Raw genomic sequence first — 113,833 nt, 5'->3', positions numbered from 1 at the left:
ATGAGCGGAACTGCCGGGAGAACAGCCAGCGACCTGCAGGATCACTCCCCGGTTTGATCCGTCGATTGATCCATCACATAGATCGTCGCGCCGCCCGGATCGCGATAGGTCGCGAGGAAGCCGCCGGGAATCTCGTCCGGCTCATCGATGACCGCAAGCGTGCTCGGACGCGACGCATGGAAGTCTCCGACGCTCTCGACCACGAACAAGGGCCCCGCCGGGGCCGTCGGATCGTTGGCGTCCAGCATGACCTGCACTTCGCTGCCCGGCAGGGACAAGGCTGCCGTCGCGTCGCCTTCGCGCCACAACTCGGTGAATCCGAGCGTGTCGCGATAAAGCGCAACCGACGCGTGCAGATCCGAGGTGGGGATGAACAAGAACTCGAGCTTCATGGTAATTCCTCCGCGTTGTGTGTCGTAACGTGATTACGGTGAGCGTAACGGCATTATGTACGTATGCGTGACTGGATTCCGATATCGACCTCTCCGAAAGGAAGGCTCGTCCTGGCTGCGGTCAAGATGTTCGGGGCACGCCCCTTTGACGAGGTCGGCGTCGCGGAACTGTCAGCGGCAGCACAGGTGACCACCGGCGCCCTCTACCACCACTTCGGCAGCAAACTCGGTCTGTACACATTCGTCCGGGAGGACGTGGAACGTCGCCTGCTCGACCGCATGGAGGGAGCACTGGCCGTCGAGGAATCCGACCGCGCAGTCGCTGCGATGTCGGCACTGCTCGTCGGACTGGACTTTGCCGTGCGGCAAGACTTTCTGCACATCCTCGGAGATCCGCCCGCAGGCACCGAGCACGACAGACTCGCCGAGATGCTCAGTCTGCGCGCGGTTCCGACAACCCCGGTGCTCGGACGATTACTCGCAGCCGCGTGGCGCGCGGCGCTTGCGGCGATTGCCGATGGCGCGGAGGTGGAGCGGGTGCGCGCCGCCCTCGGAGCGCTGCGACTTCAGCTGCTTGACGAGGAGTGAATTCGCCACTGCCCCCGCCCGTCGGCACGTGGCTCACCGCCAGATGACGCCGATCCCGGCGGCCAGGAGGGACAACACCCCGACGGCATAGAAGAGCGGGCGCGGGACGGGACGGCCCGTGCGTCGCTGCTTCGCGTTCCCCGCACCGAGAACCCCACCCAGGACGATGAGGATGGCCAGTTTGAGGCCTACCTTCGGCCAATTGGTCTCCACACCGGCAGGCCAGGGTGCAGCCAGGACAACCCCACTGATCAAGGAGACCAGCAAGCCGTAGTCCATCGCGGCGGTGGTCCTGAAACGGCGTGCCAGCGCCTCCGCCGCCCAGCCACCGAAGGCACGGCGAACCCGATCAGATGAATCCAGATCACGACGTTACGAAGTACGTCCACGCTCACCCCTTGCCTCGGCCCGCCACAGGGGCAGTCCATGCTTGGCGCCCATTGGTTGCGGCAGTTTCAGTCAGACTGTAACTGAGGATGCTCGCATGTCAAACCGTCTGATCGGCGCCTCATTCCCGGCCGCACCCACCCCCCACGGTGGTCTACTGTTGGCCGGAATCGACGAGTGAGGAATGTCAACGTGCCGGAGGACGATCGCGCTGCCGAGGCGGCTCCGACCGCCACCGAGGATGGCATCGCGCCCTCGAGTGCAGCCTTCGTCCTGATTGCCCTGGGCAACCGGATGCGCGCGCGAGTGGAGTCCCGCTTGGCGACCGAAGGTATTGCCATTCGCCATTTGTCGGCTCTGGGCCACCTGTCACGAAGGCCAGGGATCTCCTACAGCGAGCTCGCACGCCGGGCGTCTGTGACCCCACAGAGCATGCAGGCAACGTTGAACAAGCTGGAGGCGATCGGCGCCGTGGAGAGGACGACGAGTGGCGGAAGAGGCCGCACAGCAACACTCTTCGTGACCGAGGAAGGCAAAAGACTACTGGCCGTGGGCTACTCGTCGTACGCAGAGTTGGATGCCCTGCTCACAGAACATCTCGACATGGAGACGTTGAACGACATGATGTTGCCGTTCATGAAACTCCTGCGGAGCCTCGACTCCGAGTGAGTCAACCGCGACCATATCCGCCCTGTCGGGTATCAGGGGTTGGTGGCGTATGCGACAGCGGAACCCGTCGGCGGCACCCGAACCGCGCGCCCGGCCGACGACATCGCCGCGGTGTGGATCTCGATGGTGCCGTCGGCGCGCTGGAGAAGCGTGGTCACCGTGCCGTCGTCGCCGACCAACTCGATACTCCTGACGCCTGTCTCCGCATCGCTCCGACTTCTCATCGAGTCACCTGAGAAAGGCGCCTCGTCACCGACTGTTCGCACGCTGCTTGCCATGTCCGCCGCCTTCTCCGAGTGTGTACATGGGAAGTTCGTCGCCGACGATGGGGCGGATTGGTGCACGCAGAACCTCGAGAACTCCATCAGGTGCAGCCCACAGACGGAACACCGTCCTGCACCGACCTCGCGAAGCCGATCAATGCCGCGGTCACCTCATCGGGCCGCTCCATCTGGATGAAGTGGCCGGCCCCGTCGAAGGTGCGGACTGTCTGAAGCCTGGGCATCGTCTCGCGCATCCGGCCGATGGCTTTGCGGCCTGCCATCGTGATCACCGGGTCCTCACCACCGGCGAGAAAACAGGCCGGGACGTCAATGACACGACCGTCGACGGCGCTCTCCCAGTTGAGGTCCGCGGCGCGGTACCAGTTCAGACCACCGGTGAATCCGGTTCTGCGGAAAGCGGTCTCGTATTCGTCGAGGTCCCCTTCCGACAGCCACGACCACGGCAGTTGCGGTGCTGCGGGCAGTACGTCGAGGTACCCCAGTCGGCGGCCGTCGCGGTGGCTCGGATGCTGCCAGATGTCGAGGTAGCGAAAGTTCCCCGACAAGGCGTGGAAGAGCCGCATGAGGAACTTCCGCGGTTCCGCGTTCAGTTCGGCCTCGGCGAGATCTGGCTGCATGAAGTACTCGAAATGGAAAAAAATGTTGCTGTGCCAGAGCCGAATAGGCGTCAGACGGCCTGATCGGCAGCCGGTCCGGGGCGTAAGGCATGGCGAGCAGCACCAGCCCGGCCACCCGCTCGCGATGCTCGAGGGCAACGGTCCATGCGGTCGGGGCGCCGAAGTCGTGGCCCACAACGATTGCCTGTTGAACCTCAAGAGAGTCGAGCAGCGCGACCACACGATCGGCGACTGCGGCGAAGGTGTACTCGGCAACGCCGCCGGGCGAATCGGTGGCCCCGTAGCCGGGCATGTCCGGCGCGATGACACGGAAGCCGGCCGCCACCAGGGGCTCAACCTGGTGACGCCAGCTGAAAGCGAGCCCAGGGAAGCCGTGGAGCAACAGCACGGCCGGACCGTGTCCGTCGTCCACGAGGTTCCACGTGAATCCGTCGACCGTCAGTGTGCGGTAGGGCACCGACTAGACCTGCTGGAGGTCTTCCTGGCTCCACACCGCACGCATGCTGGTGATCTTGCAGTTGTCGTCAAAGACCATGATGTCCACGGGCGTGATCTTGAACGCGGAACCGCCGGCTTCGGTGATGAGGGTGAACTCGAAGACTGCCGTGTCGCCGGCGATCTTGGACCAATGCAGCTCAGCGGTGGTCTTGTCCATCGCAGCGATCACGCCATAGAACTCCACGATCGATTCGCGCGTGCTGCGTACGTCGGCGCCGATCGGGTCTTCGACCGTCGCGCCCTCTGCGTACAGGTCGGCGACCTGCTCTGGCTTGCCGTTCGCCACCAGGTCCACGTAGGACTCGACGACCTTTTTGATTTCCTCGACACTCGGCATCTGCATCTCCCTTATCGACTAGAACATGTTCTAGTTCGAGGACGTTACCCGTGATGTCCAGCTGAGTCCTGGAAAAGTTCAAACACCGAAAGTTCGACACCCACCAAAGCCAAGAGGTGCTCACCCGCAAAGGGTGAGCACCTCGAGATGACTTCGTTGGTGTGGTGAGCGGGTCAGCGACTCTGGTCGGCTGCGCCCTGTTCAGTGCTTGCGCCGGCATTGGCCAACTCTCCCGAGGCATTCTCGAGGTGCGCACGGACGAACCACTGGAACTTCTCGAGTTCCGCGGTCTGGCCGATCAGGATGTCTTCGGTGACCGGATCGATCTCGCCTGCAACGGCAATGGCCTCACGCTGCGAGGTGATCACGCCGACATAGACAAGGTCGAGAGCGCCGAGGTGGGCCTGCACCGTGTCGCGGCCGACCGAGTAGTCGTTCCAGGACCGATCCTCTTCGATCGCCTTGGCGGTGCCCTTCGGTGAGCCACCCAGGGTCGCGATGCGCTCGGCGAGCGTGTCGGCGTAGCCGCGGGCGAGTTCGACCTGGGGATCGATCATTTCGTGAACGCCGATGAAGTTGGCACCGACGACGTTCCAGTGGATGTGCTTCAGAGTCAGATGAAGGTCGTTGAACGCGCTGAGACGTTCCTGCAGGACAGAGACCAGTTTCTTTGTGGCGTCATCAGAGAGGCCAGGCGCGGTGAAAGTCATGACCGCAGTTTGCCCTGCCGACCCAGATCTCAAACCCGACCGTGCCGCCGAGACCGAACTGCGACCTTGTCATAACGGTTCGGTAACGGGTGCGGGTACACCTGGGCCTACCGTGTGGTTGGCTTAGTTGATGATCGAACGCAAGTGCTTGACAGTGGCAACCGGTGACCTCGACCTCTGAATCGGACGAGATCTTCGAGGCACTCGAACTCGTACCGCATTACGCACCCATTCGCCGGCTCGCCGACGATGCGCTGGTCGCTGTGGAACTACAGGTCCGTGGACGCGGGGACACCGCCCTGAACACCCCGAAATCGCTGCGCCGCGCTGCGCGGATGATGCAGCAGACCGACGTCGTCGACGGTCGCAAGCTTTCATTTTTCAACGCGGACCCGGCCAAGACCACCGTGCCCATCTTCGCGACCGTTGATCTGCAGTCGCCCGCTCACCTCACGTTCGTGGCCCCGCCCGAGCACCACCTGCTTCTTTCCGTGGACCCCGGAGAGACCTTCCGCCGGCCCCGCTCCGTGTTGGACGAGGTCGCCGCCGCCCGTGCCGCCGGTCGTCTGATCTGCGTGGACCGATTGGGGCTCGATGATCGCGCGTTGACGCTGCTGTGGCTGATCGAACCCGACGTCATCTTCACCCCTGCGGAGTTGCTGGCCCGCACCCGCGATCCCGAGATCGCCGGGCTGGCCCACGCACTGGCAGCCCACGCCGAACGGACCGGTGCTCTGGTCATAGCCTTAGGTGTCGACAGCGAGGCGCTGCGGGTGGCGGCACAGACGGTCGGAGCCACCCACGGCATGGGCGCCCTGTTCCCGGCCGCGCACAGCCCGGCGCTTTTCGCCGACGAGCCGGTGGCTGCACTTCCGCCACGTGACACCGCGGCCGGCCCCGCAGATGATGATTCGGCGACCACCCCGTACGCCATCGTCAGTGCGAGTCACGTTCCCCGCCCCGGCGACAAACGCCTGCTGATCGAGATGAGCAAGGCCCTGGAGACGCAGGCTGCGGCCGCCGGCCCGGGAACCCTGGTGCTGGGCACCTTTCAGGAGGCTCGGCAGTTCACGTCGGCGACGGCACGGCGTTGGCGTTCCCTGGCGGACAGAGCCGGTTTCGCCGGTGTGTACGGCGTCGGCCTGCCGCAGATGCTCGACGGAAACGTTCAGCACGCCCCGCTCGATCCGGATGATGACCTCGTCAACGAGTGGACGGTGGTGGTTCTCGGCCCGCACGCCTCGGCACTCCTGTCCGCGCGAGACCGGCACGAACCGGTCCCCGACCTCGATCGCACCTTCGACGTGGTCCAGAGTTACAACCGTGACCTCGCATCCCGTGCGGCGCACGCCATCCTCGCCCGATTCACCTCACCGCGAGTGGCTGACTGATTCGACGGAGGGCGCCGGCATGGCCAAACAGACGATCGACCTGCGCCGGTTCGTGCGCGCAGATGATGTCCTCGAGCAGGGACGTCGATTGCGCGAGGACCTTGCACCCGGTGCACACGCTCACCGCGCCGCAGCCGCGGACCGACCCGGCGTGCTCGAATACATCGCTGCCAGCAATGAAGGCCGGATGCCCGAACTCATTCCGCTGCGCATCGGGCGGATGACCGCGTCCCCGTTCTCCTTCTTCCGCGGCGCAGCCGGTTTGATGGCGGCCGACCTGGCCGGTACACCCGACAGCGGGCTGGCCGCACAGTTGTGCGGCGATGCGCACGCCGCCAATTTCGGGTTGTACGGGACCCCCGACGGCAAGATCGTGATGGACATCAACGACTTCGACGAGACCATCCCGGGCCCATGGGAGTGGGACCTCAAGCGCCTTTCGGCGAGTTTGGTGCTCGCGGGCCGGCAGGGCGGGGTCTCGGAATCCGGCTGTCGCGAAGCCGCGGAGGACGCCGTGAAGTCGTATCGCAAAACGATGAAGAAGCTCGCCGACGCGCCTTTTCTGCGGTCGTGGTCAGTGATCCCTGACGTCTCGGTTCTGGATCAGGTCAAAGCCGACTCCCTGCTGGACAGCTTCGAGGCTGCCGCAGACAAGGCGATGAAGAACACGAGCGAGAAGGTGGTGGCGAAGTGGACGCAACAGGTCGATGACCCTGCCACCGGAATCCAGCGGCACCGGTTCGTCGCCGATCCGCCGAACCTCACCCGGGTGGGCACCGCGACCGCCGATGCGGTCATCGACGGCCTGACGGACTACGTCGACACGCTGCGTGAGTCGCGACGAAACCTGATCGCCCGATTCGCGGTGTCCGATGTGGCTTTCCGGATAGTGGGCACCGGCAGCGTGGGCCTTCGGAATTACGTGGCCTTGCTGCACGGTAATCGCTCGGAAGACCTTGTGATGCAGGTGAAACAGGCAAAGCCATCGGCGTTGGCCCCCTATGTTGCAGTCGACACTCCCAGGCACGAGGGCCGGCGCATAGTCAACGGCGCACGGATGGTTCAGGCCGAGACCGATATCCTGCTCGGCTGGACGACGATCGGTGGGATCCCGTTCATCGTCCGACAGTTCCGAAACCTCAAAGGCGACATCGACCCCACCACCCTCAAGGGCAGTCTGCTCGACGACTACGGGCGCCTGGCGGGCGGACTGCTGGCGCGAGCTCACTCGCGGTCGGTCGACCCGCGCCTGCTGGCCGGCTACTTCGGCGGAGGCAAGGCGATCGACAAGGACATCGCGGCGTTCGCGGTTAACTACGCCGACCAGACCGAACGCGACCACGGTGAACTGGTCGCCGCTGTCGCTGCGGGAACGATTGAGGCACAGCTCGGCTAACACCACGCGTATTACTTGACACCGCACCTACATACGGGCTTTGGTCAGAACAGTGTGCAAAATCGACCAGCCGCACCGACGTAGGAGCAGGCCATGACCGAGTACCCACCACGCGAGAACGAACCCCATGTGCCCCTCGGGAAGGGTTCGGGTCAGCCAGAGCCGCCGGCCGGGCAGTATCCCCCACCCGGCGGCCAGAACTATCCACCGCCCGGCCAGGGCTTTTCGCCCCAAGGCGGCTTCCCGCCGCCACCTCCTCCGATGGATCAGTACTCCGCTCAGGGTGGCTACCCCGGGCCTGCCGGCTTCGGACCACCTCAACTATCGGTCGGCTCAGCTCTGAGTTACGGATGGTCCAGATACAAGGCAAATGCCGGCGCCTGGATCGCGATCTGCCTGCTGTCCCTGGTGGCCAGCTGGTTTGTCCAGTTCGCGTTCTCCGGCTTCGATTTCCAGAATGAACTGTCCGGTGGTGGGGCCGCGCTCAGTGTCTTCGGGACCGTGCTGTCGTTCATCGTCAGCACGCTGTTCCGTGCCGCGTTCACCAACGGCGCTCTTGCCGAGCTCGACGGTAACCGGCCGTCGATCGGCGCTCTCTTCAACTTCCGCAATCTCAGCGCGGTGTTCATCATCGCGGTCCTGGTGGGCGTGGCGACCGTCGTCGGGTTCATCCTGCTGATCATTCCCGGCCTCATCGTCTTGTATTTGACCTGGTACGCACTGACTTTCGCGATCGATCGCAATCAAGACGCCTTCACCGCGATCAAGTCGAGCTTCGAGCTGACGTCGAACAACATCGGATCACTGCTCCTGTTGGCGCTGGCCTGTTTCGGACTCAACGTCCTCGGCGCGATCCTGTGCCTGGTCGGCCTGCTGGTGACCATCCCGGTCACGCTCATCGCAAGCACCTACGCGTACCGCGTGCTCACCGGCGGTCCGGTGTCACCAGTCGTGTGAGTGCACCCGGAGCCCGCTGATCAGGTCGGATGACCTTGCAGCTCAGTGGGTTCCGGGTCTTCGGCTGGTTCGGGTCGCTGGCCCACATGGATCAGGTTGCCGTCAGGGTCGGTCACGTCCGCGACCCGCTCGCCCCAGGGCATATCGGTGGGTGGACTGACAATCGCGGCACCGGCAGACACCAGGGCGTCGAACCCGTCCTCACAGCTCTCCGCATACAGCCACAGCGCTCCCCGACTGGGCGTCTCCGGCGCTGAGGGATCTGATCCGATTCCGAAAGACGACTTTCCGATCTGCAGACTCGCGTAACCCGCGGGCCCTTCTTCCGGGAACCGGTAGACGAGTTGGGCATCGCATGCCTGTTGGTAGAAGGCCACGAGGCGATCGAGATCTCGGCTGGACAGGATGGGGAACAGCTCGGTGAACACGATTGAAGCCTCCTTGCAGCCCTGACATCGGTGTTGTCGCCCAGACTAGCCGCGTATCCGTTTGCTCCTCAGCCTGTTTCGAATCCGGGAGCCGGGTCCGACAGATTTGTGCAGCGTGGGGCGATAATGTCGGATATGCGGTCGCGGCACAAGATCCTCGAAGCCACTCGTGCGCTCATCGCCGAGCAGGGTTTCGACGGCGTCAACATCGCCGCTGTCGCGCATGCCGCGGGGGTGTCACGCCAGACGATTTACTCCATCTTCGGGTCCCGTGAGGAACTGGTGTCTTCGGCGATCGCCGATCTCACCGTCCACGTGCTGGGAGACATCCACGCCCGGGTGGACACCATCGACACCTCGATCGCCTATGTTGTCGAACTCATCGTGGCCGGACGATCCGCGGTACGCGATGACCCCCTACTCGCTCTGCTGCTGCAAGCACAGCAGGGCAACCCCGTGTTCGACACCGGCATGATGTCGCGCGCGAAACCGGTTACCCGCGAGTTTCTCTCGCCCTTGGCGGCGCGAGATCCCCACGTCGCGGAAAACCTCGACAACATCGTCGAGATCGCCCTGCGCCTCGGATTGTCGGTGGTGCTGTTCGACAGCGACGCCGTCCACACCGACGATGATCTACGCCAGTTCCTCACCATGTGGCTTCGTCCTGCGTTGGATCCCACTTGATGGCCCGAGTGTAATTCTTGACACATTGGCGCGTGACTGTCTAGTTTTGACCACGCCTGCAGAACGGTCGCCACTTGCGTCGGCCAGGGCATCCGGGGTTTGTCCAGCTCGTGATTCGGGGGATCTATGTCCGTGTTCGACCGCCGTTCCTTCCTGACCGGCGCTGCCGTGGTCGGAGCCGCCATCGCGAGTCCGGCCATCGCCCGCGCAAATCCCACGCCGCGAAAGCGCACCCCGGTGGTCCGTGAAGACCATCGGGCGATCGTCATCGGCTCGGGATTCGGTGGCGGTGTCGCCGCACTGCGGCTGGCCGAAGCGGGTGTGCCGGTGACGGTGCTCGAACGCGGAAGGCGGTGGGCGACAGGCCCGAACTCTGAGACATTCCCCAGAGCCACCACGCCCGACAAGCGCATTCTGTGGTACCGGTCGGCGCCTCAACTGTTCGGCAAGCCCGCCGTGTTCGAGCCCTACGTCGGACTGCTCGAGGCGGTCCCCGGCGAGAACATGACCGCGCTGTGTGCGGCCGGGGTCGGCGGCGGTTCCCTTGTTTATCAAGGCATGACCCTGCAACCCGACGAATCGGTGTTCAACACACACTTCCCCCAAGAACTCGACTGGGCGACCATGAATCGGGTCCACTACCCCCGTGTCGCCAGGATGCTCCGACTCGCGGAAGCACCCGACGAACTGATCGGCACCCCGAACTACCGGGCCGCGCGGGTGTTCGCCCAGAGCGTTCGCGAAGCGGGCCTACCGGTGTCGAAGATCCCGATGCCGATCGACTGGAACTTTGCGCTCGACGAGTTGCGCGGAAAGATGAAACCCTCGTACACCAACGGCGACGGCGCACTCGGGGTGAACAACGGCGGGAAACACTCGGTCGACGTCACCTATATCGCTGCCGCCGAAGCGACCGGGCGCGTGGCCGTGCACACGCAGCACCACGTCACCGATGTCGAGCGGACACCTGAAGGCCGTTGGCGGGTCTATGTCGACCGGATCGACTCGGCCGGAAACATTCTCGAAAACAAGATCTTGACCACCAACGCACTCGTGATGGCCGCCGGCAGTATGAACACCTCCAAGTTGCTGATGCGCGCCGCGGCAAAGGGACAGATACCCGACATGCCCGACGACCTCGGCGGCAACTGGGGCAGCAACGCCGACCGCATCTACGTGTGGACCAATCTGGAGACCGAGTTCGGGGCGCCGCAAGGTGGGCCCGTCATCTACGGCAGCAAGAACTGGTCCGACCCGAACGCCGCGCACACCGTGATCCAGGCGTCGGTGCCGCCGCTGTCCTTCGATGCCCGCAGCACGATGATGGTGGGTTACGGGGTGAGCACCGGACGCGGCCGCTTCCACTACGACTCCGACCGTGACGACGCAATCCTGCGGTGGCCGACCGACAGTGACGCAGAGATCCAGAACCGCCATATCGGCCCCACGGTGCGCAAGATCGCGGGACCGGGCGGCATCCTCACCGATACCAACGAGTTCTTCCCATCCACCTGGCATCCGCTCGGTGGAGCCAGCATGGGCTCGGTGTGCGACCTCGAGGGTCGCGTGCACGGGCAACGCGGTCTCTACGTTCTCGACGGTGCGCTGATGCCCGGCAACTCGGCGGCATGCAATCCGTCGATGACCATCGCGGCCGTGGCCGAACGGGCACTCGATCATCTCGTCACCACCGATGTCGGTACGGTCATCTGAGTCCACGATCACCAGCGGTCGGCGAATCCCTTTCATAGTCAGGAATCACGTTGCTACACACCCTTTCCATGCGCAGCGGGGCCACCAGGCGAGTTCGCTTCGCAGTACTGGCGCTGAGTGTCTCGGTGGTGACGGCTGCCGCCGTAGGCGCGGCTCCGTCTGCGTCGGCTGCGCCGACCTCGGACTTCTACAGCACGCCCGCCGAGTACTCGACCACTCCGGGTTCGGTGATCCGGACCGAATCGATGCCCCTGCTGGTGTCGATCCCGGGTGTGAACGGCCCGTGGCCGGGTTCTGCAAGCCGTGTCCTCTACACCTCGCGCCTGGAGAACGGTGAGCCGACGCCGATCAGCGGCACCTTCATCGACTCGACCCAGCCGTGGCAAGGCGAGGGCGAGCGGCCGACCGTCATCATCGGCCCGGGCACCATGGGTCAAGGCGATCAGTGCGCACCGTCGCGGGCATTCGCCACCGGGTTGATTGCACAAACCGACCCTCTTTCCTTCTCCGCGAATCAGGAAGCATTGTCGGCCGCACGCTGGAATGCCCTGGGCGCGAGAGTGTTCGTCACCGACTATGTAGGGCTGGGCACTCCGGGCATCCACACTTACGTCAACCGCGTCGAAGAAGCCCACGCGATGATTGATGCTGCTCGAGCGGCAAACAAACTCAGCGGTACCGGCTCTCGCACGCCGATAGCTTTCTGGGGTTACTCCCAAGGTGGTGGGGCATCGGCGGCCGCGGCCGAACTGCAGCCGACCGACGCCCCCGAGCTCAACCTCAAGGGCACCTGGGCAGGCGCGCCCCCGGCGGATCTCCTCGACGTCCTGGCGAAGGTCGACGGCAATCTGATCGGCGGTGTCATCGGCTACGCAATCAATGGCTTTGTCGCACGCCATCCCGCGCTCAAGAAGCCGCTCGCCGAGCGCACAACGCCTGCGGGACAGGCGATGTTGGATCGGCTGGGAACAGAGTGCATCGGTGATGTCATCTTCCAGCAACCGTTCCTGCGCACCAGCTCGCTCACCAGGGACGGCAAGTCTCTACTCGAGAACCTCGACACCATTCCCGAAGCTGCTCCCATCTTCGAGGAACAACGCATCGGCACGCTGACACCGGCGAGTCCGGTGTTCGTGACCAGCGGCATCAACGACGACACCATCCCGTACGAGCAGGCGCGGCAGCTCGCCGGCGAGTGGTGTGAGAAGGGCGCCGACGTCACGTTCCGCACCAACCAGCTGCCGCCCATCACCCCGGGCTTGGTGTTGCCCAACCACTTCGGGCCCGATCTCATCGACGGTCTCGGAACGGGTGGCGCCGTCGACTACCTCATGGATCGATTTGCGAACAAGCCCGTCACCGGTTGCACCTTCAACTGACCAGGCCCGTTGCGAGACACTCGTCAGCGTGAGCCAGGCAGGTCCGCGGTGGCCGGTTCCTGGTTGTATTCCTCGTCTGTGACGGGTGCGAGCCATTGGACGGCGTCGTACTCTTCGCTGCTCTCGTTGATGGCGAGGTGGACCATCAGGCGGGTCGGTGCGGCACCGTGCCAGTGCTCTTCATCGGCCTCGAACAGGACCCGGTCGCCTGGTCTGATGATCTCGATTGGCCCACCTCGGCGCTGGCACAACCCGATTCCCTCGGTGACGAACACGGTCTGACTCAAGGGGTGACGGTGCCAATGAGTTCGCGCCCCGGGCATGAAATGCACCAGGTTGGCCGACACCCGCGATGGTGCCGGCGCAGCGGCGACGGCGTCGATGTAGACATCGCCGGTGAACCAGTCGCTGGGCCCCTTCGTGGTCGAAACCGAACTGCGGACTATTTGCATGTGAACTCCCGAATCAATTGATCGACAATGTTCTACGTCTTCGATGACTTGGCCTGGTTGTGCTCGGCCGCCCACGATTCGAGTAGCCGAAGACGCTCGGAGCTGGGCGAACCGGGTTCGGCGCGTACACCATCAAGACAGAACCCGCGCCACCAAAGTACCTCTGACACTGTGACACGGCGCTGTCATTGCCGGAACGCACCCCGCGTCACCGTGCCGTCAGCACCTTCGAGTAGAGACTGACACCCTTCGCGTCACGTAAGTTCACCGTGAAGGTGCGATCTTCGGGGTTGATGGTCACCTCGCCGAAGTGCTGAAAGCCCTCAGCTGGTGAGACATTCGGTTCCGTCGGCGCATGCACGAACTCGTACCGGGCACCGAACGTCCCATCAAGCGGGCTCTCCGGGAACGCGCCGGCGTTCAGTGGACCCGACACGAACTCCCAGAACGGGGTGAAGTCGGTGAATCCGGCGCGGCCGGGGTCGTAGGAGATCGCGGCCGTGTAGTGCACATCGGCGGTCAGATAGACGATGTTGGGGACATTCTTGGTTTGCGAGAGGATGGCGGAGAAGGCGATCTCGCGACCCAGCGGCTGACCGTTCTCACCCTGCGCCACACCTTCCATCGACTTCGGCCCGACCACGGGATCTGTTGCCTTGTCGGGCACCACGATCGAGAGCGGAAGATCGTTCGCCACCACCTTCCATCTCGCAGTCGACGCCTTCAGTCCATCGATGAGCCACCGCGTCTGCTTGACCCCGAGAACCCCTTCCGGGCTGTCGGTGCTCCATGCGTTCGGATTCGGATCCTTGTAGCTGCGCATGTCAAGGACGAAGACGTCCAGTTCTGGCCCATACGCGATCTTTCGGTACAGACGTCCGTCGACGGCTTCACTGGGCAGGACGGGCTGCCACTCCTGCCAGGCCTGCGCAGCGAAACCGGTGAGCTTGTCGACGTCGGTCTCGGTGTATCCCTTGCGTTCTTGCCCGGCCAGGCTTTCCCCGGGGAACCAGTTGTTCACCACCTCGTGGTCATCCCACTGGACGACCTGCGGCACGGTGGCGGCAAACCTACGGTAGTGGGCGTCGGTCAAGTTGTAGGCGTAGTTTCCCCGGAAGTCGTTCAACGTTTGTGCCACATGCGATTTCGCGTCTGTGGTCAGGTTCACGTACACGTCACCGTTGTTCTGCTTCTGCGATTCCATCACCGGTCCATCCGCATAGATGGCATCGCCCGAATGCAGGAAGAAGTCGGGACGGCGATCGGCGATAGCACCGAAGATGCTCATGCCGCCCAGACTTTCGTTGATCCCCCAGCCTTGCCCGACAACATCTCCCGACCAGACAAAGTTCAACGCTCGAGGCCGCACGGGCACGGTGTTGAAAACACCGGCGAGCGGCTCGGACTCAATGCCGTTGTCATCCTGCAGAACAACCCGGTAGTGGACTGTCTGGCCCGGCTCGAGACCGGTGAGCCGCAATCGGCCGGTTCCATCGGACGCCGGTGTGAGCCTCGGACCGGAGAATCGTCGCGTCGACGTGAACGACTCGGTGGCCGACGTCTCGACGACCATCGTCGCGGGCGCATCCGAACGCGCCCAAATCAGCGCGCCATCCGCGCGCGGATCTCCGCTCGCGATTCCGTGGGTCAACCGTGGGCGGGCCACAGACAGTCCAGTCGAGGACGGTGACGTTGCCGAGCCGGAGCCACCGCATGCGGCAAGTGCGCTTCCAGCCGGAATGAGCAGGGCGCCGATGGCGGAAGCGCGCAGAAGCGCGCGGCGGTTCAACACAGGATTGGTCTGGGGCATGAGAATCAGGCTGTCGACCGCGGGCGACGCGAGTCCAAACGCAGTCCCCACCGCGGACGAACGCCAGGTTTCATCGCGGCAAACCCGCAGGCCATGGACCACCGGGTCTCGGCGGCGCGACCACTTCGGGGTCGACGCGCCTATTGCGCTACGCGTTCAGGTCGCCCTGTTCTATCCGTCCGGCGACCATTTCCACCCATTCGCCGATGATCCGGTCGTCGTCGACCATCAACGGATGCAAACCCAGGAAGTGGGGCAACGTCCGATGGGCAAAAAGAGCGTTCAATGCGACTGTGGCGATGGTTTCGGCCCGTTCTCGCCCGATCGCGGGGACGCGCCGCTCTATCCAGCTCGCCATACCCGCATATGAATCGTCGACCAGGTGAGCAAGAGTGTCGGCCAGCTTCGCCGGGCGATCTCGCAGCTCCGATGAGACGATTCGCAACAGCTGGCTCTCCTCGTTGATGACTTCCAGCGTGTATCGCCCCATCACGGTCAGTTCGGACCGCAGATCGGTGAGCCCCTCGAAGATCTGCCGGATGTCCCTCAGGGCTCGGAGCCGGTCGAGCTGCCTGTCGATACCCGCTTCCAGCAGCAGTTCTTTCGATCGAAAATGGTGGTAGAGCCCGCCCGAACCCGGTGTGAGTCCTGCAGCTGCCTCGATCTGGGCCACGCTCGTCGCCCGGTAGCCCTGCTCTCCGAACAAGCGCATCGCCTCGTCGATCAAGCGATCCCGTGTTGCTGTGGTCATCGATCTCATCTCGTCTGACATGGCTTCATCTGTATCCGAACGGCCGCCTGAATCGTTGACAGCCGCTAAGTGCGCACTTAGTGTATCCAAGTAGCCAGCTAAGTGATCACTTAGGAAACCTGGAGGGCCCATGGACTGATGACCGACTCCAAGGCGGCAGCGTCGGCATGGCGGTGGCCAGACGGCACGTCCCCACAAATTGCCCGCCCCTGGGATGACGGCCGACGCCCCATCCACTACGACGAACCAACGCAGTCGTGGCTGGTCAGCAGCTACCAAGCGGCCCGCGAGGTCTTGCACGGCACGGGATGGAGCAGCGATCCTGCGGCGGCCGAAGTGAGTCGGAAGGCACTGCGTGACGCAGGCTTCGAGGACGCGCCGCTGGCGCAGACGATGCTCACACTCGACCCGCCAGACCACAGCCGACTTCGAGGATCACTGCGCGATGTCTTCACACCCAACTACATCGCATCGATGAGAGACGGAATCGAAGCGATCTCCGATGAGGTCACCGGGAACGTCGCGGCCGGGGAACAATTCGACCTGATGTCGACGATCGCCGAACCGTTGCCCATCGCCGTCATCGCCGAGTGGCTTGCCCTGGATCCTCATGTCGCGCAACTGATGCTGGACGAGACGAGCGAGTTGATCCTAGGCCTGGAGGGGACCATTCTCCCGAACCGCGATATGCCGCGCCTGTCTGGATTGGCCGCGGTGTTCGCTGAATTCCTGGCCGTCTGCGCCGAACGTCGACGCCGACCCGAGAACGATCTACTCAGCCTGCTGGCCACCGATCCCGGCCTCGCACTGGACGAAGTCGTGGCCAATGCGATCCTCCTCGCCGTGGCGGGGCACGAGACGACGGCAAAACTTTTGGGCACAAGCATGACTCGTTTGTGCATGGGGGAACCCGGTGAGCGATTGATCGACACACTCGACGACGTCGGTGCCGACACCGTTGTCGATGAACTACTGCGCCTGGACGGTACGGCCCAGGTGGTTGTTCGTGCGGCGACCGAGCCGCACCGGATCCACGGGCACACCATCGAAGCGGGCGCGCGCGTGATCGTCGCCATCGCGGCCGCCAACCGGGATCAAGAAGTATTCGAGGAACCCAACCGGTTCCGTCTGGACCGGCCCGAACACCGGCCCCATCTCGCGCTCGGCCACGGCCGGCATCGATGTCTCGGTGCAGCGTTGGCCCGTCTGGAACTGAGTATCGCTCTGCGACAATTGAAGTCTCGGCAACCGCAGCTCGTCGGCCCGGTCACGTGGCACCCGTCAGGAATCCTGCGTGGTCCCACCCGGGTTCCGATGATGTTCACCGACGGAGGAGACCGATGAAAGACGAGATACCGGCACCTGACAGCAATGATCGTTTCGGGTCCGTACAGGCCGGCCGTGTCCGTCGCACAGTTCCCGTCGTCGGCTTCGCAGCCCGCGCGGCCGGGGGACGAGTGGTGGCAGGCCTGCGCGCCCGCGCCGGCGACACCGAGGCCGTCGATCGTTTCCATGATCGCACCGCTAGGCGCTATGCCGACATGCTCGGCCACTCCAAAGGCGTGCTGATGAAGGCCGGCCAGCTCATGTCGACCTACGACGTGAACCCTGAAGTCGAAGGCCCTCTCGCCACCTATCAGGTGGCACTGCAGCGTCTTCAGTCGAACGCACCACCAATGGATTTCGCGACAACCCGTGGAGTCATCGAAGCCGATCTCGGCCGCCCGGTCGACCAACTCTTCGACGAGTTCTCGCAGGAGCCGATCGCTGCGGCATCAATCGGGCAGGTACACCGGGCACGGTTGGCCGACGGCCGAGACGTTGCCGTGAAAGTCCAATACCCGGGCGTCGCCCGCGCGATCCAGGACGACCTGGCAAATACCGAACTTTTGGCAACCTTCCTCAAACTCGGGATGTCGTTGACCCCCCGCGCGATGCGCACCGATCATCGGTCCGCGGCAGCCGAGGTCGCCGAACGGATCACCGAGGAACTCGACTACCGGCACGAGGCACGCAGCATCCGCAGATTCGCCGACCTGTTCCGAGGACACCCCTTCATCCGGCTACCGGACGTCATCGACACCCACTCCGGCGATCAGGTGATCACCATGACGTTCCTCGACGGACTCGATTGGACCCAAGCACGCAATGCCGATGCCAGACTCCGGAATCAGTGGGCAACTGCCATAGGGTATTTCGGCTTCGGGGCATATCGCCACAGCAACCTCTTCAACGCCGACCCGCACCCAGGTAACTACCGGTTCGGCGAGGACGGAACGGTTGGATTCGTCGACTTCGGGTGCGTCAAACAATTTCCGGAGCACGTTCGTCGCGGCATCGTCACCATGTTCCGAGCCACGTGCGACGGCGATCGCCACGAGCTGTACCGCCTCATGATCGACCACGGATTCATTCCTCCCGACACCGACCTCGGTGTTGACGACGCCTACCAGTGGTGGTCGATGATGGCTTCGAGTGTGAACACCGAGCAACCACACACCTTCGTCCCATCGGACAGCACTGGCCTGTTGCAGTCCATGTTCGACGACGGACCGCTGGGCTCGGCGGTCCGCAAGATGCAGATCCCCAGCGACTACGTCATGCTCGCCCGGATCAACCTCGGCATCAACGCGATCCTCAGCGAACTGGGCGCCACTCTGGACACCCGCGACCAACTCGATTGCCTGGACGGCGTCGGCGAACCGAGAACCCCCGCCGGCCACGCTCACGTCGAGTGGGCACGTCGCCGCGGGCTGTTGTTCGGTCTCACCGAACGCTGAAGCATGTCGAGGCCGTTCGCTCTCCGCCGTGGTAGCTCTACCCGGGTAGCTCAGTTCTCTGAGCTGCGCACGTTTTCGCGTCCCACAGCCGGTCCTCACTACCCTGCCGGGAATGGCACATGCGTACCGAACCGCCTTTGGTGATAGGTAAGGGGTTCAGAGCTTTGCAGGTCTGCGTCGACGACGTTGCCTGAGACGATCAGGTGGTCTCCGCCCTCGGCGAGGCCGGCGACCTCGCACGCTATCCATCCAGCACTGGTGGCGATGCGCGGTACTGCGTGGGACGGCGACCACCTGACATCGTCGAACTTGTCCGGGCCCTTTCTCGCGAATCGCAGTGCCAGGTCGGCAATTCCGATTCCGAGGATGTTGACGCCGAACCGCCCTGAAGCCTTTAGGGCTCGAAGTGTGTCGGATTCGCGGTTGAGCGCCACCATCACCATCGGAGGATTCATCGACAGAGAACAGAAGGCGCTCACCGTGGAGCCGAATGGGGTGGTTTCCACGCATGACGTAACGATGGCAACCGGGGTACATACGTCCGCCATGACATCGCGCAGGGATGCGCCGAGGTCTCCCTCGTGCCGGATGTCGATTGTCATTGCAGCACCTTGTCTTCGTCGGAGACCTCGTTGTTCAGTTCGACCAGTCCCGGAATGCGGATAGAGAGTTTGTCGCCCGCGGCGAGATACCGAGGTGGTTCGTGCCTGTGGCCGATACCCGAGGGAGTGCCGGTCGCGATCACATCGCCTGGCACCAATTCGGTGAAAGCGCTTACGTATTCGATGATGGCACCCACGTCGAAGATGAGGTCGGACAGTCGGCCATGCTGCATCCGCTCACCATTGAGTTCGGTGATGACTTCCAGAGCAGCCGGATCTGGCACCTCGTCTCGCGTGACTATCCAAGGTCCCCACGACCCCGTTGCATCGAAGTTCTTGCCCGCGGTGGCCTGCTTCGTGTGCAGTTGCCATTCTCGAACGCTGTTCTCGCCCATCGGGGCATACCCGGCGACATGATCGATTGCCCTGTCAGCGCGGATGTGTCGCCCACCGGTCCCGATGATCACCGCGATCTCACCTTCCCAATCGAGCGTGTCGGACACGCGCGGGCGGATCAACGGCTGGTTGTGGCCGACAAAGGTCGACGGGAACCGGGTGAACAGTGTGGGATGCTCGGTGATCCCGGAAAGCACCTCAGCGGCGTGTGTGGCGTAGTTCAGTCCGACACAAAGGATCCGGTGCGGCCGAGGAATCGGCGGAAGCCATTGTGCGCCAGTCAGGTTGACCGCGGGATACCTTCCGATGTCGAGGTCGGCGATCTCTGCCGGGTCGAGCGAGCTGAACAGGCCCGCCAGTCCGTCGGACCCTGCCAGCCGGGAGACGTCGTGTGCCGCGATCCCGTCAGTACTCGCGACAGTGAAGAGGCCACCGTCGCGGGCAATGGTGCCCAGTCTCATCTGATTTCCCTTTCCAGCGTCATGAGAGCGTCTGCTTCGGTGAGCAATTGGCTGATTCTGCTGACACCCTCAGTTGTTGTCTCGACGAGAGGTGGCCGGACATGTGCCGAACTGATCCTGCCCTCGGTCTCGAGAACCCACTTCGCTGTGGTCGGGTTGGTCTCGACGAAGAGCAAGTCCACCAACGGATGCAGTGCGTAGTGGATACGCCGCGCCTCGTCATGGTCGCCGGCCATCCAACATTCGTACATGCGCGCGGACGCCCTCGGCGCTATGTTCGCGGTGGCGCTGATGTAGCCGATGCCCCCAAGTGCCAACAAAGGCAGACAGAGCAATTCGATTCCCGACCAGACGAGTAGGCCGTCGTCTGCCGCGTCGATCACCCGTGAGAAGTGTTCGAAGTCTTTGGTGGTTTCCTTGATGCCGACGACGTTGGCGACGTCCCGGTGCAGACGAGCGACTGTGAGTGGTGACAGCTCCACGGCAGTGCGAGATGGAACGTTGTACAAGATGATCGGTAGGTCGGGGAACTCGCTTGCGATTCGCGAATACCACTCGTAGAGCGCCTGCTGCGTCGGGCGGGCGTAATACGGTGTGATCACGAGCGCCGCGTCAGCGCCGGCACGGTGTGCTGCAGCTGTCAGTGCCAACGTCTCATCAAGCTTCGCCGATCCGGTGCCGGCGATGAACGGCACCCGATCGTCGATCGCTTCAGCCACCACCTCGATCGCGCGAATCCGTTCATCCACCGTCTGCGAGCTCGGCTCGCTGGTGGAGCCACCGATGGAGAGTCCGTGGCTGCCTGCGTTGATCTGCCAGTCCACAAGCCTCTGCAAGCTGGGGCTGTCGAGTGCTCCCTCGTCGGTGAACGGGGTGATCAGTGGCGCAATGGACCCGGACAAGCGCGCAGGGTTGGCGCGGTACTTCATGAGAGGGCCTCTGCACGAGAGTTCTCGACCGTCCGCCAGACAAGGCACGCGATCGCCAAGTCGGTGAGCCCGGAGCCGACGCCCTTGAAGACGGTCAGCCGAGTATCTGGGGGACGTGTGACGCCACTATCGATGGCTTCGCCCAACGTCATGACGCCTGTGAGGTCATCGCCGAAGTACTCTCGCAGTTCGCGTGATGTACGACGCGCGTTCTCCAGGTCGTCAACAACGGTGAAACCACTCAGCGGGAGCACAGTCGGGAGGAGTTCAGCAGCGGTGGGCAGGATCGCCCCGATCGCATTGAGGTGAGCTCCGTCTTCAAGCCACGCACCGTCCACAAAGGGTTCGTTTGATCGGGTCACGGTGGTGACGATCGACGCGCCACGCGCCGCATGTTCGGCGTTGTCAGCTACCTCGACCGCAATGCCGAGGACGTCAGTGACCCTCCGTGCGAACGCCTCCCGGCTTCGTACTGAGGGGCTCCACACGCGGACCAATTCAAGCCGTCGGACGCCGAGTATCGCGCGCACCTGCTGGAGTGCTTGGCGACCGGTTCCCAGGACCGCCATGACAGCAGCATCGGGGGCGGCCAGGATGTCAGTCGCTGCTGCAGCAGTTCCTGCTGTGCGCAGCATGCCCAGCGCCCCGGCGCTCATCACCGCGAGCGGCCGACCCTCGGTGGAATCGAACAGAGACAAAAGTGCGGATGCACCTCGCGGGGTGTTGACCCAGTTCTTGAAGGCGACGACGTGCTGCTGCATGTCGACTGCGCCGAGTGAGTGGGCCGTGCTCGACCCGTCCCACTGAGACATCGTCTTGGCGATCCCATGGGCTGTTCCGCGGTGCGCCGACAGCAGAACCTCGCGAATTGAGACGACCGCTGCGTGTTGGTCGACAGCTGCGGTGACCTCGTCGTCGGTGAGGATCGAGATAGAGCCCACTGTGCTGCGGTCCGCGGCGTCGGTGGGTGTTGGCATTGCGCACCTCTTGTACGTTGACCGCCGGCTAGGGCGGGATTGGCGATTTGTGTGACTTGACTTACAGTGATCCAGGCAGCGGTATAAATCAATTAGCAAGATCCGCATGCGGCCATACTCAATTGCTTATGAGGTGAGGTACGTGGACAGCCAACTATCGATGAGACGGCTCGAGATCTTCCGTCTGGTCGTCGACGAACGGAGCGTCACCCGCGCCGCGGAGATCCTGATGATTGCGCAACCTGCGGTTTCCGCCCAGCTGCGCTCCCTCGAATCCTGGGTTGGTGCCAAGCTATTCGTCCGGCGAGGCAACCGGCTGGTGCTGACCGAGGCCGGTGAGAGAACCAACCTGTGGGCCAAAGAGGTACTGGCCAGTGCAGCGCAGGTGCGCAGGGATGTCGGCGATCTCGCATCGGGGGAAACCGGGCGCGTGCTTGTCGCGTCGAGCATGGCCGTCGGCACCTACCTTCTCCCTCCGATAGTCGCCAGACTCGGCAAGCAACGACCGCACGCGGAGATCACCGTGTCGATCTCGCGGCCCGAAGAGGTGGTGCACGGAGTGGAGACGGGCGAGTTCGACTTCGCAGTCCTCAACTGGGATGAGCGCGAGTTGTCGGAGTCGATGCAATCGGAAATACTTGCGGCTTACAGTCTTTCCGTGTTCGCGACGGAGCAACTCGTCCCGCCGGGCACAACTTTGACGGTAGACGAGGCGTTGAGGTTGCCCCTGGTCGGCGCACCAAAGGACGTTGTCTACCAGCGCAACCTGGTTGCTCAGCTGCGCGCCGACGGTTACGACGAGCCGCACTTCGTCATTCGACTCGGTCACGCCGAGGCAATGAAAAGTGCTGCGATCGAGAACGACTGGGCCTTGATCGCGCCGCCTTACACGATAGGTGCGGGCGATCACCTACTACGCGCACTACAGGTTCCGGACTTCGATCTGGAAGAGCGGATCGTCTTGGTCCATCGCCGCGACAAGCACTTCTCTCCACTGCAACAAGCCACCCTGGACGCGATTCGATTCACGCTCGGGAATGACCCCGTCGAGCATGAACCCGATTGATGAGTCACCAGGAGTGGTTCCGCTGTTCCGGCGGTGACCAGATCCCCGCTTCCCGCAGGATGTCGAGTACCGGGCTGAACGATTTCAGCTCGTCGGGACTCCACAGCGGAAAGTTGATCAAGAGGTTTGTTGCCCCTGTGGTGGACTTGAGTGAGATGAGTTGCTCAGCAACACTTTCCGGTGTTCCGATGAACTTGAGCATCGAACCCGCACCACCGAATGCCTTGGTGGCCTCTTCGGGCCCCATCTTCTCGTACATCGCCCGCGACGATTCGATGGAGCCCAGGACATCGGCTGCGATCTCCGCCGTAGCCTCCACGTTGAGACTCTTGAGCAGTCCGTCGAACACTTCCTCGGCTTCGCCGTTGCCATCGCGGATCAGCGCCATCGAGAACGGGCACAATCCGACCGACCGTTGAGTTTGTGAACTCAGACCGGTCAGCCGCTCCCCGATCTGCGCGACCAGCTCGGGAGTGTTGCCCATGGCAACCAACTGATCGCAGTACTGCGAAGCGAACGCCGTACCAGCAGGGGAGGCACCCGCACTCACCAGAAGTGGGCGTGGTTGTTGCGCCGGCCGGGGCAGCTTGATTCGTCCGGCTGCTTTGTAATATGCGCCCTGGAAATCGATCGACTCCTTCTCGCTCCACAGAGAGGTCACCACTTCTACGAACTCGCCGGCCATCCGGTAGCGCTCGTCGTGTTCGACGAAGTCCTCACCGAACAAGGCCGCCTCTGCGGCGCTGAAACCGGTGACCACGTTCCAGCCCCATCGGCCTTCACTGAACGCGTCGAGGGTTGCTCCCATGCGGGCGACATGCGCCGGCTTGTGATGCGTGGTGTGGAATGTCGAGACCACGCCGATGTGCTCGGTGGCAGCGAACAATGCCATGGCCAGTAGCGGTGCGTGATAGGCGGGCGCCTGGTGTCCACCGGCTTCGGCTGCTCGCTGATGACCAGACCAGTTGTCGGCGATGAACAATGAGTCGAACCCGACGCCCTCCGCGGCCTGAGCCAACGCCAGAAGGTTCTTCTTGTTCATGTCCGGCCGAGTGCGCGCCGCCTCGTCCGAGTACAGGAAGTTCGTCTTGCCAGACGGAAAGAAGTAGCCGAAGTGCAGTTCGGAGGTGTCGGTATGCTGATGCTTCATGGCGACCTTCCAGGTCATTCGGAATCTATGCGGCACTGGATAAGTGACACTGATCACGTTAGAGCGTCGCCGGGATAAGACAACATCAGGTTTATCGATAGGCGCATCACTTACGACTTATGCCCGGCGGGCAGCTCCGTATAAGGAAAAGCTGATCGCGTGATCGCAATAGTCATCTTGGCGTTATTCCGACGCAGGAACCTACCGTGACGCAGGACACCCGAGAACGCAGTCACCTCCTGCACGCTCCCACGTGAAAGATGACCATGACAGAAGTCGAGACAATTCCTGAGAACAATCAGCGCCCGGCCATCTTTGCTAGCCCGCACGCCGATGTCGTCATACCCGACCTCTCGTTGCCCGGTTTCCTCCTCGGCGATCTGACAGACGAAGACCGTGGCCGGATAGCAGTCGTCGACCGATCCGGCCCAGCCCTCACCTATGGCGAACTGCAGTCCACGATCCGGCGAACCGCCGCTCGATTGTCGCCGGCCATCAAGACCGGCGATGTAGTCGCGTTGATGGGCCCGAACTCGGCGGACTGGGTCGCAGCATTTCTGGCGGCGATCAGCATCGGAGCAGCAGTCACCACGATCAACGTCCTGGCGACCGTGGGCGAGGTCGTCAAACAGTTGCGGGACTCGCGCGCAACACTTTTCGTTGTGGCGAAATCGTGCGAACCCGTGGCGCGCGCTGCAGCCACCGAGATGGGCATGTTGGGGTCGGACGTCCGGCTGCTGCCAGATGTGGTCGCATCACCCAAGTCGGCGACGCCTGCCGTAGAGCCAGTGCGTCCGATCGTCGTCCCGACAACACAATTGGCTGTTCTCCCCTACTCATCCGGCACCACCGGCGAGGCAAAAGGCGTCATGCTCACCCACCGGAATCTGGTGGCGAACGTCTGCCAGCTCGATGGACTTCTAGGGGTTGACGAGCACTCCTCGGTGGTCGCCTTGTTGCCGTTTTCACACATCTACGGCATGACGGTGGTTCTACACCTCGCGCTCAGGCGGCGCGCCAAAATTGTCATCGTCCCCCGGTTCGAGGTCGAAGATCTGCTCTCCACGATGGAAAGAGAACGTGCAACGCACCTTTTCGTCGCTCCACCGGTGGTCGTGGCGTTGGTGAAATCGGCCGCAGTGGAACGCTACGACCTCTCTGCGCTGAGACTTCTCGTCTCCGGAGCCGCGCCCTTGGATGCGGGGCTGGCACAAACTGTCGCCGAGCGACTCTCGTGTCAGGTGCGCCAGGCGTACGGGATGAGCGAGATGAGTCCGGTCAGCCATGTTGCGCCCCTGTCCGGACCATCGGTAGAGCCGAGTTCGGTCGGTTTCACCGTTCCCAACATGACCTGCAAGATCGTCGATCCGGTGAACGGCGAGCCGGTCTCCATGCCCCACAGCGGCACCAGCGCCGCAGGAGAACTCTGCTGTGCTGGACCGAATGTCATGGCTGGGTACCTCGGCAATGCTGAAGCGACCGCCGGCGCCATCGATGCTGACGGTTTCCTTCACACCGGCGATCTCGCGACCGTCGACGCCGCGGGGGCCGTCACGGTTGTGGACCGGCTCAAAGAACTCATCAAGTACAAGGGCTACCAGGTGGCCCCGGCCGAGCTGGAAGGCCTTCTGCTAGACCATCCCGATGTTGCCGACGCAGCTGTCGTCGGCGTGCCCTTCGGCGAGGGTGGCGACGAGGCTCCTCGCGCTTATGTCGTTCGACGGCCCGGCTCCACCGTGGACGAGCCTCGCCTCATCGATTACGTCGCATCGCGAGTGTCTCCGTACAAGAAAGTGCGTGAGGTCGTATTCCTCGACGAGATACCCAAATCGCCTTCCGGCAAGATCCTTCGCCGTCTGCTTCGAGACCGATGACCCCCGAGCCTTGAACAACCCACTGGAAACGAGGATCAATGACTGACGCATCCCCGCGGAATGCGTGCCCGGTCGCACGCCATGAGCGGACAATCGCTGACAGCACAACCGATTTCGACCACCTACGTCGAGACTGGGATGAACACAGTCTGTGGACTGCCTACGCTGACCTGGTCGAACGAGAATCCGTTGTCCATTCGGCTGCACATGGCGGCTTCTGGACCGTCAGTCACCATGCCGACGTCAAAAACGCTCTACGCGACCATCAAACATTTTCCTCGGCACACGGGCACCGCATTCCCTACGTGGAGGCGATGGGCACCATTCCCATCGACTTCGACCCCCCTGCTCACGGCCCGTACCGTGACCTACTGGTGCAAGCAGTCTCCCCCCCGCCGCGTGCGGGAGCTGGAACCCTTTCTACAGCAGACGATCAGCGAGCTCATCACCGAGTTCGTCGAGCGGGGTGGTGGCGATGCTGTGACCGAGTTGGCTCTGCCATTGCCGCTCACCGTCCTGACCGAGATCGTCGGATTCTCGGCCTCGACCGTTGCATCTTTCAGGGAACTCACTGTGGCGTTGTGGGCCGACGGGACAGCCGAAGGCCAGCTACGTGGGCGCGAGGCGCTCACCGAAGTGCTGACGAATGAGATCAGTCGACATCAGCAGACCCAGCCCGACGACTACCTCAGCTGGCTGCTGCGAGCGCAGATTGACGACCGTGCGATTCGTGAGGACGAAATCGTTTCGATCCTGCTGTCTCTGGCAGTCGCCGGCCATGAGACAACCATGAACTCGGTCGGTTCACTGTTGTATCTCCTGGCGACACACCAAGGCGACCAGATACGACTGCGCGGGGACGCCTCGCTCGCACCCGGCTACGTCGAGGAGATGTTGCGCTTGCGCACTCCTGCGCAAGCGTTCGCTCGTCGCACAACCCGCGACGCCGAGATCGCGGGCACAACGATCCCACGCGGAGAGTGGGTCCTCCTACTCAATGCGGCCGCCAATCGAGACCCGCGGCATTTCGAGAATCCTGACGCATTCGACATAAACCGATCGGCGCGTGGCCATCTGGCCTTCGGGTGGGGCATTCACCAATGCGTCGGTGCATCACTCGCTCGCCTCGAGCTTCGCATCGTCCTCGAGCAGCTCTGCACTCATCCTGCATTCGTGCTCGACGGCGAACCCACATTCAGTTCTCTGGAAGCCGGCACCCACTACGGCCCCACCCATCTCCCGATCCGTTTCACGAAGGAGACATCATGACTGTCCGAATAGACATCGACACAGCAGCCTGCAACGGGTACGGAAACTGCCTCGTCGCAGCTCCCGAGGTGTTCGAACTCGACAACAACAACATTGCTGCCGTTCTACCCGGCCGCCCGACCGACGCGGACCTGGACGAGGTCCGCGAAGCCGTCGCCGACTGTCCGGCCGGAGCGCTGCGTATCCATGAACACTGAACAGCATCGCTCTGGCCCATCGGGCACCGAACATGACACCGACGTTCTCATTGTCGGCGCGTCCGTAGCGGGGGTCAGAGTCGCACAGGCGCTCAGAGCCCGCGAGTTCAGCGGCCGAATTCTGTTGCTGGACCGCGAAAACCACGATCCGTACGACAAACCGCCGCTGTCGAAGGAAGCGCTCAGAACCGGCGCCGGCCCCACGCGACTACTGGGACCCGACTCAGACGTCGACCTCATGCTCGATGTCGACGTGACGAGCATCGATTTGCGAACCGGCACGGCGCGACTTTCAGATGGCCGGGTGCTCACCGCCACCCATATCGTCTTGGCCACCGGTTCTGATCCTCGGAAGCTCGACACGCTCGATCAAGCGCACCCCCACTATCTCCGCACGATCGACGAGGCGAACCGACTCAAGCAGGCGTTGAGCCGTTCCCATACCGTAGCTGTCATCGGTGGGGGCTTCATCGGACTCGAAGTAGCCTCCACAGCACATGCGCTCGGATTGAGCGTCACGGTGATCGAGGGCTCGACCCACCTTGCCTCGAGGGCGCTCCCTGCCGGCCCTGCGCAACTGGTTGCTGATCTCCACCGGCGGCACGGCGTCGACGTGTGGGTCCAAACGACGGTCGCGGAAGTACTCCCGGTCGACGACTCCGTCCGGCTTCGCCTGTCAAATGATCGGGAGATCACCACCGACCTGGTTGTGGCCGGAGTGGGTGCCCGTCCGCGATACCCGGAACTGATCGGCACCGAGTTCCCCTCGTCTCGAGGTGTGGTCTGTGACCACGCCATGCGGATAGTCGGGCACAAGAGAATGTATGCCGTCGGCGATGTCGCAGGCTGGCTCAACCCTCGCTATGGCCGATATATGCGGCTCGAGACCTGGACCAGCGCCCGCGAGCAAGCGGTGGTGGTCGCGAACAACATCGTTGCCGGAGAGGCCGTCTCGGTCGCCTCGGTTGTGCCTTACGTCTGGTCTGACCAGTTCGGCTCGCGGCTGCAGATCGTCGGTGACGACGACGTGAGCGGTGCAGCCGTCGAGCGAACGACGACCCGCGGTGGTGGGCACCTGTTCACCTACACCCGCCGCGACCAAGTGGTCGCAGCAGCGGGACTGGATGCTCAGGTCGACATAGCGCGTATTCGACAACAGTTGGTGAACCAGTCTGTGCGGCACCAATATTGATGACGTCGAACATCTTCTGATCAATTCCGGACATCGCATTCTTCGGATGCCCTCGTATACATCCCTCAGTTCCCGCAGTACGTCCTTCATGAACGGGGTCCTTCAGTCACCATGATCGATGTGCCCTTGGTTTCGGGGGTGAAGTACATGACGATGGCCCCGACGACTGCAGCAATCGACAGGTAGACCGGGAACACCTCGGGATGTCCGCGCTCGGCAAGCCATTGCTGCAGATACGGTGTCGTGCCGGCGAAGACAACAGCGGACAATGCGTAGGGAATCGCGATACCTGTCGCGCGCACTTCGGTGGGAAACAGCTCGGACAGGAGCGCGGGCAAGATCGAACCCACCAGCGTGAACAGCAAGAGCATGACCGTCATCGCCGTCGCGAACCCGACAGCACCCTGTTGGGCCAGAAGGTCCATCGGGTACGCCAGCACGCCGACGCCGATACCGAAAAGGAAGAAGTTGCCTCGCCTGCCGATTCGGTCGGACAGCGCGCCGGCAAAGGGGAACGCAACCATGCTCACCGTCAGCGCCGCAACACCGGCCCACAGCGCCTGCGTCGCATCGATGCCCAGGGCCTTTATTGCCCACGTGGTGCTTGAAACCCCCCAAGCGTAGTAGAGCGCCGACAACGAAGCCATGATCAGAAACACACGAAGTCCGGACGAACGGTATCTCCAGAGACTCGCGAATACTCTCTTGTCGCCGGCAACCGAATCTTCGACCATCTCCTCGTACGCGTGCGATTCCGGCATGCGGCGACGCATTACCAGTGTGACGATTCCGAACGCGAACCCGATGATGAAGGGGACCCGCCAACCCCACGATGTCATCGCGTCGGCGGGGAGAGTGGAGTTGAGCAGGGCAGCGATCAGCGTGGCAGCAATGATTGCCCCAGTGAAGGAAACGTAGATGGCCGACGACCAAAGCCCGCGGCGCCGGGCCGGTGCGACCTCAGCGACATACGTGTAAGCAGACGCCACTTCTCCGGTGTGCGCGAGCCCTTGAAGCAGTCGGGCCAACAGCAGGACTGCCCCCGCACCGATTCCCGCGACATCGTAGGTCGGCACCGAGGCAATCAAGAGCATGCCGATCGTTGCGAACCCGATCGCTCCCAACAGCGATGACCTCCGGCCGAACTTGTCTGCCCACCATCCGAACAACATGCCCCCGAAAGGGCGCACCAGAAAACCCGCGCCGAACACCACGAAGGTAGAGAGCAATGCAGATGTCGCGTGGGATGGATTAAACACTTGAGTGGCGAAGAACGGGGCAAAAACTGCATAGACCGCCCAGTCGTAGCCCTCCAGCGCGTTCCCCAGGGATACGCCGACCAACGACTTCTTCCTCTCCGGGGCCGCGCCGCCGGAGCGGGCTGCTGTCTGGGCGGTGATCTTCTGCGGGTGCACCGGAATGGTTGGCTGCATGGTTGTACCTCGATGTCGACTGCTGGGCGTTTGGAACCAACGGCTGAGCCTGTTCGCTCGCGCATGTGGTGCAGGTCACGCTATCGGCACCGTGGGCAACGTTCCCAATACGAATATCCGCATGCAGCAATCAAATTAAGCGTATGGCCGCCTGCTTACGAGATAACGCCCGACTTATGTGTCGATGCACCAATACGTCTTAGCGATATGTCTGGCATGCGCCTAACGTCCAGGGAGACAACAAAAGTGACGTTCACCACCACGGAGGCCGGCCAATGACGGTTACAGCATCTAACAACCGCGACACTATCTTGGACTCGGGCGTTCATCTGTCCGATGTCAGTACAACGGGCGAGGCCATTCCTGCTCCCTGGGCACCGATCAAGGTGTCGCGCAGAGACATAGAGTCGATAGTCTCTCGGCTGGCGGCAAGCCCACGGCCATCCGACGGTCGCCGGGCCACCTTGCTGATCCACCCGGAGTCGACCGGCCGCGGGTTTGCACCGGGCATCGACGTCACCGTGGAAGTCCTGCTCCCCGGTGAGTCCACGCAGCGCCTACGGCGCAATTGCACTCAGGTCCACATTTGCATCCGCGGTGGTGGACGGGTCAACGCCGACCAGGTCATTTTCGACATGGCCGTGAATGACGTCTGCACCATTCCGTCGATGAAGCCGTACCAATTCTTCAACTCTGGTGAAGACACATGGGTTCGGTTGGCGTACTCGAACTCTCCTCTGCTCGCTCAGCTCGGCACGCTCTACGTTGAGCCGGTTGCCGACGAGTGGCGTCCCACCAAACCTGTTGATGGGCCCATAGATATGGAGGAACCGGCCACGACCAGCAGCGTTGTTGCCCCGGATCACGTCGTATCACCCGAGGGCGCCAGGCTGAGAGGCTACGAGTTCCTCGTTGATATCGAGCCGGTTCCTGATCGCCCGCTGCACTGGCCTCACCAGGCGATGTCCGAACTCATGTCGCAGCGACCCGGGGACGGTGAGCGGACAATCATGGCTCTGTACAACCCATCCACGCAACGGAAGCAAGGAGCGACGAGCAGCTTCTTCGTCACGCTGTCCCAAATCCCCCCAGGCATACGCCTCGTGCCGAGGGTCGGGGACACAGACACAGTTCGGTCGCCATCAACTACCACTTCAGGGGCACAGGATATTCCGTCGTCGACGGCCAGCGAATCGACTGGGAGCCGGGCGACCTCCTGCTCTCGGCACCGTCATGGCGCGAACACGCGCACTACCCGAGCGAGACCGGTGTGAGCGCATACACCGTGCAGGACCACCCTCTTCACATCGGAATGGAATCGCTTGTGTGGCAAGAGGACATGGATGGCCCGATCCTTGCGCTCGGCACGGAAGCCGGCCAGACCGGTTATGTCGCCCCACGGAACTGGGACGATGAAGACAAGTAGTCATTGCGCACGGTTGTGCAACGCGTATCAACATCTGACAGCTCACTGTTCCGAGTCCGACAGGCGGGCGATCTACGCAGGAACCGCGGCACGCGTGTACGGGTTGAGCGAGCCGATTCCGGCTGATGCGCTTCGCTGAGATCGTCGACTTCGACTATGAACGCATATCGCTGCTCGGCTGATCATCTGACTGCTCGCGAGACAACGGCCTGACGTTTTGGATGGCGGTGACCACAGCTGCCGCAATGAGCCAGACAAATACTCGGTTGCCTGTGTCGCGGGCGGAAAGGTCGCCGCTGCCCAGTAGCCCGGCAATCCCTGCGACGATGAGGAAGAGCCATGGCGCAAAGGTCGAGCGATACGTGTGCATCTCGCGATCTTGTCACTCAAGCGCACGCATTACATGTGCGACGATCACAGAATGGGGATCCACGGGAATGTGACCAGCGATCGATCGCTGACCACGATGTTCCTCGTCGTCATGGTCGCTTTGGGTGGTCCGGCATTCATCGGGACTGCAGCGTCTGATGGGTCCCCGTGGGACTGGTTTCTGCTGACCGTATGGGTGTGCACGGTCCTCGGGGCCGCATGGTCGACCAGAAGGGCGTGGCGCGCCCGACACACCCCCGATGTGGCTTTGGAGACCTATCCCGCCCTAGGCCTCACCGAGGGGAAGCAACTGTCCACCAGCTGGCTTCGCACGGTGTGGCTCTCTTCCCTCTTTTTGGCAACCCTGGCCGGTGGCTATGTCGGCGCAGTCACTTCGACGACGATTGCGGGCGCCATCGTCGGGGCGATCATGGCGGTGCCGGCTGGGGCGATCGCGGCCCTGATCATCGTGGGCACTGGCGCGCTCTTCCTCAAAGCCTCCGGCGGCAAAGGGCCGCGGGCGTCACGGGACAGATGGTTCCGAGTTGTGTTCAGTGCCTACGTCGGTACGGTCGTCGGGCTGCTGCTCTTCATCGTCTCCTTTGTTCTGGCTGCTGGAGACTTGGCACAAGTGCCGTACGTCGGGATTGTCTGCGTCACCGCCCTGGTCGCAGCGATGGGGTTCCGCTTTCCACCGACTTATCGAACAGCCGGTCTCTGAAGACAACCCTCCGCACGCCAAGCTCCACGCTTGAAGTATCAGTCTTCTAGGACATCTCGGATTTGCAGGGAGCCGAAGTCGACGGTGTGGCCGCCGCCCTTGTTGCGGGCGACGTACATTGCAGTGTCGGCGGAGCTGACGATCTCCTCTGGGCTGCGTTCGTCGTCTGGTGATATGTGGGTGATTCCCACACTGGCCCGCAACCGGACAGCAGCCTCTTCGACGACCACCGGTTCGGTCAACGCCAGGTGGATGGAATCGGAGACGTCGTCGACGAAGTCCTGATCCACTCCTTGGAGAACTGCGATGAACTCTGCACCGACGACCCTGCCCAGCAGATGAGGCTGGGGAAGGCAGTCACGTAGGCGTTGAGCAGTCTCGGCGAGGGCCTCGTCGCCACGTAGGTGGCCCAAAGAGGCGTTGAGTTCTCTCAGCTTGTCGAAATTGATGACCATCACAACGTTGCTGCGGCCGACATCGTCGGGCGCGGACTCGAGCAGCGAGGCGAGGTGCTCAAGGACGGCGGGCAACCTGGGAAGTCCGGTCAGCTGATCGTTCACGTCGCCGGCGAACAAACGTTTCCGCGAGAGATGGAGTTCCGTGATATCGCGAAAAGACAACAACACCGAGCACTGGGGATCGTCCAGCCGTAGCTCCGCTCGGGACACTTCGAGCCACACCTTCCGACCGTCGAGACTGTCGAAAGAGACTGTTGCAGTTTTTATTTTCTCGTGAGGATCGGCTCGACCGTGTGAAATAGTCTGCGACTCAACGACATCCCCCTGGGTGTCGTGAAACGATATCCCGAACCCGTCCGGAAAGGACATATCGTCGACCTGGCGTTCATCGAGCTCGAACAAGTTGCTTGCCACGTCATTGGCGAGATGCAGGAGCCCATTTTGTGACAGAACGACCGCACCGATCGGCAGCGCATCGATGACGGCCTCAACGCCCTGCCAGTCTGCGTTGGTAGGCACGCTGTGCAGGCCGCCTGGGCGGTTGTTTCGGGTCATCATCGGCCCTTCTCGTTGACTCACAAGTGAGCATGTCCGGTGGGTGTCGTGACCCCAACGTAGATGGGCGGCGCCGATCCTTGCGCCCTGGCCGACTAATTCTCCTCGAGCTGCGCACGTCTTTCGCGTCCCATCTCGCGAACGGCCTTGCGGCGAGTGCTCAAGATACCGACGGTGGCGATCAGCCAGACGGCGTATTGCACCGTCCAGGCCACCCGGAACGAGTCGAACGAGTAACCGCCCATCGCCCCGATGATGATGCCCATCACCTGCATCACGATCAGCGACACCAGGAAGCCACCCATGTTGACCATGCCCTGTGCGGTCCCGAGGCTCTTGCTGGGATTGAAGGTACGCGCGAAGTCGAAACCGACCACCGAGCCCGGCCCGCCCACCGAGATGACCACCACGAGGATCACCAAGAGCCACGTGGGTGCCGGTGCCGGCAATGCCAGCACCACAGTCCAGATGGCCACATTGCTACCCATTATTCCCAGGACAAGCCAGGAGCGTCGGGCCGGGAATCGACCGGTGAGCAAGCCGATGATGATGCCGGCACCGATGATCGACACCACCGAAGCGCTCAGCAGTGCGCCCGCTGCACCCGCCGACAGGTTCTGTCCCGTTGTCAGATACGGGATACCCCACATCAACGCGAAGACGGTGATGGAGAACTGGGTGCCCATATGGCTGAAAAACCCGAGCCTGGTTCCCGGGCGCGACCACACCGTCTTGATGCTGCGCAGTGTCTCCCTCACCGATACCGACTCGGTGGTGGCGTCGGTGCCGGGGGGCGCGTCGCGCACAAAAGCCAGGGCCAGCACGGCGGTGAGAAGGCCGAGCGCGACAGCCGAGAAGTACGCAGCAGTCCAGCCCGGCCCGTTCAGCAGTGCAAGGAACGGGACCGCCGACAGCACCTGGCCGAGTTGGCCGAGGATGCCGGTCAACTGGGTCACCAGCGGTACCCGCTTGGGCGTGAACCACCGTGGCACCAGCCGCAGAACCGAGATGAAGGTGAAGGCGTCGCCCGCCCCGACCAATGCGCGGGCGATGATGGCGGCAGGAAGGGCCTCGGTGAGGGCCAAGGTCATCTGGCCGACGGCCATGATCAGCGCACCCGTCACGATCAACGCCCGGCTGCCGTATCGATCGAGTAGCAGACCAGCCGGGATCTGCATGCTCGCGTAGACGATCACCTGCAACACCACAAAGGTTGAGAGCACGCTGGGGCTCGCAGAGAACCTGTCCGCGGCGTCGAGGCCGGAAACACCCAGCGTTGTCCGGTCCAGAACGGCGACGACGTACGCCAGCAGTCCCACCGACCAGACCACCCAGGCGCGCACCGTTCCTCCTTCGCTGTACTCGCTCATCTGCGACCCACCGTCACCGCGATGCCCTCAGTCCACACCGGTCGTGCCGCATCGGCTCGCCAGGGGTACGCAATCGGTAGCCTAGGTAACAACCGAGGACCGCTGATGCGCCACTGGCGTCGGAGGAACACCCGGGACACACTTGTTGTTGTCATACCCGAGTGACACCTCCGTCCCGCAGCCAGCGGAGACGAATCCCCCGAGGAGGACAACGTGTCGCATGAATATCGCAAAGACCCCGACGCCGTCGCCCGGTTGAACCCGGCGCAGTTCGCCGTCACCCAGAAGTCAGCCACCGAGCCGGCCTTCCGGAACGAATTCTGGGACAACCACGAGGCCGGCCTGTACGTCGACATCGTGTCCGGTGAGCCCCTGTTCACGTCGACGAAGAAGTTCGACAGCGGATGCGGATGGCCCAGCTTCACCACACCGATCGAACCGGCGAACGTGGTCGAGAAGACAGACAGCACCCACGGCATGGTGCGCACCGAAGTCCGGTCCACCCATGGCGACAGCCACCTGGGACACGTCTTCAATGACGGACCGATCGACGAAGGTGGTCTGCGTTACTGCATCAACTCGGCCGCACTCCGCTTCATCCCGGTCGCCGAGATGGAAAGCGCCGGCTACGGCGAGTACCTGCATCTGTTCAACAGCAAGGAGGCCACACGATGACCGAAAAGGCGATACTGGCGGGCGGATGTTTCTGGGGCGTCCAAGAACTGGTTCGTAGACAGCCGGGCGTCATCTCCACTCGCGTCGGCTACACCGGCGGCGACGTCCCCAACGCGACGTACCGCAACCACGGCACCCACGCCGAGGCCCTCGAGATCGAGTTCGACCCCGAACAGACGAGCTACCGGGATCTTCTCGAGTTCTTCTTCCAGATCCACGACCCGTCGACCAAGAACCGGCAGGGCAACGACATCGGGATGAGCTACCGATCGGCGATCTTCTACACCGACGACGAGCAGAAGCGCGTCGCTCTCGACACCATCGCCGATGTCGACGCGTCAGGCCTGTGGCCAGGCAAGGTCGTCACCGAAGTGGTTCCTGCGGGACCGTTCTGGGAGGCCGAGCCCGAGCATCAGGACTACCTGCAGCGCATTCCGAACGGGTACACGTGCCACTTCGTGCGTCCGGGCTGGAAGTTGCCGCGGCGGGAGAACGCCAGCGCGTGATCACCGCGCCGGTGATCGCGGTCTGATCATCGGCACATGACACATCAGGCGACGCGCACAATGCGCGTCGCCCTGATTCGTGTTTGGACCCTTGCTCAGCCGGCGATGTCCTGACCACCCGTGGGCCTGTCAGAACGACGGCGGATCAGCAGGACGATGCCCGCGATCAACGAGATGCCACCGATCGTTCCCACGATCGCCGGGATGATGACACCACCCCACCGGAGCTGATCGACATAGCCGGAGGCTTTGTCCGACTGCCGGTCTTCGGTTGCCGAATCCCAGGCCATCGTCGCCTTGAACACGTCCATCCGGAAGTCGCGGATGGGCTGGGCAAGACCCGGATCTTCCCAACCTGGCGACTTGAAGTACTGGTGCTGCTCCTCGAGTCCACGCAAGACGGTTCCCGTCTTCGGTTCCACCCACACATGCCGCGTGGCGGTCGCAAAGCGGTCCATCACGATCTTCTCGTTGGCAGGCACACCTTCGATGCCCCACCAGCTCGCAGGCATCTCGAGTGACGTCCCTGGCGCGGGTTCGCCGCTGGGGGTCTCGAGCTGCACCTGATCGATCTCGGGCACCTCGCTCACGAACTCGTACGCGGTGAGTCCGTTGATCTTGGTCTCCCCGACGAACTTGGCGGGGACGTCCTGGCGGGTGTTGACGTCGTAGTACGGGTACTCCGACTTCTCGACGTCGAAGCCGAACTTGTACTGGAAGCCCTCTCGCGGTGCCTCCACGAAGTTGCTCTCGTCCTCGATGGTTCGCACGCCGGCCGGCGCCTGCACAGTGTGCAGGCGGTGGATGTCGCCGTTCGGCTTGCTGGTCTCCCGATCGATCGAGACGACGTCGATGTTGCCGGTGAGCACGCCGTCGGAACACGTGCGCGCGCTGTCGACGGCGGCAACATTCGGCTCGACGATCTCGTCGCCGTCGCGGATGCGGTCGATCCGCACGGTCTGACCGGACTGCACGGTCACCTGATCGCTGTCGGACGGTTCGATGACCACGGTGCGGCGCTGCTGGGTGAGGTGGGCGTCGAACACCTCGGCGCGTGGACCGGACACCGAACAGCGGTCGAAGACCTTTGCCGGCAGCTCGTCGTCATCGGTGATTCCGGCCGGCTGCGACACCGCCACGGTGGTGATGTCGAGATCAAGAGGTACCACCTTGAGCTGGGGGACCAACCAGACCGGGACGGCAATGGCAGCGGTCACGGCCGCGACGCCGAAAAAGATCAGCGCGGGCGCCAGAAACCTGTTGATTGTGAGCTCCCTTCGGATGCCGATGTGGCTCGACAAGTATGGCAAGCGGATATGACGGGCCGACGGCGCACCTCATCGACGACGATCACAGCGGGTAGGTACCGAAGACTCCGGTGGGATCGATCTGGTCTCGCAGCCCACGCAGTCGTGCGAGGTTCCCACCGAAAGCGGCGTCGATCTCCGCTTCCGTCTCGGCGAAACCGGGACGCACTTCCACGCTGTAGACACCGGTGGTGTGCCCGGACAAAGCGGCCAGCGTCTCGCTTGCCCAGGACAGACATGCTTCTTCGTCAGACGGATCCGACCAGATCGCGTTGAGCGGGATGTTCCATTCGGCTGATCGCCCCCAGAAGGCCGTATCGGTGTCACCGACATCGGCGAGGGCGCCGCCGGTCTGCTGGAAGTCGATGCGGCAGGCAGGTGTAGGTGCGGCAGCGATCTGGGTGGCGAGCGCGTCCGCGACCGACGCATCGAGCGAGGGACCGGTGAACACGGCCTTCCCGAAGAACGAGCCTCTGGCGTCGGTGGGTTCTGGCAGCAGGAGCGGCGACGGTTCGGTACCCCCGGCACCAGGTGGGGTGTATTCGGGCAGGCCCGAGAGATAGCGGCCCGACATCTCCGAACGGTAGTGCACCTCTTTCGACGCATCCATGACAGCCGTTGCCGCCCTTCGTGACTCATCGATGTCGGCGGCGTCTTCACTCGCACATGTGGTGAACAGCAGCATCACCGGTTTTTCCGGCGTCAGGTCGGTGTAGCCGAGCACCGCACCCATCATCGTGTGCCGCGGCACCTCTGGTGCGATGCGGAAGTATGTGGCGAGCGCGTCGAGATCCACCACACTCCGGTGCACCCACATCGGGCCCGCGCGATGCGTGTTCAGGGTGGCCGAGGTGACCACGCCGAACGGTGGCGCGCACCCCCGAACCGCCCACCACAGGTCTGCGTCGCGGCCGGTACTCCTGTCGGACAACTGCACGACCTCCCCGGAGGCAGGACCAACTCCACTGCGGCGAGGTGGTCGAGGGTCAACCCGAGGCTGCGGGTGTAGTAGCCGACCCCACCGCGGGTGACCAACCCGAACCCGGCGTGCTGTGAAATCCCGACCGGGACGATGCGACCGGGGCCAAGGCCGTCGAGCATGGTGCCAACGCTCGCTCCGCCACCGAGGGTGACCTTCTCGCCTTCTGCTTGCGCACCGTTCATATGAGCCGACAGATCGACCATGATCGACTGGTCGGCAACGCAGTTCGAACTCAGTCCGCCGCCTCGCACGGTGACAGTGTTCCCCGACCGTTCGGCGATGGTGACGGCCTCGGCCACCTCGCTCACGGAGGTCGGCTGCACCACGCACAGCGGGCGACGTCGCGCTGCATCGGGAAAGAAGATTCGCCCAAGGGCGTCGAGGTAGCCGGCCGTTCCAGGTTCGTGCACCCGGCCTGCCAACGCCGCGTTCAGCTCGCGGATCGCATCGGTGCCCTGAGCCGTCACGATGGCCCCCATTCCCGGTTCTTCGTACGCGGTGCCGCACAGACCTTCCGACGCGACCGAGTCTCTCAGACCACACGGATACTCACAGCGGAACGCGCGACGGCTCGAGATCATGGCCTTGCAGCACCGGGCCGAATCTCATTCGGCGCCTTGTCAACCCGCTACAAAGATCGTGAGTGAAACTATCCATCTGGGCCGGGGTGTGCCCGTGACGATCACTTTCTCCTGCAACCACCGTCTTCACCGCGCCACGGGCCGCAGGGTGTGGTATGCCTCTCGTATATCGCGCGGATGCGGACGTGATGGTCGGGTGGAAGCCAAGGGGTAACGAATGGGTCACCTACGTCTGGGTGCCGCGCTGGCCGCAGCTGTTCCGGCACTCGTGTTCGCGTTCCTGGCACCTGTCCCGGTGTACGCCGCGCCCGCAGATGAATCTGCTCTTCCTGGCGTCAACCAGTTCACCTCGTGCACACCGGCACCCGAACATCGACGACCCGTAGTGCTGGTCCACGGCAACGGGTCCGGGATGGCCGCCACGTGGCGGACGTTGTCGGAGCGGCTCTCCGATTCCGGCTTCTGCGTCTTCGCGCTCGACTACGGACGTCATCAGCCCGGTAGCGATGAGAACCTGCTCGACCTCGCCGGCGGAAGCGACATCGGGGAGTCTGCGAACGTCCTCGCCGCGTTCATCAGCAAGGTGCGATCGGCGACGGCGGCCGACAAGGTCGACGTGGTCGCCCATTCGATGGGCGCACTCACTGCACGCCACTACCTCAAGTTCGTGGAGCGCAACACCATTCACACTGTGGTGAGCGTCGGTGGCACCAACCACGGATCGACCTTCGAATCGAACACGGACCTGCCCCTTGGTTCCAACTCGGAGATATACAGGCAAACCGACGCTGCCGGACTACCCGCCGACGAGGTGCTTGCCGCGGCCGTCGGTCCCGCGTACGCCCAGCAGATGGCCGGGTCGTCTTTCATCACGCAGCTGAACGCCGGCGGCGACACCGTTCCCGGGGTCGATTACGTGGCCGTGGCAACACGTGACGACAAGGTCGTCACCCCGCCGGAGTCGGCGTTCCTGACTGCCGGCCCCGGCGCCACGGTGCGCAACGTGTGGGTTCAGGACGGTTGCCCCGGATTGGCCGTCGACCACATGGGTCTGACCACCCACCCGCGCTCCCTGTGGCTGATCCACACCGCTCTCGACCCAGACCTTGCCGACACGACGCCCGCACCCTGCCCCTGAATCTCTCCTTTTTCGACCTACCACATGTTCATGCTCCGACGTCACTAGGGACACCATGAGAAACCCCGTCACACAGTTCCGCCGGAACTCCCGTCTGCTCGTCGCCGTGGCAATCGCAGGACTCGCGGTGGCGATGGCGCCTGCCGCCACGTCCTATGCCGACCCCATCCTCGACCGCGCGATAGCGGCGCCCGACGGCTCCTATCTCGTGAGTCTTGTGCGCGGGGAAGGACGCGAGGCGACCGCCGAGGTGTACTCCGCCGCGATGGACAAGAACATCGGGCTCAAGCTGCTGATCGCGCCAGGAGACCAGCCGCGACCAACCGTGTACGTGCTCGACGGGGTCGGTGGAGCCGGCGAGGAGAACGGCCTGCTCAGCTGGGGCGACGCAGCGTCGTTCTACAAGGCGAAAGACGTCAACGTGGTTGCCACCCTCGGCGGTGACTCGAGCTACTACACCGATTGGCAGCGCGACGATCCCGAACTCGGGCGCAACAAGTGGACCACTTTCCTCACCGAGGAACTCCCACCCATCATCGACTCGGCCCTGAACACCACCGGCAAGAACGCGATCGTGGGCGTCTCGATGTCCGCCACCTCCGTACTCGCGCTGTCCATCCAGAAACCCGACCTCTATGAAGGCGTGGCCTCGTTCAGCGGCTGCGCCCAGACCAGCGATCCACTCGGACGTGCGTACGTCTACATCACGGTGTCGAACTTCGGTGGCAACCCCGTCAACATGTGGGGTGAGCCGGACGACCCCGCCTGGCAGGCGAACGATCCATATGTCCACGCCGCGGGGCTGCGTGGGACCGCGCTCTACATCTCCACCGGATCAGGACTGCCGGGTGAGCACGACAACCTCGATGCCCCCAACGTCGACGGTGAGACCAGCCAGCTGGTGGCGCAATTGACTGCCGGCGGGGTGATCGAAGCTGCGACGAATCAGTGCACCCAGAACTTGCGTAGCCGGCTCGACGCGCTCGGGATCCCGGCCACCTACAACTTCAAGGACAAGGGAACGCACTCCTGGGACTACTGGCGCGACGACGTACACGACTCATGGCCCGTGCTCTACGAGTCGATTCGGTGACGCGCCGACTTCAGAAGCCGAGACCCATCCAATCGGTTCCCACAAAATCGGCCTCCAATTTGGCGGCCTCCACGCGCACGTCGTCGGGGTCCGGGTCGAGACCATCTGCGGCGATTGCGCGTAGTGCCGCGGTGACTCCTGCCTCGTAGGTTTCGTACCCACCGATGATCTCGCTGTCCGCACGCCACCACACCAGCAGATGGGTGCCGTTCGGCGACGGACAGAAGCCGACCACCTGGCCGTCGCGGGACAGGGTGGGGCAGCCATCCGGGTAGCCGTCGTCGTCGCTCATAGCCGCACTCTAGACATCGCCGCCGACAACAGTGTTTGCTGTGCCCCGACGCTGTGACCTGCAGACCGGTGACCTTGCACAGATCTCATTCCGGTATCGAGATCACAAATCGCCCGCTTGCCGTAGCTTGACCGGCGGACTCTTGTGTTTGAGACCACAAATCCCTGGGTAATCCGGGAGGAAATCGTCTCGTCAGGAGTCAACGTGGATACCGTCGTCTGGATCGTCATAGCCGTAGTGGTGGTGCTGGCTCTCATAGCGCTCGCACTGTTCTTGGCACGCAAGCGCAAGGAAAGCCGTCGGGTGCAAGCCGGAGAGATCCGGGAGCAGGCGTCCGAACGCGTTGCCGGCGTACGTAAGCGTGAGGCCATCGCCGAAGAGCACGCAGCCAACGCCCGACGGGCCCAGGCGGAAGCCGACGCCAAGGCCGCCGAGGCCAAGCGCCTGGCCGCAGAGGCGAGCACCCATCAGGCACAGCCGCCAGCAAGCGCCAAGAACTCGACGCCGAGTTCCAGCGCGCCGACAAGCTCGATCCCGACGTCGGCCGGAACGGCCGCGATGACAGCCGCCACGACAACGGCAACCGCATGGATCCCCGCCAGGCCGGAAACGGCCCCGGCAACGGCCTCGATCCCCGCCACACCGGAAACGGTCCGGGCCACAATCTGGACCCCCGCCAGACAGGGAACGGTCCCGGCGACAACGGAAGCCACGTTCCCAGGCACAACCGCTAAACCCTCTTTGCACGCCGAGAGTCCCGTCGCCACGTGCGACGGGACTCTCGTGCGTCTGGTGGACAGTGTGAGAACACCTGTTTAGCAACTTGATTCACCTGAATGAACACAGACTGGCGTCGGGCTTGATTCTTCGCTCCCCCAGCCACTTTCGAAGGCGCGATTTCTCCACACTCATCTGTGGATAACCCCACGATTTGTGGATAACTCTCAATATGCCGTTGATGCATCGCGTTTCGCGATGGTGTCGTCCCCCGCGGCTACAGTGAGCCCATGCGATACGGAATCTCCATCCTGCCCGATCAGTCGTGGCACGACGCGCGGCCGAAATGGGAACGAGCCGAGGAGATCGGCTTCGACCACGCCTGGGTGTTCGACCATCTGGTGTGGGGCGGGCTGCCCGACGCGCGTTGGTTCTCCAGCGTTCCGACGATGACCGCTCTCGCGATGGTGACCTCCACGATCAAGATCGGCTCGTTTGTGGTGTCGCCCAATTTCCGTCACCCCGTGTCTTTTTCGCGTGAGGTCGAGACCTTGCTCGACATCGCCGGAGACCGCGTGTTGCTGGGGCTGGGCGCCGGCGGTACACCTGACGACGGACTGCAGGGCGCCCCGGCGATGACGCCACGCCAGAAGGTCGACCGTTTCCAGGAGTTCACCCTCTTACTCGACCGATTGCTCACCGACGACCATGTCTCCGCCGACGGCGAGTACTACCAGGCTCGCGACATGCGTTTGGTCGGGGGCTCGGTCCGGCACCGGGTCCCGTTCATCCTGGCCGGCAACGGGCCCCGTTCGATCCGCTTCGCCGTCCGTCACGGTGACGCCTGGATGACAACCGGGCAGAAGGCCGAGACGCTCGATGAGTGGTTCGACGGGGTCAAGCGTGCGTGCAACCACCTCGATGAGGCGATGGCCGACGAAGGGCGCTCCCCTGATGGCTTCGACCGCTACCTGAACCTCGACGCATCCCCGCAGTTCTCGCTGACGAGTCTGGCGACGTTTGATGACATGGTCGGCCGGGCCGGGGAACTCGGCTTCACCGACGTGATCATCCACTGGCCGCGAGACGGTGACCCGTTCCGTGGCTCCGAGCGTGTGCTGCATGCACTGGCCGAGCGCGGATTCCCGCCACCGGTCTGACCGACCGCGGGTGCACTGACTACCGTCGCAGGCATGAGCACACCGTCGTGGGTGGAGTTGGCCGGTCGCAATGCGGCCGCCGAGACCGTGTACGTGTCCGGGTCGATGCGAACGTCAGCCAAGGAAGGCAACGAGACGCCCGGGCCCGTGTTCGACTTCTGGCACGGACCTCATGATCGGTGGCGGATCGAGCGCGAGGGTGATGTCGTCTACATCCAGGGCGCAGGCGAGAAGCCCTTGGTCCGCATTGACGGCGAGATACGGCGTCTAGGCGGTGATATCCACGTCGTCAACCTGGGAGCGCACTTCAGCCCTGTCGATCTGCTGGGCGGGGACTCGTTGCTGCGACGGATGAGCCAGAAGATGCGCGTGGCCACACCTCCGGCGCCCATTGACAGAGCTGGCCGGGCTGCGTGGAAAACCACTCTGCTGTCGAGGTCTGACGATTCGATCGAGATCACCTTCGACGACATCACCGGCATCATCGTGGGAGTCGGCAATCCCGAACGCGGCGAGCTGTTCGAGGTGTACGACGTCAGCGAGCACGACGACCTACCTGCTGACCTCTTCGTCTGGACCGGACCCGTTGTCGAGGCCGAGCCCCGCGACCGCGGCGCCGGGGCGGTCGGCCCGGGGACCCACGCGAACGGCGCGAGCAGACCCTTGAGGTGATGGCGGCGACGGTAGCAGCTCTGGATCGGCCGCAGGACGTCCTCGAGGTCATCGCCGGCGCCGACAACGGCGCCGCCGCGCGAGCCGCCATCATCGAACTGCTCGGCGTCACCGAACGCGGTGCCGAGGCGGTGGCGGCAATGCAGTTGTCGCAGTTCCGTTCTGACGTCGCGAGGATGGCCCGCGCTGGGCTCATCGAGTTGCAGCGGACGCCCCCGCCTGCCTGATGGGGGCACAGTCCGGTCGAATTGTGTTCGCCATCGGCCAACTCGCCACGTGAGCCCGGCGGTTTTCGGCACTATGTATTCATGGACACCACGGTTGTGGCATCTGGCGAGCCTGGTGGGCGTCGGGTCGGCCTGTGGGATGAGTTACGGACCAAGTACGCCGACGTCGGGTTCACCAGTGCCGTAGGCGAATTGCGCTCGGTGACCACCGTCGACGGTGAGGTGACTGCGGCAACCGCCAGTTTCGCGATCATGCCGGGAGGCCGCTGGAACGTCACCGATGACCACGGAGAGGTACACGTCCAGCAAGGAGCCCGGTGCTGGATACGGGGCGGTCGCGGCCACCTCGAACCTGTTTCAGGTGGCTCGGCATCGTCGGCTGCGGCCAAGTGGCGGCACATGCATCCGTACCGTTTGCTCGGAGACCCGGGCGATTGGCTTTTCGCCGACCCGCACAACTATCACTCCCCCGCTGCCGATCCCGTTGCGACCACGGTGGCGGGCCGGCCGGCCTGGGAGTTCCTTCTCGACCCACCGCGCGGCAAGATCAATCCATTGCAGGCCACCCTTGATGAGCACACCGGAGCATGCCTGCGCGTCTACGAACACGCGGACGGCGCCGCACACCTCATGGAGATCTCTCGCGTCGAGTTCAACGTCGCGGTGGACCCTCGGCGCTTCCTTCCTTCGGAGCCCGTGATGGAACCCGACTACGCCGAGCAATCGCACGGGCAGCTGCAGGCCGACCTGGATCGTTTCGCGGGCTACCTCCGGGCCTTGGACCATGCTCCCGAACTCATCGACATCGTGCAGCACAGTGCAGACCCGTCGGTTGCGGCGGCTGAAGTGGCTGAGCTGCTCGAGGTTTCAGATTTGACAGCCCGTGCGATCCTCGATCAACCCGTGCATCGCTTCACTGCGCTCTACCGGCAGCGGTTCGTAGAACAGTTGACCAGGGTCAGGGAGCTTCTGGGTTCGTGACGTGGATGGGGGACGACTAGGGGCCAGTCGTCCTGCGGGCACTGTCAGCTCGGCGTTGCAGTGATCGCGGCATCAATCGCGACGGGTTCGAGTATGGCTTTGTGGTGGTTGCGGTTCGGCGGTGCGGCTAAAACCTCATTCGTCCGATTCTTCAGAGCGGCACGGTCGATGGCTCCGTTACTGGCCATGACTGCTTCCAAGGCGCTCACCCAGTGTTCGTAGTAAGACCACGACTCATCGGAGGTGACGGAGCGGGTTGACTCCCAATCCCTGATGGCGTCGATGAGCGCGCCCTGGAACAGTTGCCAATCGAACTCGCCTGCGGTGTGCGCCGCCACCGCCAGCGCGAAAGCTCTGATCTCCCAGGGGTGATCGAATGACATTTCTCCGGGCCGCCCGCCGGGTAGGTTGCGGACCAGATCATCCACCGCTCGGCGGTCCGCATCTGGTGCGGTGGTGGGCACGTCGTTCATGATGCGGCTCTGACCGGGCCGACGCCGATCATCGAATCCCGCGTGACCAGTGCAGCGAGTTGTTCTTCACTCCAGCCGTCGGTACCGGTCGGTCGCTGCGGCAGCACCCAGTAGCGCATCTCCGAACTCGAGTCCCAGATGCGGATCTCGACGGAGTCGGAGATGGCGAATCCGAAGTCGTCGGCCAGGACCTTGCGCGGCTCACGCACGATGCGGGCCCGATATTGCGGGTCTTTTGTACCAGTTGGGAGGCAACCCGAGAACCGGCCACGGATAACACGAGCACAATGTGCACACGATGGCGTGGTGCACCTCGTCGGTGTCCTCGAGGACCACCATGTCCTCGCCTTGCAGACCACCGATGCCCAGTTCTCTGCAGGCTGCGCCGGCGTTGTCGAGGAGTCGCCGCCGAAAGTCGTTGTCAGTCCATGCTTTCGCAACTACTTTTGCTCCCAGCTGCGGCCCGACCTGATTTTCATAGATGTCGACGATGCGGTCGACCATCGAGCTCGTCATCACCCCCTTTTCGATGAGCATCGACTCCAGCGCCTTGACGCGGGCGGCCGTTTCTTCCTGACCTGAGGCCCCTGCACTGATGCGGTCGCCCCGTTCTCTTCATCGACCAATTCGACGTAGGGGTCCCATACGTCGAAACACACCGACGCATTCGGATCACCAAAGCCTTTGCCCCACAACTCTTCACTGGTGAACTTGATGGTGTAGACATGCTCGGGTGCGTCGCCGAGCCCGTTCCCTGCCGAATCTGGGTAGATGAACGACCCGCGGTGAGCGACAACCACAGCCTGTTTACCTCGGATGTACCGGGCCAACCGGGTGTGTCCGAACGGGCTGACGTGCGCGGTGCGCACCTTGTCACCGACGGTGAAACGCGGCTGCTTGCTGGTTCTTCGAGCAGCGGAAGCCCCCGCCGATACCGCGACATCAACGAAGTCGAGCAGCTCTTGACGTTGGCTGTGTTCAGGGAGCGGGGCGTCGGGGTTGTCGAGATAGTGGCGGGTTCGGCGGGCTAGTTCGTCCGCCTCGATAGCGCCTATCGCGATGACATGGGCCTCGATGGAGTGGAGCCAGTGCTGATAGTAGGGCGAGCTGAGGTAAGTCGACGGGTCCATCTTCTCGGTGCCGTGTCGGAACTGGTCAATACCGAAGTACCCGGCGCCAACGCAGGCCGGGTACATGGCGAACACCGTCTTTTCCCACTCTGCCCTGAAGACCGGTTCACTGTCCGGAGGATCGACCGGACCTAGACCATCGGTCCCTCCGAGATCGAATACGCCGTTCATATGGTGCTCCCAACTCCGGCGTGGTCTGTTGCTTCGAACTCGAGAACCCTCGGAGCCGCACTCTGAGGAAATCCGCCTTCGAAGTGGCCTACGTCACACATCGTCCCAGCGCGCTCTCTGGGATGTCAACCGCCGCCCCAAGGCAGGATCGCCGCCGTGCGGCCGCGCGCACACTCTCAGGGGGCCGGCGGGCCACTGGGTACGAGAAGCCGGATTGACGACCGAAGACATTGCGGCAGCGTCGTTTCCGAATGCGACACCCAGTATTCATGGCCGGTCATGATGGCGGCCGTGGTGGAGTGTCCGAAGGCGATTGCGAACAGCTCGTCGCTGCGCCAGAGACCGCGACGGCGGATGAAATCAGCGACTGCCTCGCGCCACTGTCTGTACAACACCGATGCGTATGACTGCACTGAGGGCACGGTCAGGACCAACTGGGCACGGTGGCGCGCCCATTCCTCGTCCTCTGGCCGAAAGGCGAGGGCAGAGACTATCGCGGTCTCGATGACGTCGCGCGGTGCGGCAGTACCGTCATCGGCAGCCAGAAACGCCGTGAGGCGGGCGAACTCGGTGTCAGACTCAACCCACAGCACATCGGCCTTCGTCGCGAAGTAGCGAAAGAACGTGCGGCGGCTGACCCCTACTGCCGTCGAAATGTCCTCCACGCTGGTCTGCTCGAAGCCATGCTCTATGAACAACTTCTGGGCCGCAGCCGCCAGCTCGTGCGCGCTGGTCGCGGCAGGACGGCCGCCTCGATCAACTGTGCCGGTCACCGCGGCGCGGACCTCCCCGTCTACCATCTGACCATCGTCTCACCTCCGTCCGTCGCTGTGCACGTCCCCGGGAAATCCATGCTGGTGTTCTGGCACTAGGTGACATAACCTCGATGTGAGAGCTGGGTCACAACAAAACGGGAGTGGTCGACATGGGCAAACTCGAAGGCAAGGTCGCCTTCATCACCGGCGCCGCACGAGGCCAGGGGCGCAGCCACGCAATCCGCCTTGCGCAGGAGGGCGCAGACATCATCGCGGTGGACACCGCCAAACAGGTCGCCACTGTCCCCTACGACACCGCCACCGCGGCGGATCTGGAACAGACGGTCAGGGACGTCGAGGCGCTCGATCGCAGGATCGTCGCGTCGGAGGTCGATGTCCGCGACCTCGCGGCCTTGAAGAAGGCCGCCGACGACGGGGTGGCAGCCCTTGGTCGCCTCGACATCGTGATCGCGAACGCGGGAATCAACAGTATGGCGCCCGCGCTCGAGATGGATGAAGAGATGTGGCAGACCATGATCGACATCAACCTCACCGGCGTGTGGAAGACGATCCGTGCGGCAGGCCCACACATCGTCGCCGGAGGCCGTGGTGGTTCCATCGTCATCACCAGTTCACTGGCGTCGATCAGCGTCAACGAGAACATTGCCCACTACTCGGCGGCCAAGTCTGGGCTGGTCGGACTCATGAGCGTGCTGGCGAAAGAGCTGGGACCGCAGAGCATTCGGGTCAACAGCATTCATCCGACAACCGTCGCGACACCGATGATTCTCAACGAGCCGACCTACAAGCTGTTCCGGCCTGACCTGGAGAACCCGACCCGGGCCGACTTCGATCAGGCCGCTGCCCAGATGAACCGGCTTCCCGTGACGATGGTGGAACCCATAGACATCTCCGAAGCGGTCCTCTACCTGGTGTCTGATTCCGGTCGATACGTAACCGGGACCACCCATGTTGTGGACGCCGGTGGAAGACTCTAAAGCGTGCAGAACAACGGCTCGGTGGTAGAAGCGGCGTCACTGCCGGAGGTCCGGTCGCGTATCGCGCACAAGGTGGTTGGCCGCGAGCGAGAGGCCGACCTCCTGCTCGCCGCGGTCGCCGCCGGCCGTGACCTGATGCTCGAGGGTCCGCCGGGTACGTCCAAGTCGACGCTGCTCGGCGCCATCACCTCCGAATGGGATATCCCGCTGGTGTTCGTCGAGGGCAATGCGGATTTGACACCGAGCCGTCTTGTAGGCCACCACAATCCGGCCCGGGTACTCAAGGAGGACTACACAGCGGACAACTTTGTCGAGGGCCCGTTGATAGAGGCGATGCGCACCGGCGGCTTTCTCTACATCGAGGAGTTCAATCGGGCGCCGGAAGACACGTTGAACACGCTTCTGACTGCGATGGCCGAGCGGGTGATCACCGTCCCACGGGTCGGTAGTGTCACCGCGCTTCCGACGTTCCGCATCGTGGCGTCGATGAATCCGTACGACAACATCGGCACCACGAGGTTGTCGACGTCCGTCCATGACCGGATGTGCCGACTCGTGATCACCTACCAGGATGCGGAGGCAGAACGTGAGATCGTCCGCCGCCGAACCAGAGTCGAGTCGGCCCGCGTCATAGCTGATGCCGTCGCGCTGACCAGGGCGACGCGAGAGCGCGATGACATCCGTCAGGGAAGTAGCGTCCGGGGTGCCATCGACGTCGCGCTGATGGTGGCGCAGCTCGCTCTGATGCGAGGCGTGGAGCTGCCTGCCGCCGATTCGCTGGAGCCGCCCCGCGGATTGCCCGAGGACTACACAGCCGTTGTGCTCGACGCCATGATGGTGGCTCTGTCCGGTCGAATCCATCTCGACGACACGGCATTCGAGACTCCCGAGGCGGTGCTGCACCAGATCTGGCAGGACCACTTCATCCTTCTTCCCGCCGCTGCTGAACCGGGTTGAAGAGCAGTTCCGGCCGACAGCCCGCTGTCGAGACCGAGAAAGGGTGCCGGACACGATCGCGCCCACATGAAGCCGTTGCGACGGAAGCCGAAGCAGCTCGACGAAGAACCGGAACTGCTCAAGCCTGCGGCCGGTGGTCGTGGCGGATTCACGCTGATCCCCAAGGAAGGTCCCTCGGGGAAGCCGATGAAATTGCCGGGGTCGTCGGCACCGGGTGAAACGAACGACGACGGTGAGCTCTCGGCATCCGGCGGGGCCATGGTCATCGACGAGGCCGGTCGCCGGCGCGCGAGGCAGATCGCGCGCAGACTCGCACTCGCGCAACCGATGTGGCAGCGTCGTGCGCGGCGGGCCAGCGCAGGAACCCTCACGACCATGCGTTGGCGCGGTGGGACCGACGAACTCGATCTCGACGCGACTCTGGAAGCGATTGCCGGTAACCCGTTGCCGACCGACGACGACATTCTCGTCCGAGAGCGGGTCCGCAACCGACGGTCCATCGCCCTTGTCGTCGACATCTCTGGCTCGACCAAGGGTGAGCAAGTGAGGACCGCGGCAGCCACCGTCGGCGCAATGGTTGGCGAACTGCCGCGCGATGATGTTGCGGTGGTGGCCTTTTGGTCGGATGCCGCGCTTCTGGTCCGACTGGGGGAACGAGTAGGTCCCGAGACCGTGCTCGACCAGCTTCTGACCCTGCCGGCGCAAGGACTGACCAACGTCGCGTTCGCGCTGGAGGTCGCGGCGCGTGAACTTGCCGGCGTGCCACCGGCCGATGCACGGGTGCTGCTGCTCAGTGACTGCGTACACAACGCCGGGCCAGATCCCCGCGGTGTCGCAGCACGATTGCCGCGACTCGACGTGCTGGTCGACACCTCAGGCGAGAACGACCTGGACCTCGGCCGGAGTCTTGCAATCGTCGGTCGCGGTCGCTGCCGAACGATCCGCGACCATCACGACGTGGCGCCCGCATTGACCTCGATTTTCGGGTGACAGGTTTGGTAGTGCGATGACGGCTGCGGGGGTTTCTGATCAGGAGACGTGCGCGAGCCGAGCATTGTCGACCGTCCCCACGACTTCGCAGATCAAACCTTCGACCACGCGATACATGTCGAGTTCATCGGTGGCGACGCGGGCGCCATCCAAGTACGCCACGTACCTGTCGGTCATCTCATCGCGAGCCATCACCAACCCAGTATCGCAACACGGAAGTCCGCACCGCCGGCCTGAGCAGCTGCAATCGACACACTAAAGCTCCCCGGCGTGAATAATCGCGGCACAATCGGTTCTTCACCTCCCATCCAAAGCCGACACCTCACCGCGCTCGGCTGCCCGGAAGCCGTGCGATTTCGCCTTCGCCGCCTTCACTTACAGGCGATCCACCACGGCGTTCAATCCTGGTGGCGACCGAGTCGCCCGCGATAAGCTTCGCCGCAACAGATTTCGTCACGGATCATCAAAAGGTGCCTCGGACATGTAGCCGGTTTCGGGATCTATCTCCGCGAGAAACCCGCTGATACGTGTGCGGTGATAGCGAACGGTCGGTAGCGGGACCGGGAGCGGCGCCGGTGGACGCCGATTGCCAGTCCTCCAGGCAACACTCGGAGCGCCGGACTGGAACCCATAGCCAGGATTGGGACCGCTTACCCAGGTGTATCGGCTACCGCCGCCTGAGGCGATCGCTACCTGAAACAGTTCTCCATCCACAGCAAGGTCGATTGGACCGTCTGCGGCCGTTGGGCGCCAATCATCAGGTACTTCATCAGGTTCCACAAGTTTCATCGTCGCTGAACGCGGCGTTGATTGCGAATGGCTATCGCTGACAGAAGGACCCAACCTCAGGGTGCTGACTTCCGCGGTTGAACGCGCTCAGGGGCCGGGGCGCACCAGAGGCCGTGCGGGCCTGGTGAGCCATAGGCCCGTCAGTAGCGCGGCACCCCACACCACAAACAGCGGATCCCATATGAAGGCGTGCCCGATCATGGTGGTCCGGTTGTATCCATTGCTGGGCGAGACTAGGCCGGCGAGCACCGCGCACGCCGACAACGACGACACCCCTCCCCACACCACCAGAACGACACCGCCTGACCACCCACACCATCGAATCGGTCGATAGAATCGGCTCTTTCGTCGCTCGTTGACCATCGGCACAACAGCTGCGACCGCTTTTGCCAGCGCGATGAGACCCAAGGCCAGAACGATTTCGACCGGGCTCTCGCGCGCGAGCTCGACAGCCCATTCTCCCACTGACTCGAGTTGCCAACGGCCGCCGACGGCCCAGTACAGACTCGCTACCGCGTGCAGTAGACCGGCGGCCGCAGCGATGCCGAAGGCTACCGAGGCGACGTCGGTCTGCGCCGTCGACGTGTGTGTTCGCATGAAAACAGCCTACGAACGCTGGGCTGCAGGCACATCCAGGTTTACCCGCAACCTGACCCCGAGAAAGTGCTCGTCGATCAACGCGCCGTACCGGCGAGACCAGATTGCGCAGAGCCCTACATGATTCGCGCTTCACCCACTCCGACGCTTGCTCGCGCGGCGGGGTTTGGCCGAGCGAGGGGGAATGGTTCGCATGTGGTCACGAACTTTCGTGAGTACGCGGGCGAGGTCATCGATGTCATCCTGGTCCAGCGCGTCGAAGAGTAGTTGCCGAACGATCCCGATGTGCCCTGGGAACACGGCCGCGAGTACTCGACGGCCGGCCTCGGTCACAGTGACGGTGATTCCGCGTTCATCTTCCTCAGAAGGGCTGCGGGTCACCAGTCCCGCGCGTTCGAGAAGACCCACTTGATAGGTGAGTCCGCTCCTGCTGTAGACCACGCCGTCGGCCAGTTCCGTCATCCGGCGACTGCCCGTAGGTGCGTCTCCAAGCGATGCGAGCAATTGAAACTGCACGTAGCTGAGGCTGCCCGCCTCCTGTAACTGCTGTTCCACTGCATGCCGCACCAGGCTGCTCGTCTCGATCAGCGCGAGGTACGCGCCGAGCTCGACGGCGCTCAGACCTTGTTGTTCTCTGCGTTCGGTCACGTGAACAACCTACCTCTTGCTTCGATTTCAAAGCACTGCTATGTTGGCCAAGTGCTTCGGATTCGAAGCATCTAACCAAAGGAGTCACCATGAAGGCAGTACAGTTCCACGAGGTCGGCGGTCCCGAAGTCCTCCACTACGGAGATGTCGAGCAGCCGACGCCGGCCGCTGGAGAGGTCCGCGTGCGTGTGGCAGCGTCGGCGTACAACGCCGCCGACAACGGCATGCGGGCCGGGTTCTTGCCCATCCCAATCGTTTTGCCCCACATTCCCGGATATGACGTTTCGGGCATCGTGGATGCGCTCGGCGAAGGAGTGGACGACCTGGCAGTCGGCGACATCGTCGTCGGGTTCCTGCCGATGGAACATGACGGCGGCGCAGCCGAGTACGTCACCGCACCGGCCCAGGCACTGGTCCACGCCCCCACCACCATCCCGTTGGACGACGCCGCGGCACTACCGTCCGTCGCCCTGACTGCCTGGCAGGCGCTGTTCGACGACGGGAAACTAGAGAGCGGACAGAGCGTGCTGATCGTTGGTGCAGGAGGTGTGGTCGGCAAGTACGCCATCCAACTGGCCAAACGCGCCGGCGTGCACGTCATCGCAACCGCCAGCCCACGCAGTATCGACGCTGTCCGCGCCGCGGGCGCCGACCACATCATCGATCACACCAACACCGCGCTACTCGATGCCCTCGACGGGCAAGTCGACGTACTGCTCAACCTCGCCCCCATCGAACCCGATCAGTTCGCCACCCTCGTCACTGCCGTTCGCGACGGTGGCGTGGTCGTCAGCACCACCGCGTTCATGGCGACCCCCGACGACAAAGCACGAAATGTGCGAGCAGCCACCGTGTTTGTCCAACCGAACCGCACGCGCCTCAGCGAGATCGTGTCTTTGGTCGACGCCGGTGCACTCACCATCGAGGTCACGCGACGGATACCCCTCACCGAACTGCCCGCCCTCCACAAGGAAGCAGCCGGCGGACGGATCGCAGGGAAGGTAATCGTGCTCCCCTGAACTACTCAGCGCTGGACCAGACAGAACTCGTTTTCCAACGGGTCGGCCAGAACCGCGGTTCGGTACCCGCCTTCGTCGTTGTGTTCCTCCAGGGTTCTCGCGCCGAGACCAACCAGTCGGGCAACTTCCGAGTCGAGGTCGTCCACGAAAATGTCGAGGTGAACCCGGTTTTTGCGCGCTTTCGCTTCCGTCACGCGTTGCAGCGTGAGGTGATGAAGGCCTCCGTTCGGCGACACGAGCGCATGGAATTGCGCATCGTCTGTGCAAGGGGTGGGTTCGTCGTATTCGAGAGCGGCTTTCCAGAAGGAGGCCGCAGTCTTCATGTCGACGCAATCGAGCGTCACTCCCACAATGCGATTCACCAGGACTCTTTTCTTGAACGCTGCTCGACTTTCTAACAGCGTTAAGGGTAGCGTGCTCACTGTGCCAAAGGAAAGCCGACGCGACAGGCAGCGCCGAGAACTCAAGCAGGACGTCGTCACTGAAGCGCGGCGGCGACTCGAGGACGGTGGACTGAGCGCGGTCACCCTCCGCGGGATCGCGCGCGAGGTCGGGATGAGCGCGCCCGCGCTCTACACCTACTTTCCGAGCCTGTCCGAGCTGTTGACCGAGTTGATCGTCCAGAGCTATCAGTCATTGGAAGCCAATATCACTGCCGCACTGGCCGAATCGGCCGAATCTGCGCTCGAACAGCGCCTGGAAACGGGGCCGGTTGCTTACCGGGCCTGGGCACTCGAGCATCCTCGCCAGTTCAATCTCATCTTCTTCGACCGGATCCGCGGGTACGCCGCTCCCCCTGATGGCCCGACAGTGCCCGCGCAAACCGATGTACTGCGACCGATCGCTCGCCACTACGCCGAGGCCCGTGGACGCTCCCTGGCTGAACTTGAGGCCGACGACGATCTCCTCGATGACTTTCTTGGATGGTGGGGAGCGTTTCACGGCGTCGTCGCCCTCGAGGTCAATCATCACCTCGACTGGCGTGAACCAGAGAAAATCTTTCGACGGCACCTTGGTTCCAGTATCCGGAATCTCCTCACAACGGCTACGAGAACCCGAGGCGGACAGCCGGATACCTAGGGGCCACTTCACGCTGGACCACATCACCCACCAGAAACGGAACGCACTCGATGTCCAAGGGATATGTCATATTCACCGAAAAGATCAGCGACTCAGACGCACTCGCTGCCTACAGCGCCGCCGCGGTACCCTCTGTGATCGCTGCCGGGGGAACGGCAATCATCGCCGGTCCGCCGCATCTCGTTGCCGAGGGCAACTGGCATGGCGACATCACCGTCGTACTCGAGTTCGAGAGCGTCGCCACCGCCAACGCCTGGTACACCGGTCCCGACTATCAAGCCGTCATCGCTCAACGACACGAGGCCGCAACCAGCAACGTCGTGATACTCGAAGGGTTCACACCGCCAACCCTGGCGTGAGGGATCCCGTTTGATGACCGACGGCCTCGCTCAAAAAGTGGTCTGCACCTCCGGGCTGTTACCCGGCGGTCGGCGAACTACTGGTGCCCGCCCTATCGAGAATCGAAGTTTGTAAAATGCCTGGCACCCTTGTGCCGGCGCGTCAGGACAACGCCAGTGGCTTGTCTGGGAGCAGCAGCGTGCTGATTGCGGTGCCGATCGGCACCGCGTTGTTGGTGTCGGCGTTGGCAGTCGGGCCGAGTGTGGCGTACACGATGATTGTCGTCTTCGAATCGTTCTCGTAGAGAACTACGCCGTTGTAGCCGCCGAATGAAGGGTTCATGACCAGCCAGCTGTTCAGGTGAGCGGTGCCGAATGCGAAGTACTTCTCTTCGGTCAACGGGCCCAGCCCAGCGGTCGAGGGGCCCATCATCTCATTGAATGCTGTGTCCGACAACACTTCTCCTGAAGCAAGGGCGCGTGCCCAACGAGCGAGATCTGTCACCGTCGAGTTGGTGTTGCCGCTGTTGAGGAACGCTGTGGGGTTCCAGAATGTGGAGTCCTCGAAGACTTCACGTTCGTTCGTGTAGCCGTGCAGCATCGGTTCGATCATTTGTGGTGTCAAGACCACCTTGCTGTTGCTCATTGCAAGCGGTGTGAAGATGCGTTGCTGCAGCAGCTCTTGTAGAGGCTTGCCCGAGGCCCTTTCGAGCACGACGCCAAGGAGGCACAAATCGCTGTGCGAGTATGCGAAGCTCGTTCCCGGCTCGAACAGTGGCGGGCGCGACGTGGCCAGGTCGAGGATCTCTTGTGACGTGAACCCTTTGATCGGGTTGGCGTAGAAGGCTTTCAAGAACTTAGGATTCGTCACGTAGTCGGAGATTCCTGAAGTGCTGTTGGCGAGCATCCGGGGGGTGATGGTGTCGGCGCGCGGAAAGTCGGGCACCCATTTGGCGATCGGCTCGTCGAGGCCCAGTGTTTCGTCTTCGTTGAGCTGCAGCAGAACTGTCGACAGCATCGGCTCCATCGGCTGGCCGACACGCAATTGCATGTCAGCCGTGGCGGGAACACCAACCGGAGATTCGCCGGCCGCGTCGACGACGAGCTCCTCGTCGCCGCGCCACACTCCGAATACGGCGCCGGTCAGATTCAGCTCGGCGAGCTTGTTGCGGACAATGTCCACGATCGCGCCGGCCTCCGCGCTCACGGCTTTCGAGCTCGGCTGTGCGGAGTCCTGCTCACCGCTGCCGGAACCATCTGATCCGCACGAGAGGCCCGTGGTTGCAAGAATGCCGATGAATGCCGCGGCCGCAACTCGTTGAAGCCGACTACGCGTTGACACAGCCATGGGGTTGATCCCTTCGTGCACAAAGCCTGGTGGGACTTGAAATGCTGATTGACGTGTCAGCTTTGACGTGGAGTTTAACGTCTGACCGGGTTCGGCATGCAGTTTTCACAAGGGAGCGGATCGGAACCACAGACTGCCGTGACCTTCTCCACGTACGCCCGCGCTGGCTGGCGCCGAGGGTCTCCCGGGAGCCTTACCTGGCACGACTTAATTAGACTGATTGGTCCGTTCGGGCTGGGCTGGTGGGTTCGCACTCACCGAATCCTGGGGGCGTTCGCCCAAAGACATCTGTCGCCAGGCTCGGGGTGAGAGCCCATACATTGTCTTGAATCGTTTGCTGAAGTAAGAGCCGTTCGTAAATCCACACCGTCGCGCGACAGTGGCAATGGGCACATCACGCAACTCATTGCGCGACAACTCTTCACGGGCGCGTTCCATGCGTTCGGAAATTATCCATTGCTCAAGGCTGAGGTCGGCTGCAGCGCAAAGTCGATACAGCTGCCGTGGCGAGATGTCATGGGCGGCGGCGATGACGTCGGCGTTGAGCGTGCGCTCGGCGAGGTGCTGCTTGACGAAGGACCGAATTCTGGGCATCAGAAGCTCATTGAGCGCGTCGCGCGCGTACTCGGTGTCGTATGCCGAGACGAGAAGGGTACGGGTGAGTTCGATGCTGCTCTCACCCAGTACGGGCGCGGCTGGACTGGTGCTCAGCACGTCGCCTTTGACTGTCATTTCTGACAGTTGAGTGGCGACCATCTCGTAAAGAGGGCTGGCTCGTAGTCGCGACGCGGCGCTGCGGATCATCTCTTGTCTGAGGCCCAACAATTCGATCGGGACATGCAGGCATCGTGACGCGCCGCCACCCTCGAGTTCGTAGGTGTAGGCGGAATTGAGGTCCATCACCATCAACTCGTTGGGCGATACCCTGACCTGCGATCCAAACTGCTCCTGTTTGCCTATGCATCTCTCGTGCATCGCGATTGCGAGCATGTCCCCCGGCCCGGCGTCGATTTGGCGTCGGGTCCGAATGAGTCGGAACCCGGTCATCTCGGCGCGGAAAATTCTCGCGTCGCCGAATTGCCACACCTGCATCTGCGACTCGACGCGCGCCCCGTCTTCCAACTCAACGGTCGATGGCACTGACTGCTCCTGCATCGCAGCGCAGGTCGCCTCAACTCTCTCGGAGGGCGTGAGCCCCTCTGTACTAAAAACGACAACCACTCTTAACCTTCAATCAAGCGTCGAGACCGTGACCTTCTCGATGTGTCCGCGAGGCGAGCCTCCAGTTACCACCCTCCATGACGGTGGTGCGAGCCGTCGGTCCTTTACACAGCGTTTTCAAACTGTAGACAGATGATCCTGCGCCCGCGAGGGCATTGGCAGCCACAGAACACTCTCGTGCACGGTCGATCAGACCTGATTTCCTGGTCAGTGCTATCTATCTTGAAATCGCATGACGCCCGTGAGGGCAGTCACCGGCGGGTTGCCTGCGCGGCGTCGACGACGATGCTGGTGACTTCGGTGGGCCGGGATACGAGAGAGGCGTGCGAGGCGTTGATTTCGGTGATGCGTCCGGGGGCTGCGCGTGAAGACATGAAACGTTGCGAGGCCGGCGGGATAACGCGATCCTGCTGCGACAGCAGGTACCAGCTGGGTACGCTGCGCCACGACGGGGGGCCGGATGGTTCGAGGTTGGCCACCAGCGCAGCAGATTTCTGGTGGGCGAACATGTCGGCGGCGACGGCACTGGTGACGTCCTGGGCAAATACGTCGTGAAAGTATGGCCGGCCGATGTACCCATCGATGTTCTTGCCGCCGATCCCGGTCGGGTCATCTACGACTTTGAGTTGCAACGCCGGCGGCAAGATCCTGCTGCCGGGGAAGGTCAGCGGGTTGAGCAGTCCCTGCACGAACTCGCCCTGATCGGGCGCGAATGCTGCGATATAGACGTTGGCAACGACGTCGGGGTCGTGAGTATTGGTGATGACAGCTCCCCCGTAGGAGTGTCCGACGAGGACAATCGGTCCAGGGATTGCCGCGAGTTGCCGTTCGAGTTGGATCGAATCGTGCCGCGGGCCGCGCAGGGGGTTGTCGAAGGTCTGCACGGGGTAGCCCTGCGCTGTCAGGTTTGCGGCAACGTCGCGCCATCCTGATGAGTCGGCGAACGCTCCATGAACCAGGACAATCGTCGGTTTGCCGACGCCGGACGCTGACGCCGGTATCGCCATGAAAGCCGCTGTCGTGAAGACGAGCAGAAGTACCGCCGCAACGCGGCGAACGAGCATGGCGAAGTTGAGCCCAGCTGATGTTGCAGATGGCATAGGAGATGTCCTTTCGGTCTGGTGACCAGAACTCTATGAACCGATGATCGTGCCGGTTTGCTTCTGCGCGCACGGTTTTGTGCTGTTGGCGTCGAGGCCACCAAATCCGCGCAGCTCAGTCACGAGGCCGCTCTGCGGGGTTCTGACGAGCCCTGCGCAGTACCTGCCCTCTGCTGGCAGGGAACAGAAGTGTGCACACACAAACAGATCGGTAGTTGAAGGAGGACTTACGTTGACTCGTATCAGAGGGCCCCGGTTGCTCTGATCAACTGCGACAACTCCTGCAAAAGGACCACATCATGCCGATGTTCTGCACTCTCGACGGCACCGAAATCTACTACAAGGACTGGGGCACTGGACGTCCGGTCATCCTCAGTCATGGGTGGCCATTGAACTCAGACAGCTGGGAAGCACAGCAACTCTTCCTCGCCTCCCATGGCTACCGGGTCATTGCTCACGACCGCCGCGGTCATGGACGGTCCACCCAATCGTGGAACGGCAACGAAATGAACACCTACGCAGACGATCTCGCCGGTCTCATCGAGGACTTGGATCTGCACGAAGTGACGTTGATCGGATTCTCCACCGGCGGCGGCGAGATTTCGCGGTACGTCGGTCGCCACGGCACTCGCCGGGTGGCGCAGATGGTGCTGGTCTCAGCGGTACCCCCGTTCATGCTCCAGACCGACGACAACCCTGACGGGGTGCCGGTCGAAGTGTTCGACGGTATTCGTGAGGGTTCGTTGACCGACCGATCACAGACCTACCGCGATCTGGCCGATGGCCCCTTCTTCGGTAACAACCGACCAGGCCAAAACCCCTCCCAGGGAATGCGAGACGCGTTCTGGCGCCAGGGTCTGCAAGCCGGAGCCCGCAATGCCTACGAGAGCATCGCCGCCTTCTCTGCGACCGACTTTCGCGACGACCTGGACACATTCGACGTCCCCACCATGGTCATCCACGGCGACGACGATCAGGTGGTCCCGTTCAACGTCGGCGGAAAAGCATCGGCAGCCCGGATCAAGAACGCCGAACTCAAGATCTATCCCGGTGCGCCACACGGAATCACCGACACCCACAAAGACGAACTGAACAACGACCTACTCACATTCCTCAACACCTACACCGTCGCCTGAACGGCGAGGAACGGACATCACGCCATGACACGCTCGACCACCCCCGACACGATCGTCCTCATCCACGGACTCTGGGTCACCCCACGCAGTTGGGAGAACTGGGTCACCTACTACCAGAACAAGGGGTACCGCGTCATCACACCGGCCTACCCCGGATTCGAAATCGAGGTAGAGGCCTTGCGCCAAAACCCTGACGTCATCGCGTCACTCACCGTCCCCGAGACCGTCAACCACCTCGCGGGGATCATCGAGAACCTGCCGGCACCGCCCATCATCATGGGCCACTCCTTCGGGGGGATCATGACCCAGCTGCTGGTCGACCGCGGCCTGGGAGCAGCAGCGGTGGTGATCGACTCTGCCCCCACCGAAGGAGTCCGAGCCCAACCCCCATCTCAGGCCAGAGCATTGCTGCCCATCCTCAAACGATTCTCCAACCGCCACAAGGCCGCTGGGTTCACAGCCAAACAGTTCCACTACGCGTTCACCAACACCCTCGACGAAGCCAGTGCCCAAGCCGCCTACGACCGATACGCCATCGCAGCACCCGGATCGTGGGTGTGGAAATATGGGGTCTTCGCGAACTGGACCCCCGGCCACCAGGAAACCTGGGTGAACTACAAAACGTGACGTGCGAGCCCCGTTGCTGTTCATCGCCGGCGGCGCCGACCACATCATGCCGCCGGCGGTCAACAAGTCGAACGCTCGCAAGTACCGCAAGTCCGCGGCCGTCACCGACTACTACGAATTCCCCGGACGATCACATTGGACCTGCGCTGAGCCCGGCTGGGAAGCGGTAGCCGACTACGCCCTCGACTGGGCCGTCGCACAGTAGGAGTCGGAAATGGTCGTCGTCTTCGACAGCTCCACATGTCTACGCGCCGACAAGGTCGATGCCGCGCGCAGCACTTTCGACGAGCTATCAGCCCCAGCGACCGTCGAGTTCGATTCCGGCCCGACCATGTCCGTGGTCATGGAGTCGTGGGACTTCGGCCAAGTCAACATGTTTCGGGCCGCCATGACCGCAAACCGGCTGACGCGTACCCGTCAGAACATCGCCCAGGGCCCCGCTGGTGTCATAGCCGTGGCTGTTCATGAATACGGGGTCGGCCACTTCGAACAGCACGGTCGGCAGCAGTTCGTCCGTCCCGGCGACTTGATGATCGTTGATCTCGATTCCCCGTACGTTCTCGATTGGCCGATTCGGGGGCGCTCGCGGGCTATCCACGTCCCCTCCGAACTCATCGGCATCACTTGCGAGGAGTTCGCTCACGTCGCGCGACACCTCGAGGCGAACCCGCTCTACGACATCATGCGGCGCCACATCATCGAACTGAACATCACTCGAAGCGACGAAGTCTTCGACGACGCGAGCAACGAGCTGGGTAAGTCCACCATCGCCCTCACCCGCGCACTCGTCACCGCCGCGCTTGCGCAGCAACCCGGAACGCGAGACGACGCGGCTCTCATGCCACACATCCGGGTCGTCTCCGAACGCCTCACCGCAGTGCGTAGAGAACTACTGGATTCGACACGCCTCCCGATGGCAACACCGCCCAGCGGAGAGGATTCGCCGACCGACAACACCTTGAGCACGCATCTCAAAACACCTACGGTATGACCATTCAGCATTGGTGGGAGATCTGAGATGAAGATTAATTCAACGGTTGCCATCCCCGAACCGGGTGGCCACCTCCCGTCCGAGCGCCGGCAAGCGAATCGCCCATGAGATGCACAATTGGATTCACCAACCCGCCGCAATTCGCCCGGCGGTTCCGCACCATGTGCGACCTCAGCCCCCGGGCGTGGCGCAACATCGCTGCAAGCGAACCACCACCTCTGCCACATGGCTGACACACCCACCCCACAGTGCGACGGAGTCGCATCACACCTCACCGTGTCCACCACCCACCGAGGCATGGGCACTCGAACCATCGACAATTGGCCCCTCGGCGATGGGGCAGGGCTGATGCGTCTGCGCTATCGAGCCCTCGCGGTCTCCAATGCACACCACGTGAAAACGGATCCCAACCACCGACTGATCAGCATGGCGGTACTCGCTCCCGGCGATTGGACACTGACCCGACCCAGGACCGACGTTCCGCACCGAGCGGACCGCCCGACACTGGTCATCATCGACCAGTCAGATCCGTTCGACTTCCGTGGTCACGGCAGCGGTTCAGCCACAGTGCTTTACACCACCTACCCACGGCTGACCCTCTCTGTCGAAACAGTCCACCGCGGACTGCACCAGCTCAACCCTGATCTGCCCCTCTACCCACTGATGCTGAACCATCTCCTACAACTCGGAGTCATCGCCACCACTGCCGGCAATGTCTTGCCCGACCTGGCAGCCTCTACCGTGTCGCTGATGCGCTCACTCCTGCTCAGCGCGGCCGACGGCTCCCCCACCCCTGACCCAACAGACACCCTCGTCCAAGAAATCACCCGCTACATCCATGAACATCTCTATGCCCCAGAGCTCTCCGCTGATTCAATCGCAGCCGCCCACAGCATCTCGGCCCGGCAGCTCTACAAGATCTGGCCCGCCACCAATGGGCCCCTGGCCGGTTACATCATCGGATGCCGCCTCGAGCAAGCATGCAGGACATTGCTGGCCGAACCCGGCCTCAGCATCGCAGCGATCGCGCAGAAGCACGGTTTCACCCAAACCACTCACTTCTCGCATCGATTCCGCAGAACTTACGGCGTAAGCCCCACCCAATGGCGACAACAGCGCCTTGCTACGTCAAGCATTGAACACCGATGCAGCACTTGACGATTGCCCAGTGACGTAGTACACCTGGCGTCCAGACCCGAGATGCGTGGGGCGGCAGGAGCAAGTCTGATGGTGACACTGGCCCAGTGGGTCGGTACAGGCATGACGAATCTGTGACATCCACGTCGTGATCCTCCGTGGGCCGGTGTGGTGAGGCAGGCTGGTTTCATGAGTGCACAACCTCGCATCGGAGTCATCGGCGGTTCTGGCTTCTACTCGTTCTTTGACTCCGGCGCCGATCAGGTGAAAGTACGCACCCCGTACGGTGATCCGAGTGCGGCGGTCACCATTGGCGACGTCGGTGGGGTCTCGGTCGCGTTCCTCCCCCGGCATGGGGTGTCTCATGAGTACGCGCCCCACACCGTTCCTTACCGGGCCAACGCGTGGGCCTTGCGGTCTGTGGGTGTCCGGCAGGTGTTCGCGCCGTGCGCAGTCGGCGGGCTCAACCCCGATCTCGCCCCCGGCACGATGGTGATCCCCGACCAACTGGTGGACCGCACCACGAGTCGTTCCCAAACATTCTTCGACGGCCCCGCAGTTCACGTGGGCTTCGCGGACCCCTACTGCCCCACGCTGCGCAGGGCGGCCGCCACGGCCGCACCGGAGGCAGTCACCGAAGGCACGATGGTGGTGGTCGAGGGTCCGCGGTTTTCGACGAGGGCCGAGAGTCAATGGTACGCCCGGCAGGGTTGGACGCTGATCAACATGACTGGGCACCCGGAAGCGGTTCTCGCTCGCGAACTCGAGATGTGTTACGCCTCCATAGCTTTGGTCACCGATATCGACGCCGGCTTGGTGGCCGGTGAAGGCGTGACCGCCTCGGAGGTGTTCGCGGTCTTCGAGCTTGGGCTAGAGCGCCTCCGGGAGGTCCTCGGCACCGCCATCGGTGATGCCGCAGAGCAATCCGAATGTCTCTGTGCACGAGGCGAACACGACATTGCCGCGGTGATGGAGGTTGAGCTGTGACACGGGTGTTGCTCACCGGGGCCGCCGGATTCATCGGTTCGCACATCATGTCCGCACTTATCGATCGCGGACATGAAGTGGTCGCGGTCGACGGCATGGTGCCGGCGGCACATGGCGCCGGTGCCACGGCGCCTGCCGGGGTGCAGGTGGCCGACCTGAGGACAGCCGAGCTCATCGAGATGCTCGACGGCGTCGACGTCGTCTGTCATCAGGCTGCCCGGGTGGGCGCTGGTGTCGATGCCCGCGACGCGCCGGACTATGCTGCCGACAACGATCTGGTGACCGCCCGGCTGTTGGCCGCGATGTTCGAAACCCGTTGTCGTCGAATGGTACTTGCATCTTCGATGGTGGTCTACGGCGACGGCACCTATAGAGATCGTTCTGGCGCTGTTGTCGACCCACCGCCACGTGATGTCGCCGATCTCGAGGCGGGCAGATTCGAGCGATACCTTCCCGGCGGCGAGCCCGCGCAGTGGGACTTGACCCCAGAAGACGCCCCGCTGTCACCACGAAGCTACTACGCGGCGAGCAAAGCGGCACAGGAATCCTATTGCCGTGCATGGTCGCTCGAGACAAGCGGTGCGGTGACCGCGCTGCGTTACCACAACGTGTACGGCCCGCACATGCCCCGCGACACCCCGTACGCCGGGGTGGCGGCCATCTTCCGGTCGCAACTCGAGGCGCGGACGGCGCCGACGGTGTTCGAGGACGGCGGACAGATGCGGGACTTCGTGCACGTGGCCGACATCGCGGCCGCCAATGTCGCGGCCATCGAGCGGTCAACCTCCGCCGACATCCGCGGGTTCGAGGCATTCAACATCTGCTCCGGGCATCCGATCTCGATCAAGCAGGTGGCCGAATCACTCACCACCGGCATCGACGGACCTGCTCCGGTCACCACCGGGCGATACCGGCCAGGGGATGTCCGCCACATCGTCGCCGATCCGGCGCGGGCCGCCACCGCACTCGGTTTCCGGGCCACGATCATGCCGGAGTTCGGCCTGCGAGAGTTCGCGACCGCACCGCTGCGCTAGCCGTCGGATCTTCCTGCAGGGGCGGGCCCCGCGGTCACCGGCAGGAGTACCTCGAACCGGCTGCCCGGTTCACGATTGGACACGGTGATCCGGCCCCCGTGTGCACTGACCAGGCCCTCGGCGATTGCCAGTCCCATTCCCGATCCTGCAGGTAGTCCGTTGTCGTCCCGGGGCGTCCGCGCCGATGTGCCGCGGTAGGCGATCTCGAAGATCCGTGTCATCTCGTGTTCGGCGATTCCGGGTCCGGCGTCGTCGACCCGCAGAAACGCATACGATTCGTGGCGGCCCACCTCGATGTGCACCGGGCAGCCATTCGGGGTGTGCGCGATCGCATTGATGACCAAATTGGTCAACACCCGCGACACGGCTCTGCCGTCGGCATCGACCACAACGGGTGATTCCGGCATGACGGGCCACAGGCGGACCTCGGCCCGATCGGCGGCGGCACCGCATCCGGCGATGACTTCGTCGACCACTTCGCGCAGATCCAGGTGTTCGCGATCGAGGCGCACGGCGCCGGCATTGATCTTGGACATCTCGAACAGGTCGTCGACCATGTCCGACAATCGGACGGCGTCGCGATCGATCTGACGCGCGAACGTGGAGACCTCCTCGGCGTCGGACACGATCCCGTCCGCGAGGGCTTCTGCCATTGCGCGGATGTCGGCGAGCGGGGTGCGCAAGTCGTGACTGACCCAGGCGATCAGTTCCCGCCGCGACTGTTCAGCGGCCCGTTCCTGTTCGCGCGCCTGACGCTCCCACACGGTGCGGCGGGCCTGAAATCGGCCGAGCAGCACCGCTGCCGGGATGGCGATGACGGCCACCGAGGTGAGAACCGTCGCGGTCCGCTTCAGGTCGTCGGTGAACATGAACCCACTGACGCCGATCACTCCCATCAGGATGGCAACGGGCGGGATCATCACCAGCACAACGGTATTCGTCACCAAGGACAGTCGCTGAAGACGTAGCAAGATCACGGTGCCGAGTAGGACCACCGGTGCGGACCAGAGCAACGAAAGTCCGACTATCTGTGGGATGTCGGTTGCCATCAGGTCACCGCCTGGCCGATTCGGATACCCAGCGGTATCCCTGTCCCCACACTGTTTCCAGTGAATTGCAGTCGCCGAGCTTTGCGCGTAACCGTTTGACGTGAACCGTCACGGTGGACAGGTCGCCGAACGACCAACCCCAGACCTGAGAGAGCAATTGTTCACGACTGAAGACCACGTCGGGGTGGGCGAGAAAGAAGCGCAGTAGGTCGAACTCGCGTTTGGTCGTGTTCACCGGCTCGCCGGCGACCGTGACGTTTCGTGCGTCTGCGTCCATCACGATGTTGCCGTCGCTGAGCTTGACGGCGGCCGCGGGACCGGACCAGGTCGCCACGCTGCGGCGGAGAACCGATTGCACGCGCAACGCCAGCTCCCGCGGACTGAAAGGTTTGATGACGTAGTCATCGGCGCCTGCCTCCAAACCGACCAGTCGGTCTTCTTCTTCGCCGGACGCCGTCAGCAGAATGACCGGCATCCCGGCGTAGGGTCCACGCCGAATCTCGGTCAACACTTCGATACCACTGCGTGTAGGCATCATCACGTCCAGGATTGCCAGGTCCACGCGATGATTTTCGAGATGCTCCAGCGCCTTGTCGCCCGAGCTCACCAACGTCACCTGCAGTCCGTCACGCTCGAGGTAGCGGCGCACCACATCACTGACGATGGGATCGTCGTCGGCCATCAGAATTCGCACCTCTTCAGCAAACATTGCATTTACCAATAGGTCCACACGAGGTGGTTGATCAGCAGTGCGGTGAGTGCCTGCCCGGCCAACCAGAATCGATGGGACTGGCGCGGCAGCAAGGCCGTCGCCACCAGTAGCCATACGCTGAACGGCAGCCAGATCCGCTCGACCTCGGCTTTGCTGAGAGCACTGAGGTCAGCGATGATCATCGCGAGCAGACCGGCCACCGCCAGCAGCACAACGGCTTCTCGTCGGCGGAGCCTTCGCGGTCGTAGCGCGCGCCCCAGTCCAACCGCGGCAGCGGGCCCCACCGCACACAACGCAGAGGCGAAGTTCGCCCAACCCCAGTACGAGAACGGTCGTAAGGTCGCCACTCCCTGGTAATAACGTTCGACAACGAGGTGGTAACCGTCGAACCACCAGAATCCGAAGGCAGCAAAGATTCCGGCCACAACCCCCGCGGCCGGAACCGCGTAAAGAATCGGACGGTACTTCCGTGCGGCGACGAGGACTGCGATGGCGAGGACACCCATCAGCACAAGCCCATAGTTCAGGAAGATCGCGAAACCCAGGACCAGGCCGCTCCCGACCGCGGCCGCGACAGCGCGCTTGCCGGCGGCAGTCGCAGCGATCGCCAGCAGGGCGATGCCCCAAGCGGCGACCCCCATGTAGTAGCCGTCCGCAGAAACGCCTATCCACACCGCCCCCGGGGTGAGCGCGACGAACGGAGCAATTCGCCTGGCCGTCGCTTCGTCACCGAGGCGCGCCGTCGTGATCAGCAGGGCCCCGGCGGCACTGCAACCGACGACGATCACAAAGCCGGCGGCCCAGGCACCGCCACCGAGCCCGATCCGGTCGAGCAGAACAAACGTCAACAACGACCCGGGTGGGTGTCCGGAGACGTGCGTGGTCCACGAGTCCGGCTGAAAGTCGAGGATGCGGCTCGAGAACTCCTCGAGCATCCCGGTGATGCTCGAGACTTCGGATACCTCGGCCAGATATTCGTCAGGTCTGACAAGCCGACCGGCAAACCCGCGGTTCCAGCCGTCGATCATCGACAGCGAGAAGGTCCAAACAAGCCCGGTTGCCATACTGGTGATCACCAGCAGCGTCCAGGACAACCGAGCCGCAAGGACTGGTCCGTACGCGATGACAGCGAGAGCGGTGAGAACCGCAGCCACGGTGCCGTATCCGAAGTGCGGGTCGAACTCCCCGAACAGTGGCGGTGCGAGCGCAAAGATGTTGATCCGCCACTCGGCATCACCAACCATCGGCGCCACCACCGCGGCGACCAGCAAAGCCGTTGCCGCAAAAACGGATACCAGATCTCCCCGGCTCATCCAGGGGCCATGTTCCGGAGTTCCCGGTGTTGTGCCGGTGTCCAGGGTTTCGGTCACAGTTACAAAGTAGGCGCCGACTCCCACCGTTTTGTGCTCTTCGAAGCAGACGTCATTGTTCCGTCACCTGATTCTGCTGGCCATGTCCACCGGTCCCTCCTACCGTCGAAGACATGGGAGATCACAGTAATTCGCGCATGATTGCCACTGTTGTGATCCCGTGCCGGGACGAAGCCGGGTCTTTGGCTGCGCTCGTTCGCGCTCTGCCCCCTGATCTCCACCCACTGGTTGTCGACAACGGCAGCACCGACGGCACGGCAGAGATCGCCGCGCAGCTGGGTTGCACCGTTGTGTACCAACCGGTTCCGGGATATGGTTCAGCCGTCCACGCCGGCATTGAGGCGTCCGACACGGAGATCGTCTGCACCATCGACGGTGACGGCTCGATGGACCCGGCCGATCTGCCGAAATTGGTTGCTGCGGTTGTGGCGGGCGCCGACCTCGCCGTCGGACGACGACGGCCTGTGGGCCTGCGAACCTGGCCACTACATTCACGGCTGGGAACCGAGTGGATTGCCCGCCGGCTCCGAAAGCGTTACCGCATACCGATACATGACATCGGACCGGTTCGTGCGGTTCGAAGAGATGACGTGCTGGACCTGGGGATCACCGATCGTCGGTTCGGGTACCCGGTGGAACTCTTGGCCAGGGCGGGAGCAGCGGGTTGGAAGATAACGGAATTGGACGTCGCCTATCGACCCAGGTCTGCCGGGCGATCAAAAGTGTCGGGGTCAATGAAAGGGACGTTTCGGGCAGCCCGTGACTTCCTTTCGGTTCTTCATCAGATGGAGGAGAAAGTTGCCTACTGACACGCACCAGGGAATTTTGATCGTTGCCAAAGCGCCGGTCCCCGGACAAGTGAAAACCCGTCTCACAAAACTTCTTTCGACCGAGGATGCCGCCGATCTGGCAGCAGCCGCGCTGCTCGACACCTTGGACACCGCTTTGGCGGTTCACTCGGCGATGCCGGTTGTCGCCATCACAGGCGCGCTGGACAGTGCGATGCGTAGCGAGGAGATCGGCTGGCGATTGCGCCACGTCACGGTGATAGCCCAGCGTGGCAACACTTTTGGTGAGCGCCTGCAGAACGCCCACAGAGATGCCAATGACGTGGTGGGCGGGGACATCTTCCAGGTCGGAATGGACACTCCGCAAGTCACCGCAGGACAGTTCAGGGCAGCGCTGGCAGCGCTGGCGGAAACAGATTCAGTTCTCGGCCCGGCCACCGACGGCGGTTGGTGGGGGCTGGGCCTTCATGGTGCCCGCGGAGCTCACTCTCTCGTCGGCGTCCCGATGTCATCACCGGACACCGGCGCAGCCACCCGGTCAGCTCTGGAGGACAGCGGCCTTCGGGTAACCGAACTACCTGAATTGACCGACGTCGACCGACCCGAGGACGTCGATGAGGTTGCGCGGCGGTGTGCACCAGGTAGTCGATTCGCTGAGGCAGCGGCGGTTCTGCTGGAGCGTTCAGTATGACGATCGCCAACGAGTCGTCGAGCACAGAGATCTTCGACGGTGCCGTGTCTGAAGCCCTCGCCGGTGAACGGGCCTGGTTGCGGCACGCCGACGGTAGTCGTGACGAATTGCCGGTGAATCGCTGGCTCGGGACGAGCGTCACTGCCTCTGACTCCGAGTTCGATCGCCGGGTCGCCGGAAAGTGTTTCGGGCCCACCGTGGACCTCGGATGCGGGCCTGGCCGGCTCGTGCATCGGTTGAGTGCCAACGGCATCGCGGCTCTGGGCGTCGACCACAGCGATCAGGCGGTGGCCATGACACGCGCACAGGGCGGAGCTGCCATCCGGCGCAGTATGTTCGACCGCCTTCCGGGAGAGGGTCGGTGGCGGCATGTGCTGCTGCTGGACGGGAACATAGGTATCGGCGGCGACCCCGCCCGCGTGACGAAGCGGGCTGCTGAATTGATCGCGCCAGGAGGATCCATCATCATCGAACTCGACTCGGACGTGGACGGGCTTCGACGTGGCGCGGCGCGGGTTGAGACCAGAACGTCCCATGGTGAGTGGTTCCCGTGGGCGCGAGTCGGAATCGGCTACGCATCAACGTTGGCCCATTCCGCCGGACTACCGTTCCGGAACGAAATAGTCTGTGGGCGAGATGTTTTGGAGATCATTGCGCGATGATGGCCCGAACTCCGATGTCGCGGAGCGGGTGGGCGACGATTGGTCGTCGGTGTCGTAGCAAATGCGTACCGTGCTCGGTCCGATCCATCCCGCTGATACCGCGCCACACACACTCTCACCATGTGATCGGGCGTGCAGGGCAGCGAGATCATCGAACAAACCACAGTCCCTCATCGATGCCAGGGCTGGGTCATTCCGAGCGAGCATCAGATGTCCGAGAATGAGTTCGCGCCTGGTCATCGAAACCGCCGCGTCGTACGCAATGGGCCCGCTCCCGTGTGGGAGTGGCCGCCGTATTCAAGCATGTAATTCCTGTCATTGGTCAGCAGGGGATCGGGACGAGCCCATAGGTGTGGCAAGAACCTCTTCTGGCTCTGGCCACACCTACCTCTGACAGCGAGAGCTACTGGGTGTTGATGGTGATCGTCGCGATCCCGACAACCAGCCCGGCCTTGACAGCGTCTGTGTTGAAAGTCTTGTTCAACAGGCCTGCAGCGTCGGCGGACATCTTCACGGTGGTTCCTGTCAGTACGGCGGTGCCGTCGGGATTGGACTGCAACGGCTGGAGTGTGCTGCCGTCCAGATCAAAGATGACTGCCTGCGGCGCTGCGACGGTTCCGTTGACGGTCACATCGCCCATCAGTTTCGATGTACCGGGGTCGATGTTGAAGTTCGTGAGTTCGACGACGGTGTCGCCGGCCGTCAGCGACAAACCGCTGCCCTCGTGGTTGATGATGCCCTGCACATAGGGCTGGATACTGCCCGGTGTGTAGTAGGTGACATTGCCGCCGGTGATCGGGAAGACCACTGAGCCGCCCTCCATCGTCGCACCGCCTACGGTGCCCGGGGTCAGCATCAGTGTGGTCAGCGCGTCGGTGAAGCCCTTGTCCAGCGCAACCGCGGTGGTCCGTCCGGTCAGAGCGGGCACGACGGCCGCCGGAGTGGGTGCAGGTTGCTCGCTTGTCGGTCCTGCAGTCTGGGCCGACGTAGCTGACGAAGTCGATGACCCGCCCGAGGAATCGTCATCGGAACAGGCCGCCAGGCCGAATACGGCAATGGCAGCAATAGCAGTTCCGGTGAATACTTTTCGAGTTGTATACATGTGGTTTGTCCGATCTACCCGAGGGCAAGTTGTGTAATGGGTATTCGCAACCCTCCCTTTCTGGGATGGGTTTCGCGCCCAGCAGAAGTTATGTCCGAGTTGGCAGCAAGGTCATGAGCTCTACAAGAACGGTCGACATACGCTGTGGCCCAGCCGATTACGGTACTAATTTTGTGCACCATGCGCTCTCGCGGGGCCGATTGAAGCAGTGAGACAAATTTGATTTCCCTTCGATCGGTTTTTCGTGAAAGAACAGGGGCACCACAGACCAAGCCGCCGACCCTGTGGCTACGAATAACTGATATGTCTGCACATTGGCGCGTTCCGTTCGAACGGTTTCGTGCCAATTTGTCGCACGGTTCTGACGCGACCGCGAACGCGGTCAGCTCGCCCTCGGTCGACGACACCGGCCTGCGGAGCCCCCGGCTGATTGCCCGGGTGGGGACGCTGCTGGCGTTCTGCATCACCGTCTGTTTCGTCACCGGGATGCTCAGTCATTGGATTCAGCATCCGCCGAGCTGGTTCTATTGGCCGTCGCGTCCGGTGTGGCTCTACCAGGTGACACAAGGACTGCACGTGATAACCGGCGTGGTGACCATCCCGCTACTGCTGATCAAACTTCAGCTCGTTTACCCCAAGTTGTTCGCCAGGCCGATTGTCGGTTCGCCTGCCCGCGCCGTTGAACGAGCCTCGGTCGCCGTGTTGGTCAGTTCGACCATATTTCAGCTCTTGACCGGTCTGCTCAACACTGCGCAGTGGTATCCGTGGAAGTTCTTCTTCACCACCACCCACTACGCAATGTCGTTTCTCGTCGTGGCCTCGGTGCTGGTTCACATCGCAGTGAAGCTCCCGATAATCCAACGTGCTCTGGGCAGTCCATTGGAAGCCACTGACCCCATCGACAACAACCTCCGACCTGCGACACCGATCGAGGATTCAGAGGCCCTGCACGAGCAAACGCCACCTCGCGAGGTCACGTCAGTCGCGTCTTCTGCCGGCAGCCCGCCTCCAGTTCGAATGGGGAAAGACAACTGGTTTGCAACTTTCGGTTCGGATGGGGGTGCGGTGTCGCGGCGCACGGTTCTCCGGGGAACTGTCGTCGTCGGACTACTCGCCGCACTGGCCTTCGCAGGTCAAACGGTGCCGTTCCTGCGCTGGATCGCTTTCCTCGCTCCTCGCTCGGGGGAGGGTCCGCAAGGTGTTCCGATCAATCGGACTGCATCGGCGGCAGGCGTACTCGAGTCAGCCCGCAGCCCCGACTATCGGTTGACGATCAGCAGCGGGCCGATGACGCGGGAACTGACCATCGATCAGCTGCGAGCCCTGCCACAACACCGCAGCGATCTTCCGATCGCCTGCGTGGAAGGGTGGAGCGCCCAGGGCAAATGGGGTGGCGTACGGGTCCGTGATCTCGTTGCGTTCGTCGGCGGCGATCGCGGCCACGACATCCGCTTGACCTCTCTGGAAGCCGGCCTCTACGGAGTCAGCACCCTCCCCGCCAACTTCGCCGACGACCCACTCTCGCTGATCGCCCTCGAACTCAATGGAGAGCCGCTGACCATCGACCATGGCTACCCATGTCGACTCATTGCTCCGAACCGGCCCGGGGTCCTGCAGACCAAATGGTTGACGCGAATCGAGATCCTATGACTGTGCGCATTGTTCGGATCACCCTTGTGCTCCTCGCCTTGGCTGCCGGCTACTACGGGATCTCCTTGATCTGGTCCATGCCACGCGGGGACCAGCTCTCCATCGCGTTCTGGCTTGCAGGCGGACTGATCGTCCACGACGCGCTCTTCGCCCCGGTATGCATCGCTCTTGGCTACGCGGCGAAACGCATTCTGCCACAACGATGGTGGCCACCGGCGCTGCTCGCGCTTGCAGCGACTCTGATCGTACTCATCCTGTCGGTGCCGGTACTGGCGCCCCGACCTTCGGACAGAGACCCCGACAACGCGACCATCCTCGACCGCCCTTACGGTTTGAGTGTCCTCATCGCCCTCGCCATCATCTGGCTACTGGCATGCATCATCATCCTCATGCAGCGACGTAACCGCGCCGCGACAACCGGACGCCGGGGGTAGCGCGCCTTCGGCCCCGCCGTGGCGCCCATCAGTTCGGAGCGAACACTCGACGCAGACCCAAGAATCGCACGACGGTGGCAACCAGATTCGCGGCCACCAGAACCAGAACTTCCTGTGCTCGGGACGGATCCGGTCTCCAGATCTGCAACAACCACAGCGCTCCGCTGGTCACCACCAACCCGAGAGCGAAAACGGCAAGGCCCTGTGCGTACTGCCGGACGATGGCGTCATTCCCGCGAATCCCAAAGGTGAACCGTCGGTTGACCGCGGTATTGCCGATCGCAGAAATCAACAGTGCCAACACATTCGCGACCTGCGACGGCATCGCGATGCGAAGAAGAACGAACAGCAGCACATAGGCGGCCGCACTGGCGCCCCCTACGACGTAGAAGCGGAACAGCACGCTGCGATACCACTTGGCAAACACCGTTCCGCACCCTCACCCGATCGATGAAACGCCGCACCAACGACGCACACGGTCCGCCACACATGGCGACGCCATCTGGATCAATCATGTCATCTACGACCGCCTGTGCATGATTGACCGTGCAAGCGATGGCCTCGACATCTCGACCATGGATCGCTACATCGCGAGGCGGGCGTTGTCGACTGTGCCCTCCACTTCACAGATGACGCCGCCGAGTGGCCCGGGTTGGCGGCGGTTTCATCGGCCCGCAATCACCTCGTTGCCGACTCAGTCAGTCGATGCCCGATAAGCTGAAGCCATCTTTGTTCGGAGGATGCATGCGTCCGTGACCGAGGTGAGGACGCACATGATCGAGGACGCCCCCGACGCGATTGCAGCATCCGCTGGGCTCGACGCTGAAGCAGGCGTGGATCGCGCCGAACTCTTCGGCGGCGATGCCGACGATCTCAGGGACAGTTTGAGCTCGTTGTCCCAGCTGGCGATGACGTCACTGACACTCCCGCAAACACTCACGCACATAGCGGAATTCGCGGTCAATGCCATTCCCGGTGCCGATGGGGCCGGGTTGACCTTGCTGGAGGGCGATCGCCGGAACACGGTTGTCGCCAGCGACGATTTTGTGGTCGCGGTGGACAACATCCAGTATTCGCTGGGCGAGGGGCCCTGCATCACTGCCGCCGAGCAGGGGCAGACCGTACGGTCGGGCTCGCTCGGAGGAGACGCGCAGTGGCCGCGTTTCGGTCCGCGGGTCGGCCGGCTCGGCGTGCACAGTGTTCTGTGTCTCCCGCTGCAGACAGATGACGGGGTTCTGGGCGCAATGAACGTGTATGCCCGTGCAAAGGACGCGTTCGACGACCGCGCCGTCACCCTCGGCGAGCTGTTCGCCGTCCCAGCGGCGGTCTCGGTGCAGAACGCACAAGCACTGTCCAACGCGTTGCTGTTGTCCGAACAGCTGCAGAAGGCGCTGACCAACCGGAAGATCATCGACCACGCCATCGGCATCGTGGTCAGTCGCAGTGGCTGCACCAGCGTCGAGGCGTTCTCGAGGCTGCGGGAGATGAGCCAGAAGGAACACAAGAAGTTGGCAGAGGTCGCCCAGTCGATCTTCGACGACGCGAAACGGCGGGCTCAGGCCCGACGCTCAGGATCGTGAGGACGATCCGCCTGTCGAACCGAGACCACGGCGGTGGTGGGGTTTCACACCGGATGTGAGACGCGTAGGGTCGAATTGCCGACGTCAGCCGAGCTGATTCCCATCCGCTGCAGGCGTCGGGTATCGCACGTCCCCCTGGTCGTGTGCAGGAAACACCCTATCGGCGGTCGGGTCCGCCTCGGATGCACATGAAGTCGAATCCCCAATTGCTGAATGCCCTTGCGTCACTGACCGACGGGCTGGACGACCCGTTGATCGATCTGCACGAGCGCGTGAGCGAGCTGGTCGTCGCGCTGGCCCATTCGATCGACTCGCTGGTTTCTGTGGCGTTGACCGTGGTGGTCGATCATCGCCCTTACTCGGTTACCGTGCCGGTTGGAAGCGGATCGGTGGCAGTCTCCTCGGTCTCGATACCGCTGGGCGCCCCCTCCGAGCCTGCAACGGGGTCGCGATTGGTGCTGTGGGCCGGGGCGCCAGGCGCATTCGACGAACTCATCGCCGACGTCAGCTCTGCAATGGACTGCGATCCCACGACATTCGACACCGTTACGCATCTGCCGGCCCGCACCGCATTCGGCGGTAGTCATGCCGTCGACATGCACCAGGACCTCGAAGACCGTTCAGCGATCGACCAGGCGCTCGGAGTCCTACTGGAACGAGGACTGACGATGCGAGAGGCCGGCCGGCACCTCACGCAGCGCGCCGAGCTGGACGATGTCTCCCTCGCCGACGCCGCGCTTGCGGTGATCGACGACGCCGTCAACGTTCACCGGCCCGACTTTTGACCTCTCACCGCGATTTTGCGCCAAAAGGCCGGTGCCGGTACCCATTCATTTCAGCGTCGAGCGAACAGGCCCCGCTGCGCATTGACAGGTGGCGGTTTTGCGGGTTACGTGGACAGTGCTGAGAAAACCAGCCGGCCCGGGGCCGGTTCCGCCGCCCACCAGGTCCGCGGGATCGCCACACTAGTTCGCTGCCCGGATATTCAAGTGTTGAACGATGTCGACCTCGAGCACCGGGGTCCGCCTTCGTCCGAACACCACCGACGAGACTTCTCGAACGAGGCTCGCCGGAGCGGAGTGCACCCCGTGGCCATCACCGACATCGCTCGATACGCCCACCTCACCGAGGTCGACATCGACTCGCTCAGCCGCGAACTCGACGCAATCCGACACGATATCGAAGATCAACGCGGCGAACGTGATTCGAGATACATACATCGCATCATCGCCGTGCAGCGTGGGCTCGAACTCGGGGCCCGCGCCGTGCTCCTGGGATCCCGGCGCAAGCCATATGGCTCGTTGGCACATCGATGTTGGCCTGCTCGAAAATCCTCGAGAACATGGAGCTCGGTCACAACATCAGTCACGGACAGTGGGACTGGATGAACGACCCCGAGATCCACTCGAACTCATGGGAATGGGACCAGGTGGGCCCGTCGTCTCAGTGGAAGCGCGCCCACAACTACTCCCACCACGTCTACACCAACATCGTCGGGATGGACGACGACATCGGTTTCGGGATTCTGCGAATGACCCGCGATGTGGCATGGCGCCCGGTGAATCTGATTCAGCCGCTGGCCAATGTGGTCCTCGCGACCACATTCGAATGGGGCATCGCGCGCCACGACCTGGACGCCCAGAAGCGAATGGACGTCGAGCGCCATCCAGGCACCGACGTCAGCCGGATCGGCAAGTCCGAAGCCAGTCGCACCTTCTGGCGAAAGATCGGCAAGCAGATGGGCAAGGATTTTGTCCTCTTTCCTGCCCTGACCGGACGAGCGTGGAAGACCACTCTCACGGCCAACGCGTCGGCAAACCTGATCCGCAACCTCTGGGCGTATGCGGTCATCTTCTGCGGTCATTTCCCTGACGGCGCAGAGAAATTCACGATGGCCGAGTACGAGTCGGAGACACGGCAGCAGTGGTATCTGCGACAGATGCTCGGCAGTGCCAACTTCAGGGCCGGGCCGTTGATGGCGCTGATGAGTGGAAACCTCTGCTATCAAATCGAGCACCATCTGTTCCCGGATCTGCCGAGCAATCGCTACCCCGAGATAGCTGAACGCGTCGAGGCCCTCTGCGAGAAGTTCGATCTCCCCTATACGACGGGGTCGTTGCCGCGACAGTACTGGCTGGCATTGCGCACCATCCACAAACTCGCCCTTCCCGACAGTCTTCTGTCCCGGACGTCCGACGATGCACCGGAGACCAGCAGCGAGCAGCGATTCGGACTCGCCGACCCGCGCGAGACGACCGTGGAAGCGGCGAGTCCGCGCCGTGGACTGAAAGCGGCCATCGGAGCTCTGCGCTCCGCGCACAGATGAACACGTGACGGGGAGCTGCGGGACACATGCGTGCACCCACGCCGAGGGGCTCAGCGAAGCGACCAGGTCAGCTCTCCGTCAACAACGTCGGCAGTCCACCCATCGAACTCGCTGCCGGTCGCGATCGCCCCAATGAGGTTGTCGAGCACAGATGCCACGCTTGGCCATTTGGTGGTGCCGTCGTCAGCATCGATCTTGTCGTAGCGCAGCACTTCGCCCCATTGGCTGCCGCTTCGTAGGTCAGCGACCAGCAAGTATCCGTCACGTTCGGCGAACGGGATGTATTCCGGGACAAAGCCGTACGCCGGAAAGCCTGCGTAACTTGGGTATCCGCTTCTGGCGCCGGCCACCTCGAGCATCGTCGCACGCGCACTGATCATCTCCCGCAACGACAGGAGATCCACGTCGGGGAACACACGCGTCCATCGCCCTGCGGCGAAGCCGTTGACGCATTGGAACAAGTCGAGAATCTGCCCACGTACAGCCCCCGGAGCGAACCCGGCCTCCTCCAGGATCCGCTCGGCTTGGTCGTACGTCAGGCCCGGAGCAAACGAGTCGACGGTGCGATACGCACCGCGCTCGGACAGTGCGGCCAACAGTTGATCCCACCGCGGCCGCAGTGGCCCGTACTGGTCGCTGAACACCCGATCGTCTGTCACTCCGAACACCCTCCCCTTGCCCTCACGGCTACGGCCGAGTCTAGAACCACCATCCGAGTTGTCCTCTGCCAGCGCTTCCTGGTCTTCGCGTACCGAGCACCCGCTCATCGTCACCGCGCCACGACCGTTGATTTCGCTCTCGAAGAACACCGACTACCTGGGGGAACAAAGACCACCAACGGAAAGTTGAGCCCGAAGTACTTAACTTTGGAGGAAACATGAGCGAACTGAATCGCTTGCCGGTGTTGTTCCTGACCGACCCCGTCTTGCTCCCAGGCATGGTGGTCCCGGTCGAACTGGACGATGCCGCACGCGCCGCCGTCGACGCCGCAAAGGCCTCGGAGGCGGGCAAACTGTTGGTCGCCCCTCGATTGGACGACCGTTATCCGGCCTATGGCGTCGTCGCGTCGATCGTGCAGCTCGGCCGCCTCGCCGGTGGCGAATCGGCCGCGGTCCTCAAGGGCGAGTCCCGCGCTCACATCGGGTCCGGAACCACCGGCCCCGGCGCCGCGCTCTGGGTCGAGGTCGAATCGGTGTCTGAACCCGCGGTCACCGAGAGGTACGCGAACTGGCTGCCGAGTACAAGAAGCTCGTGCTGGCCATGCTGCAGCGTCGTGAGGCGTGGCAGGTCATCGACTCGGTCAACAAATTGTCCGATCCGTCGGCACTTGCCGACACCGCCGGTTATGCGTCGTACCTCACGGACGTCCAGAAGCGGCAGATGCTCGAAACCCCCGACGTGCAGAGCGTTTGACCACGCTGATCACCTGGACCCGAGACCACCTCGCGGAAGTCGAGGTGAACGACAAGATCGCCGGCGAGGTCCGCGACGGTATGGAGAAGACGCAGAAGGAGTTCCTGCTGCGTCAGCAGCTCGCCGCGATCCGTAAGGAACTGGGCGAGGACGAACCCGACGGCAGCGACGACTACCGCGCCCGCGTCGAGGCGGCGGAGCTGCCTTACAACGTGCGTGAAGCTGCGATGCGTGAGGTCGGCAAGCTGGAGCGCGCCAGCGACCAGAGTCCTGAAACCGGCTGGATCCGAACCTGGCTGGATACGGTGCTGGACCTGCCGTGGAACGTGACCACCACTGACTCCACCGACATCAAGGGCGCCCGCGCCATCCTCGACGCCGACCACCACGGGTTGGACGACGTGAAGGACCGCATCGTGGAGTACTTGGCCGTCCGCGCCCGCCGCGCCGAACGCGGCCTGCAGGTCGTCGGTGGTCGCGGGTCGGGTGCGGTGATGGTGCTGGCCGGACCTCCCGGAGTCGGCAAGACGTCGCTGGGTGAGAGTGTTGCCCGCGCCCTCGGTCGAAAGTTCGTCCGGGTCGCCCTCGGTGGCGTCCGCGACGAGGCCGAGATCCGTGGACACCGGCGTACCTATGTCGGCGCCCTGCCCGGACGTATCGTGCGCGCCATCGGCGAAGCGGGATCGATGAATCCCGTTGTGCTGCTGGATGAGATCGACAAGGTTGGCGCCGACTACCGCGGCGACCCCAGTGCCGCACTGCTCGAGGTGCTCGACCCGGCGCAGAACCACACCTTCCGCGACCACTACCTGGACCTCGACCTCGACCTGTCGGATGTGGTGTTCCTGGCGACCGCCAACGTGATCGAGCAGATCCCGTCAGCCCTGCTCGACCGCATGGAACTGGTGACCATCGACGGCTACACCGAAGACGACAAGGTTGTCATCGCCCGCGACTACTTGCTGCCTCGGCAGCAGGACCGGGCGGCGATCACCGACGACGAGGTGGAGGTGACCGACGCGGCGCTGCGGAAGATCGCGGCCGACTACACCCGTGAACCCGGTGTGCGGCAGTTTGAACGGCTACTTGCCAAGCTGATGCGGAAGGTGACCACTGCGCTCGCGGACGCGGAGAACAAGAACAAAGTGCGGGTCGATGAGCCCGATCTGGTCGGCTACCTGGGTCGTCCCCGGTTCACTTCGGATGCCGAAGAGCGGACGGCCGTGCCGGGTGTGGCAACCGGGCTCGCGGTCACCGGACTGGGCGGCGATGTGCTCTACATCGAAGCCGGGTCCACCGATGGCGAAGGACTGGTCCTCACCGGACAGCTGGGTGATGTGATGAAGGAGTCTGCACAGATCGCGCTGAGCTACGTGCGTTCGCATGCAGCCGATTTCGGCATCGACCCCAAGTCGCTGGAACGCAGCATTCACGTGCACGTCCCGGCCGGCGCCACTCCCAAGGACGGTCCGTCGGCGGGTGTCACGATGGTGACCGCCCTGGTGTCGATGGCAACCGGACGCAAGGTACGGGCCGACGTCGCGATGACCGGCGAGGTCACCCTCAACGGACGGGTGCTGCCCATCGGTGGCGTGAAGCAGAAGCTGCTGGCGGCCGCGCGGTCGGGAATGACCACGGTCTTCATCCCGCAACGCAACGAGCCCGATCTGGATGATGTGCCTGCCGAGGTGTTGGAGGCGCTGACAGTGCTGCCGATGACCGATGTCGCCGACATCATCGCCCAGGCGCTCGAGCCCGCTGCCGATCAAAAGGCAACCGTCGCAGCCTGATCGACATCTCCGCCCACCTGTTCTCATATCCGTCAACTGCCTCTGGCGGGGCGGGTACACGAAAACAGGTGGGCGGACTTCTGTCACGGGTGGCTGTACGAGGTTTCGGCATCACCGCACCGAGGTAGAGATCAGTATCGATCTCGATGTCCGAGGGAAGGACCGCCCGATGAGTACACAGACGAACAATGCCGTGGCCGAGGTGTGGGATGACTGGAAAGAGGCAGTCAACATGACGGCGAGCGAACTCGAGTCCTTCCTCGACACTCCCGAGTCGAAAGACGTGGGAGACAAGAGCTCGGGCGGGGAATCGACCGGCCACAAGTCAGGCCGGCGGATCGTGGAAATCCTGCGTGCCACCAAGAGCGACCTGACCGAGGACGATGCGGCACACATGCGCAAGGTCGTCGGCTACGTCCATCGACATCTGGCTCAGCGACCCTCCGGCGACGTGTCCGACACCGCCTGGCGCTACTCGCTGATGAATTGGGGCCACGACCCCACAAAATGAAGTCGGTTGTCGCACACTTGATCCATGGCCTATGACACGCACCTGGCGGACCGCGTCCGAGAACTCGTGGGTCCCGAGGCGGGCGTCTCGGAAAAGCGGATGTTCGGTGGTCTGGCGTTCCTGATCGACGGTCACATGGCCGTGGCGGTCAGCGGGCAGGGCGGGCTGATGGTCCGGATCGACCCGGCCGAATCCGAGACCCTGCTCGGCCGCGCCCATGTGTCGCCGATGGTGATGCGTGGGAAGGAGCTTGCCGGGTGGATCCGCGTGGCCGGGGACGGCGTCAAGACCAGAAAGCAACTCCAGACGTGGGTGGACCGCGGCGTCGCCCGAGCGCGGCTGGCGTAGCCGGCGGTCAGGGCGCCTGGCGCCACCACGCGATGACGTACAGCGACATCGCGGTCACCAGCCCGGCGACCACCCAGAGAACAACCGAGTAGTCCACCCAGGACCCGAACGGTGGCGACCCGGGGAAGATGTTTCGCAGAGGGAGCACCGCGAAGAGCATCACCGCGAACCATGTGACCATCGGCGGCTGAAAAGCCTTGCGCCGTCGTACGGTCTGGATCGACACGAACAGGGCACACACGGGAAGGACGATCAGTACCGCACAGAGCGCGAGATCGAAGACCAGCGATCCGGCCGTCCGATCCGCGTAGATCGTGAACGCTTGTCCCCCACTGGCATCCCGATCATCGGACGTCACGTCCCAACCTGTCAGTGAGTCGGTCACCACCACATCCGTGGGCAACGGGAACGAGACGGTGCCGGCCTCCGGCGACGCCGCCTGGCTGAAGGCGCGCACAACCACGTTGTCGGACCGGTATTCGTCGAATGGCCACTCGCGGATGTCACCGTTCGCGTAGAGCTTGACCGGCAGCGGACCCACCCTGGTCCCGCTGTTGAACACGAGCCGTCCATCGGCGGCGATCGGTGAGACGTCCACCACCAGTTCGTTCTTCAGATATCCGTTGTCGCCCAGCAGGTTTTTGCCCGGATACACCGACACATTCGCCGCCATGGAGAAATCACTCCCGTTGACGGCATCGATGTCGAGGTAGACCAGCACACTGTTGTCGGCGGCCACCCGGCCATCCTCTCCGGAGTCGCCGTCACCGGACGCATAACCGACGAGAACCGCAACATAGACCACCACGAGGCCCAGCACGATCAGGAGACCACGCCACCACGTACCTCGTTTGGCCGTCTCCCGACCGTCCGCCGATACGTTGTCCACCTTTGACGCCACCCGTGGCCTCCCGCGCTCGATACACCGCTTCACGATGCCGACGGATCGGCCTCGGCTCGAAGTGAGTGTATCGGCCGAGGCGGGTCAACCTGCGGCTTCGCTCAGGATCGCTCCGTGCGACAACGGCGGTCCCTGCTGCAGCCGGCCGAAGTCGAGCTTGACCAATTGGTCCGCGACGTCGAAGTAGCGGTCGTCGTGGGTGATCACCACAACCGTCTTCCCGGCCCTCTTGAGGTCGGCGAGGATGTTGCGGTAGAACACCTCTCGGAACTGCGGTTCCTGATCAGCGGCCCATTCGTCGAACACGTATATCGGCCGGTCCTCGAGCAGTGCGGTCACCAACGTGAGCCGTTTACGTTGTCCCTGCGACAACGCGAGCGTGGACAACCGGCCCTCGTGGACCGACACCTTGTGAGAGATCTGCATCTGTTCGAGGTACCGCCGCACTTCGTCGTCGATGCCGGGCCGCCGGAACCCGAGGTAGTCCTCGAAGAGGTGGAAGTCGGTGAAGACCGCCGATGCATTCTGCCGGAACCACTCGACGTTCCCGTGGGTGATCAGCTCACCGTTGAGCATGAGCCTGCCGGAGTGCGGGGCATAGAGCCCCGTGATCAGTTTCGCCAGCGTCGATTTCCCACTGCCGTTGCCGCCCACGATGAAGGTGACCTGGCCGGGGTCGAGCACCAGATCGATGGGTCCGAGATGGAAGCCCGCCGCCGGGGGGCCGGCCGGGTGGGGTGCGCCGGGCGGTGGCGGCGGACCGGCCATCTGTTCCCCGCGATAGGTATAGCCGATTCCCGACAATTCAAGCCGGGCATGCCTGGCCAGCGGCCGATCGGTGAACGGAAGACTCGACTCGTCATGCATCGACGACATCGACAGGTCCATCTCTTGGATCTTCTTCAGGGCCACATCGCCGCGCAACAGGTCGGGGATCAGATGCATGATGTTCTGCATCGGCATGGCGAGGAACGTGGTGATGAGGACGTACCCGACCATCACCTCGCGCGGCAACTCGAGGATGACCGCCAATCCGAACAGGATGAACGCCATGGTGCCGAGTTGGCACAACTGCCCGAAGCCCTGGGCCACGGAGAACTTGGTGCCGGCCTCGACGTTCTTGGCTCGCAACGCTTCCGCGGTGCCCAGGAGGTGACGGTCCATGAAGTCACGTCGACGGCCCCGGTGCAGTTTCAGCTCCTTGATACCGAGCGTCACCGATTGGAATGATCTGAGCAGGTCGTCCTCGTTCTCGCGGGCATTTCGATAGATCTTGCGAACACGCTTGAGCACGGTTTCCACGCAGGCGATGGCGGCAAGGGTGGAGCCGACGGTGATGGCGAAGATGACTCCCGACACCACCGACAGGTACACCAGACAACCCACGATGGTGGCGGCGTCGATGCAGATGCTCGGGATCGCCGACACTGCCTGCGACAGCGCACGTACGTCCTCGGTGAGTGTTGCCATCAACCTGTGCATGCCGAGACGTTCGAGATGCTCAAGCGGCGCCGACACCACCCCGGTGCTGAGCTTGGCCCGCAAACGGTAGATCGCGTTCTGCGCCAGATGGATCAGCAGGATCTGGGACAGCAGACCGGTGACCAGGACGACGGCGGCGGTGAGCAAGAACAGCTCGACGGTATGACCGGGCTGCTTGTCCGGCGAGATGATGCTGTTGATCTGGGTGACCAGGTACGCGTTGGCTGCACCGCCGATCAGGCCGGCCACCACGGCAATCGCGATGCCCTTCCACGACACCGACACGAGAAAGCGGATGAGTTGCATGGTGATTGCCTGCTACTTCCGGACGATGTCGAAGAGAAGGCCTTCGAGCGTGACCCCGGGGGCAAATGAGAATGCGATGCCCGTGCTGACCTTGTTGTCGTCGGAGGTCCGCTTGGCCATCTGCTCGAGAACGAAGATGAGCGAGACGCTGAGCATGTTTCCGTAGCGCGCCAGGATGTCCCAGCTCGCTTCGGCACACGCCGGGTCGAGGCCGAGGGAGTGCGCCGATTCATCGATGATCTTCGGTCCGCCAGGGTGGATTGCCCACAGGTTGACGTCGGACTTACTGAGTCCGTGGGACCGGAGAACCGCGCTGATCACCGGATCGACACCCCGATAGATGTAACCCGGGAGATCCTCGGCCAGCTCGCAGGTGATCCCGTTGTGGTTGACGCCCAATACGATTCCGTCCTCGGCGCCGTCCAGCAGGTGGCTGAACGTGTCGCGGATGACGATGTTCCCGGCCGGGATCGGGTGGCGGACCTCGCTGGCACCGACGACCACCGCGCCGCAGCCATCGCCGAACAGACTGTGGGTGATGACCTCGTTGATGTCGTCTGCGAACACGGCGTTGACCGACGAGATCTCCAGGCAGATGACCAGGGCCTTCTTGTCAGGATTGGCGCGCACGAAGTCCGTCGCCATCCGGATACCGTTCATCGCTGCAGCGCAGCCCATGAAGTTGACCACCACACGACTGGTCGTGCGGGGCAGGCCCAGTTCCTCGATCACGGCCACATCTACTCCGGGAGCGATGAATCCGGTGCTCGTGACGAATACCAGAAGACCTACCTGGACCTCACCGGGAACGGCACCGAGCGCACGACGCGCGACGTCGACTGCCAACGGAGCGGCGTGCTCGAGGTACAGGTTCATGCGCTCGCGGATGGTGGCCCGTTTCTGACTGAAGGCCCTGAACTCGGGATCGGTCGGGTTGATGGCCAGGTGCCGCTCGTTGATCCGCGTCTTGTCGTACACCCGCCGGATGCGCTCGCGCTGCTTGGGATCGTCGAACAGTGCGGCCACCTCGTCGGCGGCTTCGCGCTGGGTGAAGACCTGGTCGGGTGCGCCGGTGGCGATTCCTTCGATGACCGCAACCGTGGTCGGCGGAGCGGGCGGAAGTATCGGCCGGGCCACCGGGCGGCGGCCCACATAGGTGGAGTGTGGCCCGGTGAGAGAGTGCTCTGGGATGACGGTCATGGGAGTTCCTTTCAGGTTCAATGCTGTTGAGAGACAATATGTTCGGACTCAGACCGTGCCGAGGCCGGTGAATCCCTTGATGGTGTAGTCGGCGCAGGTCTTGAGCGCCGCAGGTGAGAAGTGTTCGCGGAAGAACCCCCAGCCGTGTTCTTGGGCCGGCCGCGACCGCGATCCCAGGTAGACACGGCACTGTTTGGGCAATCGATCGGTGACGAAGCTCTTCGCGGGCAGCCACTCGACCCCGAACGCCGCCGACTCCTCGCGCACCACGTCCTCGGTGGCGATGTTGGCGAAACCGCTGCGCTGGAACGGGAGTACGTGGTGAACGCGGTGCGAGCTCAGACCGGCAGACAAGAAGCAGTCGATGTAACGGTTGCCGACGATCTTCAGGTCGTAGGCCTTCTCGAGCTGATCCACCGCCCAGTCGTCGGTGTCGATGTCGGGATGTTCGTGAGCGTCGGTGTCGAAGTCATGGCTGGCAACGATGAGGAATGTACTGAACCAGAGGGTTGCGACGAACTGCAGAGCCCAGGCCCACACATCACCCATCGCGATGAAGACCACCAGTTCGGAGATCAACAGAGCCCTCACACCGAAAGCACCGATGAAGTGGGGCAGGCCGCCCTTCCACGACCCGTACATGTCGGCGATGCCGACCTGCCGGGTGAGTTTGCAGATCTCCAGCAACCGAACCACCATGCCCGTCGCGGTATGGCCGAACTTGTGGACGGTGTGGATGGGCACCCGGAACCACCTGGGCAGATCCATCATGAAGGTGAAGACGTTCTTCTTGATGTCCACTTCGCTCTGCGTGTGCGGATGATGTAACAGTGCATGGCCATCCGCGGTGACAAACGACAGCGCGACGTAGTTGACGTCGAAGGCGCTGACAAACGCCTTCGTCAGCCCTTTCTGGGGACGATGGATCGCATAGTGTCCGTAGCCGGCGATACCGCAGCGCAGCACCACCATGGCAATGACAAAGGCAGGCAACGGCATCCAGCTGGTGTCGAACAGCCGGAGTCCCTGTACCGCGAAGTACGCGACCACGAGGCCGATCACCACAATGTTGAAGACCGTGTCCATCCGCTTCAAACGGGCGGCCAGCTGGGGTTCCTTGAGCCTGGCCTTGATCCTGTGGAGGAGATCGTTCTTGTCGTCGAAGCGAAAGTGCGGGGTGTCGCGCCAGCTGTCGAAGTTCTCCTTGAAGAGGAAGTCGGGGGCATTGGCCTTCGGATGGATGTCCTCGACGACGGCATCACGATCCAGCGCGTACTTCTGGAGCATCCGCTCGATCTTTTCCGGATCACGGTGGTACGAACCGATGATGGAGGTGATGTCGCGGTTCTTGGTACGTCCGATGAAGAACTCGCCACCGGGATGTTTGGAGATCCAGTCGGTCAGGTCGTAGGCGCGCCCTCGATAGACCCAGACGTTCGCGAGCCGGGGCCCGCCGTCGGGACCGGGCATCCTGCCGAGATCATGATCCTCCGCCGGCTGGTCGAGGTCGGTGGCCTCATCCCCGACATGGGTGTCAGTCATGCGCTGTCCTTCGTGTGTCACACCGTCCGTTTGGGGACGGCCTCTGCCTCAGTTGGGGATAGGAGGCAGGGCCATGCCGGAATGTTCCCGAGCCGCGCACAGACGTGAATTCAAATGACCGACTTCCGGGGTCGTCGGCAGTCCACTAGCGTCCGTCACCATGCCGAACCAACCCAGCCCAGCGCGAACCGTCCGTTCGCGAACCACCCTTGTCGCGGCGGCTGCCGCCCTGTCGCTTTCCGCCGTGTTGCTCACCGCGTGCGGTGGTGGGTCAAACTCCGATCCCACCACCACACAGTCGATTCCGCCCGTTCTGGAGAGTTCACGGGAGGCCCCGCCGTCGGTGGCGGCGTCCGATCCCACCGCGGTCGTCGAGCAGAGTTCTCAGACGACACGAATGATGAACTCGGTACACATCGTGCTGGATGTCAGCGATTCGATCGACAGTCTGCCGATCCAGAATCTGACCGGCGACGTGACCAACCGCCCCGCTGTCGCAGCGCAGGGTGACGGCGAGTTCCGGATCAACAACAACCTGTCGCAGTCGGAGTTCATCGTCTCCGAGGGCAACCTCTACACCAAGGGTGACGGCGGCACCGAGTACACGAACATGGGACCGGCGAACCGTATCTACGACCCCGCGGTGATCCTCGACAAAGACCTCGGGCTGGCTAATGTGATTGCCAAGGTGCAGGATCCGACCTCTGCCGGCACCGAGGAGATCAACGGCGTCAAGGCAATCAAGGTCGAGGGCACCATTGCCAGTGCCGAGCTCAAACCGATCCTCCCCGAAATCGACAAGACACAACCCACCCTGCCGATCACCCTGTGGGTAGCCGCCGAGGCACCGTACAACCTCGTCCAGGCGACCATCACCGTCGATGACGGAAAGGTGGACATCATCACCTCTGATTGGCAGAAGCCGTTCACCATCGCCAGCCCACAGCAGTGACGAGTGGTGAGATGACCGCGCCCACAAGGACCGAACTACAGGTGTGGGTCGACGGTGTGCCCCGGTCGGTACGACCGGCCCCGCAGCTCGCCATCGGCCGGGTACCCGAATGCGACATCACCGTCGACCACCCGCTCATCTCGCGGCGCCACGCAATGGTGAGCTGGCAGGGCGGCTGGGTGGTGACCGACGAGGGCAGCACCAACGGCCTCTATCTCGACGGCCGGCGTGTGCAATCGGTGCCGGTGGGCCGGGGTCAGCAGATTCGCCTCGGGGACCCCCACAACGGCCCGCTCCTCCAGATCCGGGTGGTCGAGAGCATCACACCGACGAATATGCCTCACCTGCAGGCCATTGCGCAGAACCAGTCGCCGCCACCGCAGCGCGAGGCCCTGGACATCGCCCGTGGTTCCACGGTCCGGATCGGGCGCACACCCGACAACGACATCGTGGTCAGCGACGTGCTCGCCTCGCGTCGTCACGCCCAGATGATCAGCGGACCGCAAGGGCTGCTGATCGAAGACCTACGCAGTGTCAACGGCACCTACGTCAACGGTCGCCGAGTGATGCGGCACCAGCTGACCGACGGCGACGTGGTGACCATCGGCAACAGCGACTTCGTGGTCACGGACGGCAAACTCGTCCGGGGACAAGACCAGTCGGTGGTCGGCGGCGGTGTCCACGTCAGCTCGGTCAGCCTCACGGTCGACCGGAAGCAACTCGTCAGCGACATCGAGTTCAGCGCTGCGCCGGGCACTCTCACCGCGATCATCGGGCCGTCGGGCGCCGGGAAGTCGACCGTCTCCCGAATCGTGTCCGGTGCCGGGCATCCCACCGCCGGCCAGGTCACCTTCGAAGGTCGCAGCGTCCACGAGGAGTACGAGGCCCTGCGAACGCGCATCGGCATGGTCCCGCAGGACGACGTGCTGCACGGACGGCTCACCCTGCGCCAGGCCCTGCGCTACGCCGCGCAGTTGCGACTGCCGCCCGACACGTCCCGTGCCGACCGCGACGCCGTGATCGACGGCGTGCTCGCCGAGCTGCAACTGACCGAGCACACCGGCACCCGCATCGACAAACTGTCAGGGGGACAACGTAAACGGGCATCGGTGGCGATGGAACTGCTGACGGGCCCGGCGCTTCTCATCCTCGACGAACCGACCTCCGGCCTCGACCCGGCGCTCGACCGCCAGGTGATGCAGACCCTGCGCCGACTCGCCGACGCAGGCCGGGTTGTCATCGTGGTCACCCACTCGGTGGCGCATCTGTCGATATGCGATCAGGTCCTGCTGTTGGCCCCCGGCGGTAAGACAGCATTCTGTGGTCCGCCGGAGTCGGTGAATGCCGCGATGGGCACCGGTGATTGGGCGGAGATCTTCGCGTACGTCGCGGCGCGACCCGATGAGGCGGCGACCCGCTACCGGTCGACCGCGCTGCGCCGCCGACCACCGCAACCCCCACCGCCATCGGCGCCGCGGCCTCGATCCCGTCAGACCAGCGCGTTGCGCCAGGTCAGTACGATCGCACGACGTCAGATACGCCTGATCTTCGCCGACAGAGGCTATCTGACGTTCCTGATCTTGCTTCCCGTTGTCTTGGGGGCACTCACCCTGGTGATCCCGGGGTCGGCCGGTTTCGGTCTGAACGCCCCCGGCACCACCGAGACACTGCAGATCCTGGTGGTCCTGTCGATCGGCGCGACATTCATGGGCTCGGCGCTCACGGTGCGCGACCTCGTCGGCGAGCGGTCCATTTTCGAGCGAGAACGTGCCGTCGGCCTACGGCCAGGTGCCTACCTCACCGCCAAGGTGATCGTGTTCGCCCTCGCAGCCATCGCACAGACGGTGATGATGCTGGTGATCACCTATGCCGGCCGGGGCACACCGGGCAAGGGCGTATACCTGCCCGGCGCAATCGAACTCGGAATCGACCTCGCGCTGCTCACCTGCATCGGTGCGCTCATCGGCCTGGCGATCTCGGCGACGGTCCGCACCCCGGAACAGACGATGCCGCCGCTTGTGGTGGTGGTGATGGTGCAGTTGGTCTTCTGCGGCGGGCTCTTCGCCCTCCACGATCGGATGGGCCTCGAGCAGCTTGCCTGGCTTGTCCCCGCCCGGTGGGGTTACGCCGCCGCGGCGTCCACCGTGGAGGTCCAATGGACCACCCCTGGTGCCGCTACCGAGGACGAACCGATGTGGAAGCACGATATGGCAACTCTCGGCCTGAGTTACGGCGTGCTCGGGGCCATCGCGCTGCTGCTCCTGGTGTTCATCTACAGCCGTCTGCGACTCAAACGACCAGCATGAACCACAACTCGTCGCTCCGGGATGCGCTCGCGATAAGGTGCAGAAAGCCGTGGCCCAGTGGCGGGTCCGCGAATCGCAGACGATTGGTGGGGGTTGTTCATGGGAGTTGTCCGACACAGTTCCGAGGTGAAGGCGACGCGAGAACGAGCCTTTGCCTATGTCAACGACCACCGGCACGTCCCGGATTGGATGTTCGGTGTCAAGAAGTTCGAACCGGTGTCGGAGACCGTCTACGGGCTCGGAGCCACGTTCGACGTGGTGATGAACGTGGGCCCGAAGGCTCTCAAGGCCACCCTCGAGGTCACCGAGTTCGTCGAGAACGAGATGGTCCGCCTTGAATCGGTCAAAGGCTTCTCCGCCGCGACGGTGTGGCGTTTCGAGGACACCGCGACCGGCACCGACGTCAACGTCGAGATGTCGTACGACCTCCCGGGAGGCATCGCCGGCCGCGCACTGGGCGCGGTGATCGAGCCTGTCGTGGGACAGGCTGTGCGCCACACCGATTCGGCGCTGAGGGCACAGCTGGACAAGCCCGCCTGACACCGGCGGGCTTGTCGCCGTGGTCCACTTCAGTTCAAGGGATGATGTTGACCATTCGGCCGGGCACCACGATCACCTTGCGCGGCTCGCCGTCAAGCAACGGCGCGATCTTCTCGTCCGCCAATGCCGTTGCCCGCAGAGTGGCCTCGTCTGCGTCGGCGGCCACCGTCATCCGGCTGCGGACCTTGCCCTTGACCTGGATCGGGATCTCGATGGTGTCTTCGACCAGCCACTGCGGATCCGGCGTCGGGAACGGCCCGTGCGCCAGCGATCCCGTGCCGCCCAGCCTGCCCCACAGCTCTTCGGCGATGTGCGGCGCGACCGGTGCGAGCATCAACACCAACGGTGATACCGCTTCTCGCGGAGCCCCTTTCGGATACTGTTTGGTGAGGTGATTGGTGAGCTCGATCAGCTTGGCCACCGCGGTGTTGTCGCGCAGGTTTGCGTAGTCCTCCCGAACGCCCTCGATGGTCTTGTTGAGCAGACGATTGGTGTCGTCAGCCAGCGGTTCTTCGGTGACCCGCATGTCGCCGGTCGCCTCGTCGACCACCAGGCGCCAGGCCCTCTGGAGGAATCGTTGGGCGCCCACCACGTCTTTGGTCGCCCAGGCGCGGGAGGTGTCGAGCGGACCCATCGACATTTCGTAAACACGCAGGGTGTCGGCGCCGTACTCGCGGCAGATGTCATCGGGCGCAACGGAATTCTTGAGCGACTTGCCCATTTTTCCGTACTCGCGGTGGACTTCCTGACCCTGGTAGAAGAACTTGCCACCTTGTTCGGTGACCTCTTCGGCCGGGACGTAGATGCCCCGCGAATCGGTGAACGCGTACGCCTGGATCATTCCCTGGTTGTAGAGACGGCGGTACGGTTCTGCCGAGGTGACGTGTCCGAGGTCGAACAGCACCTTGTGCCAGAAGCGCGAGTAGAGCAGGTGCAGCACGGCGTGCTCCACGCCGCCGACGTAGAGGTCGAGGCCACCGGGGTCCTGCGGTCCGTGCAACTCGGGACGCGGGCCCATCCAATAGGCCTCGTTCTCCTTGGCGCACAACTCTTCCGAGTTCTCGGGATCGATGTAGCGCAGCTGATACCAGGAACTGCCCGCCCACTGCGGCATCACGTTGGTGTCGCGGGTGTAGTGCTTGAGACCATCCCCGAGATCGAGTTCGACATGCACCCAATCGGTGGCCTTGGCCAGTGGCGGCGACGGCTCACTGTCAGCGTCGTCGGGGTCGAAAGAGACAGGCGCGTAATCGATCACGTCGGGCAGCTCGACCGGCAGCATCGAATCCGGAATCGAATGTGGTGCGCCGTTCTCGTCGTAGACGATGGGGAAGGGCTCGCCCCAGTAGCGCTGTCGGGCGAACAGCCAGTCGCGCAGTTTGTACTGGATCGTCCCGCTGCCGGCACCATCGGACTCGAGCCGCTCGATGATCGCCGCCTTGGCGTCCTCCACCGTCATCCCGTCGAGGAATCCGGAGTTCACCAGCGTTCCGTCACCCGTGTACGCCTGCTCGGCGACACCTTGTTCGGAGCCGATCACCTCGATGATCGGGAGACCGAACGACGTCGCGAACTCGTGGTCACGGGGGTCGTGGGCCGGCACCGCCATGATGGCGCCAGTGCCGTAACCGATGAGCACATAGTCGGCGATGAAGATCGGGATCTGTTGTCCGTTGACCGGATTCGTCGCGTAGCTGCCGGTGAAGACACCGGTCTTCTCTTTGTTCTCCTGGCGCTCCAGGTCGGATTTGGCAGCGATGGTCTCCCGGTACTTCGCGATCGCGGCCGCGGGAGTCGGGGCACCGAAGGTCCACAGCGAGTTGACGTCTGCAGGCCAGGCAGCACTGGTGAGCTCGTCGACCAGCTTGTGTTCGGGCGCGAGCACCATGTAAGTGGCACCGAAAAGCGTGTCGGGCCGGGTGGTGAACACCTCGATCTGGTGATCGGTGCCGGGCACATCGAACGACACCTGGGCACCGCGCGAACGGCCGATCCAGTTGCGCTGCATGGTCTTGACCTTCTCGGGCCAGTCCAGCAGCTCGAGGTCGTCGAGGAGGCGGTCGCTGTAGGCGGTGATGCGCATCATCCACTGCCGCAGGCGTTTACGGAAGACCGGGAAATTGCCGCGGTCGCTGCGGCCGTCCGCCGTGACCTCTTCGTTGGCCAGCACAGTTCCCAGCCCGGGACACCAGTTGACGAGTGAATCGCTCTGGTAGACCAGCCGGTACTCGTCGATCACGTCGTTGCGGGCGGCCTGGTCCAGTTCCGACCAGGTCCGGCCGTCCGCCAGAGTGCGGGCGCCCGATTCCAGCTCGGCGATCAGTTCGGGGATACGCCGCGCCTTACCCTGCTCTGCGTCGTACCAGGCGTCGTAGATCTGCAAGAAGATCCACTGCGTCCAGTGATAGAACTCGACGTCGGTGGTGGCCACGCGGCGCCGCTCGTCGTGACCGAGGCCCAGCCTGCGGATCTGCTCGAGGTATCGCTCGATGTTGGCCTCGGTGGTGGTGCGCGGATGCGTGCCTGTCTGCACGGCGTACTGCTCTGCGGGCAACCCGAAGGAGTCGAAGCCCATCGTGTGCAGGACGTTGTAGCCGTTCATCCGGTGGTAGCGCGCGTACACATCGGTGGCGATGAAGCCCAGCGGGTGGCCGACGTGCAGCCCCGAACCCGACGGGTACGGGAACATGTCCTGGACGAACAGCTTGGCGTCCGGTCCGTTGAACGACGAGAGGTCGCCGGCCAGTTCACCGGTCGGATTGGGGGCCTCGAAGGTACGACCTTCTGTCCAATTCCGCTGCCAGCGCTCCTCGATCTGCCCGGCCAGGTCCGCGGTATAGCGGTGCTGCAGGGTGTCGTCAGGGCCAGGAGTCGTCGAACCAGTCACTTGACCAGCGTAAAGCGTTGCTCGCAGCCGCCGTACGCAGGCCTTCCGACGGGCGATTTGCACAGCATCGTATGGTGGTGGGGTGACCATCGCCGCCTTCATCCTCGCCACTATCACGCTGGTGCTGGCGCTGATCTTCCTCACGGTGGGTGCCCTCGGCACCACTCGCAAGCTGCCTCGTAACCGGTGGTTCGGTGTCCGGTCGGCAGAGACCATGCGCAATGACGACGCGTTTGTCGTCGCCAACCGCGTGGCCGGCCCTGGATTGATCTGCGCCGGGGCCATCCTCGCGATGGGCGCCATCCTCGCCTTCGCGCTCGGCGGCGGAGCCGGTGTCGTCCTCGCGCTCGCCGCGATCGTCGTCGGTGTGGTCATCGCCGGCGTCATCGGGTCATTCGGCATCCGCGCGGCGACCACCGTCGAAGAGCCCGCATCGGACTGTAGCCAGAGCGGTGGCTGCGCCAGCTGCTCACTGCAGAAGGTGTGCACCAACTAGCCAAACGGCCACGGTCAGCAGCGACGCCGCCCAGGTCAGGGTGCCGGTATCGACACCGGGATGCTCAAGAAGCTCGGGGCATTCGGATCGAGCTGGATGTGTTCCGGTTTGAGCTCCGACTCGTTCAGCAGCGGCCGAAGCGGCAGCCCCTTCGGGAAGTTCATCGCGAACACGTCCACCCGCAGCCGGTGGCCCGGTTTGATCAACGCGTCCGTCGCGAGCAGACCGACGTCGAGCTGGACTGCCTTGCCCGGCTGCACCGGTTGCCGGGTTTCGAGCGTCAGCGTGTTGACCGGGTCCACCACGTCGCCGTTGGGTGCGTAACCCGTCTTTTCCGCGTCGAGGGCACGCAACGACGCCATCACCTGGCCCGACGTCAGGACGGTCGACGTACCGTCAGGCGCGACGTCGTTGAGCGTTGCCGTCCAATACCCATCGGTTGCGTCCATCACCGTGTTGAGGTGCAGGTTCACCGGCCCGCTGATGGTTGTCGGCACCTGCACCGGCGCACTGGTGAACGTCAGGGCCGTGGACTCCGAGATCCGCGCGTCGTCGGCACAGAACGGGAAGATCCCCACCAGGCCCGCGGTCTGCTGGGCCGCATCGCGGGAACACAGGGTGGCCAGGCCGGGGGCAACGGTCATCCGGCCCCGACTCGGTGAGGGCTCCGTCGACAGCGAGCCGTCGCGGACGGCGTGCGGCGCGGTACCGCTCGAGCGGTCGGACAGGTACATCCGCTGGTAGTTCATCCCGGGGCGCGGGAAGTCCGACGCCGTGGTCCAGCCGTTGCCCAACTGGTAGAGCGTGGCAGGCCCGTAGTTCTCGATCCCGTTGTCGATGCCCTTGAGCCACTTGTCGAACCACGCCTTCTGCAGCACGTCGAGCCGGGGTGGGCTGCCGGGATCACCGAAGCCGGCGCCGCCGGTGATGTGGTAGGTGGGGCCCATGATCAGCTGCTTCTTGCCGCCCGAGAGCGGAATCTTGTTGTACATCCGCCACTCGCTGTTGGTGAACAGGTCGAACCAGCCGCCGTAGAGCATCGTCGGCACCTCGATGTTCTCGGCGAGATCGCGCCAGCCCACGCGCTCGGCGGACGCGCTGTCGAGAAGGTTCATCGTGCGCGGCGGAATCGACTCGATGGTCGGCGACAAGAGCGCGTCGAACAGCTGCGGGGCGAACACCGCCGGATCGGTGAGCCTGTCCGACAACCACTTCCAGTCGAAGGTGCCGTTGAGCATCGACTGGACGTCGGGGACGAACTTCAAGCCGTTGACCAACGCGAGCCATGCCGGCAGGAAGCCGACGCCGAGGGCACCGCCCGGCGCGACGATGTCGCGGATGAGGTCGCCGCCCGGCTCCACCGGGAAGATCGCCTTGAGCGGCTCGGGGTTCTTGTTGGCAGCCTGGATCTGGTTGATCCCCGAATAGGAGACACCGCTCATCCCGACGTTGCCGTCCGACCAGCCCTGCGTTGCCGCCCAGTTGATCACCTCGACGGTGTCCTTCTGCTCGCGCTCACGGAAGACGTCCCAGACACCCTGGGAGAAACCGGTTCCGCGCACATCGACCACCACCTGGGTGTAACCGCTGCGGACCAGTTTCTGGTCGACGGAGAAGGTGCGAGCAAAGCCACCGCGGATCGCGCCCGCGAAGTCGTTGATGCCATCGATCGGTGTACCCGACAGATTGATCATCCCCGCGAGCTGGTCGGCCAGCGGACCGAGCACCGGGTTCGACAACGCCGCATCGGCCACCGCAGACACCAACTTGGTGTACGGGGTCATGTTCACGATCACGGGCGTCTTGGTGGCGACAGGATTACGGGCGGCATCCGCCGGACGGTAGACGTTGGCCTTGAGAACCGTGCCGTCGCTCATCGTGATCGGCACGTCCCACTGGACGTTGACGTCCGGGTACCGCAGGCCCTGATCGTGTCCGGCAGTCCACTGCTGCCCATTCGCTCCCGCGGTCGGATCTGCTTGCGCCGCAACCGGATTGATCAACCCGGCCATCAGTGCCACTGTCGCGACACCGGCCATCACAGCGACTTTGCCGAAACCGTTCCTACGAACCCACCCTGACATCGGACCCCTCCAACTCCCCACACCCGGCGACGCCTGTCTCTCACCGTCACCGATTTCGAATCGAACCGTAACAGTTCGGTGACCCGGCCAGGACGGGTTGTCAGTTTCGTTCGAGTTCGATCGGGTGAGTGGACAACAGCGGCAGCGGCCACGGCTGACGGCGCAGCACCTGTGCCCAGAGATCGACGTCCGCGGGTACCAGGACATCGTCGGCCAGCGACGGCGCCACGATCCAGCTTCCCTGGCGGAGTTCGTCACCCAGTTGCCCGATCCCCCAGCCCGCGTAGCCGGCGAAGATCCGGACGCCGGTCAGCACCGACCCGAGATCATCGGCGTCGGCATCGAGGTCCACCAGCACCACGCGGCCTTCGACGGGGCGAAGGGCGGGAAGGTGGTCGATGGGCATACCCGGCTTGACGACACCGAGACACAGAGCGGAATCCTGCTTGACCGGCCCGCCCACGAAGATCGCCTTCGGCCGGGCGGCCGTGTCGGTCCATGCCGGCAGAAGGTTGTGCACCGCAGTCTGACTCATCCGGTTCAAGACCACCCCGAGCGTGCCCGCGTCATTGTGTTCGATGACGTAGATCACCGTGCGGCGAAACGTGGGCTCGGCGAGATCGGCTGAGGCCATAAGCAGACTGCCGGCAGACACCTGGGCGGTACTCGGTGACACGCGTTCATCATCGCACGCCACCGGCGAGGTGTTTGTACGCTGGACATGGTGAACGTCGAACCCACCACGGCGGCAACCGTGCCGCCCTCCCCCATCGGTGACCACCGGTTACCTCTGCGGGACTTCATCAGGTCTTTTCGTTGTTCACCGGGCCTTTCTCGGCTGCTCGCGGTCCGTCTGGGCAGCCAGTTCACCGACGGGCTCTTCCAGGCCGCCCTGGGCGGCGCGATCCTGTTCAATCCCGAACGGCACGCCGACCCGATGGCCGTCGCCGCCGGCATGGCCGTACTACTTCTCCCCTACTCGGTGATCGGCCCGTTCGCCGGAGCCCTCCTCGACCATTGGGATCGGCGTACCGTGCTCGTCTGGGCCAACGTCCTGCGCGCGGTGCTGGTGACCCTGGTGGCGATCGTGATCGCCACCGGAACCGGCGACACCGGCGTCCTCATCGCCGCCCTGGCGGTGACCGGCGCGAGTCGTTTCGTGGCGTCCGGGCTCTCGGCCGGACTGCCACACGTTGCCGCGCGCGAGCACCTCGTCGGAATGAACTCCTTCTTCACGACCATCGGTGCGGGCGCTCTGGCCGCTGGAGCCGGCGGAGCTCTCGTCCTGCGTGAGATCTTCGGTTCCGACAACACCGGGAGTGCCGCGACCACGATGGGTGCAGTGGTGGTGGCTCTGATCGCCGCCTTCATCGCCCACCGCTTCGAACCGCTTCAGCTCGGACCCGACCACCCCGACGTCGTGGGCGGATCGCGGGCACGAAGTCCCGGCGGTTCCGCGCTGCGTGCGGTCGCGGTGGGTCTGGGCCATGGAGCCCGGGCCGTCTGGAAGGTGCCGTCGGTGGCCGCGGCCCTCTCGGCGGTCGGCGCCCACCGGCTGGTCTTCGGGGTCAACACCTTGGTGCTGCTGGTGCTGACCAAACATTCGTCGCTCGGTGGCGGGCTCACCGGCTTCGGCCTGGTGGCCGGGATGATCGCGGTCGGGATGTCCCTGGCTGCGGTGATCACACCGTTCCTCGTCGCCCGCATCGGCAGGACACGGGCGGTGGTGTCGGCGCTGGCGGTCGGAGCCCTTGCCCAGATCGCGCTGTGCACGTTCAACGGGATCGTCATCTGTGTTGCTGCCGTGGTGCTCGGACTGATCGGCCAGGTGTGCAAGCTGTGCGCCGACGCCGCGATGCAGATGGACGTCGACGACGCCCGTCGCGGGCAGGCATTTTCGTTCCAGGACGCGCTCTTCAATTTCGCATTTGTCGGTGCGGTGTTCGTGGCGGCCTTGACGATTGCGGACAACGGCAAGTCGCCCGATCTGATCATCGCGGGTTCCGTGGTCTACGTGGTGGCGATCTTTGTCGTACGTGTGGTCAACAATCGGTCATCACCGGAGAAGATCACCATCTGACCAGGAGGCGGCGTGCAGTACGGAATCGTGTTCCCGAAGGGCGCCGGCATGGAGTTCGCCGAATTGGCGGTCGCGGCGGAAGCGGCCGGTTGGGACGCCGTCTTCGGCTGGGAGGCACTGTGGGGCAACGACCCCTGGATCTCGCTGACCGCCGCGGCAATGCGCACCGAGCGCATCCGCCTGGGCACGATGCTCACCCCACTGCCCCGCCGCAAACCGTGGGATCTGGCGTCCACGACCACGACCCTCGACCGGCTGAGCAACGGCCGTGTGATCCTCGGCGTCGGCATGGGCGCCCTGCATCCCGGGTGGCTGGCCTTCGAGCGCGACCAGGGCCGCAAAACCCGCGCCGAGCTGTTCGACGAGGGACTCGACGTGCTCTTCGGTCTCTGGGCTGGTCAGCCGTTCGCCTACGACGGCAAGCACTACCAGGTGCAGCCGACGGACTTCGAGCTGCCACTGCCGCCGGTCCAGCAGCCGCGGATCACCACCTGGTGTGTCGGACTACAAGGCGCCCGCAAGTCCATGGCTCGAGCGGCTCGGTGCGACGGGCTCCTACCGAACTTCCCTCGTGACCCCGGAATCGAGGGCGTGGTGCCGGTTTCGGTGGAGCACTGGGCAGCGGTGGCCAGGGAGATCCGCGAATTGCGGGCCGAACTTGGTTTCACGGGAAACTACGACATCGTCTACGAAGGCAGCGCCGACCTGTCCGATCCGGCCGCCGAACGCGAACAGGCTGGGGAGCTTGCCGCTGCGGGCATCACCTGGTGGCTCGACTCCGATTGGGAATCCGCGTCTGCCAACCCCATCGCCTATCAACTCGAACGGATCGAGGCCGGCCCGCCAAGGGCTGACGCTCAGTCGCGGAACGGGGTCGAATAGACGTAGCGGCTCGTAGGCACGGTGTCGATGTTCTGGTCGGCACCGAAGGCGCCGGTGCTCGCGAGCATCCGGCCCATCCTGTCCGCCAGGTCTTTGTCGTCAGCGGCGCCGAAGAAGGCGTGCACATCGTGAACCGCCTCGATCGGGAACAGTTCCTCGACGATGGCGGTGAGCGGTGGCGACGTAGCCGTGAGCGGCCTCACCACCGCGTTTTGCACGTAGCCGAACGTCGACTGGGTCTCGATCGCCACGCTGGTGTGGTCGAGATGCCACCGTCGCAGCCACGTCTGTTCATCGATATGTTCTGGTCTGCGCAGAAACGCCATGTTCGCCAGCCCGGGTGTTCTGGTGCCCGATTCGACAACAGGCGGCGGCAGTGGAATCGATTCGGTGACGAGATAGGCGGCGATGTTTTCGTAATCGGGGTTTCGATAATCGCTTTCGAGAGTGTTGATCAATTCCGAGACACCGGGACCGTAGTTTTGGTGGGTCCACACGCTGATGACGGCCACAATCGGAGGTTCCAGCGTGGTCAGAGTCATGATCGAGTCGGTCACAGGCGAATCCCGGACATTGATGGTAACCCCCGAAAAATCCGCTTTCGTAGTCAATTCCACGACACGTTTTCGCAGTTCAGAGCACCATTTGTCGTCGGGAACGGGGGCACGAACGGACATCATGACTTTTTCCATGCTCGACCTCGACTGCAGACTGTGGCGACAAAGTGGTATTGGACCTGGCATTATTACCGCATGCGCAATCGTGATGAGGTGTCGGAGTTCGCAATCGAGCTCAATAAGCTCTGTGCCATTCGGTGGCCGGGTGGGTCTCGTACCGCGAACGCCGAGATCGCAGATTGGGTCACGGCAGAAACCGGCCGCAACATCGACCGGCAGTTCGTGTGGCGGATCCGCAAGGGTCGCGTGATGAAGGTCGACGGCGCCGTTCGCGACGCCATCTGCTCCTTCTTCGGGGTCTCCAAAGACCACTTTTCGAACAACCCTCGCACTCTAGGCGAAGAGGTGCAGGCGGCGATCGAAGAAACGGGACTACAGGTGGCCGGACTTCGCGCCGACCAGCTGTCGTCGACCGGGCGAGCCGAACTGGCGACGTTGCTCCGCGAGGTGAGCCGGGTACTCGAAGCAGAGAAGAGCGTCGGACAATGATGACCCGACAGAAGATGTTCCGCCTGGCCGCCGCGATCACCCCCGAAGGTGATTGGTCCTGGGAGGACTTCGAACACCGCCTCACCCGCCAACTCGATTGCGCGGTTCGCTGCATCACCTCGGACAGCCTGACCTCAGGCGAACTGACGGGGGCGGCGTTGCGTACCGCAAACGGCACCGCGATCATCGTCATCCCGGGCAACGTCTCCACTGCCCATCGCATCCACATCGCCGCGCATGAGGCCTGGCACCTGCTGGCAGGCCACGACGGTTGCGATCAGAACTCACGCCGGGAGGCCAAGGCCGAGGCCTTTGCCACCACAGTGGGCACGCTCGCCGAAGGCCGAGGCAATGAGCCCCGGACCAATCGCGCCCTGACCGCTGCATTCGGAGCTGTTGGCATCGTGGCATGAACACCCTTCTCGGGGCCCTGGCTTGGACAGGGGTGGCCCTGGGAATCCTGATCGCCCTCCGAGGCGGTTGGTATCGCCGTGCCACGACAATCGTCTTCGGTGTGTGCATCACGTTTTACTGCCTCACCGGAGAGAACTACCTAGCGCTCGTACCCGAAGACGGGGTACGACATCTGATGACCACTGCCGAACGCATGTGGGGCGCAACATCAGCTGTGCTTGCCGGTTGTGCGCTGGTCGGTGCGTTGATCGCGATCCGGAGAAACAGCCTGGATCCCGACGGCGACGAGTGGACCGATCCCGAACTGCACCAACGGGTGATGATCCTGGTGCTCGGTGCCGCAGCGTCTGTCGCGGTGATCAACATGACCCTCGTGCACGCGGACTTCCCGCCGTCGGCCAACTTCCTCACCGAATACGGTGACCACTTCAACGTTGTTCTGTACGAGGCGGTCTTCGCCATCTGGATCGGTCTTCCGGCAGGCTTTCTCGGCTGGACCGTGGTGCGCTCCGAGCTCGGCCCGCTGCGCTATCTCGTCGGCCTGGGCGGTCTCTTCGGTGTGGGCTGGGCGGCGTGGAAGTTCGTCGGAACCGCGCTCATCTATATCGCGGACATCCCCATAGCCGAGACAAGCCCTGTCAGCGTCACATTGGGACTGCTGGCGCTCGGCTTTTGCGTTGCCGGGTCGCTGCTTCTCAGTCTCGAGGCCGCGTTCCAGGTGTGGCGTGCCGGCCGCACCTACCGCACCGCGCGAGCGCTCGAAGACCGGCGACTGCGCCGGCACAATCCCGCCGCCTGAAACGACTCGGGCACAACCTCACAGCTTGAACTTGTAGACCTTGCCGCTGTCGTCGCGCGGGAGATGGTCGAGCACCTCGATGATCCGTGGCAGCTTGTATGACGCCAAGCGCTCACTGAGCGCATCAAGCAGCTGGGTCGGCTGGACGTCATACCCGGGCCTGGCCACCACATACAGGGCCACCTGCTCCCCCAGGTCACCCTCGTGTGGTCGGCCGACCGCGGCAGCGTCTTCGACGTACGCCAGTTCCATCGCGGCGGCCTCGATCTCGGCGGGATAGATGTTGACCCCGCCGGAGATGATCACCTCGGTGCTGCGGCCCGTCAAGAACAGGTATCCGTCGTCGTCGACGTAGCCGACATCGCCCACATCCAGAGGGAACCGGGCCGGCGTGGGGCTGCGTAGGTAGGTGAAGGCCGGCCAGTCCGGCGCCGGCTGGATCTGTACACGCCCCGCCGTTCCGGCCGGCACCGGCCGGCCCGTGTCGTCGACGATCCTCACCGAAGAACCGCCCACCGGACGGCCGACCGATCCTGGACGCTCCGACCACTCCTGTGCGTCGATCCAGGTGATGATCCCGCCTTCGGTGCAGCCGAAGAACTCTTTGACCGCGTCCCCGAACCACTCGATGGAAGCACGCTTGATGGCCGGTGGGCACGGCGCCGCCGAATGGACGAGATGCGTCAGAGACGACACGTCGTAGGAGGTCCGAACCTCGGGTGGCAGCGACAGCAACCGGGAGAGCATCGTGGGGACGACCTTGGCCTGCTCGATACGCCTGGTGTGGATCAACTCGAGAAAATCTTCGGCATCCCACCTCGGCATGAGGGTCACGTTCGAGCCAACCCGCAGGCCCAAGAGAGCAAAAGCATTGGGACTTGCGTGATACAGCGGTCCGGCGACAAGCAGCTCGCCGCCTTGCCGGAGCCCCATGCGTTCGGCCGTGGCCGCAGCCACGGTGAACAGTTGATCCGCGCTCATGCGCTCGCGCACAACGCCTTTGGGCCGTCCGGTGGTACCCGAGGTGTAGATCAGGCCGAGCGAGGCCGCCATGGCCCCCTCCCCGTACTCGAGCCCGTCGGACTGACTTGCGATGAGTGCTTCATGCGAATTGCGGCGGTTCACCCCGTCGGTGACCTCGACGATCTGCACAGTCGAGCGCGCCGCGGCAACGGCCTGGCGGGCGGTGCGCAGATGCATCGTGTCGCAGAAGAGGATCCGCAGCTCGCAGTCGTCGAGGATGTAGGTGATCTCTGGTGCGGTCCAGTGCCAATTGATGGGCACCGGGTTGCCTCCTGCAGAGGCGATGGCGATGGAGATCTCGAGGAAGTCGACGCTGTTGAAGGCGAGGAGTCCGACCCTCTCGCCGAACTCGACACCGCAGTCGACCAGGGCTGACGCCATCCGGCCCGCCCGGTCGAAGCACTCTTGGTGAGTGCGAGCGGTGGACCCGCACAGCACCACAGGCTCTACGTCTTCCTGGGCCGCCCCGAAGTCTTGCACTGCATCTGCCCTCATGGTTGACTGAGCCTTACTTCCATTTCTGATCGTAACGGTCATTCAAGTGGAGCGAGGGGTGGCTCTCAGGGTGGCTGCTGACAGGGGCGGCAACCGCCCTGAGACTCGTCGCCCGATTCGAGCGGCCGTCTGTGCGAACCATCCGCCGATTGTCCGATGAAATCGATATCCGAAAACTGTTAGCGGAGCTACCCATAGCGGTCGAACGTCAAACCTTCCGGCCCGGGATGGGCCCCCGAGTCGGCGACACCATTCAGATCCGAGTCGATCAGCACCTGATCGAACTTCCCGTCGTCATCGGTGTCGATGTAGAGCCGCCCGCCGGTGCGGGAGACCGCGATGTCGTCCTGTCCATCGGCGTTGCTGTCGAACGTACGCTCCCCTGGTGGTGCAGACGGCTCTTCCGGGTTTACCGGCGACGGCGAACGGGCCGGATCAGGCGGCACGTCCGGTCCGGCACCGGCAAGGCCCTCGGACCGCTTTCCCCACACTCCTGAACCATCGTCGGTGAACCAGGCGTCGACGGCGCCGTCGTCGTCGAGGTCGAGCGCGCTGCAGTCGGCCCGTCCGTCATGGTCGCGATCCCACAACGCATCGTCGGACAGTCCGTCGCCGTCGAAGTCGAGCCGAACCGCATCCGGAGCACCTCCTCCGAGGGTCAGATCTGCCGACGAGGTCCAGGTGCTGGTCCGCCCGTCACCGGCCCCGAAGACATACTCGATCGTCGGTTCCATGAGTACTTGGACGGCGCTGGTGGGTGACGGGTTCCGCCGTGCCCCTTCGCGGTAGCGTAAGAGCGACCCAAGTGCCCGGCGCCACCCAGCATGACCTGCGAGGAGGACCTTCGGATGTACGTCAGCGAGCTCGGTGACCTATGGCATCGGGCCCGAACAGAGCCCGTCAGCATCCACCTCGATTCCGCCGCGGCATCGCGCGCTTCGAATCAGGTCATCGAAACCATCACCGCTCACCTGTGGCGTGAGGCCGAGCGCGGCGCCTACGTGGCCCAGGAACAGATCACCGAGTCGCTGGACCGGTGCCGTCGTGACATCGCCACGCTCGTCGGGCGCCAGGCGCATGAGCTCGCGTTCCGCGAGTCCGCGAAGGCCGCGCTCCGCGCGCTGCTGACCTTCTGGAATCTCCCGATCTCGGCATCGGTGTGGGTGGCCAAAAACGAGTTCGGGCCCAACCTCGACGAGTTCGAGCGCCGCGGGTACGCCGTGCACACCATCCCGTCCGCCGACGTGTACGGACACGTCGACACCGATGCGCTCGAGAACATGCTGCAGTTCGAGCAGCCCGACTTCATCCACGTGTGCCACATCGGATCTCACAGCGGAGTCGTGCAGCCGGTCGAGAAGATCGTCGAGCTGGCGCGTACCGCCGGGGTACCGGTGGTGGTCGATGTCGCCCAGTCGTTCGGTCAACGAGACTGCGCTTCCGGTGCCGACGTGGTCTACGGAACGAGCCGCAAGTGGCTGGCCGGTCCTCGCGGCGTCGGCTTCCTCGCAGTGCGCGGCGACTCGGTACGGCCTGCGGAGATCGAGAGTTCCGAAGCGTTTGTCGCGGGACGTCTCGGTCTGGGTGTGGCGATCCAGGAGCTGCAGAGCTTCGGCCCCGAGCGGGTCAGCCGCGAACTCGCGGCCATCGGGCAGTTCACCCGGGAGCGGTTGCACGGCATCGGCAGCTGGGAGGTGATCGAACCGATCAACGAGCCCTCGGCGATCGTCACCCTCGCACCTCCCCCGGGCTGGGGCCCGACGGACGTGCTGGCGGCACGAGACAAATTGCGGTCCATCGGCATCCTGGTCACCTGCGCCGACAGCTGGCGTGCGCCGCTCAGTGCCGAGCAGTCGGTGCTGCGGATCAGCCCGCACCTCGACGTCCAGCGGTCGCACCTGGACCAGCTCGCGAACGAACTTCGCGGGATGGGTTACTGAGTCCTCTTCTTCTCCGCCCGCACCAGGCCTGAGCCGATGATCAGCCGCTGTATCTCACTGGTGCCCTCGTACAACCGCAGGAGTCGCGCGTCTCGGTAAATGCGTTCCACCACAACACCTCTGATGTACCCACTGCCCCCGTGAACCTGAACCGCGAGGTCGGCGACCTTGCCCAGCATCTCGGTGCAATACAGCTTTGCCACCGACGGCGCGATGCGCCGGTCCTCGCCGCTGACCCATTTGCGCGCCGCCTCGGCCACCAGCGCCCGGCCGGCCATCACGCCGGTTTGCTGGTCGGCGAGCATTGCCTGCACCAACTGGAAGTCGCCGATCGTGGTGCCTCCCTGCGTCGTCAGCGCGGCGTACTGCACCGATTCGTCCAATGCACGTTGCGCCTGCCCGACTGCGACTGCCGCGATGTGGATGCGGCCACGGGCGAGAATTGTCATGGCCGCCCGGTATCCCACCTCTGGATCACCGCCGACAAGTGACGCGGCGGGTACCCGGACGTCGTCGAAGAAGACCTGGGCGGTCACCGACCCTTGTTGGCCCATCTTCGAATCCTTCGGGCCCACACTCACTCCGGGAGTATCGGCAGGCACCAGGAAGACTGCGATGCCCGGGCCGGTCTCATCGGCCGGCCGGTAGCGCGCAAACACCACGAACAGATCGGCCCACGGCGCGTTGGTGATGTAGCGCTTCTCCCCGCTGATCACCCAATCATCCCCGTCGGCAACGGCTTTCGTTCGTAGGCCCGCCGGATTCGAACCGGCCCCATCCTCGGTGAGCGCAAACGACGCCACCACCTCGCCCGACGCGATCCGGCTCAGCCAGGCTTCTTTCTGTTCATCGGTTCCGAACTCCACCAGCACCTGCCCAGCGATGCCGTTGTTGGTGCCGAGGCTCGACCGGAAGGCCAGACTCGTGTAGCCCAACTCCTGTGCGAGCCGGACATCCTGCTCGAGGTCCAGACCGAGACCACCCCACTGCTGAGGGATCGCGAACCCGAACAAGCCCATGTCCTTGGCCGCCTGCAAGAGGTCGGCAGGAATCGCATCGCCGTCGGCGATCTCCTGCTCGCGCGGAACCACCTGCTCACGCACAAAACTCCGGGTTGCCGCCAGGATGTCGGCCAGGTCGTCCTCGGTGACTTCGCTCATCGCACCAGGATAGGGTCAAGCGCTCGCAGACACTGCCGCCTTGACGATCTCGGTGACTGCCGGGCGTGCCGCGTCGGCATCGCTGGGCACCAACGCAATTCGGGTGCGTCTGGCCAGGATGTCATCAACGTTCAGCGCCCCTTCGGCGGTCAGCGCGTACTGCACTTCGGCCCGGGTGACGTCGATGTCCTCGGCTATTCGGCCGGCCGGGTTGCTCACCGTGGCCGTCTCGATGACGCGCTCGGCCTCGGCACCGAACCGCGCCACCAGCGACTCCGGCAGTGTGCTGTCGCCGGTCCGCCCGACGGCGCCCACCAGTGCCAGTGACTCGGTCTCGCACGATGCCGCGCGTATGCCGCCGCGCTGGACGGCTTCGTCGACGGCGTCCTGGGCCATCTGGCGGTAGGTCGTCAGCTTCCCGCCGACCACCGTGATCACACCTGTGGGACTGACCCGGACCAGATGGTTGCGCGACAGGTCCGCGGTGGCCCGCTCCCCCGTGCCGCCGTCGTCGATCAGCGGTCGCAGTCCCGAGTAGGTGCCGCGAATGTCCGACCGGGTGAGTTCTCGGCGCAGTGCCTGATTGATCGTGTTGAGCAGCAGATCGATCTCGTTCTTGGACGGGGTGGGCTCGTCCGGGATGTCGCCTGGTGCGTCTTCGTCGGTGAGCCCGATGTACACCCGGCCCAGCTGCTGCGGCAGTGCGAAGACGAACCGGCTGATGCTGCCCGCCATCGGAACGGTGAGGGCGGCGGTCGGATTCCCCACAGCAGCGGCGTCGACCACGAGATGCGTTCCGCGACTTGGCCGTAGGCGTATCGAATCGTCGACCTGGCCCGACCACACCCCGGTGGCGTTGATCACCGACCGGGCTGCGATCGGGAAGCTGTGGCCCGTCCGGGTGTCGGTGAGCACAGCGCCGTGCCCGGTGACGTCGGAGGCGCGGGTGTAGGTACAGATGCTGGCGCCGAGACCCGCCGCGGTACGCGCGAGTGCGACCACCAGACGGGCATCGTCGATGAGCTGCCCATCGTGTCCCAGGACCGCCGACCGCAACCCATCGGTCCGGATTCCCGGACACAGTTCGCCGGCCCGCTGCGCCGAGACCCGGCGTGAGCGCGGCAATACGGCGGCAGGGGTCTTGGCGTTGTGCCGCAGCACATCTCCGGCAAGCATGCCTGCGCGGGCCGCGACCTTGGCGACAAACGGGGTGTCGGAGTAGACAGGCAACAGCTGGCCGACCGGCCGTACGAGATGCGGTGCGATCACCGTCATCACCCGATGACGTTCGAGCGCGGATTCGCGTGCGATCGCGATGTTGCCGGTCGCGAGGTATCGCAGACCGCCATGGACGAGTTTGCTGCTCCATCGGCTGGTTCCGAACGCCAGGTCATGCGCCTCCACCAACACCACCGAGAGCCCGCGGGCTGCTGCATCGAGTGCCGCCCCGGCCCCTGTGACACCCCCACCGATGACCAGTACGTCCACCGGATCGGTGCGCGAAGCGAGTTGTGCGAGTTCGCTGGTGCGGCGGTCGGCGTTCAACGACGCATCGGCAAAAGACAGGGGTCGGCCGGTCATGGCGCGCTCCTCAGATAGGACATGAGTGCGTGCCGCAGTTCTGGCGACCATCGCTCACCGAGAATGGGTTCGACGATCGCGTGGGACTGGATCGTGGACTGGCAGATCAGCAGGACCATGGTGGCCAGCTGGTCCGGATCGCCGTCGCGGATGTCGCCGCGGCGCTGACCGTCTGCGATCGTGCGGTTCAGAAGTGCGAGCACCGCTTGCTGACTCCGTCCGAACCTGACGAACACATACGGTGCCAGCGCTGCCGACGGCTCACTCCACAACACCGCGAACAGGTCGTTGCGACGGATGGCGTCGGCCACGGCGACAATTCGGTCGACCTTGTCCCCCAGCGATGTGCCTTGTGGCGGCTCGCCGGCGATGACCCGGCTCATCTCCCTCGTGACGAGGTCGGCGGTCACCGACTGCACGTCGGGCCAGCGTCGGTACACGGTCGGCCGACTCACGCCGGCCAGTCGCGCGACCTCGGCGAGGGTGATCTTGCCGCCTTCTGCGCGCACGAGACATATCCGCGCCGCGTCGAGAACGCGGTCGGCGACGGATGCATCGCCCACTGCGGCGATCTTGGCGTGACGGATTGACATATTGTGTAAAACTGTAACGCATGACGGTGAACTACCCACAACACGCACTACCGCTTCCCCCGATGAAGTGGGATGCGTGGGGAGCGGAAGGGGCGGCCACCCACCTCTCCGCTGACATCAAGAACCTTCTTGTCGGCGTCTTGGGTATCTCCGGCGATCCGATCGATGCACCGACCGCCGATCAGGTGCGCCTGTCCCCCACCCGCCTGACCGACGCCGACCTCGATGCGTTGCGCGCGATCGTCGACGCCGTCTCGACCGCCGACGGTGATCGGCTGATCCGATCCGGCGGTAAATCGACCCTGGACCTGTTGCGACGCAAGCAGATAGACCAGGCCGCGCCGGACGGTGTGGCGATCCCCGCGTCTGACGACGAGGTACATGCCCTGCTGCAGTGGTGCGCGCTCTCCGAGGTGGCCGTGGTGCCCTTCGGCGGCGGCACCAGCGTGGTCGGTGGCCTCGATCCCGACAGCGGCGAGCACCGCGCGACGCTGTTGGTCGACCTGCGCCGTTTCGACGAACTGCTCGCGATCGACACCGTGTCGGGGCAGGCCACCCTCGGCGCAGGGGTGACCGGACCGGCCGCCGAACAACTCCTCGCCGAACACGGCTTCACACTCGGGCACTTTCCACAGAGCTTTCAGTTCGCCACCATCGGCGGGTTCGCGGCCACCCGATCGTCGGGGCAGGCATCAGCCGGGTACGGGCGCTTCGACGACATGGTGACCGGCCTACGAGTGGTCACGCCCGTTGGCACCCTCGACCCGGGTGGCGCGCCGAAAACTGCTGCAGGGCCGGACCTTCGGCAACTGTTCCTCGGTTCGGAAGGCACCTTCGGGATCATCACGCAGGTCACCGTGCGAGTTCGCCGCATCCCCCCGGTGACCATCGGCGAAGCATGGCACTTTCCCGACTTCGCCTCCGGCGCAGATGCGTTGCGTGCCGTGGCACAGCAAGGCGGTGGTCCTACGGTGATGCGGTTGTCGGATGAGGCGGAGACCGGGGTGAACCTGGCGAGGCCAGCAGAGATCGGCGCAGGTGATCAGGACGGCGCCCGGTCAGGCGGCTGCCTGGCGATCACGACCTTCGAGGGCACAGACGATCTCGCCGCCGCGCGCCGCGACCTCACCGCCGCCCTGTTCTCGGCTGCCGGCGCCACATCGATGGGCGCCGAGCCCGCGAGGGCCTGGGCGCACGGCAGGTTCAACGCCCCGTACCTACGTGATGCGCTGCTCGCGATCGGCGTCGGTTGCGAAACCCTCGAGACCGCGACCACCTGGGCCGGGCTGGCAGACACGAAGGCTGCCGTGGCCACAGCCCTGACCACCGCCATCGAGGAATCCGGCTCCCCCGCCCTTGTCCTCTGCCACATCTCCCACACCTACCCCACCGGGGCTTCGTTGTACTTCACGGTGGTCTACCGGGCCACAGATGATCCCATCGGGCAGTGGTTGCATGCGAAAAGCGCTGCATCACAAGCGATGATCGATTCCGGTGCGACGATCACCCACCATCACGCCGTCGGCGCCGACCACCGGCCGTGGCTGGCGGACGAGGTCGGCGACGTGGGACTGCGGGTCCTGCGCGCGGTGAAATCCGCGCTCGACCCCACCGGCATCCTCAACCCGGGCAAACTCATCCCATGACCACTGCGATCGCCAGGGTGTCCGCTCTGATCAATCCCGCTGCCCGCCATGGCCTCGGCGTACGCGCCGCAACCACCGCACTCGCCGCGCTGCGTGACCGCGGTGTGGAGGTGACCGAGCTGGTCGGCCGCGACCCCGACGACGCCCGCGAACTCGCGCGCACGGCGGCCGCATCCGACATCGACGCCCTGGTGGTGGTCGGCGGCGACGGCAGCGTTCGCCTGGCCCTGGAGGCCGTCGGCGGCACCGGTGTCCCGCTGGGTCTCATCCCGGCCGGGACCGGCAACGACCACGCACGCGCTCTGGGGATCCCCACCGACGACCCTGCTGCTGCGGCCGCCATCATCGCGGCCGGACGCCGCCGACCGTTCGACATCGCGGTCATCACGCCGGCCGGCGGCCCCAGTGCCGTTTTCGGAACGGTCGCGGCCACCGGACTCGACGCGCTGGTCACCGAGCGCGCGAACAACATGTCTTGGCCCAAGGGGCAATTGCGCTATCCATTGGCGGCGGTCGCCGAACTGTCGCGGATGAAGCCGTTTCGCTATCGGATCACGGTGGACGACAACACATTCGAACGCGACCTCATCCTGGCGGCGGTGGGCAACACACCCTCGTACGGCGGCGGGATGAAGATCACGCCGTCGGCGGTCATCGACGACGGCCTGCTCGACCTCACGCTGATCTCTCACGGACCACGTCTGAAGATGTTCGGATTGTTCCCGACCATGTACAGCGGCAAGCACATCGACCACAAAGAGGTCGAGCAGTTCCGTGGTTCACGCATTGTCCTGGACTGCGTACCAACCGCGCCGATCTATGCCGATGGCGACCGGATCGGGCGTTTGCCGGCAACCATCGAGGTGCGACCGGGTGCGGTAACGTTCCTGGCGTAGCCGCCGTCGTCGTCGGGCACCAATCCAAGCCGCACGGGGCTTCCCTTCCGCAGAGTCCCGTCGTGCCGAGTCCCGTCCTGCCGAGGAGTTCCTGTGCTCAAAACGTGATGTATCCGCCCATCTCGACGTCGACATCACCGGCGAGACCGATCTGGAGTTCCAGATCACCGTGGCCCCGCATCCCGGGGCCGAGGTCACCGAGTCGCTGTCCTTTGTACTGGACGGAAAACCCGTGTCGGCCAAAGAGATCAGCGGTGCGCACGGAAGCCGCATCCACATGCTGCACGCCGGGGTGGGCAATCTGCAGGTGGAGTACACCGCCACCGTCCTCGGTTCCGCCGACCCGGCACCGGTGTCCGACCACGACCTGTCGATGTACCTGCGGCCGAGCCGATACGCTGAGGCCGACAAGTTCTTCGGTTTCGCCGCAAAGCAATTCGGCGATATGACCGACCCCGCGGAGCTGCTCGAGAAGGTCGCATCGTGGGTGGGTACGCATCTGGACTACGTCCCGGGTTCCAGCGACCCCATCGACGGTGCCGCCGATACCCTGCTGGCCGGCGCCGGCGTCTGCCGCGACTACGCACACCTGGTGGTCGCGATCCTGCGGGCGGTGAACGTCCCGGCTCGACTTGTCGCCGTGTACGCGCCCGGTTGCGATCCGATGGACTTCCACGCGGTCGCCGAGGCATTCGTTGACGACCGGTGGCGAGTTGTCGATGCCACCTGCCTGGCGCCTCGCCAGACATTGGTCCGCATCTCGACCGGCCGTGACGCCGCGGACACCGCCTTTCTCGACAACCACAGGGGCGCGATCACCCTGAACAAGGCAACGGTGACCGCTGTGGTCGACGGCCCGTTCCCGAACGACGACATCAGCGAGATGGTGTCACTCAGCTAGGCAAGGAACAGCCGGTTCAGCTCTGCTGCTCGGCGGCCCACCATTGCCGCAACGCCTCTTCGGCCTCCTCGCGCGACATGGGTCCGCGATCGAGCCGTAGTTCCTTGAGATACCGCCAGGCCTTGCCGACCATCGGGCCCGGGGGCAGATCGAGCAGCTCCATGATGGTGTTGCCGTCGAGGTCGGGCCGGACCTTCGCCAGGTCTTCCTGTTCGGCGATCCTGGCGATGCGCTGCTCGAGGTTGTCGTAGTTCTGTTGCAACTTGCGCGCCCGGCGCTTGTTGCGAGTGGTGCAGTCGGCCCGCACCAGTTTGTGCAGCCTCGGCAGCAGGGGACCGGCATCGGTCACGTAGCGTCGCACCGCCGAATCGGTCCATTGATTGTCGCCGTAGCCGTGGAACCTCAGATGCAGGAACACCAGGTTCGCGACGTCCTCGATGACCGCCTTCGGATACTTCAGAGCGCGCAGGCGCTTGCGGACCATCTTGGCGCCGACCACTTCGTGGTGATGAAAACTCACCCCACCGTTCGGTTCGTGACGCCTGGTCGCCGGCTTGCCGATGTCGTGCAGGATCGCCGCCCACCGCAAGACCAGATCGGGATCGCCGTCCTCGAGATCCATCGCCTGGGCGAGCACGGTGAGGGAGTGGGTGTAGACATCCTTGTGCTGATGGTGTTCGTCGATGGCCAACTTCATCCCGGGGATCTCGGGGATGATCAGCTCGGCCAGGCCGGTCTCACACAACGTCTCGACTCCCTCGACCGCATGTTCGCCGAGGATCAGCTTGTCGAGTTCGGCTGCAATCCGCTCCACAGTGATCCGTTCGATCTGGCCTGCCATCTCCACCGTGGCCGCGAACACCCGTGGTGACAGCGAGAACCCGAGCTGCGAGACGAACCGCACACCGCGCAACATGCGCAGCGGATCGTCGTTGAATGAATCCTCGGGCGCGGCGGGCGTGTCGATCACCCCGGCCAGCAACGCGTCCATCCCACCGAGAGGGTCGATGAACTCCTGGCTGCCGTCGGCACCGATCTTCACGGCCATCGCATTCATGGAGAAGTCGCGGCGCACCAGATCGTCTTCGAGTCGATCACCGAACCGCACCTGGGGGTTGCGGCTCACCCGGTCGTAGGAATCGGCCCTGAACGTGGTGATCTCGATCTGGATACCCGCCCTGACCGCGCTGATGGTGCCGAACTCGATCCCGGTGTCCCAGATGGCCTCGGCCCACCCGCGCAGCAACTCCTGCACCTGCTCGGGACGTGCGTCGGTGGTGAAGTCCAGGTCGCCGGTGCTGAGCCGGCCCAGCACCGCGTCGCGCACCGAGCCGCCCACGAGGAACAGCTCGTGTCCCGCTGCGGCAAATCGAGCCCCGAGGGGATCGAGGGTGTCCGAGAGTCCCCGCAACGACACCGCAGCGGCTGCGAGCAACCTGGTGCGTCGCTCATCGGCGGCCGAGGTGCCGGTGGAAGAAGGGGGAGTTGTCACGACTGGCCAGACTACCGACCGACCGGCGACGATCCGAACCCCGATCGCGCGGCATGACCAAACCGCGGTGGGTCCAGGGCGCCGCCATCGGCCCCGCTGGCAGAAACGGTGGGTTAACGGCGACTAGCATCGTGTGAGTGTCAGCCGAACCCACCGAGCCGAATAGGGACGTCCCTCGACGTCCGCGGCGCAGGCGCGGCAATCGGCGCGGCGGATCGACAGCCACCCGGATCGACAGCTCTCATCACAGTGGAGCAGAGCCCCGTCCCCAGCCGAGTCCCCAGCCAGGTCCGGAACCGCAACGCAGCGACGACTCGACCGTCACCGACGCCACCGCGTCGGCCCCCGGATCGCGACGATCGCGTCGCGGACGTCGCCGAAAGCCGTCACGCCCCGCCGACCACAGCGTCGAGGCCGCCCGTAGTGAATCCACCGGGGTCGCCGGAACCCACGTTGTCGAAGGTCGGACCGCGCAGGTCAAGCCTTCGGATGTGGGCAAGGTCAAAGCCCCTGCCAAGGTGCCCCCGAACCTGGCCAAACAACGACTTCGCACGGTGCGGGAGACCTCGGCCGGCGGGCTGATGGTGTCGGGCCTCGACGGACCGCACGAGCAGCGGTGCGCCGCCCTCATCGGGCGGGTCGATCGCCGCGGCCGGATGATGTGGTCGCTGCCGAAAGGTCACATCGAGACGGGGGAGACCGCCGAACAGACGGCGATCCGTGAGGTCGCCGAGGAGACGGGCATCGAGGGCAACGTGGTGGCCCCCCTCGGAAAGATCGACTACTGGTTTGTCAGTGAGGGCAAACGGATCCACAAGACGGTGCACCATTACCTGATGCGCTTCACCGGTGGTGAACTCTCCGACGCCGACTACGAGGTGGCCGAAGTCGCCTGGGTTCCACTCGCCGAGCTCCCTCGTCGACTGACCTATTCGGACGAGCGACGACTGGCGCGCGTCGCCGAGGACGTCATCGCCGAGCTCGTCGCCGACCCCGACCGGATGGCCGAGTCCGAGGCCAAGGGGGCGCGCACCGAACCGAACGCCTACGAGAAGGCCGCGGCCGCGCGGAACCAGAAGCGCAACGAGCCTCCGCCCGCACCGGCGAGGCCTCGCCGC

At 63.8% G+C, this 113,833-nt stretch carries 118 protein-coding genes and 3 pseudogenes; 64 read left to right on the top strand and 57 right to left on the bottom strand.

The genetic code is table 11. The annotated features are described in order from the left end of the window. Positions 1–41 precede the first annotated feature (41 nt). Positions 42–392, bottom strand: a complete 351-nt coding sequence (locus W823_RS43765) for a VOC family protein (RefSeq protein ID WP_023958503.1) — start codon at positions 390–392, stop codon at positions 42–44. Between the two features lie 63 nt (positions 393–455). On the opposite strand from W823_RS43765, the gene W823_RS43760 reads away from it, so the two are divergent. Continuing rightward, positions 456–980: a TetR/AcrR family transcriptional regulator gene (locus tag W823_RS43760; protein WP_023958501.1), complete on the top strand. Its 525-nt coding sequence runs from the start codon at positions 456–458 to the stop codon at positions 978–980. Positions 981–1,013: 33 nt separating this feature from the next. Here the strand turns inward: W823_RS43760 and W823_RS43755 are convergent. Continuing rightward, positions 1,014–1,369 (bottom strand): annotated as a pseudogene (locus tag W823_RS43755) (Fe-S protein). Between the two features lie 190 nt (positions 1,370–1,559). Here W823_RS43755 and W823_RS43750 point away from each other — a divergent pair. Then, positions 1,560–2,036: a MarR family winged helix-turn-helix transcriptional regulator gene (locus W823_RS43750; RefSeq protein WP_235189540.1), complete on the top strand. Its 477-nt coding sequence runs from the start codon at positions 1,560–1,562 to the stop codon at positions 2,034–2,036. Between the two features lie 32 nt (positions 2,037–2,068). Here the strand turns inward: W823_RS43750 and W823_RS43745 are convergent, their stop codons facing one another. The 5 genes from W823_RS43745 to dps all read right to left on the bottom strand — a co-directional run bounded on the left by W823_RS43745 (position 2,069) and on the right by dps (position 4,482). Next, positions 2,069–2,260, bottom strand: a complete 192-nt coding sequence (locus W823_RS43745) for a hypothetical protein (RefSeq protein WP_152538066.1) — start codon at positions 2,258–2,260, stop codon at positions 2,069–2,071. A 140-nt stretch (positions 2,261–2,400) separates the two neighbouring features. Further along, a complete protein-coding gene (locus W823_RS59635) occupies positions 2,401–2,589 on the bottom strand; it encodes an alpha/beta fold hydrolase (RefSeq protein WP_369792617.1) in 189 nt (62 codons plus the stop codon). Positions 2,590–2,626: 37 nt separating this feature from the next. Then, on the bottom strand, positions 2,627–3,325 hold the full coding sequence (locus tag W823_RS43740; RefSeq protein ID WP_369792619.1) for an alpha/beta fold hydrolase: 699 nt from the start codon (positions 3,323–3,325) through the stop codon (positions 2,627–2,629). Between the two features lie 72 nt (positions 3,326–3,397). Beyond that, a complete protein-coding gene (locus W823_RS43735; protein WP_081729770.1) occupies positions 3,398–3,772 on the bottom strand; it encodes a nuclear transport factor 2 family protein in 375 nt (124 codons plus the stop codon). 173 nt (positions 3,773–3,945) lie between these two features. Then, entirely contained in the window at positions 3,946–4,482 is a 537-nt protein-coding gene (gene dps / locus W823_RS43730) for a DNA starvation/stationary phase protection protein Dps (RefSeq protein WP_023958495.1), read from the bottom strand. 164 nt (positions 4,483–4,646) lie between these two features. Here dps and W823_RS43725 point away from each other — a divergent pair, with 164 nt between their 5' ends. The 3 genes from W823_RS43725 to W823_RS43715 all read left to right on the top strand — a co-directional run bounded on the left by W823_RS43725 (position 4,647) and on the right by W823_RS43715 (position 8,226). Further along, the gene (locus W823_RS43725; RefSeq protein WP_023958493.1) at positions 4,647–5,873 is read left to right on the top strand and encodes a DICT sensory domain-containing protein; all 1,227 of its coding nucleotides are present in this window, start codon (positions 4,647–4,649) and stop codon (positions 5,871–5,873) included. Positions 5,874–5,892: 19 nt separating this feature from the next. Then, a complete protein-coding gene (locus W823_RS43720; protein ID WP_023958491.1) occupies positions 5,893–7,269 on the top strand; it encodes a DUF2252 domain-containing protein in 1,377 nt (458 codons plus the stop codon). Positions 7,270–7,362: 93 nt separating this feature from the next. Further along, complete coding sequence (locus tag W823_RS43715) at positions 7,363–8,226, top strand: hypothetical protein (protein WP_023958489.1); 864 nt, start codon at positions 7,363–7,365, stop codon at positions 8,224–8,226. A 20-nt stretch (positions 8,227–8,246) separates the two neighbouring features. On the opposite strand, the gene W823_RS43710 is transcribed toward W823_RS43715, so the two are convergent. Continuing rightward, the gene (locus tag W823_RS43710; RefSeq protein WP_023958487.1) at positions 8,247–8,654 is read right to left on the bottom strand and encodes a glyoxalase/bleomycin resistance/extradiol dioxygenase family protein; all 408 of its coding nucleotides are present in this window, start codon (positions 8,652–8,654) and stop codon (positions 8,247–8,249) included. 135 nt (positions 8,655–8,789) lie between these two features. Here W823_RS43710 and W823_RS43705 point away from each other — a divergent pair, with 135 nt between their 5' ends. The 3 genes from W823_RS43705 (at position 8,790) to W823_RS43695 (ending at position 12,430) form a co-directional block, all read left to right on the top strand. After that, positions 8,790–9,338: a TetR/AcrR family transcriptional regulator gene (locus tag W823_RS43705; RefSeq protein ID WP_031332399.1), complete on the top strand. Its 549-nt coding sequence runs from the start codon at positions 8,790–8,792 to the stop codon at positions 9,336–9,338. Positions 9,339–9,464: 126 nt separating this feature from the next. Then, the gene (locus W823_RS43700) at positions 9,465–11,051 is read left to right on the top strand and encodes a GMC oxidoreductase (RefSeq protein ID WP_023958483.1); all 1,587 of its coding nucleotides are present in this window, start codon (positions 9,465–9,467) and stop codon (positions 11,049–11,051) included. Between the two features lie 68 nt (positions 11,052–11,119). Continuing rightward, complete coding sequence (locus tag W823_RS43695) at positions 11,120–12,430, top strand: lipase family protein (protein WP_023958481.1); 1,311 nt, start codon at positions 11,120–11,122, stop codon at positions 12,428–12,430. Positions 12,431–12,453: 23 nt separating this feature from the next. Here W823_RS43695 and W823_RS43690 read toward each other — a convergent pair whose 3' ends face one another. The 3 genes from W823_RS43690 to W823_RS43680 form a co-directional block, all read right to left on the bottom strand. Then, positions 12,454–12,882 (bottom strand): cupin domain-containing protein, encoded by a 429-nt coding sequence (locus W823_RS43690; protein WP_023958479.1) that lies wholly within the window; start codon positions 12,880–12,882, stop codon positions 12,454–12,456. Between the two features lie 208 nt (positions 12,883–13,090). Then, complete coding sequence (locus W823_RS43685; protein ID WP_031332398.1) at positions 13,091–14,692, bottom strand: alkaline phosphatase; 1,602 nt, start codon at positions 14,690–14,692, stop codon at positions 13,091–13,093. A 148-nt stretch (positions 14,693–14,840) separates the two neighbouring features. Beyond that, positions 14,841–15,443, bottom strand: a complete 603-nt coding sequence (locus W823_RS43680; protein WP_031332397.1) for a TetR/AcrR family transcriptional regulator — start codon at positions 15,441–15,443, stop codon at positions 14,841–14,843. Between the two features lie 138 nt (positions 15,444–15,581). On the opposite strand from W823_RS43680, the gene W823_RS43675 reads away from it, so the two are divergent. Both W823_RS43675 and W823_RS43670 read left to right on the top strand, forming a co-directional pair. After that, complete coding sequence (locus tag W823_RS43675) at positions 15,582–16,787, top strand: cytochrome P450 (RefSeq protein WP_023958473.1); 1,206 nt, start codon at positions 15,582–15,584, stop codon at positions 16,785–16,787. After that, on the top strand, positions 16,784–18,223 hold the full coding sequence (locus W823_RS43670; RefSeq protein WP_023958471.1) for an AarF/ABC1/UbiB kinase family protein: 1,440 nt from the start codon (positions 16,784–16,786) through the stop codon (positions 18,221–18,223). Before W823_RS43675 ends, W823_RS43670 begins: the two co-directional genes overlap by 4 nt. A gap of 98 nt (positions 18,224–18,321) precedes the next feature. Here W823_RS43670 and W823_RS43665 read toward each other — a convergent pair whose 3' ends face one another. Genes W823_RS43665 through W823_RS43650 form a run of 4 tightly spaced genes read right to left on the bottom strand, consistent with a single transcriptional unit; the run spans position 18,322 to position 21,588 of the window. Next, complete coding sequence (locus W823_RS43665) at positions 18,322–18,825, bottom strand: flavin reductase family protein (protein ID WP_023958469.1); 504 nt, start codon at positions 18,823–18,825, stop codon at positions 18,322–18,324. Continuing rightward, positions 18,822–19,682, bottom strand: coding sequence for a fumarylacetoacetate hydrolase family protein (locus W823_RS43660; protein ID WP_023958468.1), 861 nt, complete (start codon positions 19,680–19,682; stop codon positions 18,822–18,824). Before W823_RS43660 ends, W823_RS43665 begins: the two co-directional genes overlap by 4 nt. Continuing rightward, a complete protein-coding gene (gene dapA / locus W823_RS43655; RefSeq protein WP_023958465.1) occupies positions 19,679–20,611 on the bottom strand; it encodes a 4-hydroxy-tetrahydrodipicolinate synthase in 933 nt (310 codons plus the stop codon). The genes W823_RS43660 and dapA overlap by 4 nt, the downstream gene beginning before the upstream one ends. Beyond that, the gene (locus W823_RS43650; RefSeq protein ID WP_023958463.1) at positions 20,608–21,588 is read right to left on the bottom strand and encodes an ornithine cyclodeaminase family protein; all 981 of its coding nucleotides are present in this window, start codon (positions 21,586–21,588) and stop codon (positions 20,608–20,610) included. Before W823_RS43650 ends, dapA begins: the two co-directional genes overlap by 4 nt. A gap of 142 nt (positions 21,589–21,730) precedes the next feature. Between W823_RS43650 and W823_RS43645 the strand changes: the two genes are divergently transcribed. Further along, positions 21,731–22,654 carry a LysR family transcriptional regulator gene (locus W823_RS43645; protein WP_023958461.1) on the top strand — a complete coding sequence of 308 codons (924 nt, stop codon included), beginning with the start codon at positions 21,731–21,733 and terminating at the stop codon, positions 22,652–22,654. 4 nt (positions 22,655–22,658) lie between these two features. On the opposite strand, the gene W823_RS43640 is transcribed toward W823_RS43645, so the two are convergent. Next, on the bottom strand, positions 22,659–23,804 hold the full coding sequence (locus W823_RS43640) for an LLM class flavin-dependent oxidoreductase (protein ID WP_031332393.1): 1,146 nt from the start codon (positions 23,802–23,804) through the stop codon (positions 22,659–22,661). Between the two features lie 266 nt (positions 23,805–24,070). Here W823_RS43640 and W823_RS43635 point away from each other — a divergent pair, with 266 nt between their 5' ends. The 4 genes from W823_RS43635 to W823_RS43625 all read left to right on the top strand — a co-directional run bounded on the left by W823_RS43635 (position 24,071) and on the right by W823_RS43625 (position 28,336). Then, a complete protein-coding gene (locus W823_RS43635; protein WP_051406534.1) occupies positions 24,071–25,678 on the top strand; it encodes an AMP-binding protein in 1,608 nt (535 codons plus the stop codon). 399 nt (positions 25,679–26,077) lie between these two features. Continuing rightward, complete coding sequence (locus tag W823_RS0129265) at positions 26,078–26,947, top strand: cytochrome P450 (RefSeq protein WP_031332391.1); 870 nt, start codon at positions 26,078–26,080, stop codon at positions 26,945–26,947. Then, a complete protein-coding gene (locus W823_RS43630) occupies positions 26,944–27,144 on the top strand; it encodes a ferredoxin (RefSeq protein ID WP_023958455.1) in 201 nt (66 codons plus the stop codon). Before W823_RS0129265 ends, W823_RS43630 begins: the two co-directional genes overlap by 4 nt. Beyond that, on the top strand, positions 27,134–28,336 hold the full coding sequence (locus W823_RS43625) for an NAD(P)/FAD-dependent oxidoreductase (protein ID WP_023958453.1): 1,203 nt from the start codon (positions 27,134–27,136) through the stop codon (positions 28,334–28,336). Before W823_RS43630 ends, W823_RS43625 begins: the two co-directional genes overlap by 11 nt. Before the next feature lie 86 nt (positions 28,337–28,422). Here the strand turns inward: W823_RS43625 and W823_RS43620 are convergent, their stop codons facing one another. Then, positions 28,423–29,769 carry an MFS transporter gene (locus W823_RS43620; protein WP_023958451.1) on the bottom strand — a complete coding sequence of 449 codons (1,347 nt, stop codon included), beginning with the start codon at positions 29,767–29,769 and terminating at the stop codon, positions 28,423–28,425. A gap of 1,270 nt (positions 29,770–31,039) precedes the next feature. Here W823_RS43620 and W823_RS58850 point away from each other — a divergent pair. Next, entirely contained in the window at positions 31,040–31,195 is a 156-nt protein-coding gene (locus W823_RS58850) for a hypothetical protein (RefSeq protein ID WP_235189539.1), read from the top strand. A 154-nt stretch (positions 31,196–31,349) separates the two neighbouring features. Here W823_RS58850 and W823_RS43610 read toward each other — a convergent pair whose 3' ends face one another. Next, positions 31,350–31,565: a hypothetical protein gene (locus tag W823_RS43610; RefSeq protein WP_023958449.1), complete on the bottom strand. Its 216-nt coding sequence runs from the start codon at positions 31,563–31,565 to the stop codon at positions 31,350–31,352. Between the two features lie 69 nt (positions 31,566–31,634). On the opposite strand from W823_RS43610, the gene W823_RS43605 reads away from it, so the two are divergent. After that, positions 31,635–32,285, top strand: a complete 651-nt coding sequence (locus tag W823_RS43605) for a hypothetical protein (RefSeq protein ID WP_161634013.1) — start codon at positions 31,635–31,637, stop codon at positions 32,283–32,285. 38 nt (positions 32,286–32,323) lie between these two features. On the opposite strand, the gene W823_RS43600 is transcribed toward W823_RS43605, so the two are convergent. Together W823_RS43600 and W823_RS43595 are read right to left on the bottom strand one after the other, a co-directional pair. Then, complete coding sequence (locus W823_RS43600; RefSeq protein ID WP_161634012.1) at positions 32,324–33,262, bottom strand: GGDEF domain-containing protein; 939 nt, start codon at positions 33,260–33,262, stop codon at positions 32,324–32,326. A gap of 131 nt (positions 33,263–33,393) precedes the next feature. Next, positions 33,394–34,668 (bottom strand): nitrate/nitrite transporter, encoded by a 1,275-nt coding sequence (locus tag W823_RS43595; protein ID WP_023958443.1) that lies wholly within the window; start codon positions 34,666–34,668, stop codon positions 33,394–33,396. Between the two features lie 213 nt (positions 34,669–34,881). Here W823_RS43595 and msrB point away from each other — a divergent pair, with 213 nt between their 5' ends. Both msrB and msrA read left to right on the top strand, forming a co-directional pair. Beyond that, the gene (gene msrB / locus W823_RS43590; RefSeq protein WP_023958441.1) at positions 34,882–35,343 is read left to right on the top strand and encodes a peptide-methionine (R)-S-oxide reductase MsrB; all 462 of its coding nucleotides are present in this window, start codon (positions 34,882–34,884) and stop codon (positions 35,341–35,343) included. Continuing rightward, positions 35,340–35,849, top strand: coding sequence for a peptide-methionine (S)-S-oxide reductase MsrA (gene msrA, locus W823_RS43585; protein ID WP_023958439.1), 510 nt, complete (start codon positions 35,340–35,342; stop codon positions 35,847–35,849). The genes msrB and msrA overlap by 4 nt, the downstream gene beginning before the upstream one ends. A 95-nt stretch (positions 35,850–35,944) precedes the next feature. Here msrA and W823_RS43580 read toward each other — a convergent pair whose 3' ends face one another. The 3 genes from W823_RS43580 to W823_RS58840 are packed head-to-tail and all read right to left on the bottom strand — an operon-like array spanning position 35,945 to position 38,617. After that, a complete protein-coding gene (locus tag W823_RS43580) occupies positions 35,945–37,150 on the bottom strand; it encodes a DUF3068 domain-containing protein (protein WP_255326171.1) in 1,206 nt (401 codons plus the stop codon). A 49-nt stretch (positions 37,151–37,199) separates the two neighbouring features. After that, positions 37,200–38,087 carry a hypothetical protein gene (locus tag W823_RS58845; RefSeq protein WP_235189538.1) on the bottom strand — a complete coding sequence of 296 codons (888 nt, stop codon included), beginning with the start codon at positions 38,085–38,087 and terminating at the stop codon, positions 37,200–37,202. Beyond that, positions 37,994–38,617 carry an FAD-binding oxidoreductase gene (locus W823_RS58840; protein WP_235189537.1) on the bottom strand — a complete coding sequence of 208 codons (624 nt, stop codon included), beginning with the start codon at positions 38,615–38,617 and terminating at the stop codon, positions 37,994–37,996. Before W823_RS58840 ends, W823_RS58845 begins: the two co-directional genes overlap by 94 nt. 319 nt (positions 38,618–38,936) lie before the next feature. Between W823_RS58840 and W823_RS43570 the strand changes: the two genes are divergently transcribed. Together W823_RS43570 and W823_RS43565 are read left to right on the top strand one after the other, a co-directional pair. Next, positions 38,937–39,857: a triacylglycerol lipase gene (locus tag W823_RS43570; RefSeq protein ID WP_023958435.1), complete on the top strand. Its 921-nt coding sequence runs from the start codon at positions 38,937–38,939 to the stop codon at positions 39,855–39,857. 55 nt (positions 39,858–39,912) lie between these two features. Beyond that, positions 39,913–40,950, top strand: coding sequence for an alpha/beta hydrolase family protein (locus W823_RS43565; RefSeq protein WP_023958433.1), 1,038 nt, complete (start codon positions 39,913–39,915; stop codon positions 40,948–40,950). 10 nt (positions 40,951–40,960) lie between these two features. Here the strand turns inward: W823_RS43565 and W823_RS43560 are convergent, their stop codons facing one another. Next, positions 40,961–41,242 (bottom strand): hypothetical protein, encoded by a 282-nt coding sequence (locus tag W823_RS43560; protein WP_023958431.1) that lies wholly within the window; start codon positions 41,240–41,242, stop codon positions 40,961–40,963. 204 nt (positions 41,243–41,446) lie between these two features. Here W823_RS43560 and W823_RS57265 point away from each other — a divergent pair, with 204 nt between their 5' ends. The 5 genes from W823_RS57265 to W823_RS43535 all read left to right on the top strand — a co-directional run bounded on the left by W823_RS57265 (position 41,447) and on the right by W823_RS43535 (position 44,999). Beyond that, positions 41,447–42,061: a hypothetical protein gene (locus W823_RS57265; RefSeq protein WP_235189536.1), complete on the top strand. Its 615-nt coding sequence runs from the start codon at positions 41,447–41,449 to the stop codon at positions 42,059–42,061. Positions 42,062–42,249: 188 nt separating this feature from the next. Next, a complete protein-coding gene (locus W823_RS43545) occupies positions 42,250–43,119 on the top strand; it encodes an LLM class flavin-dependent oxidoreductase (protein ID WP_023958425.1) in 870 nt (289 codons plus the stop codon). A 33-nt stretch (positions 43,120–43,152) separates the two neighbouring features. Next, entirely contained in the window at positions 43,153–43,791 is a 639-nt protein-coding gene (locus W823_RS43540; RefSeq protein WP_051406519.1) for a hypothetical protein, read from the top strand. Beyond that, a complete protein-coding gene (locus W823_RS56610; protein WP_051406518.1) occupies positions 43,791–44,018 on the top strand; it encodes a hypothetical protein in 228 nt (75 codons plus the stop codon). Before W823_RS43540 ends, W823_RS56610 begins: the two co-directional genes overlap by 1 nt. Before the next feature lie 81 nt (positions 44,019–44,099). Further along, positions 44,100–44,999, top strand: coding sequence for a hypothetical protein (locus tag W823_RS43535; RefSeq protein ID WP_023958423.1), 900 nt, complete (start codon positions 44,100–44,102; stop codon positions 44,997–44,999). A gap of 44 nt (positions 45,000–45,043) precedes the next feature. On the opposite strand, the gene W823_RS43530 is transcribed toward W823_RS43535, so the two are convergent. The 5 genes from W823_RS43530 to W823_RS43515 all read right to left on the bottom strand — a co-directional run bounded on the left by W823_RS43530 (position 45,044) and on the right by W823_RS43515 (position 47,573). Further along, positions 45,044–45,472, bottom strand: a complete 429-nt coding sequence (locus W823_RS43530) for a nitrile hydratase accessory protein (protein WP_023958421.1) — start codon at positions 45,470–45,472, stop codon at positions 45,044–45,046. Further along, the gene (locus W823_RS59630) at positions 45,469–45,681 is read right to left on the bottom strand and encodes a nitrile hydratase subunit alpha (RefSeq protein ID WP_369792616.1); all 213 of its coding nucleotides are present in this window, start codon (positions 45,679–45,681) and stop codon (positions 45,469–45,471) included. The genes W823_RS43530 and W823_RS59630 overlap by 4 nt, the downstream gene beginning before the upstream one ends. Then, a complete protein-coding gene (locus W823_RS59625; protein WP_369792615.1) occupies positions 45,674–46,009 on the bottom strand; it encodes a nitrile hydratase subunit alpha in 336 nt (111 codons plus the stop codon). Before W823_RS59625 ends, W823_RS59630 begins: the two co-directional genes overlap by 8 nt. Beyond that, entirely contained in the window at positions 45,988–46,773 is a 786-nt protein-coding gene (gene nthB / locus W823_RS43520) for a nitrile hydratase subunit beta (RefSeq protein WP_023958419.1), read from the bottom strand. The genes W823_RS59625 and nthB overlap by 22 nt, the downstream gene beginning before the upstream one ends. Before the next feature lie 176 nt (positions 46,774–46,949). Then, positions 46,950–47,573: a TetR family transcriptional regulator gene (locus tag W823_RS43515; protein WP_023958417.1), complete on the bottom strand. Its 624-nt coding sequence runs from the start codon at positions 47,571–47,573 to the stop codon at positions 46,950–46,952. Between the two features lie 125 nt (positions 47,574–47,698). On the opposite strand from W823_RS43515, the gene W823_RS43510 reads away from it, so the two are divergent. The 3 genes from W823_RS43510 (at position 47,699) to W823_RS43500 (ending at position 50,473) form a co-directional block, all read left to right on the top strand. Further along, positions 47,699–48,526 carry a mycofactocin-coupled SDR family oxidoreductase gene (locus W823_RS43510; protein WP_031332384.1) on the top strand — a complete coding sequence of 276 codons (828 nt, stop codon included), beginning with the start codon at positions 47,699–47,701 and terminating at the stop codon, positions 48,524–48,526. 3 nt (positions 48,527–48,529) lie between these two features. After that, complete coding sequence (locus W823_RS43505) at positions 48,530–49,483, top strand: MoxR family ATPase (protein ID WP_023958413.1); 954 nt, start codon at positions 48,530–48,532, stop codon at positions 49,481–49,483. A gap of 66 nt (positions 49,484–49,549) precedes the next feature. Next, a complete protein-coding gene (locus W823_RS43500) occupies positions 49,550–50,473 on the top strand; it encodes a VWA domain-containing protein (protein WP_023958411.1) in 924 nt (307 codons plus the stop codon). A gap of 39 nt (positions 50,474–50,512) precedes the next feature. Here W823_RS43500 and W823_RS58125 read toward each other — a convergent pair whose 3' ends face one another. The 3 genes from W823_RS58125 to W823_RS43490 all read right to left on the bottom strand — a co-directional run bounded on the left by W823_RS58125 (position 50,513) and on the right by W823_RS43490 (position 52,507). After that, entirely contained in the window at positions 50,513–50,668 is a 156-nt protein-coding gene (locus W823_RS58125; RefSeq protein WP_161634010.1) for a hypothetical protein, read from the bottom strand. Between the two features lie 681 nt (positions 50,669–51,349). Beyond that, a complete protein-coding gene (locus W823_RS43495; protein WP_023958407.1) occupies positions 51,350–51,859 on the bottom strand; it encodes a DUF3995 domain-containing protein in 510 nt (169 codons plus the stop codon). Positions 51,860–51,991: 132 nt separating this feature from the next. Beyond that, entirely contained in the window at positions 51,992–52,507 is a 516-nt protein-coding gene (locus W823_RS43490) for a MarR family winged helix-turn-helix transcriptional regulator (protein WP_023958405.1), read from the bottom strand. 89 nt (positions 52,508–52,596) lie between these two features. On the opposite strand from W823_RS43490, the gene W823_RS43485 reads away from it, so the two are divergent. Further along, complete coding sequence (locus W823_RS43485) at positions 52,597–53,526, top strand: NADP-dependent oxidoreductase (protein WP_023958403.1); 930 nt, start codon at positions 52,597–52,599, stop codon at positions 53,524–53,526. Between the two features lie 5 nt (positions 53,527–53,531). Here W823_RS43485 and W823_RS43480 read toward each other — a convergent pair whose 3' ends face one another. Further along, on the bottom strand, positions 53,532–53,948 hold the full coding sequence (locus W823_RS43480; RefSeq protein ID WP_200866381.1) for a VOC family protein: 417 nt from the start codon (positions 53,946–53,948) through the stop codon (positions 53,532–53,534). A 1-nt stretch (position 53,949) separates the two neighbouring features. Here W823_RS43480 and W823_RS43475 point away from each other — a divergent pair, with 1 nt between their 5' ends. Together W823_RS43475 and W823_RS43470 are read left to right on the top strand one after the other, a co-directional pair. Further along, positions 53,950–54,606, top strand: coding sequence for a TetR/AcrR family transcriptional regulator (locus W823_RS43475; RefSeq protein ID WP_161634009.1), 657 nt, complete (start codon positions 53,950–53,952; stop codon positions 54,604–54,606). A gap of 50 nt (positions 54,607–54,656) precedes the next feature. Further along, on the top strand, positions 54,657–54,965 hold the full coding sequence (locus W823_RS43470; protein ID WP_023958397.1) for a DUF1330 domain-containing protein: 309 nt from the start codon (positions 54,657–54,659) through the stop codon (positions 54,963–54,965). 142 nt (positions 54,966–55,107) lie between these two features. Here the strand turns inward: W823_RS43470 and W823_RS43465 are convergent, their stop codons facing one another. From W823_RS43465 to W823_RS43455, 3 genes are all read right to left on the bottom strand, one after another. Next, complete coding sequence (locus W823_RS43465; RefSeq protein WP_023958395.1) at positions 55,108–56,292, bottom strand: serine hydrolase; 1,185 nt, start codon at positions 56,290–56,292, stop codon at positions 55,108–55,110. Positions 56,293–56,499: 207 nt separating this feature from the next. After that, a complete protein-coding gene (locus W823_RS43460; RefSeq protein WP_152538064.1) occupies positions 56,500–57,447 on the bottom strand; it encodes a helix-turn-helix domain-containing protein in 948 nt (315 codons plus the stop codon). A 317-nt stretch (positions 57,448–57,764) separates the two neighbouring features. Continuing rightward, positions 57,765–58,577, bottom strand: a complete 813-nt coding sequence (locus W823_RS43455; protein ID WP_023958391.1) for an alpha/beta fold hydrolase — start codon at positions 58,575–58,577, stop codon at positions 57,765–57,767. 335 nt (positions 58,578–58,912) lie between these two features. On the opposite strand from W823_RS43455, the gene W823_RS43450 reads away from it, so the two are divergent. The 7 genes from W823_RS43450 (at position 58,913) to W823_RS43425 (ending at position 64,525) form a co-directional block, all read left to right on the top strand. Next, positions 58,913–59,749: an alpha/beta fold hydrolase gene (locus tag W823_RS43450; protein ID WP_023958389.1), complete on the top strand. Its 837-nt coding sequence runs from the start codon at positions 58,913–58,915 to the stop codon at positions 59,747–59,749. 24 nt (positions 59,750–59,773) lie between these two features. Next, positions 59,774–60,376: an alpha/beta hydrolase gene (locus W823_RS43445; RefSeq protein WP_235189535.1), complete on the top strand. Its 603-nt coding sequence runs from the start codon at positions 59,774–59,776 to the stop codon at positions 60,374–60,376. Between the two features lies 1 nt (position 60,377). Next, positions 60,378–60,581, top strand: a complete 204-nt coding sequence (locus tag W823_RS58835) for a hypothetical protein (protein WP_235189534.1) — start codon at positions 60,378–60,380, stop codon at positions 60,579–60,581. Between the two features lie 9 nt (positions 60,582–60,590). Further along, on the top strand, positions 60,591–61,367 hold the full coding sequence (locus W823_RS43440; RefSeq protein WP_023958387.1) for a hypothetical protein: 777 nt from the start codon (positions 60,591–60,593) through the stop codon (positions 61,365–61,367). Between the two features lie 225 nt (positions 61,368–61,592). Beyond that, entirely contained in the window at positions 61,593–62,525 is a 933-nt protein-coding gene (locus W823_RS43435; RefSeq protein WP_023958385.1) for an AraC family transcriptional regulator, read from the top strand. Positions 62,526–62,693: 168 nt separating this feature from the next. Then, the gene (locus W823_RS43430) at positions 62,694–63,491 is read left to right on the top strand and encodes an S-methyl-5'-thioadenosine phosphorylase (RefSeq protein WP_023958383.1); all 798 of its coding nucleotides are present in this window, start codon (positions 62,694–62,696) and stop codon (positions 63,489–63,491) included. A 5-nt stretch (positions 63,492–63,496) separates the two neighbouring features. Further along, positions 63,497–64,525 carry an NAD-dependent epimerase/dehydratase family protein gene (locus W823_RS43425; RefSeq protein WP_031332376.1) on the top strand — a complete coding sequence of 343 codons (1,029 nt, stop codon included), beginning with the start codon at positions 63,497–63,499 and terminating at the stop codon, positions 64,523–64,525. On the opposite strand, the gene W823_RS43420 is transcribed toward W823_RS43425, so the two are convergent. The 3 genes from W823_RS43420 to W823_RS43410 are packed head-to-tail and all read right to left on the bottom strand — an operon-like array spanning position 64,522 to position 67,656. Next, positions 64,522–65,574: a sensor histidine kinase KdpD gene (locus W823_RS43420; protein WP_023958379.1), complete on the bottom strand. Its 1,053-nt coding sequence runs from the start codon at positions 65,572–65,574 to the stop codon at positions 64,522–64,524. The two genes, W823_RS43425 and W823_RS43420, sit on opposite strands and share 4 nt — an antisense overlap. A gap of 4 nt (positions 65,575–65,578) precedes the next feature. Continuing rightward, the gene (locus W823_RS43415; RefSeq protein ID WP_235189533.1) at positions 65,579–66,256 is read right to left on the bottom strand and encodes a response regulator transcription factor; all 678 of its coding nucleotides are present in this window, start codon (positions 66,254–66,256) and stop codon (positions 65,579–65,581) included. Between the two features lie 32 nt (positions 66,257–66,288). Then, complete coding sequence (locus tag W823_RS43410; RefSeq protein WP_031332375.1) at positions 66,289–67,656, bottom strand: hypothetical protein; 1,368 nt, start codon at positions 67,654–67,656, stop codon at positions 66,289–66,291. 113 nt (positions 67,657–67,769) lie between these two features. Here W823_RS43410 and W823_RS43405 point away from each other — a divergent pair, with 113 nt between their 5' ends. Genes W823_RS43405 through W823_RS43395 form a run of 3 tightly spaced genes read left to right on the top strand, consistent with a single transcriptional unit; the run spans position 67,770 to position 69,797 of the window. Then, positions 67,770–68,465, top strand: a complete 696-nt coding sequence (locus W823_RS43405; RefSeq protein ID WP_051406517.1) for a glycosyltransferase family 2 protein — start codon at positions 67,770–67,772, stop codon at positions 68,463–68,465. After that, positions 68,455–69,135 (top strand): TIGR04282 family arsenosugar biosynthesis glycosyltransferase, encoded by a 681-nt coding sequence (locus tag W823_RS43400; protein ID WP_023958375.1) that lies wholly within the window; start codon positions 68,455–68,457, stop codon positions 69,133–69,135. Before W823_RS43405 ends, W823_RS43400 begins: the two co-directional genes overlap by 11 nt. Further along, positions 69,132–69,797: a class I SAM-dependent methyltransferase gene (locus W823_RS43395; RefSeq protein WP_023958374.1), complete on the top strand. Its 666-nt coding sequence runs from the start codon at positions 69,132–69,134 to the stop codon at positions 69,795–69,797. The genes W823_RS43400 and W823_RS43395 overlap by 4 nt, the downstream gene beginning before the upstream one ends. A gap of 403 nt (positions 69,798–70,200) precedes the next feature. Here the strand turns inward: W823_RS43395 and W823_RS43390 are convergent, their stop codons facing one another. After that, entirely contained in the window at positions 70,201–70,725 is a 525-nt protein-coding gene (locus W823_RS43390; protein ID WP_197037748.1) for a hypothetical protein, read from the bottom strand. 477 nt (positions 70,726–71,202) lie between these two features. On the opposite strand from W823_RS43390, the gene W823_RS43385 reads away from it, so the two are divergent. Both W823_RS43385 and W823_RS43380 read left to right on the top strand, forming a co-directional pair. Further along, complete coding sequence (locus tag W823_RS43385) at positions 71,203–72,549, top strand: molybdopterin-dependent oxidoreductase (protein ID WP_023958372.1); 1,347 nt, start codon at positions 71,203–71,205, stop codon at positions 72,547–72,549. After that, positions 72,546–72,983: a hypothetical protein gene (locus tag W823_RS43380; RefSeq protein ID WP_023958371.1), complete on the top strand. Its 438-nt coding sequence runs from the start codon at positions 72,546–72,548 to the stop codon at positions 72,981–72,983. Before W823_RS43385 ends, W823_RS43380 begins: the two co-directional genes overlap by 4 nt. Before the next feature lie 28 nt (positions 72,984–73,011). Here the strand turns inward: W823_RS43380 and W823_RS43375 are convergent, their stop codons facing one another. Further along, the gene (locus W823_RS43375; protein ID WP_023958370.1) at positions 73,012–73,410 is read right to left on the bottom strand and encodes a GtrA family protein; all 399 of its coding nucleotides are present in this window, start codon (positions 73,408–73,410) and stop codon (positions 73,012–73,014) included. A 325-nt stretch (positions 73,411–73,735) separates the two neighbouring features. Between W823_RS43375 and W823_RS43370 the strand changes: the two genes are divergently transcribed. Together W823_RS43370 and W823_RS43365 are read left to right on the top strand one after the other, a co-directional pair. Continuing rightward, complete coding sequence (locus W823_RS43370; RefSeq protein ID WP_235189532.1) at positions 73,736–74,563, top strand: GAF and ANTAR domain-containing protein; 828 nt, start codon at positions 73,736–73,738, stop codon at positions 74,561–74,563. Between the two features lie 188 nt (positions 74,564–74,751). Beyond that, positions 74,752–75,348 carry an ANTAR domain-containing protein gene (locus W823_RS43365; protein ID WP_152538063.1) on the top strand — a complete coding sequence of 199 codons (597 nt, stop codon included), beginning with the start codon at positions 74,752–74,754 and terminating at the stop codon, positions 75,346–75,348. Positions 75,349–75,528: 180 nt separating this feature from the next. Here the strand turns inward: W823_RS43365 and W823_RS58830 are convergent, their stop codons facing one another. Further along, a complete protein-coding gene (locus tag W823_RS58830; RefSeq protein ID WP_235189552.1) occupies positions 75,529–75,783 on the bottom strand; it encodes a hypothetical protein in 255 nt (84 codons plus the stop codon). Here W823_RS58830 and W823_RS43360 point away from each other — a divergent pair. Further along, positions 75,667–76,889: pseudogene (locus tag W823_RS43360) on the top strand (fatty acid desaturase). The gene W823_RS58830 and the pseudogene W823_RS43360 overlap by 117 nt on opposite strands. Before the next feature lie 50 nt (positions 76,890–76,939). Here W823_RS43360 and W823_RS56605 read toward each other — a convergent pair. Continuing rightward, positions 76,940–77,698 (bottom strand): hypothetical protein, encoded by a 759-nt coding sequence (locus W823_RS56605; protein ID WP_023958367.1) that lies wholly within the window; start codon positions 77,696–77,698, stop codon positions 76,940–76,942. A 68-nt stretch (positions 77,699–77,766) separates the two neighbouring features. Here W823_RS56605 and lon point away from each other — a divergent pair. The 3 genes and pseudogenes from lon to W823_RS43340 all read left to right on the top strand — a co-directional run bounded on the left by lon (position 77,767) and on the right by W823_RS43340 (position 80,951). Beyond that, a pseudogene (gene lon / locus W823_RS43350) lies at positions 77,767–80,092 on the top strand (endopeptidase La). Between the two features lie 169 nt (positions 80,093–80,261). Further along, positions 80,262–80,603, top strand: a complete 342-nt coding sequence (locus W823_RS43345) for a DUF3140 domain-containing protein (protein ID WP_023958366.1) — start codon at positions 80,262–80,264, stop codon at positions 80,601–80,603. Positions 80,604–80,627: 24 nt separating this feature from the next. Continuing rightward, on the top strand, positions 80,628–80,951 hold the full coding sequence (locus W823_RS43340) for a TfoX/Sxy family protein (RefSeq protein ID WP_023958365.1): 324 nt from the start codon (positions 80,628–80,630) through the stop codon (positions 80,949–80,951). 7 nt (positions 80,952–80,958) lie between these two features. On the opposite strand, the gene W823_RS43335 is transcribed toward W823_RS43340, so the two are convergent. From W823_RS43335 to W823_RS43320, 4 genes are all read right to left on the bottom strand, one after another. After that, positions 80,959–81,852, bottom strand: coding sequence for a DUF4436 family protein (locus tag W823_RS43335; RefSeq protein ID WP_023958364.1), 894 nt, complete (start codon positions 81,850–81,852; stop codon positions 80,959–80,961). An 84-nt stretch (positions 81,853–81,936) separates the two neighbouring features. After that, complete coding sequence (locus tag W823_RS43330; RefSeq protein ID WP_023958363.1) at positions 81,937–83,640, bottom strand: cyclic peptide export ABC transporter; 1,704 nt, start codon at positions 83,638–83,640, stop codon at positions 81,937–81,939. Positions 83,641–83,652: 12 nt separating this feature from the next. Continuing rightward, positions 83,653–84,840: a type III polyketide synthase gene (locus W823_RS43325; protein ID WP_023958362.1), complete on the bottom strand. Its 1,188-nt coding sequence runs from the start codon at positions 84,838–84,840 to the stop codon at positions 83,653–83,655. A gap of 48 nt (positions 84,841–84,888) precedes the next feature. Further along, a complete protein-coding gene (locus W823_RS43320; RefSeq protein ID WP_023958361.1) occupies positions 84,889–86,382 on the bottom strand; it encodes a cytochrome b5 domain-containing protein in 1,494 nt (497 codons plus the stop codon). 160 nt (positions 86,383–86,542) lie between these two features. On the opposite strand from W823_RS43320, the gene W823_RS0129210 reads away from it, so the two are divergent. From W823_RS0129210 to W823_RS43310, 3 genes are all read left to right on the top strand, one after another. Beyond that, positions 86,543–87,334, top strand: coding sequence for an LppX_LprAFG lipoprotein (locus W823_RS0129210; protein WP_023958360.1), 792 nt, complete (start codon positions 86,543–86,545; stop codon positions 87,332–87,334). A gap of 11 nt (positions 87,335–87,345) precedes the next feature. Beyond that, positions 87,346–89,640 (top strand): FHA domain-containing protein, encoded by a 2,295-nt coding sequence (locus W823_RS43315; protein ID WP_031332360.1) that lies wholly within the window; start codon positions 87,346–87,348, stop codon positions 89,638–89,640. 99 nt (positions 89,641–89,739) lie between these two features. Continuing rightward, a complete protein-coding gene (locus W823_RS43310; protein ID WP_030166902.1) occupies positions 89,740–90,180 on the top strand; it encodes an SRPBCC family protein in 441 nt (146 codons plus the stop codon). Positions 90,181–90,214: 34 nt separating this feature from the next. Here W823_RS43310 and leuS read toward each other — a convergent pair whose 3' ends face one another. Next, complete coding sequence (gene leuS / locus W823_RS43305) at positions 90,215–93,067, bottom strand: leucine--tRNA ligase (RefSeq protein ID WP_023958357.1); 2,853 nt, start codon at positions 93,065–93,067, stop codon at positions 90,215–90,217. 82 nt (positions 93,068–93,149) lie between these two features. Between leuS and W823_RS43300 the strand changes: the two genes are divergently transcribed. Next, on the top strand, positions 93,150–93,563 hold the full coding sequence (locus tag W823_RS43300; protein WP_023958356.1) for an SdpI family protein: 414 nt from the start codon (positions 93,150–93,152) through the stop codon (positions 93,561–93,563). A 35-nt stretch (positions 93,564–93,598) separates the two neighbouring features. Here the strand turns inward: W823_RS43300 and W823_RS43295 are convergent, their stop codons facing one another. Continuing rightward, positions 93,599–95,647, bottom strand: coding sequence for a CocE/NonD family hydrolase (locus W823_RS43295; protein WP_023958355.1), 2,049 nt, complete (start codon positions 95,645–95,647; stop codon positions 93,599–93,601). Positions 95,648–95,747: 100 nt separating this feature from the next. Beyond that, complete coding sequence (locus tag W823_RS43290; RefSeq protein ID WP_081729758.1) at positions 95,748–96,344, bottom strand: YqgE/AlgH family protein; 597 nt, start codon at positions 96,342–96,344, stop codon at positions 95,748–95,750. A 24-nt stretch (positions 96,345–96,368) separates the two neighbouring features. On the opposite strand from W823_RS43290, the gene W823_RS43285 reads away from it, so the two are divergent. Together W823_RS43285 and W823_RS43280 are read left to right on the top strand one after the other, a co-directional pair. Continuing rightward, positions 96,369–97,727: an MFS transporter gene (locus W823_RS43285; RefSeq protein WP_023958353.1), complete on the top strand. Its 1,359-nt coding sequence runs from the start codon at positions 96,369–96,371 to the stop codon at positions 97,725–97,727. Positions 97,728–97,739: 12 nt separating this feature from the next. After that, positions 97,740–98,609 carry an LLM class flavin-dependent oxidoreductase gene (locus tag W823_RS43280; protein ID WP_023958352.1) on the top strand — a complete coding sequence of 290 codons (870 nt, stop codon included), beginning with the start codon at positions 97,740–97,742 and terminating at the stop codon, positions 98,607–98,609. On the opposite strand, the gene W823_RS43275 is transcribed toward W823_RS43280, so the two are convergent. Next, positions 98,585–99,301, bottom strand: coding sequence for an EthD domain-containing protein (locus W823_RS43275; protein WP_023958351.1), 717 nt, complete (start codon positions 99,299–99,301; stop codon positions 98,585–98,587). The two genes, W823_RS43280 and W823_RS43275, sit on opposite strands and share 25 nt — an antisense overlap. 60 nt (positions 99,302–99,361) lie before the next feature. Here W823_RS43275 and W823_RS43270 point away from each other — a divergent pair, with 60 nt between their 5' ends. The 3 genes from W823_RS43270 to W823_RS0129205 are packed head-to-tail and all read left to right on the top strand — an operon-like array spanning position 99,362 to position 100,988. Continuing rightward, on the top strand, positions 99,362–99,775 hold the full coding sequence (locus tag W823_RS43270) for a hypothetical protein (protein WP_023958350.1): 414 nt from the start codon (positions 99,362–99,364) through the stop codon (positions 99,773–99,775). Beyond that, the gene (locus W823_RS43265; RefSeq protein ID WP_030166927.1) at positions 99,772–100,188 is read left to right on the top strand and encodes a hypothetical protein; all 417 of its coding nucleotides are present in this window, start codon (positions 99,772–99,774) and stop codon (positions 100,186–100,188) included. The genes W823_RS43270 and W823_RS43265 overlap by 4 nt, the downstream gene beginning before the upstream one ends. Beyond that, on the top strand, positions 100,185–100,988 hold the full coding sequence (locus tag W823_RS0129205; RefSeq protein WP_062796123.1) for a hypothetical protein: 804 nt from the start codon (positions 100,185–100,187) through the stop codon (positions 100,986–100,988). Before W823_RS43265 ends, W823_RS0129205 begins: the two co-directional genes overlap by 4 nt. 18 nt (positions 100,989–101,006) lie before the next feature. Here the strand turns inward: W823_RS0129205 and W823_RS0129200 are convergent, their stop codons facing one another. Together W823_RS0129200 and W823_RS43260 are read right to left on the bottom strand one after the other, a co-directional pair. Beyond that, a complete protein-coding gene (locus W823_RS0129200; RefSeq protein WP_081729757.1) occupies positions 101,007–102,506 on the bottom strand; it encodes an AMP-binding protein in 1,500 nt (499 codons plus the stop codon). A gap of 188 nt (positions 102,507–102,694) precedes the next feature. Further along, a complete protein-coding gene (locus W823_RS43260; RefSeq protein ID WP_023958348.1) occupies positions 102,695–103,240 on the bottom strand; it encodes a hypothetical protein in 546 nt (181 codons plus the stop codon). A gap of 114 nt (positions 103,241–103,354) precedes the next feature. Between W823_RS43260 and W823_RS43255 the strand changes: the two genes are divergently transcribed. Continuing rightward, positions 103,355–104,446 carry an aminotransferase class V-fold PLP-dependent enzyme gene (locus W823_RS43255; protein ID WP_031332350.1) on the top strand — a complete coding sequence of 364 codons (1,092 nt, stop codon included), beginning with the start codon at positions 103,355–103,357 and terminating at the stop codon, positions 104,444–104,446. On the opposite strand, the gene W823_RS43250 is transcribed toward W823_RS43255, so the two are convergent. Genes W823_RS43250 through W823_RS43240 form a run of 3 tightly spaced genes read right to left on the bottom strand, consistent with a single transcriptional unit; the run spans position 104,440 to position 107,780 of the window. Next, the gene (locus W823_RS43250; RefSeq protein ID WP_023958346.1) at positions 104,440–105,606 is read right to left on the bottom strand and encodes an acyl-CoA dehydrogenase family protein; all 1,167 of its coding nucleotides are present in this window, start codon (positions 105,604–105,606) and stop codon (positions 104,440–104,442) included. The two genes, W823_RS43255 and W823_RS43250, sit on opposite strands and share 7 nt — an antisense overlap. 15 nt (positions 105,607–105,621) lie before the next feature. Continuing rightward, complete coding sequence (locus tag W823_RS43245) at positions 105,622–107,187, bottom strand: glycerol-3-phosphate dehydrogenase/oxidase (RefSeq protein ID WP_023958345.1); 1,566 nt, start codon at positions 107,185–107,187, stop codon at positions 105,622–105,624. Continuing rightward, positions 107,184–107,780 (bottom strand): TetR/AcrR family transcriptional regulator, encoded by a 597-nt coding sequence (locus W823_RS43240; protein ID WP_023958344.1) that lies wholly within the window; start codon positions 107,778–107,780, stop codon positions 107,184–107,186. The genes W823_RS43245 and W823_RS43240 overlap by 4 nt, the downstream gene beginning before the upstream one ends. 20 nt (positions 107,781–107,800) lie before the next feature. On the opposite strand from W823_RS43240, the gene W823_RS43235 reads away from it, so the two are divergent. The 3 genes from W823_RS43235 (at position 107,801) to W823_RS43225 (ending at position 111,223) form a co-directional block, all read left to right on the top strand. Then, complete coding sequence (locus tag W823_RS43235) at positions 107,801–109,426, top strand: FAD-binding oxidoreductase (protein WP_081729756.1); 1,626 nt, start codon at positions 107,801–107,803, stop codon at positions 109,424–109,426. Next, on the top strand, positions 109,423–110,322 hold the full coding sequence (locus W823_RS43230) for a diacylglycerol kinase (protein WP_023958342.1): 900 nt from the start codon (positions 109,423–109,425) through the stop codon (positions 110,320–110,322). The genes W823_RS43235 and W823_RS43230 overlap by 4 nt, the downstream gene beginning before the upstream one ends. Before the next feature lie 91 nt (positions 110,323–110,413). Next, positions 110,414–111,223, top strand: a complete 810-nt coding sequence (locus tag W823_RS43225) for a transglutaminase family protein (RefSeq protein WP_031332348.1) — start codon at positions 110,414–110,416, stop codon at positions 111,221–111,223. A gap of 16 nt (positions 111,224–111,239) precedes the next feature. On the opposite strand, the gene W823_RS43220 is transcribed toward W823_RS43225, so the two are convergent. Beyond that, the gene (locus W823_RS43220; RefSeq protein ID WP_031332346.1) at positions 111,240–112,715 is read right to left on the bottom strand and encodes a CCA tRNA nucleotidyltransferase; all 1,476 of its coding nucleotides are present in this window, start codon (positions 112,713–112,715) and stop codon (positions 111,240–111,242) included. A 137-nt stretch (positions 112,716–112,852) separates the two neighbouring features. On the opposite strand from W823_RS43220, the gene W823_RS58825 reads away from it, so the two are divergent. After that, positions 112,853–113,833, top strand: a 981-nt coding sequence (locus tag W823_RS58825; RefSeq protein ID WP_023958337.1) for an NUDIX hydrolase, incomplete at its 3' end; no start/stop codon positions are given.

The sequence above is a fragment of the Williamsia sp. D3 genome, assembly GCF_000506245.1.
Taxonomy (GTDB): domain Bacteria; phylum Actinomycetota; class Actinomycetes; order Mycobacteriales; family Mycobacteriaceae; genus Williamsia; species Williamsia muralis.
The sequence above is the reverse complement of the archived record's forward strand: the minus strand, read 5'-3'. Positions and strand labels throughout refer to the sequence as shown.

Bases quoted from the DNA above. Each gene is read 5' to 3' on its own strand.
- W823_RS43245 (WP_023958345.1), bottom strand. From the start codon at position 107,187: ATGACCGGCCGACCCCTGTCTTTTGCCGATGCGTCGTTGAACGCCGAC.
- W823_RS58830 (WP_235189552.1), bottom strand. From the start codon at position 75,783: ATGTATGTATCTCGAATCACGTTCGCCGCGTTGATCTTCGATATCGTG.
- W823_RS43230 (WP_023958342.1), top strand. From the start codon at position 109,423: ATGACCACTGCGATCGCCAGGGTGTCCGCTCTGATCAATCCCGCTGCC.
- W823_RS43595 (WP_023958443.1), bottom strand. From the start codon at position 34,668: ATGAGCGAGTACAGCGAAGGAGGAACGGTGCGCGCCTGGGTGGTCTGG.
- W823_RS43630 (WP_023958455.1), top strand. From the start codon at position 26,944: ATGACTGTCCGAATAGACATCGACACAGCAGCCTGCAACGGGTACGGA.
- W823_RS43420 (WP_023958379.1), bottom strand. From the start codon at position 65,574: ATGGCAACCGACATCCCACAGATAGTCGGACTTTCGTTGCTCTGGTCC.
- W823_RS43275 (WP_023958351.1), bottom strand. From the start codon at position 99,301: ATGGAAAAAGTCATGATGTCCGTTCGTGCCCCCGTTCCCGACGACAAA.
- W823_RS43565 (WP_023958433.1), top strand. From the start codon at position 39,913: ATGAGAAACCCCGTCACACAGTTCCGCCGGAACTCCCGTCTGCTCGTC.
- W823_RS43570 (WP_023958435.1), top strand. From the start codon at position 38,937: ATGGGTCACCTACGTCTGGGTGCCGCGCTGGCCGCAGCTGTTCCGGCA.
- W823_RS43620 (WP_023958451.1), bottom strand. From the start codon at position 29,769: ATGCAGCCAACCATTCCGGTGCACCCGCAGAAGATCACCGCCCAGACA.
- W823_RS56610 (WP_051406518.1), top strand. From the start codon at position 43,791: ATGGCGGCGACGGTAGCAGCTCTGGATCGGCCGCAGGACGTCCTCGAG.
- W823_RS43435 (WP_023958385.1), top strand. From the start codon at position 61,593: ATGGCTGACACACCCACCCCACAGTGCGACGGAGTCGCATCACACCTC.
- W823_RS43680 (WP_031332397.1), bottom strand. From the start codon at position 15,443: ATGACCACAGCAACACGGGATCGCTTGATCGACGAGGCGATGCGCTTG.
- W823_RS43665 (WP_023958469.1), bottom strand. From the start codon at position 18,825: ATGACAATCGACATCCGGCACGAGGGAGACCTCGGCGCATCCCTGCGC.
- W823_RS43260 (WP_023958348.1), bottom strand. From the start codon at position 103,240: ATGGAACCGACGATCGAGTATGTCTTCGGGGCCGGTGACGGGCGGACC.
- W823_RS43385 (WP_023958372.1), top strand. From the start codon at position 71,203: ATGTCTGCACATTGGCGCGTTCCGTTCGAACGGTTTCGTGCCAATTTG.
- W823_RS43345 (WP_023958366.1), top strand. From the start codon at position 80,262: ATGAGTACACAGACGAACAATGCCGTGGCCGAGGTGTGGGATGACTGG.
- W823_RS43495 (WP_023958407.1), bottom strand. From the start codon at position 51,859: ATGCGAACACACACGTCGACGGCGCAGACCGACGTCGCCTCGGTAGCC.
- W823_RS43610 (WP_023958449.1), bottom strand. From the start codon at position 31,565: ATGCACACGTATCGCTCGACCTTTGCGCCATGGCTCTTCCTCATCGTC.
- W823_RS43705 (WP_031332399.1), top strand. From the start codon at position 8,790: ATGCGGTCGCGGCACAAGATCCTCGAAGCCACTCGTGCGCTCATCGCC.
- W823_RS43325 (WP_023958362.1), bottom strand. From the start codon at position 84,840: ATGACCGTCATCCCAGAGCACTCTCTCACCGGGCCACACTCCACCTAT.
- W823_RS43455 (WP_023958391.1), bottom strand. From the start codon at position 58,577: ATGCTCGTTCGCCGCGTTGCGGCGGTACTTCTGCTCGTCTTCACGACA.
- W823_RS43460 (WP_152538064.1), bottom strand. From the start codon at position 57,447: ATGCAGGAGCAGTCAGTGCCATCGACCGTTGAGTTGGAAGACGGGGCG.
- W823_RS43700 (WP_023958483.1), top strand. From the start codon at position 9,465: ATGTCCGTGTTCGACCGCCGTTCCTTCCTGACCGGCGCTGCCGTGGTC.
- W823_RS43430 (WP_023958383.1), top strand. From the start codon at position 62,694: ATGAGTGCACAACCTCGCATCGGAGTCATCGGCGGTTCTGGCTTCTAC.
- W823_RS43650 (WP_023958463.1), bottom strand. From the start codon at position 21,588: ATGCCAACACCCACCGACGCCGCGGACCGCAGCACAGTGGGCTCTATC.
- W823_RS43255 (WP_031332350.1), top strand. From the start codon at position 103,355: ATGTACGTCAGCGAGCTCGGTGACCTATGGCATCGGGCCCGAACAGAG.
- W823_RS43340 (WP_023958365.1), top strand. From the start codon at position 80,628: ATGGCCTATGACACGCACCTGGCGGACCGCGTCCGAGAACTCGTGGGT.
- W823_RS43635 (WP_051406534.1), top strand. From the start codon at position 24,071: ATGACAGAAGTCGAGACAATTCCTGAGAACAATCAGCGCCCGGCCATC.
- W823_RS43315 (WP_031332360.1), top strand. From the start codon at position 87,346: ATGACCGCGCCCACAAGGACCGAACTACAGGTGTGGGTCGACGGTGTG.
- nthB (WP_023958419.1), bottom strand. From the start codon at position 46,773: ATGAACGGCGTATTCGATCTCGGAGGGACCGATGGTCTAGGTCCGGTC.
- W823_RS43310 (WP_030166902.1), top strand. From the start codon at position 89,740: ATGGGAGTTGTCCGACACAGTTCCGAGGTGAAGGCGACGCGAGAACGA.
- W823_RS43380 (WP_023958371.1), top strand. From the start codon at position 72,546: ATGACTGTGCGCATTGTTCGGATCACCCTTGTGCTCCTCGCCTTGGCT.
- W823_RS43450 (WP_023958389.1), top strand. From the start codon at position 58,913: ATGCCGATGTTCTGCACTCTCGACGGCACCGAAATCTACTACAAGGAC.
- msrA (WP_023958439.1), top strand. From the start codon at position 35,340: ATGACCGAAAAGGCGATACTGGCGGGCGGATGTTTCTGGGGCGTCCAA.
- W823_RS43445 (WP_235189535.1), top strand. From the start codon at position 59,774: ATGACACGCTCGACCACCCCCGACACGATCGTCCTCATCCACGGACTC.
- W823_RS43765 (WP_023958503.1), bottom strand. From the start codon at position 392: ATGAAGCTCGAGTTCTTGTTCATCCCCACCTCGGATCTGCACGCGTCG.
- dps (WP_023958495.1), bottom strand. From the start codon at position 4,482: ATGACTTTCACCGCGCCTGGCCTCTCTGATGACGCCACAAAGAAACTG.
- W823_RS43440 (WP_023958387.1), top strand. From the start codon at position 60,591: ATGGTCGTCGTCTTCGACAGCTCCACATGTCTACGCGCCGACAAGGTC.
- W823_RS43715 (WP_023958489.1), top strand. From the start codon at position 7,363: ATGACCGAGTACCCACCACGCGAGAACGAACCCCATGTGCCCCTCGGG.
- W823_RS43660 (WP_023958468.1), bottom strand. From the start codon at position 19,682: ATGAGACTGGGCACCATTGCCCGCGACGGTGGCCTCTTCACTGTCGCG.
- W823_RS43500 (WP_023958411.1), top strand. From the start codon at position 49,550: ATGAAGCCGTTGCGACGGAAGCCGAAGCAGCTCGACGAAGAACCGGAA.
- W823_RS43735 (WP_081729770.1), bottom strand. From the start codon at position 3,772: ATGCCGAGTGTCGAGGAAATCAAAAAGGTCGTCGAGTCCTACGTGGAC.
- W823_RS43470 (WP_023958397.1), top strand. From the start codon at position 54,657: ATGTCCAAGGGATATGTCATATTCACCGAAAAGATCAGCGACTCAGAC.
- W823_RS43235 (WP_081729756.1), top strand. From the start codon at position 107,801: ATGACGGTGAACTACCCACAACACGCACTACCGCTTCCCCCGATGAAG.
- W823_RS0129210 (WP_023958360.1), top strand. From the start codon at position 86,543: ATGCCGAACCAACCCAGCCCAGCGCGAACCGTCCGTTCGCGAACCACC.
- W823_RS43685 (WP_031332398.1), bottom strand. From the start codon at position 14,692: ATGCCCCAGACCAATCCTGTGTTGAACCGCCGCGCGCTTCTGCGCGCT.
- W823_RS43510 (WP_031332384.1), top strand. From the start codon at position 47,699: ATGGGCAAACTCGAAGGCAAGGTCGCCTTCATCACCGGCGCCGCACGA.
- W823_RS43670 (WP_023958471.1), top strand. From the start codon at position 16,784: ATGAAAGACGAGATACCGGCACCTGACAGCAATGATCGTTTCGGGTCC.
- W823_RS43675 (WP_023958473.1), top strand. From the start codon at position 15,582: ATGACCGACTCCAAGGCGGCAGCGTCGGCATGGCGGTGGCCAGACGGC.
- W823_RS43250 (WP_023958346.1), bottom strand. From the start codon at position 105,606: ATGAGCGAAGTCACCGAGGACGACCTGGCCGACATCCTGGCGGCAACC.
- W823_RS43395 (WP_023958374.1), top strand. From the start codon at position 69,132: ATGACGATCGCCAACGAGTCGTCGAGCACAGAGATCTTCGACGGTGCC.
- W823_RS43405 (WP_051406517.1), top strand. From the start codon at position 67,770: ATGGGAGATCACAGTAATTCGCGCATGATTGCCACTGTTGTGATCCCG.
- W823_RS43530 (WP_023958421.1), bottom strand. From the start codon at position 45,472: ATGAACGACGTGCCCACCACCGCACCAGATGCGGACCGCCGAGCGGTG.
- W823_RS43285 (WP_023958353.1), top strand. From the start codon at position 96,369: ATGGTGAACGTCGAACCCACCACGGCGGCAACCGTGCCGCCCTCCCCC.
- W823_RS43690 (WP_023958479.1), bottom strand. From the start codon at position 12,882: ATGCAAATAGTCCGCAGTTCGGTTTCGACCACGAAGGGGCCCAGCGAC.
- W823_RS43415 (WP_235189533.1), bottom strand. From the start codon at position 66,256: ATGGCCGACGACGATCCCATCGTCAGTGATGTGGTGCGCCGCTACCTC.
- W823_RS43545 (WP_023958425.1), top strand. From the start codon at position 42,250: ATGCGATACGGAATCTCCATCCTGCCCGATCAGTCGTGGCACGACGCG.
- W823_RS43240 (WP_023958344.1), bottom strand. From the start codon at position 107,780: ATGTCAATCCGTCACGCCAAGATCGCCGCAGTGGGCGATGCATCCGTC.
- W823_RS43320 (WP_023958361.1), bottom strand. From the start codon at position 86,382: ATGACTGACACCCATGTCGGGGATGAGGCCACCGACCTCGACCAGCCG.
- W823_RS43465 (WP_023958395.1), bottom strand. From the start codon at position 56,292: ATGGCTGTGTCAACGCGTAGTCGGCTTCAACGAGTTGCGGCCGCGGCA.
- W823_RS43365 (WP_152538063.1), top strand. From the start codon at position 74,752: ATGAAGTCGAATCCCCAATTGCTGAATGCCCTTGCGTCACTGACCGAC.
- W823_RS43560 (WP_023958431.1), bottom strand. From the start codon at position 41,242: ATGAGCGACGACGACGGCTACCCGGATGGCTGCCCCACCCTGTCCCGC.
- W823_RS43695 (WP_023958481.1), top strand. From the start codon at position 11,120: ATGCGCAGCGGGGCCACCAGGCGAGTTCGCTTCGCAGTACTGGCGCTG.
- W823_RS58840 (WP_235189537.1), bottom strand. From the start codon at position 38,617: ATGGGGGCCATCGTGACGGCTCAGGGCACCGATGCGATCCGCGAGCTG.
- W823_RS43540 (WP_051406519.1), top strand. From the start codon at position 43,153: ATGAGCACACCGTCGTGGGTGGAGTTGGCCGGTCGCAATGCGGCCGCC.
- W823_RS43640 (WP_031332393.1), bottom strand. From the start codon at position 23,804: ATGAAGCATCAGCATACCGACACCTCCGAACTGCACTTCGGCTACTTC.
- W823_RS43720 (WP_023958491.1), top strand. From the start codon at position 5,893: ATGGCCAAACAGACGATCGACCTGCGCCGGTTCGTGCGCGCAGATGAT.
- dapA (WP_023958465.1), bottom strand. From the start codon at position 20,611: ATGAAGTACCGCGCCAACCCTGCGCGCTTGTCCGGGTCCATTGCGCCA.
- W823_RS43270 (WP_023958350.1), top strand. From the start codon at position 99,362: ATGCGCAATCGTGATGAGGTGTCGGAGTTCGCAATCGAGCTCAATAAG.
- W823_RS0129205 (WP_062796123.1), top strand. From the start codon at position 100,185: ATGAACACCCTTCTCGGGGCCCTGGCTTGGACAGGGGTGGCCCTGGGA.
- W823_RS59625 (WP_369792615.1), bottom strand. From the start codon at position 46,009: ATGCTCATCGAAAAGGGGGTGATGACGAGCTCGATGGTCGACCGCATC.
- W823_RS43535 (WP_023958423.1), top strand. From the start codon at position 44,100: ATGGACACCACGGTTGTGGCATCTGGCGAGCCTGGTGGGCGTCGGGTC.
- W823_RS43625 (WP_023958453.1), top strand. From the start codon at position 27,134: ATGAACACTGAACAGCATCGCTCTGGCCCATCGGGCACCGAACATGAC.
- W823_RS0129200 (WP_081729757.1), bottom strand. From the start codon at position 102,506: ATGAGGGCAGATGCAGTGCAAGACTTCGGGGCGGCCCAGGAAGACGTA.
- W823_RS43745 (WP_152538066.1), bottom strand. From the start codon at position 2,260: ATGAGAAGTCGGAGCGATGCGGAGACAGGCGTCAGGAGTATCGAGTTG.
- W823_RS43515 (WP_023958417.1), bottom strand. From the start codon at position 47,573: ATGGTAGACGGGGAGGTCCGCGCCGCGGTGACCGGCACAGTTGATCGA.
- W823_RS43265 (WP_030166927.1), top strand. From the start codon at position 99,772: ATGATGACCCGACAGAAGATGTTCCGCCTGGCCGCCGCGATCACCCCC.
- W823_RS43295 (WP_023958355.1), bottom strand. From the start codon at position 95,647: ATGTCAGGGTGGGTTCGTAGGAACGGTTTCGGCAAAGTCGCTGTGATG.
- W823_RS43330 (WP_023958363.1), bottom strand. From the start codon at position 83,640: ATGCAACTCATCCGCTTTCTCGTGTCGGTGTCGTGGAAGGGCATCGCG.
- W823_RS43760 (WP_023958501.1), top strand. From the start codon at position 456: ATGCGTGACTGGATTCCGATATCGACCTCTCCGAAAGGAAGGCTCGTC.
- W823_RS43485 (WP_023958403.1), top strand. From the start codon at position 52,597: ATGAAGGCAGTACAGTTCCACGAGGTCGGCGGTCCCGAAGTCCTCCAC.